Annotated in this window: 101 protein-coding genes, 3 tRNA genes and 3 rRNA genes (1 of these 107 cut by a window edge); 59 read left to right on the top strand and 48 right to left on the bottom strand. The window is 62.5% G+C overall.

Features of this window, described 5'->3' with window-relative positions:
* The 4 genes from CUJ91_RS19240 to CUJ91_RS19225 form a co-directional block, all read left to right on the top strand.
* Positions 1-366: the 3' portion of a GNAT family N-acetyltransferase gene (locus CUJ91_RS19240; RefSeq protein ID WP_053860770.1), read on the top strand. Its footprint begins 501 nt before the window's first position; only the last 366 of its 867 coding nucleotides appear in the window; its start codon lies beyond the left edge, outside the window; its stop codon occupies positions 364-366.
* Positions 367-372: 6 nt separating this feature from the next.
* Positions 373-1,299, top strand: coding sequence for a 2-hydroxyacid dehydrogenase (locus CUJ91_RS19235; protein WP_006049124.1), 927 nt, complete (start codon positions 373-375; stop codon positions 1,297-1,299).
* A 184-nt stretch (positions 1,300-1,483) separates the two neighbouring features.
* On the top strand, positions 1,484-2,905 hold the full coding sequence (locus tag CUJ91_RS19230; RefSeq protein WP_006049123.1) for an aspartate aminotransferase family protein: 1,422 nt from the start codon (positions 1,484-1,486) through the stop codon (positions 2,903-2,905).
* Positions 2,906-2,958: 53 nt separating this feature from the next.
* The gene (locus CUJ91_RS19225) at positions 2,959-3,456 is read left to right on the top strand and encodes an Lrp/AsnC family transcriptional regulator (RefSeq protein ID WP_006049122.1); all 498 of its coding nucleotides are present in this window, start codon (positions 2,959-2,961) and stop codon (positions 3,454-3,456) included.
* 18 nt (positions 3,457-3,474) lie between these two features.
* Here CUJ91_RS19225 and CUJ91_RS19220 read toward each other — a convergent pair whose 3' ends face one another.
* A complete protein-coding gene (locus CUJ91_RS19220) occupies positions 3,475-4,398 on the bottom strand; it encodes a LysR substrate-binding domain-containing protein (protein WP_006049121.1) in 924 nt (307 codons plus the stop codon).
* 145 nt (positions 4,399-4,543) lie between these two features.
* Between CUJ91_RS19220 and CUJ91_RS19215 the strand changes: the two genes are divergently transcribed.
* The 6 genes from CUJ91_RS19215 (at position 4,544) to CUJ91_RS19190 (ending at position 9,444) form a co-directional block, all read left to right on the top strand.
* The gene (locus tag CUJ91_RS19215; protein WP_029966559.1) at positions 4,544-5,626 is read left to right on the top strand and encodes a tartrate dehydrogenase; all 1,083 of its coding nucleotides are present in this window, start codon (positions 4,544-4,546) and stop codon (positions 5,624-5,626) included.
* 2 nt (positions 5,627-5,628) lie between these two features.
* Positions 5,629-6,612 (top strand): M14 family metallopeptidase, encoded by a 984-nt coding sequence (locus tag CUJ91_RS19210; protein WP_374710163.1) that lies wholly within the window; start codon positions 5,629-5,631, stop codon positions 6,610-6,612.
* Between the two features lie 40 nt (positions 6,613-6,652).
* Complete coding sequence (locus CUJ91_RS19205) at positions 6,653-6,997, top strand: cupin domain-containing protein (protein WP_114156877.1); 345 nt, start codon at positions 6,653-6,655, stop codon at positions 6,995-6,997.
* Positions 6,998-7,318: 321 nt separating this feature from the next.
* Complete coding sequence (locus CUJ91_RS19200; protein ID WP_006049117.1) at positions 7,319-8,677, top strand: MFS transporter; 1,359 nt, start codon at positions 7,319-7,321, stop codon at positions 8,675-8,677.
* 157 nt (positions 8,678-8,834) lie between these two features.
* Positions 8,835-9,029, top strand: coding sequence for a hypothetical protein (locus tag CUJ91_RS19195; RefSeq protein WP_006049115.1), 195 nt, complete (start codon positions 8,835-8,837; stop codon positions 9,027-9,029).
* 85 nt (positions 9,030-9,114) lie between these two features.
* A complete protein-coding gene (locus CUJ91_RS19190) occupies positions 9,115-9,444 on the top strand; it encodes a hypothetical protein (RefSeq protein WP_114156876.1) in 330 nt (109 codons plus the stop codon).
* 28 nt (positions 9,445-9,472) lie between these two features.
* On the opposite strand, the gene CUJ91_RS19185 is transcribed toward CUJ91_RS19190, so the two are convergent.
* The 7 genes from CUJ91_RS19185 to CUJ91_RS34635 all read right to left on the bottom strand — a co-directional run bounded on the left by CUJ91_RS19185 (position 9,473) and on the right by CUJ91_RS34635 (position 17,310).
* Positions 9,473-10,636, bottom strand: coding sequence for a glycoside hydrolase family 53 protein (locus CUJ91_RS19185; RefSeq protein ID WP_114156875.1), 1,164 nt, complete (start codon positions 10,634-10,636; stop codon positions 9,473-9,475).
* A 95-nt stretch (positions 10,637-10,731) separates the two neighbouring features.
* The gene (locus CUJ91_RS19180) at positions 10,732-12,696 is read right to left on the bottom strand and encodes a beta-galactosidase (protein WP_114156874.1); all 1,965 of its coding nucleotides are present in this window, start codon (positions 12,694-12,696) and stop codon (positions 10,732-10,734) included.
* A 36-nt stretch (positions 12,697-12,732) separates the two neighbouring features.
* A complete protein-coding gene (locus tag CUJ91_RS19175) occupies positions 12,733-13,584 on the bottom strand; it encodes a carbohydrate ABC transporter permease (protein WP_006049111.1) in 852 nt (283 codons plus the stop codon).
* 18 nt (positions 13,585-13,602) lie between these two features.
* The gene (locus CUJ91_RS19170) at positions 13,603-14,508 is read right to left on the bottom strand and encodes a carbohydrate ABC transporter permease (protein ID WP_053859594.1); all 906 of its coding nucleotides are present in this window, start codon (positions 14,506-14,508) and stop codon (positions 13,603-13,605) included.
* Positions 14,509-14,571: 63 nt separating this feature from the next.
* A complete protein-coding gene (locus CUJ91_RS19165; RefSeq protein ID WP_114156873.1) occupies positions 14,572-15,825 on the bottom strand; it encodes an ABC transporter substrate-binding protein in 1,254 nt (417 codons plus the stop codon).
* Positions 15,826-15,957: 132 nt separating this feature from the next.
* Positions 15,958-17,097, bottom strand: a complete 1,140-nt coding sequence (locus tag CUJ91_RS19160) for an ABC transporter ATP-binding protein (RefSeq protein WP_114156872.1) — start codon at positions 17,095-17,097, stop codon at positions 15,958-15,960.
* A gap of 24 nt (positions 17,098-17,121) precedes the next feature.
* The gene (locus CUJ91_RS34635) at positions 17,122-17,310 is read right to left on the bottom strand and encodes a hypothetical protein (RefSeq protein ID WP_006049107.1); all 189 of its coding nucleotides are present in this window, start codon (positions 17,308-17,310) and stop codon (positions 17,122-17,124) included.
* A 37-nt stretch (positions 17,311-17,347) separates the two neighbouring features.
* Between CUJ91_RS34635 and CUJ91_RS19155 the strand changes: the two genes are divergently transcribed.
* The gene (locus CUJ91_RS19155) at positions 17,348-18,364 is read left to right on the top strand and encodes a LacI family DNA-binding transcriptional regulator (protein WP_114156871.1); all 1,017 of its coding nucleotides are present in this window, start codon (positions 17,348-17,350) and stop codon (positions 18,362-18,364) included.
* A 262-nt stretch (positions 18,365-18,626) separates the two neighbouring features.
* The gene (locus tag CUJ91_RS19150) at positions 18,627-20,099 is read left to right on the top strand and encodes an NAD-dependent succinate-semialdehyde dehydrogenase (RefSeq protein WP_114156870.1); all 1,473 of its coding nucleotides are present in this window, start codon (positions 18,627-18,629) and stop codon (positions 20,097-20,099) included.
* A gap of 32 nt (positions 20,100-20,131) precedes the next feature.
* On the opposite strand, the gene CUJ91_RS19145 is transcribed toward CUJ91_RS19150, so the two are convergent.
* The 3 genes from CUJ91_RS19145 to CUJ91_RS34175 form a co-directional block, all read right to left on the bottom strand.
* A complete protein-coding gene (locus CUJ91_RS19145) occupies positions 20,132-21,136 on the bottom strand; it encodes an ABC transporter substrate-binding protein (protein ID WP_114156869.1) in 1,005 nt (334 codons plus the stop codon).
* A 127-nt stretch (positions 21,137-21,263) separates the two neighbouring features.
* Positions 21,264-22,733, bottom strand: coding sequence for an esterase-like activity of phytase family protein (locus tag CUJ91_RS19140; protein WP_114157994.1), 1,470 nt, complete (start codon positions 22,731-22,733; stop codon positions 21,264-21,266).
* Positions 22,734-23,332: 599 nt separating this feature from the next.
* Positions 23,333-23,602 carry a hypothetical protein gene (locus CUJ91_RS34175; RefSeq protein ID WP_161966587.1) on the bottom strand — a complete coding sequence of 90 codons (270 nt, stop codon included), beginning with the start codon at positions 23,600-23,602 and terminating at the stop codon, positions 23,333-23,335.
* A 165-nt stretch (positions 23,603-23,767) separates the two neighbouring features.
* Here CUJ91_RS34175 and CUJ91_RS19130 point away from each other — a divergent pair, with 165 nt between their 5' ends.
* The 15 genes from CUJ91_RS19130 (at position 23,768) to CUJ91_RS19060 (ending at position 38,693) form a co-directional block, all read left to right on the top strand.
* A complete protein-coding gene (locus CUJ91_RS19130; RefSeq protein ID WP_006049101.1) occupies positions 23,768-23,941 on the top strand; it encodes a Flp family type IVb pilin in 174 nt (57 codons plus the stop codon).
* 114 nt (positions 23,942-24,055) lie between these two features.
* Complete coding sequence (locus CUJ91_RS19125; RefSeq protein ID WP_114157993.1) at positions 24,056-24,238, top strand: Flp family type IVb pilin; 183 nt, start codon at positions 24,056-24,058, stop codon at positions 24,236-24,238.
* Positions 24,239-24,324: 86 nt separating this feature from the next.
* Positions 24,325-24,858, top strand: coding sequence for an A24 family peptidase (locus tag CUJ91_RS19120; protein ID WP_114156868.1), 534 nt, complete (start codon positions 24,325-24,327; stop codon positions 24,856-24,858).
* A 116-nt stretch (positions 24,859-24,974) separates the two neighbouring features.
* Positions 24,975-26,375 (top strand): ATPase, encoded by a 1,401-nt coding sequence (locus CUJ91_RS19115; protein ID WP_053859598.1) that lies wholly within the window; start codon positions 24,975-24,977, stop codon positions 26,373-26,375.
* A gap of 35 nt (positions 26,376-26,410) precedes the next feature.
* Positions 26,411-27,247 (top strand): Flp pilus assembly protein CpaB, encoded by an 837-nt coding sequence (gene cpaB, locus CUJ91_RS19110; RefSeq protein WP_114156867.1) that lies wholly within the window; start codon positions 26,411-26,413, stop codon positions 27,245-27,247.
* A 78-nt stretch (positions 27,248-27,325) separates the two neighbouring features.
* Positions 27,326-29,200, top strand: a complete 1,875-nt coding sequence (locus CUJ91_RS19105; protein WP_114156866.1) for a type II and III secretion system protein family protein — start codon at positions 27,326-27,328, stop codon at positions 29,198-29,200.
* Between the two features lie 21 nt (positions 29,201-29,221).
* Positions 29,222-29,566: a hypothetical protein gene (locus CUJ91_RS19100; RefSeq protein ID WP_114156865.1), complete on the top strand. Its 345-nt coding sequence runs from the start codon at positions 29,222-29,224 to the stop codon at positions 29,564-29,566.
* Between the two features lie 72 nt (positions 29,567-29,638).
* Positions 29,639-30,850 (top strand): CpaE/TadZ family protein, encoded by a 1,212-nt coding sequence (locus CUJ91_RS19095; RefSeq protein ID WP_053859601.1) that lies wholly within the window; start codon positions 29,639-29,641, stop codon positions 30,848-30,850.
* A gap of 19 nt (positions 30,851-30,869) precedes the next feature.
* Positions 30,870-32,237 (top strand): TadA family conjugal transfer-associated ATPase, encoded by a 1,368-nt coding sequence (locus tag CUJ91_RS19090; protein WP_107710753.1) that lies wholly within the window; start codon positions 30,870-30,872, stop codon positions 32,235-32,237.
* A gap of 43 nt (positions 32,238-32,280) precedes the next feature.
* Entirely contained in the window at positions 32,281-33,264 is a 984-nt protein-coding gene (locus CUJ91_RS19085; protein ID WP_107710754.1) for a type II secretion system F family protein, read from the top strand.
* Between the two features lie 39 nt (positions 33,265-33,303).
* Complete coding sequence (locus tag CUJ91_RS19080; protein WP_053859603.1) at positions 33,304-34,260, top strand: type II secretion system F family protein; 957 nt, start codon at positions 33,304-33,306, stop codon at positions 34,258-34,260.
* Positions 34,261-34,339: 79 nt separating this feature from the next.
* Positions 34,340-34,843 (top strand): TadE/TadG family type IV pilus assembly protein, encoded by a 504-nt coding sequence (locus tag CUJ91_RS19075; protein ID WP_114156864.1) that lies wholly within the window; start codon positions 34,340-34,342, stop codon positions 34,841-34,843.
* A gap of 49 nt (positions 34,844-34,892) precedes the next feature.
* Complete coding sequence (locus tag CUJ91_RS19070; RefSeq protein WP_341868931.1) at positions 34,893-35,975, top strand: TadG family pilus assembly protein; 1,083 nt, start codon at positions 34,893-34,895, stop codon at positions 35,973-35,975.
* 180 nt (positions 35,976-36,155) lie between these two features.
* Positions 36,156-36,737 (top strand): DUF3005 domain-containing protein, encoded by a 582-nt coding sequence (locus CUJ91_RS19065; RefSeq protein WP_114156862.1) that lies wholly within the window; start codon positions 36,156-36,158, stop codon positions 36,735-36,737.
* Between the two features lie 126 nt (positions 36,738-36,863).
* Entirely contained in the window at positions 36,864-38,693 is a 1,830-nt protein-coding gene (locus CUJ91_RS19060) for an ABC transporter ATP-binding protein (protein WP_029966597.1), read from the top strand.
* A gap of 22 nt (positions 38,694-38,715) precedes the next feature.
* On the opposite strand, the gene CUJ91_RS19055 is transcribed toward CUJ91_RS19060, so the two are convergent.
* Positions 38,716-38,943, bottom strand: a complete 228-nt coding sequence (locus CUJ91_RS19055) for a hypothetical protein (protein WP_006049086.1) — start codon at positions 38,941-38,943, stop codon at positions 38,716-38,718.
* 228 nt (positions 38,944-39,171) lie between these two features.
* Between CUJ91_RS19055 and CUJ91_RS19050 the strand changes: the two genes are divergently transcribed.
* From CUJ91_RS19050 to CUJ91_RS35125, 9 genes are all read left to right on the top strand, one after another.
* A complete protein-coding gene (locus tag CUJ91_RS19050) occupies positions 39,172-40,068 on the top strand; it encodes a LysR substrate-binding domain-containing protein (protein WP_044020952.1) in 897 nt (298 codons plus the stop codon).
* Between the two features lie 210 nt (positions 40,069-40,278).
* Complete coding sequence (locus tag CUJ91_RS19045; RefSeq protein WP_029966600.1) at positions 40,279-41,028, top strand: SDR family NAD(P)-dependent oxidoreductase; 750 nt, start codon at positions 40,279-40,281, stop codon at positions 41,026-41,028.
* Positions 41,029-41,078: 50 nt separating this feature from the next.
* A complete protein-coding gene (locus CUJ91_RS19040; protein ID WP_029966601.1) occupies positions 41,079-42,407 on the top strand; it encodes an MFS transporter in 1,329 nt (442 codons plus the stop codon).
* A 36-nt stretch (positions 42,408-42,443) separates the two neighbouring features.
* Positions 42,444-43,307, top strand: a complete 864-nt coding sequence (locus tag CUJ91_RS19035) for a transketolase (protein WP_114156861.1) — start codon at positions 42,444-42,446, stop codon at positions 43,305-43,307.
* Complete coding sequence (locus tag CUJ91_RS19030; RefSeq protein ID WP_114156860.1) at positions 43,304-44,305, top strand: transketolase family protein; 1,002 nt, start codon at positions 43,304-43,306, stop codon at positions 44,303-44,305. Before CUJ91_RS19035 ends, CUJ91_RS19030 begins: the two co-directional genes overlap by 4 nt.
* A gap of 120 nt (positions 44,306-44,425) precedes the next feature.
* Positions 44,426-45,496, top strand: a complete 1,071-nt coding sequence (gene selD, locus CUJ91_RS19025; protein ID WP_114156859.1) for a selenide, water dikinase SelD — start codon at positions 44,426-44,428, stop codon at positions 45,494-45,496.
* Between the two features lie 186 nt (positions 45,497-45,682).
* Positions 45,683-46,750 carry a tRNA 2-selenouridine(34) synthase MnmH gene (gene mnmH / locus CUJ91_RS19020; protein WP_053859609.1) on the top strand — a complete coding sequence of 356 codons (1,068 nt, stop codon included), beginning with the start codon at positions 45,683-45,685 and terminating at the stop codon, positions 46,748-46,750.
* A gap of 25 nt (positions 46,751-46,775) precedes the next feature.
* A complete protein-coding gene (locus tag CUJ91_RS19015) occupies positions 46,776-47,831 on the top strand; it encodes a permease (protein WP_006049078.1) in 1,056 nt (351 codons plus the stop codon).
* On the top strand, positions 47,831-47,965 hold the full coding sequence (locus CUJ91_RS35125) for a hypothetical protein (protein ID WP_006049077.1): 135 nt from the start codon (positions 47,831-47,833) through the stop codon (positions 47,963-47,965). Before CUJ91_RS19015 ends, CUJ91_RS35125 begins: the two co-directional genes overlap by 1 nt.
* Positions 47,966-48,046: 81 nt before the next feature.
* On the opposite strand, the gene CUJ91_RS19010 is transcribed toward CUJ91_RS35125, so the two are convergent.
* Both CUJ91_RS19010 and CUJ91_RS19005 read right to left on the bottom strand, forming a co-directional pair.
* Positions 48,047-49,357, bottom strand: a complete 1,311-nt coding sequence (locus tag CUJ91_RS19010) for an MFS transporter (RefSeq protein WP_029966609.1) — start codon at positions 49,355-49,357, stop codon at positions 48,047-48,049.
* Positions 49,358-49,507: 150 nt separating this feature from the next.
* A complete protein-coding gene (locus CUJ91_RS19005; RefSeq protein WP_114156858.1) occupies positions 49,508-50,251 on the bottom strand; it encodes a GntR family transcriptional regulator in 744 nt (247 codons plus the stop codon).
* A gap of 164 nt (positions 50,252-50,415) precedes the next feature.
* Here CUJ91_RS19005 and CUJ91_RS19000 point away from each other — a divergent pair, with 164 nt between their 5' ends.
* Together CUJ91_RS19000 and CUJ91_RS18995 are read left to right on the top strand one after the other, a co-directional pair.
* Complete coding sequence (locus CUJ91_RS19000; protein WP_114156857.1) at positions 50,416-51,738, top strand: MFS transporter; 1,323 nt, start codon at positions 50,416-50,418, stop codon at positions 51,736-51,738.
* Between the two features lie 2 nt (positions 51,739-51,740).
* Positions 51,741-52,634, top strand: a complete 894-nt coding sequence (locus tag CUJ91_RS18995; RefSeq protein WP_114156856.1) for an amidohydrolase family protein — start codon at positions 51,741-51,743, stop codon at positions 52,632-52,634.
* Between the two features lie 100 nt (positions 52,635-52,734).
* On the opposite strand, the gene CUJ91_RS18990 is transcribed toward CUJ91_RS18995, so the two are convergent.
* The 8 genes from CUJ91_RS18990 to CUJ91_RS18955 form a co-directional block, all read right to left on the bottom strand.
* Positions 52,735-52,811: transfer RNA gene (locus CUJ91_RS18990), tRNA-Val, on the bottom strand.
* A 55-nt stretch (positions 52,812-52,866) separates the two neighbouring features.
* Entirely contained in the window at positions 52,867-54,369 is a 1,503-nt protein-coding gene (locus CUJ91_RS18985; RefSeq protein WP_114156855.1) for a M81 family metallopeptidase, read from the bottom strand.
* Entirely contained in the window at positions 54,366-55,664 is a 1,299-nt protein-coding gene (locus CUJ91_RS18980; RefSeq protein WP_114156854.1) for a Zn-dependent hydrolase, read from the bottom strand. Before CUJ91_RS18980 ends, CUJ91_RS18985 begins: the two co-directional genes overlap by 4 nt.
* Positions 55,665-55,697: 33 nt before the next feature.
* Complete coding sequence (locus CUJ91_RS18975) at positions 55,698-56,399, bottom strand: ABC transporter ATP-binding protein (RefSeq protein WP_029966616.1); 702 nt, start codon at positions 56,397-56,399, stop codon at positions 55,698-55,700.
* Positions 56,396-57,163, bottom strand: a complete 768-nt coding sequence (locus CUJ91_RS18970) for an ABC transporter ATP-binding protein (protein ID WP_114156853.1) — start codon at positions 57,161-57,163, stop codon at positions 56,396-56,398. The genes CUJ91_RS18975 and CUJ91_RS18970 overlap by 4 nt, the downstream gene beginning before the upstream one ends.
* Positions 57,160-58,242 carry a branched-chain amino acid ABC transporter permease gene (locus tag CUJ91_RS18965; RefSeq protein WP_114156852.1) on the bottom strand — a complete coding sequence of 361 codons (1,083 nt, stop codon included), beginning with the start codon at positions 58,240-58,242 and terminating at the stop codon, positions 57,160-57,162. The genes CUJ91_RS18970 and CUJ91_RS18965 overlap by 4 nt, the downstream gene beginning before the upstream one ends.
* Positions 58,239-59,099 (bottom strand): branched-chain amino acid ABC transporter permease, encoded by an 861-nt coding sequence (locus tag CUJ91_RS18960; protein ID WP_029966620.1) that lies wholly within the window; start codon positions 59,097-59,099, stop codon positions 58,239-58,241. The genes CUJ91_RS18965 and CUJ91_RS18960 overlap by 4 nt, the downstream gene beginning before the upstream one ends.
* Before the next feature lie 88 nt (positions 59,100-59,187).
* Entirely contained in the window at positions 59,188-60,396 is a 1,209-nt protein-coding gene (locus tag CUJ91_RS18955) for an ABC transporter substrate-binding protein (protein WP_006049065.1), read from the bottom strand.
* Positions 60,397-60,645: 249 nt separating this feature from the next.
* Between CUJ91_RS18955 and CUJ91_RS18950 the strand changes: the two genes are divergently transcribed.
* On the top strand, positions 60,646-61,509 hold the full coding sequence (locus CUJ91_RS18950; protein WP_029966624.1) for a FadR/GntR family transcriptional regulator: 864 nt from the start codon (positions 60,646-60,648) through the stop codon (positions 61,507-61,509).
* Between the two features lie 211 nt (positions 61,510-61,720).
* Complete coding sequence (locus CUJ91_RS18945; RefSeq protein ID WP_053859621.1) at positions 61,721-62,185, top strand: hypothetical protein; 465 nt, start codon at positions 61,721-61,723, stop codon at positions 62,183-62,185.
* A 216-nt stretch (positions 62,186-62,401) separates the two neighbouring features.
* Here CUJ91_RS18945 and rrf read toward each other — a convergent pair.
* From rrf to CUJ91_RS18920, 5 genes are all read right to left on the bottom strand, one after another.
* Positions 62,402-62,515: ribosomal RNA gene (rrf, locus tag CUJ91_RS18940) — 5S ribosomal RNA — on the bottom strand.
* A gap of 232 nt (positions 62,516-62,747) precedes the next feature.
* Positions 62,748-65,630 (bottom strand): 23S ribosomal RNA (locus CUJ91_RS18935).
* A 353-nt stretch (positions 65,631-65,983) separates the two neighbouring features.
* Positions 65,984-66,059, bottom strand: a tRNA-Ala gene (locus CUJ91_RS18930).
* A gap of 53 nt (positions 66,060-66,112) precedes the next feature.
* Positions 66,113-66,189: transfer RNA gene (locus CUJ91_RS18925), tRNA-Ile, on the bottom strand.
* 72 nt (positions 66,190-66,261) lie between these two features.
* A 16S ribosomal RNA gene (locus tag CUJ91_RS18920) occupies positions 66,262-67,794 on the bottom strand.
* Together the 16S, 23S and 5S rRNA genes with 2 tRNA genes alongside form the textbook arrangement of a ribosomal RNA operon.
* Before the next feature lie 748 nt (positions 67,795-68,542).
* On the opposite strand from CUJ91_RS18920, the gene rpoD reads away from it, so the two are divergent.
* Positions 68,543-70,537, top strand: a complete 1,995-nt coding sequence (rpoD, locus tag CUJ91_RS18915; RefSeq protein WP_114156851.1) for an RNA polymerase sigma factor RpoD — start codon at positions 68,543-68,545, stop codon at positions 70,535-70,537.
* 120 nt (positions 70,538-70,657) lie between these two features.
* On the opposite strand, the gene CUJ91_RS34885 is transcribed toward rpoD, so the two are convergent.
* The 8 genes from CUJ91_RS34885 to CUJ91_RS18875 form a co-directional block, all read right to left on the bottom strand.
* Positions 70,658-70,882 (bottom strand): hypothetical protein, encoded by a 225-nt coding sequence (locus tag CUJ91_RS34885; protein ID WP_244231060.1) that lies wholly within the window; start codon positions 70,880-70,882, stop codon positions 70,658-70,660.
* A gap of 402 nt (positions 70,883-71,284) precedes the next feature.
* Positions 71,285-72,082: a YfaP family protein gene (locus CUJ91_RS18905; RefSeq protein WP_114156849.1), complete on the bottom strand. Its 798-nt coding sequence runs from the start codon at positions 72,080-72,082 to the stop codon at positions 71,285-71,287.
* A 22-nt stretch (positions 72,083-72,104) separates the two neighbouring features.
* Entirely contained in the window at positions 72,105-72,998 is an 894-nt protein-coding gene (locus tag CUJ91_RS18900; RefSeq protein ID WP_029971590.1) for a YfaP family protein, read from the bottom strand.
* Complete coding sequence (locus CUJ91_RS18895; protein ID WP_114156848.1) at positions 72,995-74,812, bottom strand: DUF2300 domain-containing protein; 1,818 nt, start codon at positions 74,810-74,812, stop codon at positions 72,995-72,997. Before CUJ91_RS18895 ends, CUJ91_RS18900 begins: the two co-directional genes overlap by 4 nt.
* A gap of 13 nt (positions 74,813-74,825) precedes the next feature.
* A complete protein-coding gene (locus tag CUJ91_RS18890) occupies positions 74,826-79,643 on the bottom strand; it encodes an alpha-2-macroglobulin family protein (RefSeq protein WP_114156847.1) in 4,818 nt (1,605 codons plus the stop codon).
* Entirely contained in the window at positions 79,640-80,404 is a 765-nt protein-coding gene (locus tag CUJ91_RS18885; protein ID WP_114156846.1) for a DUF1175 domain-containing protein, read from the bottom strand. The genes CUJ91_RS18890 and CUJ91_RS18885 overlap by 4 nt, the downstream gene beginning before the upstream one ends.
* Positions 80,405-80,431: 27 nt before the next feature.
* Positions 80,432-82,237 (bottom strand): DUF2138 domain-containing protein, encoded by a 1,806-nt coding sequence (locus tag CUJ91_RS18880; protein ID WP_114156845.1) that lies wholly within the window; start codon positions 82,235-82,237, stop codon positions 80,432-80,434.
* Positions 82,238-82,576: 339 nt separating this feature from the next.
* Entirely contained in the window at positions 82,577-83,419 is an 843-nt protein-coding gene (locus CUJ91_RS18875; RefSeq protein WP_114156844.1) for an HTD2 family dehydratase, read from the bottom strand.
* A gap of 178 nt (positions 83,420-83,597) precedes the next feature.
* Between CUJ91_RS18875 and CUJ91_RS18870 the strand changes: the two genes are divergently transcribed.
* Entirely contained in the window at positions 83,598-84,350 is a 753-nt protein-coding gene (locus CUJ91_RS18870) for a 2OG-Fe(II) oxygenase (RefSeq protein ID WP_114156843.1), read from the top strand.
* Positions 84,351-84,367: 17 nt separating this feature from the next.
* On the opposite strand, the gene CUJ91_RS18865 is transcribed toward CUJ91_RS18870, so the two are convergent.
* Complete coding sequence (locus CUJ91_RS18865) at positions 84,368-85,180, bottom strand: CbtA family protein (protein WP_006047733.1); 813 nt, start codon at positions 85,178-85,180, stop codon at positions 84,368-84,370.
* An 11-nt stretch (positions 85,181-85,191) separates the two neighbouring features.
* On the bottom strand, positions 85,192-85,413 hold the full coding sequence (locus CUJ91_RS18860; protein WP_006047732.1) for a CbtB domain-containing protein: 222 nt from the start codon (positions 85,411-85,413) through the stop codon (positions 85,192-85,194).
* Positions 85,414-85,630: 217 nt separating this feature from the next.
* On the opposite strand from CUJ91_RS18860, the gene CUJ91_RS18855 reads away from it, so the two are divergent.
* Entirely contained in the window at positions 85,631-86,227 is a 597-nt protein-coding gene (locus tag CUJ91_RS18855) for a histidine phosphatase family protein (RefSeq protein ID WP_114156842.1), read from the top strand.
* Positions 86,228-86,247: 20 nt separating this feature from the next.
* Here the strand turns inward: CUJ91_RS18855 and CUJ91_RS18850 are convergent, their stop codons facing one another.
* On the bottom strand, positions 86,248-86,688 hold the full coding sequence (locus CUJ91_RS18850; RefSeq protein WP_053859632.1) for a hypothetical protein: 441 nt from the start codon (positions 86,686-86,688) through the stop codon (positions 86,248-86,250).
* 166 nt (positions 86,689-86,854) lie between these two features.
* Between CUJ91_RS18850 and CUJ91_RS18845 the strand changes: the two genes are divergently transcribed.
* The 6 genes from CUJ91_RS18845 (at position 86,855) to CUJ91_RS18820 (ending at position 94,981) form a co-directional block, all read left to right on the top strand.
* Positions 86,855-88,372 carry an ATPase domain-containing protein gene (locus CUJ91_RS18845; protein WP_006047729.1) on the top strand — a complete coding sequence of 506 codons (1,518 nt, stop codon included), beginning with the start codon at positions 86,855-86,857 and terminating at the stop codon, positions 88,370-88,372.
* Positions 88,373-88,376: 4 nt separating this feature from the next.
* A complete protein-coding gene (locus CUJ91_RS18840; protein ID WP_029971573.1) occupies positions 88,377-90,035 on the top strand; it encodes an ATP-binding protein in 1,659 nt (552 codons plus the stop codon).
* An 89-nt stretch (positions 90,036-90,124) separates the two neighbouring features.
* Positions 90,125-92,227, top strand: a complete 2,103-nt coding sequence (locus CUJ91_RS18835) for an FUSC family protein (RefSeq protein WP_114156841.1) — start codon at positions 90,125-90,127, stop codon at positions 92,225-92,227.
* Between the two features lie 33 nt (positions 92,228-92,260).
* Positions 92,261-92,470, top strand: coding sequence for a DUF1656 domain-containing protein (locus tag CUJ91_RS18830; protein WP_006047726.1), 210 nt, complete (start codon positions 92,261-92,263; stop codon positions 92,468-92,470).
* A 7-nt stretch (positions 92,471-92,477) separates the two neighbouring features.
* Positions 92,478-93,443, top strand: coding sequence for an efflux RND transporter periplasmic adaptor subunit (locus CUJ91_RS18825; protein ID WP_114156840.1), 966 nt, complete (start codon positions 92,478-92,480; stop codon positions 93,441-93,443).
* Entirely contained in the window at positions 93,440-94,981 is a 1,542-nt protein-coding gene (locus CUJ91_RS18820) for an efflux transporter outer membrane subunit (RefSeq protein ID WP_114156839.1), read from the top strand. The genes CUJ91_RS18825 and CUJ91_RS18820 overlap by 4 nt, the downstream gene beginning before the upstream one ends.
* A gap of 226 nt (positions 94,982-95,207) precedes the next feature.
* On the opposite strand, the gene CUJ91_RS18815 is transcribed toward CUJ91_RS18820, so the two are convergent.
* The 6 genes from CUJ91_RS18815 to xylA form a co-directional block, all read right to left on the bottom strand.
* Entirely contained in the window at positions 95,208-95,666 is a 459-nt protein-coding gene (locus CUJ91_RS18815; RefSeq protein WP_114156838.1) for a (2Fe-2S)-binding protein, read from the bottom strand.
* Positions 95,667-95,680: 14 nt separating this feature from the next.
* Complete coding sequence (locus CUJ91_RS18810; protein WP_208716179.1) at positions 95,681-97,948, bottom strand: xanthine dehydrogenase family protein molybdopterin-binding subunit; 2,268 nt, start codon at positions 97,946-97,948, stop codon at positions 95,681-95,683.
* A 251-nt stretch (positions 97,949-98,199) separates the two neighbouring features.
* On the bottom strand, positions 98,200-99,399 hold the full coding sequence (locus tag CUJ91_RS18805; RefSeq protein ID WP_053859637.1) for a sugar ABC transporter permease: 1,200 nt from the start codon (positions 99,397-99,399) through the stop codon (positions 98,200-98,202).
* The gene (gene xylG, locus CUJ91_RS18800; protein ID WP_114156837.1) at positions 99,396-100,955 is read right to left on the bottom strand and encodes a D-xylose ABC transporter ATP-binding protein; all 1,560 of its coding nucleotides are present in this window, start codon (positions 100,953-100,955) and stop codon (positions 99,396-99,398) included. The genes CUJ91_RS18805 and xylG overlap by 4 nt, the downstream gene beginning before the upstream one ends.
* A gap of 79 nt (positions 100,956-101,034) precedes the next feature.
* A complete protein-coding gene (gene xylF, locus CUJ91_RS18795) occupies positions 101,035-102,063 on the bottom strand; it encodes a D-xylose ABC transporter substrate-binding protein (protein WP_029971564.1) in 1,029 nt (342 codons plus the stop codon).
* Between the two features lie 148 nt (positions 102,064-102,211).
* Positions 102,212-103,534: a xylose isomerase gene (gene xylA, locus CUJ91_RS18790; RefSeq protein ID WP_006047717.1), complete on the bottom strand. Its 1,323-nt coding sequence runs from the start codon at positions 103,532-103,534 to the stop codon at positions 102,212-102,214.
* Positions 103,535-103,802: 268 nt separating this feature from the next.
* Here xylA and CUJ91_RS18785 point away from each other — a divergent pair, with 268 nt between their 5' ends.
* The 6 genes from CUJ91_RS18785 to CUJ91_RS18760 all read left to right on the top strand — a co-directional run bounded on the left by CUJ91_RS18785 (position 103,803) and on the right by CUJ91_RS18760 (position 108,026).
* A complete protein-coding gene (locus CUJ91_RS18785; RefSeq protein WP_114156836.1) occupies positions 103,803-105,026 on the top strand; it encodes a XylR family transcriptional regulator in 1,224 nt (407 codons plus the stop codon).
* Positions 105,027-105,060: 34 nt separating this feature from the next.
* A complete protein-coding gene (locus CUJ91_RS18780; protein WP_006047715.1) occupies positions 105,061-106,134 on the top strand; it encodes an aldose epimerase family protein in 1,074 nt (357 codons plus the stop codon).
* A 173-nt stretch (positions 106,135-106,307) separates the two neighbouring features.
* A complete protein-coding gene (locus tag CUJ91_RS18775; RefSeq protein ID WP_114156835.1) occupies positions 106,308-106,601 on the top strand; it encodes a DUF4148 domain-containing protein in 294 nt (97 codons plus the stop codon).
* 71 nt (positions 106,602-106,672) lie between these two features.
* The gene (locus CUJ91_RS18770; protein WP_114156834.1) at positions 106,673-107,053 is read left to right on the top strand and encodes a hypothetical protein; all 381 of its coding nucleotides are present in this window, start codon (positions 106,673-106,675) and stop codon (positions 107,051-107,053) included.
* A 23-nt stretch (positions 107,054-107,076) separates the two neighbouring features.
* Positions 107,077-107,274, top strand: a complete 198-nt coding sequence (locus CUJ91_RS18765) for a hypothetical protein (protein WP_114156833.1) — start codon at positions 107,077-107,079, stop codon at positions 107,272-107,274.
* Positions 107,275-107,393: 119 nt separating this feature from the next.
* Positions 107,394-108,026, top strand: a complete 633-nt coding sequence (locus CUJ91_RS18760; protein ID WP_029971560.1) for a helix-turn-helix domain-containing protein — start codon at positions 107,394-107,396, stop codon at positions 108,024-108,026.
* Positions 108,027-108,035: 9 nt separating this feature from the next.
* On the opposite strand, the gene CUJ91_RS18755 is transcribed toward CUJ91_RS18760, so the two are convergent.
* Positions 108,036-109,169, bottom strand: a complete 1,134-nt coding sequence (locus tag CUJ91_RS18755; protein ID WP_114156832.1) for a 4-hydroxyphenylpyruvate dioxygenase family protein — start codon at positions 109,167-109,169, stop codon at positions 108,036-108,038.
* A 250-nt stretch (positions 109,170-109,419) separates the two neighbouring features.
* Positions 109,420-110,418: a pca operon transcription factor PcaQ gene (pcaQ, locus tag CUJ91_RS18750; RefSeq protein WP_114156831.1), complete on the bottom strand. Its 999-nt coding sequence runs from the start codon at positions 110,416-110,418 to the stop codon at positions 109,420-109,422.
* 106 nt (positions 110,419-110,524) lie between these two features.
* On the opposite strand from pcaQ, the gene pcaH reads away from it, so the two are divergent.
* Positions 110,525-111,229: a protocatechuate 3,4-dioxygenase subunit beta gene (pcaH, locus tag CUJ91_RS18745; RefSeq protein WP_006047708.1), complete on the top strand. Its 705-nt coding sequence runs from the start codon at positions 110,525-110,527 to the stop codon at positions 111,227-111,229.
* 3 nt (positions 111,230-111,232) lie between these two features.
* Positions 111,233-111,820: a protocatechuate 3,4-dioxygenase subunit alpha gene (gene pcaG, locus CUJ91_RS18740; protein WP_114156830.1), complete on the top strand. Its 588-nt coding sequence runs from the start codon at positions 111,233-111,235 to the stop codon at positions 111,818-111,820.
* Positions 111,821-111,973: 153 nt separating this feature from the next.
* Here pcaG and CUJ91_RS18735 read toward each other — a convergent pair whose 3' ends face one another.
* Both CUJ91_RS18735 and CUJ91_RS18730 read right to left on the bottom strand, forming a co-directional pair.
* Positions 111,974-113,206, bottom strand: a complete 1,233-nt coding sequence (locus CUJ91_RS18735) for a serine hydrolase (RefSeq protein ID WP_114156829.1) — start codon at positions 113,204-113,206, stop codon at positions 111,974-111,976.
* A 167-nt stretch (positions 113,207-113,373) separates the two neighbouring features.
* Complete coding sequence (locus tag CUJ91_RS18730; protein WP_114157991.1) at positions 113,374-113,640, bottom strand: H-NS family nucleoid-associated regulatory protein; 267 nt, start codon at positions 113,638-113,640, stop codon at positions 113,374-113,376.
* A 452-nt stretch (positions 113,641-114,092) separates the two neighbouring features.
* Here CUJ91_RS18730 and CUJ91_RS18725 point away from each other — a divergent pair, with 452 nt between their 5' ends.
* Positions 114,093-114,728: a LysE family translocator gene (locus CUJ91_RS18725; protein WP_114156828.1), complete on the top strand. Its 636-nt coding sequence runs from the start codon at positions 114,093-114,095 to the stop codon at positions 114,726-114,728.
* 318 nt (positions 114,729-115,046) lie between these two features.
* Positions 115,047-115,250 (top strand): cold-shock protein, encoded by a 204-nt coding sequence (locus CUJ91_RS18720; protein ID WP_006047703.1) that lies wholly within the window; start codon positions 115,047-115,049, stop codon positions 115,248-115,250.
* Positions 115,251-115,343 lie beyond the last annotated feature (93 nt).

The raw sequence follows: 115,343 nt of genomic DNA, 5'->3' as shown, positions 1-115,343 counted from the left end.
GAAGTGCTGCCCGCGCTGCTCGAGAACGCCGACGGCATCGCGCTCGACCGCGACGGCGAACTCGTCGGCTTCGCGCTCTTTCGCCGTTTCGGACGCGGCTTTGCGATCGGCCCGGTGGTCGCGCCTGCCTCGGAAGGTTCGAGCCGCGCGAAGGCGCTCATCAGCCACTGGCTTGCACTGAACGAAGGCGTGTTCGTGCGCGTCGACACGCCGGGCGACAGCGGCCTGACCGAATGGCTCGAACAGCTCGGGCTGCCGCGCGTGGACACGGTCGTCAGAATGGTGCGCAACGCGCAACCGCAGAGCGTGGCGGCCAACGCGACACCTTATGTGCAATACGGCATCATCAATCAGGCGATTTTCTGACCCGTCATGGCCTTACTCTATAAAGCCGACCCGGCGCGCGGCCTGCAATGGGCGAGGCTCTTCGCCGAAAAGGCGCCCGGTTTGCCGTTCCATATCTGGCCCGATCACGGCGATCCCGCTGCGATCCGCTATCTGGTTGCATGGCAGCCGCCCGAAGACCCGACCCGCACGTTTCCCAATCTGGAAGTGGTGTTCTCGGTGGGCGCGGGCGTCGATCAATTCGATCTGTCCGGCGTGCCGGAGCATGTGCCGGTAGTACGGATGATCGAACCGGGGCTCGTCGAAGGCATGGTCGAATACGTGACGCAGGCAGCGCTCACTATTCATCGCGATCTGTTCGACTACGGGCTTCAGCAGCAACAGCAGGTGTGGCGCGAACTGCCGCTGAAGCCAGCCGCGCAACGGCGCATCGGCGTGCTGGGGCTCGGCGTGCTCGGCACCGCGGTATTGGAGCGGCTGCGTCTCTTCGGCTTTGCGTGCGCGGGCTGGAGCCGCTCGCCGCGCGAGATCGAGGGCGTCGAATGCTATGCGGGCGAAAGCTCGCTCGATGCTTTCCTCGCCCGCACAGACATCCTGGTTTGCCTGCTGCCGCTCACGCCGGCCACGCGCGGCCTGCTTGATGGACGCCTGTTCGCGAAGCTGCCGCGCGGCGCCTCGCTGATTCAAACGGGCCGCGGCGCGCATCTGAATCAGCAGGACTTGCTGACGGCGCTCGACAGCGGCCAATTGCAGAACGCGATTCTCGATGTGACCGATCCCGAGCCGTTGCCCGCCGGTCATCCGCTGTGGACGCATCCGCGCGTGCGCATCACGCCGCATATCGCCAGCGCGACGCGGCCCGACACCGCCGTCGACGTCGTGCTCGATAACCTGCGCCGCCATCGCGAAGGCCTGCCGATGCTCGGCCAGGTCGACCGCACGCGCGGCTATTGAGCGCTCCCGCATTCCACCGGATACGCGCGCGCCACGGCTTTTCAACGTCCGCAGCACAAAATGCTAAGGGCATGCATCAAAACGCGTCGCGCGCGCTTTTCAGGCAATTGTTTAGGTAAGCGGACCATCGCCGTGGATCAGTAGTATGGAACCGTCAACAGCCCTTTCGCGACGAGAACCCACCATGCCGATCCAATCGCTCATTGAAGCCGACCGCCAGCACCTGATCCATCCTGTCATCAACTACCGTGCGCACGAGGCGCGCGGCGTCACGGTGCTCGAATCCGCGAGCGGCGCTTTTCTGCGCGACGCGGCGGGCAACGAACTGCTCGACGCCTTCTCCGGCTTGTGGTGCGTGAACGTGGGCTACGGCCAGCAGAGCATTGTCGAGGCCGCCACCGCGCAGATGCAGAAACTGCCCTACGCGACGAGCTATTTCCATTTCGGCTGCGAGCCGGCTATCGAACTGGCGCAAAAACTCGCGCAGGTCGCGCCCGCTTCGCTGCAACACGTGTACTTCACGCTCGGCGGCTCGGACGCGGTCGACTCGGCAATCCGCTTCATCACGCATTACTTCAATGCGACGGGCCGTCCGTCGAAGAAGCACATCATCGCGCTGCAACGCGGCTATCACGGCTCGTCGAGCATGGGCGCGGGGCTGACCGCCCTGCCCGCGTTCCACCGCAACTTCGATCTGCCGCTGCCGAACCAGCATCACCTGCCGTCGCCGTATGCGTACCGCAATAATTTCGCCGACGACGCCGCGTTGATCGCCGCCTCGGTCGCCGCGCTCGAAGCGAAGGTCGCGGAACTCGGCGCGGATAACGTCGCCGCGTTTTTCTGCGAACCGATTCAGGGCTCGGGCGGCGTGATCGTGCCGCCGGTCGGCTGGCTGAAGGCGATGCGCGAGCGTTGCCGCAAGCTCGGCATTCTGTTTGTCGCCGACGAAGTGATCACCGGCTTTGGCCGCACCGGGCCGCTGTTCGCATGTCAGGGCGAGAACGTCGAGCCGGATCTGATGACGGTCGCCAAGGGTTTGACCGCCGGCTACGCGCCGATGGGCGCGGTGCTGATGTCTGACGAAATCTATCAGGGCATCGCCGATGGCGACGCCGAGGCGATTGTCGGCCACGGTCATACGTATTCGGCGCACCCGGTGAGCGCGGCGATCGGTCTGGAAGTGCTGCGCCTTTATCACGAAGGCGGCTTGCTCGCGAACGGCGTCGCGCGCGCGCCGCGTTTCGCGCGCGGCCTTGATGCATTGCTCGCGCATCCGCTCGTGGGCGATTCGCGTCACCGCGGCCTGCTCGGCGCGCTTGAACTCGTCACCGACAAGGACACCAAGGCGCAGTTCGACCCCGCGCTGAAACTGTCGGAGCGCATTGCCGTCGCGGCCTATGAAAACCGCCTGATTTTCCGTGCGTTCGGCGACAATATTCTCGGCTTTGCGCCCGCGCTTTCGTACACGGAATCGGACTTCGACCTGATGTTCGAGCGGCTCGAGAAAACCCTGGACGACGTGCTTGCACAAGCCGACGTGCGGGCCGCGCTGCGCGGCAAAACCACGGCTAAGCACCAGGCCAAAAGTACTGCCGCTGCATGCTAGAGTAGAGGGCCGCCTGAGTCCCTTTTCTCAACCGCCGGAGCCACAACGTTACGATGAGCAGCGACTGCAAGCTAGACCGTATCGACCTGCGCATACTTTCGCAGTTGCAAAAGAAAGGCCGTATCACCAACGTCGAGCTTGCCGATGCGGTCGGCCTTTCGCCGAGCCCCTGCCTGATTCGCGTCAAGCGGCTGGAAAAGGCCGGCTACATCGTCGGCTATGGCGCGCAGATCCAGCTCGAAAAGCTCGGTGACGTGCAGATCGTTTTCACCGAAGTCACGCTCGCCGATCATCGGCGGGAAGACTTCGTGAAGTTCGTGAATGCGATTCGCGACGTGGACGAAATCGTCGAATGCCATCTGGCGAGCGGCGGCTACGATTACCTGCTGAAGTTCGTCACGCGCAGCGTGAGCCATTATCAGAGCATTATTGAAGGCTTACTGGAACGCGACATCGGCATTGAAAAGTACTTTAGCTACGTGATCATCAAGTCGCCGTTCGTGAAAAGCCACTATCCGCTCGAAACGCTGTTCTCGCAGAATCACCACTAAAGCAGTAACCACTAACGGCTAGGCGGTGTCGTCCGGCGGGTTCCACTGCGCGAATTCTTCGCTGAGAAAGTCCACGCAAACCCGCACTTTCGCCGACTGCGCGAGTCGCGCCGGATACACCGCCCACAGGTTCGCCGGCTGCGTCACGTCCGGCAACACCTGCTGCAACTGGCCGCTTTCCAGCAGCGGCCGCACGTCCCACATCGAACGCAGCACGATGCCGCGCCCGGCCAACGCCCACTGCACCGCGACCTCGCCGTGATTGGTCGACAAGGGTCCCGTGACCTTGATCGACGCCGCCTCGCCGCGCACGGTCAAACGCCACAAACCGAACGGATGATCGCGCTCCTTGATCGCGAGACACGCATGCGCCGACAGATCCGCCAGTTGACGCGGCGCGCCTTCTCGCGCGAGATAATCGGGCGACGCGCACAGCACGCGATGATTCGACGCGAGCCGCCGCGCGATCAGATGCGGCGCGATGTCGTCGCCGATGCGAATGTCCAGATCGAAACCTTCGCCGGCGACATCGACGAGACGGTCGAACAGATCGAGCCGCACGCTCAACTGCGGATAACGCTCGGAAAAACGCGCAAGCGCGGGCGCGACGAAACGCCGGCCGAAACCGAAGCTGCTCGAAATGCGCAGCTTGCCGCCCGGAATGCGGCGCGTGGTGGACACGTCTTCAACGAGCTGATCGACGTCGTCGAGAATTTTTTCGGCCCATGTGTAGACGCGTTCGCCCGCCTCGGTAATCGCGACGCGGCGCGTGGACCGGTGCAGCAGGCGCGTGCCGAGCGTAGTCTCGAGCACGTTGATACGCTTGCTGACATACGCCGCGGACACCGACAGCGATTCGGCCGCCGCGCTGAAACTGGCTTTGCGCGCGACTTCGCAAAACACGCGCAGGTCGCCGAGATCGGGTGACGGGACGGCGTTCATAGGTTGCCTGGTAGTGTTCGGTGGCGTTCCGCTTTGTACACGAATCGTGCACAGTGGCTTAACTAAAGCGACCATTTTATGGCCAAACAGCAGGAATAAAATAACTGTTATCGGATCGGTACAAGCCCTAATGGAGGAGCACAGCATGTCGAAGAAATATCGGATCGCAGTCATTCCCGGCGACGGCATCGGCGTCGAAGTCATGCCCGAGGCGCTGCGCGTGCTCGACGCGGTGAAGACGCGCTTTGGCATCGAGCTCGAGTATCAGCACATTGAATGGGCGAGCTGCGACTACTACGCGAAGCACGGCCAGATGATGCCGGACGACTGGAAAGCGCAACTGCAATCGGCCGACGCGATTCTGTTCGGCGCAGTGGGCTGGCCCGACACCGTGCCCGACCACGTTTCGCTGTGGGGATCGCTGCTCAAATTCCGCCGCGAATTCGATCAGTACATCAACCTGCGTCCGGCGCGCCTCTTTGCCGGCGTGCCTTCGCCGCTCGCGGGCCGCAAGGCGGGCGACATCGACTTCTGGATCGTGCGCGAGAACACCGAGGGCGAGTATTCGTCGGTGGGCGGCGTGATGTTCGAAGGCACCGAGCGCGAGTTCGTGTTGCAGGAATCGGTATTCACGCGGCACGGCAGCGAGCGCGTGCTGAAGTTCGCGTTCGATCTCGCGCAGCGCCGCGAGCGCAAGAAGATCACCGTCGCGACGAAGAGCAACGGCATTGCGATCAGCATGCCGTGGTGGGACAAATGCGCGGCCGGCATCGCCGCGCAATATCCCGATGTGACGTGGGACAAGCAGCACATCGACATTCTGTGCGCGCGCTTTGTGCTGAATCCCGATCGCTTCGACGTGGTGGTCGCGACCAATCTGTTCGGCGACATTCTTTCCGACCTCGGCCCTGCATGTACCGGCACGATCGGCCTCGCGCCGTCGGGCAATCTGAATCCGGACCGCAAGTTTCCATCGTTGTTCGAGCCGGTGCACGGCTCGGCGCCGGACATCGCCGGCAAGAACATTGCGAATCCCATTGCGATGATCTGGTCCGCCGCGATGATGCTCGACTTCCTCGGCAACCACGAAGGCAACGAGCGCGACGCGCACGACGCGATTCTGGCCGCCATCGAAGCAACGCTCGTTGAAGGCCCGCATACTGGCGACCTGGGCGGCAAGGCGAACACCACGCAAGTCGGCGAGGCGATTGCGGCGAGGCTCGGCTGAACATGGAAACCTATCCGATCGAAGTCGCGTTCCCCGATATTTCGGTGCACGAACAATCTGCGTCGGGCATTGCCTACGTTCACACGTTCGACTCCGGCGTGGACGGTCCGCATGTCATGATCAATGCGCTCACGCACGGCAATGAAGTGTGCGGCGCGATCGTCGTGGATGAACTCTTGCGCCTGAAGCTGCGCCCGCGCCGCGGACGGCTCACGCTCGCGTTCGCCAATGTCGACGCCTACCGGAGCTTCGATCCCGCGAAGCCGGACGCGGCCCGTTTCGTCGATCAGGACTTCAACCGCGTGTGGACCGCGGCGGTGCTGGACGATGCCGCGCGCAACTCGAGCGAACTCGCGCGCGCACGGGCGATGCGGCCGGTGATCGACAGCGTTGACGCGCTGCTCGATCTTCATTCGATGCACGAAAAAAGCAAGCCACTGATCGTGGCCGGGCCGCTGCAAAAAGGCATCGACCTCGCCGTGCAGCTCGGCACGCCTGCCACCGTGATCTGCGACGAAGGCCATCCCGAAGGCCGCCGCATGCGCGACTACGAAGGCTTCGGCGACCCGGCGAGCGCAAAGAACGCGTTGCTGATCGAATGCGGGCAACACTGGGAGGCGAGCGCCGTCGCAGTGGCGCGCGACACCACCGCGCGGTTTTTGCTGCTCGCCGACGTGATCGACGAAAGCGATCTGCCGCCGGACTGGCTCGCGCCGTTGCCGCCTGTGCAGCACATCGTGCGCGTGACGCAACCGGTCGTCGCGACAAGCATGGATTTTCGTTTTGCCGGTCCTTATACCGGGCTCGAAATCTTTCCCGAAGCCGGTGCCGTGATCGGCTGGTCCAACGGCGAAGCCGTCACCACGCCTTACGACAACTGCATGCTCGTGATGCCTTCGTTGCGGCAATTGCGCCCCGGCGTCACCGTCGTACGACTCGGCAAGGTCGAGCAGACCGTTGCGAACTCATCAACCCGCGGCCTGTGAGCAGGCTGCGTGCATCCATCGAATAAAGGCGCTGAAAGCCATGAAGGTTCAACAAATCAAACAGAGCGTGAATCTGCCGAATCTCGAGGATTGGGGCACGGCCGGCCTGCCGGGCACCACGCCGATCCGCGTCTCGGGTGTGCAGCGCGTACTCAATAGCGCCGAGGCGATCGACACCGGCATCTTCGAATGCTCGGCCGGCACGTATCGCCGCTCGGTGAAGCAGGCGGAGGTGATGCACATTCTCGCCGGACGCGGACGCTTTACGCCGGACAATGACGAGACGGTCCATTTCGCGGGCGGCGACACGTTGTTTTTCGAAGCGAATACGGAAGGTCTCTGGGAAGTCGAGGAGACCATGCGCAAGGTGTACGTCATTCTCTGATTTAAACCGCTGTATCTGATCTTCAGTCTTACCCGGCGCGCGCGAGCGCGCGCCGCGGCTGCCTCGCCCTTCCCCATTGTCGTTTCGACGCCGACCGGCCACAGTGTCGGGTAATCCCGCGTTGACCCTTCGTCGGTAAATTCCTTACAGTGTCGCTTGTTCGCTGAGAGAATCACAGTTCTATATACGAACAAATCAAAACTCATGGCGACAGGCACACCGTCCGCATACCATGCATGAATGAAGCGGACCGTGCGACGCGCATCGTAAGGTAAGACAAGGCTCGCTCCGACGAGCCTTTTTGCAGTCAGGAGACCCATCATGAATCGCAGCGACGCTGTGAACGTTCAGACCTTCCTCAACGAGCATCCGTTTTCGCCGTTCCAGTGGCTGGTCTTTGCCATGTGTTTCGTGATCGTCCTGCTGGATGGTTTCGACACGGCCGCCATCGGCTTCATCGCGCCGTCGCTGCTCGCGGAATGGGGCATCACCAAACCGGCGCTCGCGCCCGTGCTGAGCGCGGCGCTGTTCGGCCTCGCGTGCGGCGCACTGGCCTCCGGGCCGCTGTCCGACCGGCTCGGGCGGCGCTCGATGCTGCTCGGCTCGGTGCTGCTGTTCGGCGCCGCGTGCCTCGGCTCGGCGTTCTCGACGAGCATCGAATATCTGACGGTGCTGCGTTTCGTTACCGGCGTCGGTCTCGGCGCAGCCATGCCGAACGCGGTCACGATGATGGGCGAATACTGCCCGGACAGCCGCCGCGCGACGATCATCAATCTGATGTTTTGCGGCTTTCCGCTCGGCGCGGCATTCGGCGGCTTCCTCGCCGCGTGGATGATTCCGCACTTCGGCTGGCGCAGCGTGCTGTTGCTCGGCGGCATCGCACCGCTCGTGCTCTTCGTGCTGTTGTTGATCAGGATGCCGGAATCGGTGCGCTACATGGTCGCCAACAATCAGCCGGTCGCGCGCATTCGCGCGGCGCTCGGGCGCGTCTCGAGCACGGCCGCCGACGCAGAAGCGTTCACGATGACCGAGACGGCGCCGGCAACCGGCGGCAAGGGCGCGGCCGTCGTGCTGTCGCGCGCGTACATCGTCGGCTCGGTGATGCTGTGGATCACCTACTTCATGGGACTCGTGATTTTCTACGCGTCGATCAACTGGATGCCGATTCTGCTGAAGGACGCCGGCCTCACGCCGCAACGCGCGACGCTCATCTCCGCGTTGTTCCCGCTCGGCGGCGTGGGCGCCGTGGTGTGCGGCGTGCTGATGGACCGCTTCAACGCGAACCGGATCATCGCGGCCTGCTATGCGCTGACCGCCGTGAGCGTGTACTTCATCGGCCAGGCCGCGGGCAATGTCGGCGCGCTCGTGTTCATCGTGTTCGTCGCGGGCGTGCTGATGAACACCGCGCAATCGTCGATGCCCGCGCTCGCCGCCGCGTTCTACCCGACGCAAGGCCGCGGCACGGGCGTCGCGTGGATGCTCGGCATTGGACGTTTCGGCGGCATTGCGGGCTCGTTCCTCGTGGCCGAACTGACACGCCGTCACTTCACGTTCGCCGGCATCTTCGCGACGATCGCGGTCGCCGGCATCATCGCGTGCATCGCGTTGCTGATCAAGCAGATGGCGCGGCCGTATGTGGCGAACGCGCCGGTGTCGAAGGCGGAATCGTTTGGGCATTGATTGAGGAGCCCAGCGCGCGAGAGCGCGTGCCGGTTTGCTTGCTTCGAGTTTGTTCAAAGCCGCCTTTCGAGGCGGCTTTTTTATTTGGCGGATCAACGTGCGTGAGCGGGCTCGCGGCTTGCTGAAATCATATGGACTCTCCTTTGGAGCGCACGTCATGAACCTGAATCCGATTGCCTATACGCTGCCCGCTCGTCACATTCTGTCGATGATGACATCCACCGAATCCGACCCGCCCGCCGGCGAAAACGACGACGACCTCGACGACGAACTCGATGAAACCGGCGCCGTCACGAACAGAAGCAACGGCAAAAGCGGAACGAACACCGAAGCCGAGCCCGACAAGAAATAGCAGCAGCCAGCGACGAATCGACGCGGGCAGCTATCGCTTGCTCGCGCGTAAACTGCGGGCTTTGCGCCCAACAGGATTCGTCGTCATGAAACGCGTAGTCGTATCGGCATTGCTTGCAACGTGTCTCGCACAAGCGGCGACTCAGGCCGCGGCACAAACGGTCAGCAATCAATGCTTTGCAATCGGCGATATTGCCGGTCAAGTGGCGTCGTGGCGCGCGCACAAAAAGACCAAAGCGCAGGCGCTCGATCAAGCCGCAAAGTACTATCGCGACGATGCGGACCGCCAGACCTTCGCCGCGATCATCGAGAAGATCTATGCACCGAACGCGCCACGCATGACGCCGGATCAGGCCAGCATGGCGTTCACATCCGACTGCGTGAAGGCGCGCAATGAGCAGACGTCAGCGCGCTAACGTCTGCCGTGGGTGGCTCTATCAACGTTTACAGTTTGCGAAACGCATCCAGCGAACTCAGCACGTTGCCGTGAAAATCGAACAACGTGTTGTTGTCCCACTGATCGCCCGCGCCGACTTTCCAGCCGACATTCGGCGTCGGAATCCATTCCGGCTCCCACCAGAACACGCCTTTGCCGTGCCCGTCGGGTATTGCCTTCACGATGTCCGCAACAGCCGCAAGAAACTGTGCCTGGCCTGCGGGCGTTTGCGGGAAAGTCGTTGAACCCGTGTTAGTCATCGCATTCGGCTCGGAGTCACCGTCGCTCGTCGTCCACGGATACGCGGTTTCCACCACCATCACGTCCTTGCCGTAGCGCGTCGCGAGATCGTTCGCATTGTTTTGCAGATCGCTCAGCGCGCCCTGCCATTGCGGGTAATACGACAAGCCGATCATGTCGAAGCTCACGCCTCGCTGGATCGCACTGTCGAACCACCAGCGGCTCGTCGCGTTGTTGCCGCCGCTGTCGATATGCAGCATGACCTTGATGCGCTCATCGACCGATCTGACCGCATCATGCCCGGCCTTCAGCAATTGCGCGAGGTTGTCCCACTGATCGTATTTGCCGAGCGGCCACAGCATGCCGCCGGTGATCTCATTGCCCACTTGCACCCACTCGGGACGAACGCCGTCGCGCTTGAGCATATTGAGTACATTCGACGTGTACTCGGACAGCAATGCACAAGTCTCCGTAATGTTCTTGCCGGCCCACGCATGCGGCGGGTACTGCTTGCCCGGATCGGCCCACCAGTCGCTATAGTGAAAGTCGATCAGGATGCGCATGCCGAGCGCCGCGGCACGCCGCGCCAGCACACGCACATGCTCCGCGTTGTTGTAACCGGCGCGCGGGCTTTGATCGGCGGGAAAATAGTTCGGATTGCCAGGATCATTCCAGACCTTGATGCGAATGGAGTCGACGCCGTGACTCCTCAGAAGCAGCAGACAGTCGTGCGGCACGCCATGATCGTAGAACTTCGCGCCGTTCGCTTCGAGTTCGAGCAGCGTGGAAACGTCCGCGCCCTTTGCAAACCGGCCGCTACGTGAAGCCGTTCTGACGTCGTCAGCGGCCATTGCCGGCGTGCCGATCATCGAACCCGCGCCGGCCGCTGCCGCCGCGGACGCGAGCCATCCCAGCATTTCTCTTCTGTTCATCTGTCATCCTCCATCTATCGAATGGCGACTCGTCCTGGCTCGCCTGGTTCAGATTGAAGCTGCTCAATGCCACTACTGACTTGCTGCTCTGTACCTCATGCGTCTTTCCATGCGCAGACATCGCCGGTGCGCAGTTGCGGCTGTCCAAGCACGAACGTTGCATTGGCCGGCGCCGGAACCTGCACCTGCTGCGCGCCGAAGTTGAACGCGAACGTCAAATCCGCACGACGCCGAATGCGCAAGCCTTCCGGCAGCAATTGCGTCGCAATGCCGGCTTCTTGCGCCGCCCGCTGCAATACCGCGCGATGCAATTCGTGCGAAAGCCAGGCCGCCACGTAACGAACGCGCCCATGAGTGAGAATGGCGGGCCACGTGTCCGCGAATTGCGCATCGACGCGCGTTTCGCTATTAGCGCGCACATGCTCGCGCCAATGCATTGCGATACCGTCGACACCATCAATAGAAACAGCGGGTGCGAGCGATGCACGCAGCGACTCGACTTCGAGCACTTGCATCGGCAGTACACGTTGCAGCGCGCCGGGCGGCAGTTGCTGTGGAATCGCAAACGCCTCGGTCTTTGAGCCGCTGCGCGGCCCGAATACCCATTGCGCCGAACCACGCTCGACTTGCGCGACCAACGCATCGTCGATCACGGCCAGACTCGGCACGACCACGAGCCGGTATGAGGAAAGATCGGCCTTACTCGAAACAATGTCCACGTCGAGCCCAAGTTCGCGCAGCGACTCGTAGTAGTCGAACACGAGCGTTTGATAATCGAAGCCCTTGCCGTGACGCTGAATCTCGAACATCCACTGCGTTTCGTAATCGAATACGATTGCAGTAGCCGCCTGTGTCGGAGCGTCCAGTCGTGCGAACTCCGGGATAGAAGCAATCTCACGCGCCGCCTGTTGCACTTCCAAACCACCGGGCGACAACTCATTGTTCGGCAGATTGAGGCCCGAATGCATCTGCTCCTGTGCATACGGGCACTGACGCCAACGGAAATACGACACCAGTTCAGCGCCGTGCGCGAACGCCTCGTAGGCCCAGAGTCTGACCATGCCTTTCGCGGGCACCGGATTCCACGGCGCCCAGTTCACCGGACCAGCCTGCTGCTCCATCACCCAGAAACGCCCGCGTCCGATTGCACGGTAACGGTCGTGATCGAATGCGGATACATCGGGATGCGCGGTGCGCGCGTAACGCGCTTTCTGCTCTTCAGGCAACGCAATCGATTCGGTGCGCGCAATCGGATAGCTGTCCCACGCGGCGACATCGAGTGAATCGTTTTCGGCGAAACGATAGTGATCGAACGTGGTGAAGAAGCCCATGAAGTTATGCAGTACATCGGCCGTAGGTGCATAACGGCGCAATACATCGACTTGCTCGCGATGAAAACTCGCCACCTCGTCGGACATGAAACGGCGAAAGTCGAGCAGATGAATCGGGTTCGCGTCCGTCGGCGTGAGATTCGGCAATTCGATTGCTTCGAACGACGCGTACTCCATGCTCCAGAACACGTTGCCCCATTCACGGTTGAGCGCATCGACCGTTTCATAGCGTCGACGCAGCCATGCGTGAAAGCGTGCTAAAGCAGCCGGCGAATAGCTCGGCACGGTTTCATGACAACCGAGTTCGTTATCGGTTTGCCACGCAATGATCGACGCATGCCGTCCGTAACGCTCCGCCATTGCACTGACAATACGCAAGCACTCTCGCCGATAAATCTCACTGCAAACATCGTAATGACGGCGGGAGCCGAAATTCCAGCGCGTGCCGTCGGCGCGTACAGGCAACACGTCCGGATGCGCGTCGATCAACCACTTCGGCGGCGACGCGGTAGGCGTGCCGAGCACGAGTTTCAGTCCGGCATTCGCGAGCGCGGCGACCGCTTCGTCGAGCCATTCCCATACGAATTCGCCCGCGCGCGGTTCCATCCGGCTCCACGCGAATTCAGCGATACGTACATGGGTGATGCCGAGTTCGACCATACGCTTCGCGTCGTCGGCCCACATCGTGCGCGGCCATTGTTCGGGGTAGTAGCAAACACCAAGTTGCATGTGAAAGTCTCTTTATGAGTGACGTCGAATAGCCGGTTAGCCCTTGCTTGCACCAAAAGTCAGGCCGGCGACGAAATGCTTTTGCATCGCGAAGAACATCAATACCGAAGGCAGCGCGGCAAGCACCGAGCCGGCCGCGACCAGATTCCATGCGGTCGTCCATTGCCCCTTGAGCGCGGCGACGCCGACAGTGATCGGCGCGGCTTCATCGCCTTGTGTGAGACATAGCGCCCAGAAGTAGTCGTTCCAGACGAACGTGAACACGAGAATGCCGAGTGCGGCGAGCGCGGGACGAATCAGGGGCAACACAATGCGCCAGTAGATCGCCCATTCGCTCGCGCCTTCCACTCGTGCGGCCTCGATCATTTCAAACGGCAACTGCTTGATGAAATTGCGCAGAAAGAGCGTGCAAAAGCCGGTCTGAAATGAAACGTGAAAGATCACGAGCGCCCATACGCTATTGAAGAGGCCGAACTTCAAGGCCATGTCGCGCACCGGAATCATCAGGATCTGGATCGGTACGAAATTGCCGGCGACGAAGCCGAACAGGATCACGGTATTGCCCGGGAAACGATAGGTGGCCAATGCAAAGCCCGCCATCGACGCCAGCACGATCGCACCGAGTACTGAAGGCACCGTAATGAGCACGCTGTTCGCGAAGTAATGCAGCATCGGCGTTTGCGTAAGCGCGGTGCCGTAGTTTTCGATCAGCGCAAAATGCTTGGGCCATGTCCAGTACTCGCCTTGCGAGAGTTCGTCGGAAGAACGAATCGACGTGACGAGTACAGCAAGCATCGGCAATAGCCAGATCAGCAATGCAATCGGCAAAGACGCTTTATATAGCCTGCGATTCAGGGGTTTCCAGCGTTGTACGGGAAGTGGATACATGACGCGTGACTCCGGTAATCAACGTTCTTCGCGCAGCATGCGGCGCAAATGGAACACGATGTAGACGAGCATGATGGCGAACAGCACGACGGCAATCGCCGCGGAATAGCCTTCGCGGTAGTACTTGATCGCCTGGTCGTACATGTAATAGGCGAGCACGGTTGAACTGTCGAAAGGACCGCCGCCGCTCATCACGGCAATCAGATCGAAGCTGCGCAGCGCGCCGATTACCGTCAACACCACCGCCATGAAAGTGGCGGGCCGCAATTGCGGCAAAATCACGTGCCACAAAAGACGCAATCCTTTTGCGCCTTCCATGCGCGCGGCCTCCACTACTTCCGGGTTAATGCCGGTGAGACCGGTGAGATACAGCACCATGCAAAACGGCGTTTGCGGCCACAACGCGGCGAAGATAATGCCGAACGTCACGGTCTTCGGATCGCCGAGCACAGGAATGCCGTGACCGACAATCAGTCGCAGCAGGCCGAAGCCTGGGTCGTAGAACCAGCTAAACACGAGACCGACTACCACGCCCGACAGCACGAACGGCGCGAAGAAAAGCGACTTCACGACACGCATGCCGCGAATGTGCTGATTCAGATAAAGCGCGAACAGCAGGCCGAGCGGCGGGGCCAGCAGAAATAGCGCGAGCCATAGCAAGTTGTTCTTTAGCGCCGTATAGAAGGTATCCGCGTGGAATAACTCGACGTAGTTGTCGAAGCCGGCGAAGGTCTTCGGCGTCATGCCGTCCCAGTGATAAAAGCTGAGCGAGATGCTGCTGATAATCGGATAAATCACGCATAGACAGAACAACGCGCAGCCCGGCAACAGGAACAGCAATGCGGCGCGATGCTGATGACGGCGCGTCGTGGAGACGTGACGATGCTGGGCCGCGGGTAGGCGGCGCGCTGCGGAATGAGACATGGATCGAGCCTCGTCGAAAGTCGAAGGCGTACGCCGGCGCCGCATGGCGCCGGTGCGGTGGACTTACTTCTTGTAGATACGCTTGCGCGTCGTTTCGAGGCGCGTGAGTATCGCGTCGAGTTGCGACGGATCGCTGTAGAACTGCTGCATCGCTTTCATGCCCTCGTCGGCCATTTCTTTTTGCATGTCGCGATCGTAGAACTGTGCAATGCCGCCTTTCGTATTCGCGAGCGTCTGAAAGCCAACTTTGGAAATTGGGTCTTCCGGCTCCGCTGCCTGACTATTCGAAGGCAACTGGCCCCAGCCGCGCGCGAGATCCGCATTGATCTGCGGCTGCTCCATGAAGGCGAGCAGTTTGCGTGCGTCGGTCTTGTTCTTCGCTTTTGCCGGAATCAAAAGTACATTGACGGGACCGTCTTCGGCCATTGGCACATTGGCGTCGATCACGGGGAAGCGGAAAAAGCCCGTTTGCGGCTTCACGGATGCGGGAATGCTCGCCGAGAAGAATGTGCCCATCAACATCATCGAGGCTTTGCCGCTCACGAGAAACGGTGCAATGGAATCGAGATCATAGGAGAGTGCGTTGTCGATGTAGTAGTGATCGTCGATCAACGTTTTCCACGCGGTGTAGACCTTTTTCACGCGCGCGTCCGTGTACGGAATCTCGCCCGCCATCAGCTTCTGATGAAACTCGTTGCCGTTGATGCGCAAATCCAGATAGTCGAACCATGCGGCGAGTGTCCAGCTATCGCGAGCAGCAACTGCAATAGGCGCGACGCCACTCGCCTTCAGCTTCTTGCAGGCATCGAGAAATTCATCCCATGTCTTGGGCTCGCTTTTAATGCCCGCCTTCTCGAACAGATCCTTGCGATAGAAGAAGCCATACGCGTCATAGCCGAGCGGCGCCGCGTACTGCTTGCCCTTATAGGTCGATGCTTCCTTCACCGACGCATATTGCTGGGACCAGCCGTTCTTGTTCCAGTCCGGCGTGAGATCTTCCAGCAGGCCGCGCTGCGCGTAATAGGCCATGCGCTCGCCGTCATGCCAGGACACGACATCGGGCGGATCGGTCGCGAGCCAGCCGCCCATCTGCACCTTGTACGCTTCCTCGGTGATGTAGGTCACTTTCAGATCGACATCGGGATTGGCTTTCTTGAACTTGTCGAACGCGTCCTGCCATGTCGAGCGCTGATTGCCGCGCGCCGACACATTGACGGTGAGCGTAGCGGCGTCGGCTGTCACGTAGCCGAGCGTGCCGGCAACGAGCGCGGCTGCAACCGACACGCGCGCTAGACGGCGAAGGCGTAGAGCAATCATCTTTTGTCTCCTTGACTACCTTGTTGGCTGGCAGCGATTCACTGCCAACGTGGTGAACCGCTCTATGGCGGCATCCTGCTTTAAAAATCGACTACTGCTATGGCTTGCGGTAATGCATGAATCGCGGCCTGTTCACGCGGCAATGCGCTCAGGGTCGAACGTGCTACGGCGCAGCGCGATACCTTGCGCGTCGAACAGATGACACGCCTGAGGCGGCACGTGAACGCGAATGCGCTCGCCGGAACCGATCGGCGTATCGCCCGGCGCCTTCGCGACAAGCGAGCCGCCTGCATGATCCGCGTGAATGTAGCTGTGTTCGCCGAGTCGTTCCGACAAAACGGTTGCGCACTCAATGAACTGCTCGTTGCCATCGAGACGCAGATGCTCGGGGCGCACGCCAAGCGTGACCGGCTGGCCGCGCTGCAGGCGACGGCCATCCACGTAAGCGGTCAACTGCTCGTCTTGTCGAGCGAGTGTCACCGACACTTTGCCTGGTTCTATCGAGTCGACGACACCGTCGATAAAGTTCATCCGCGGCGAGCCGATAAAGCCCGCGACGAACCGCGAATTCGGGTGGTGGTACAACTCGAGCGGCGCGCCGCTTTGCGCGATGCTGCCGAAGCGCTCGGCATCCGCGCCCGCATGCAGCAGCACGATTCTGTCCGCGAGGGTCATCGCTTCGACCTGATCGTGCGTGACGTACACGACGCTCGCGTCCGCAAACCGCTGATGCAGGCGCGCAATCTCAACACGCGTTTGCCCACGCAATGCGGCGTCGAGATTGGACAGCGGTTCGTCGAAGAGAAAGACGCCCGGCTCGCGCACGATCGCGCGGCCAATCGCAACGCGCTGACGCTGGCCGCCGGACAGCGCTTTCGGATAGCGGTCAAGCAAGCTGTCGAGTTGCAGAATGCGCGCAGCTTCGCGGACCTTGCTGTCGATCACGCTCTTCGGCTGCTTCGCGAGCTTGAGACCGAACGCCATGTTGTCGAACACCGTCATGTGCGGGAACAGCGCGTAGCTCTGGAACACCATCGCCACTCCGCGGCCGGCTGCGGGCACGTCGTTCATCAGACGGCCGCCGATGCGCAGCTCGCCCGCGCTGAGATCCTCGAGACCCGCGATCATGCGCAGCAACGTCGACTTCCCGCAGCCCGACGGGCCGAGAAACACGCAGAACTCGTGCTGCGCGACTTCCAGGTTGACGCGCCGGATCACCGGCGCGTGGTCGCCGTATGCCTTCTCCACGTCGGTTAAACGAATCGTAGCCATCTTGTCTCCTCTTCATTTAACCGCTTAAATCGCGCGAAAAAATAGTTCGCCGGGTCTTGCGCAGGCGGCATTTAATCGCTTAAATTCGAGGTCGAGCGGGAAAGCCATTTGACTGTCTCCTTGTTCACCGCGGTTAGTGTGGAAGGCGGCGCTGCGGGTTATCGAAGTTGTGTTTTCCAGCAAGTTATCAACGTCGCTCGCTGCTTGCAACATTTGAAGCGCGCTCCCTGAATTTGGGATAAACGAGAAAATGGTCACCCTGTCCGAAGTCGCGAAGCGCGCGCACGTCACTGCCGCGACGGTCTCCAACGTGTTGCGCAACCGCGAGAAGGTGCGTCCGGAAACAGCGGAGCGCGTGCTGAAGGCCATCGAGGATCTCGGCTACCGGCCGAATCTGAACGCGCGCGCGTTGGCCGAGGGCCGCTCGTCGACACTCGCGTTGATGCTGTCGAATATCTCGAACCCGTTCTACCCCGAGTTCGTGCTGGCCGCCGAACGCGCGGCGCGCAAAGCCGGCCATTTCCTGATGGTCTGCAATACCGACGACGACGCCGAGATAGGCCGCGCGTATCTGAACCAGATCGCGGGCACGCTGGCGGACGGCGTGCTCGTCATGAACACGGACATCGCGATCAACGACTTGTGCGCGTCGGCCACGCATAGCGCGCCGATCCTGCTGGCGATGTGGGAGCACCCCGAGACGCCGCCCGCGCTGCCGTGCATTGCCGTGGATTTCGCGCGCGCCGGCGAACTCGCCGCGCAGCATTTGCTGGAACTGGGCCATCGCGAAGTCGGGCTGCTGGTCGGCGACGGTTGCGGCGGCTTGCAGGACGCGCGCTCCAATGGTTTTCGCGCGACGATGCGCGCCGCCGGCGTCGAAGCGGACACGGCCGCGGTACTGCAGGTGCGCGACTCGATCGACGCCGGCTACACCGCGTGCATGCAGTTGATGGCCGTGCGGCCGTTCGTCACCGCGATCTTCGCGACCAACGACCTGCTCGCGATCGGCGCGGCGCAGGCCTTGATCACGCTCGGGCGCGCGGTGCCCGACGACGTGTCGGTTATCGGCATCACCGACATTCAACTCGCGCATCAGGTGCACCCCGCGCTGACCACCGTCGCGATCCAAACGGCGCAGATCGCGGAGTTGTCGATCAACAGTTTGATCCGCCTGATCCAGACACCCGCGCGGCAACCGTCGATGGTGCTCGGCCCGCCGCCTCAACTCGTCGTGCGCGCGTCGACAGGACCGCGCCGCAGCCGCTGATTGCAGCGCCCCTTGCAGCGCTCTTTGCAACGCTCGCCTCCAACGGCGGGCAACGCATTCAGCAGAAAATGCTGTAGCGGCTCGAAAAAAACCATACGCACACCGTGGGCCGCTTTTTGAGGCGATTCATTGATCGCGCGACACGCGTAGCATCGATCTATCGCATCGCCGTGCATGACCGCATGCATGCCGCCGCGCCGCCCGGCGCAATGGCGAAAAACGCACGCCCGATTCCGTCAAAAGGCCACCAAGGAGCAACGCAATGTCTCTCGCATTGACGCGCAATGAACTGATCCGTCCGCTGAATTTTATCGACGGCAAATGGATCGCCGCCGCGAACGGCGCGCGCTTTCCCGTCACGAATCCGGCGACGGGCGAGACGATCGTCGAGGTCGCGAACAGCAGTGCCGCGGATGCGCGCGCCGCCACCGACGCCGCCGCTCGCGCGCTGCCCGCGTGGCGCGACACGCTGCCGCGCGAGCGCGCGGAGATTCTGCGCCGCTGGCATGCGCTGATCGTCGCGAACACCGAAGATCTCGCGAAGCTGATGTCGACGGAACAAGGCAAGCCGCTCGCGGAAAGCCGCGGCGAAGTCGCTTACGGCGCGTCGTACGTCGCGTGGTTCGCCGACGAAGCCACGCGCATTTACGGCGACATCATTCCGCAGCAGCAGCGCGGCAAGCGCATGAGCGCGGTGAAGGAGCCGATCGGCATCGTGGCCGCCATCACGCCGTGGAATTTCCCGCTCGCGATGATCGCGCGCAAGATCGCGCCCGCGCTCGCGGCCGGTTGCACGGTGATTGCCAAGCCCGCCGAAGACACGCCGCTGACCGCGCTTGCACTCGCCGCGCTCGCGCAGGAAGCCGGCGTGCCCGACGGCGTGCTGAACATGCTGTCGGCTTCGCGCGAACAAGGCATTGAAGCCGTGGCCGACTGGCTCGCCGATGCCCGCGTGCGCAAGATTACATTCACCGGTTCGACACCGGTCGGCAAGCATCTTGCGCGCGAGTCCGCGGCCACGTTGAAGAAGTTGTCGCTCGAACTGGGCGGCAACGCGCCCTTCATCGTATTCGACGATGCGGACCTCGACGCGGCCGTCGCGGGACTGATGGCCGCCAAGTTTCGCAACGGCGGACAGACCTGCGTATGCCCGAATCGCGTCTACGTGCAGGCCGGCGTTTATGAACGTTTCGCCGATCTGCTCGCCAAACGCGTCGGGGCGCTGAAGGTTGCGCCTGCAACGGACGAGGGCGCGCAAATCGGCCCGATGATCAACGAGCGCGCGATCGACAAAATCGCGCGTCACGTAGAAGATGCCGTAAAACAAGGGGCAAACGTGTTGACGGGCGGCAAGCGCCTGACCGAGCTGGGCCCGAATTACTATGCGCCCACGGTGCTGACCAACGCGCAGGACGACATGCTGGTGTGCTGCGAAGAGACCTTTGGACCGGTCGCACCGCTGTTCCGCTTCAACGACGAAGCCGAAGCCATCCGTCTCGCAAACGACACGCCGTTCGGTCTTGCCGCTTACTTCTATACGCAGGACGTGCGGCGCATCAACCGCGTGGCCGCCCGGCTCGAAGCAGGCGTGATCGGCATCAACGAGGGCGCGGTGTCGAGCGAAGCCGCGCCGTTCGGCGGCGTGAAGGAATCGGGCTATGGCCGCGAAGGCTCGAAGTACGGACTCGACGATTATCTGTCGATCAAGTACCTGTGTCAGGGCAGCCTCGATTGATAGACCTCGATTAATAAGCCTCGCGTAATGCGTCAGCCGGTGGCCGACTGCGCGATACGCGTCTCGGAGATCGCGCGAACGTCGATGCGGCGCGGCAAGATCGCGTCGCGGTTCGCACTGTCGGCCACTTTCTGAAGCGCGGCGATATCGGCGTCGCTGACGAAATGCTGCTTGAGCGACGCGCGGCGCGTGATGGTTCTCGCCGCATCGAGCGGAGAGCGCGTCAGCGTTGCATAGATCTGCGCGTAGGCGTCCGGGTTCGCAAGCGCCCACTCGCCCGCGCGTTGCAGTCTCAACAGAACGTCGGCGATTGCCGCGCGCTTGCGCGTGTCGGCAAGCGACGCGCCCGATGCCGTGATAAAGCCAAGTCCGCTATTGATGCCCGTGCCGTCGCGCAAGATGCGCGCGCCGCGTTGCACGGCGATGCCGTAGTACGGATCGAACGTCGCCCATGCTTCGATCGAGCCTGACGCGAACGCCGCAAACCCATCCACCGGCAAGATGAAGCGCACGGTCACGTCGTCTTTCGACAAGCCTGCTTCAGCAAGCGCGCCGTATAGCTGGAATTGCGAAATGCTGCCGCGCGCCGACGAAACGAACACGGTACGCCCTTTCAGTTGCGCGACGCTGCGTATCGTCGAATCCGGCGCGATCAGAATGCCGAGTTGTGCGCCGGAGCCCACGCGCGTCGCTACGATTTTCAACGTGGGGTCGCCGACCGCTGCGGCGAGCACGGGCAAATCACCTGCGGGCGCGAGATCGACGGCGCCCGCGCGTTGCGCTTCGAAGAGCGGCGCCGCGCCCTGAAAATTAGCCCATCGATACGCATACGGCGCACCGTCGAGCACCTTGGCGGCCTCCACAAGCGCACGCGTACCGCCGGCCTGGTCGCCGAGTACGAGCGTGGTCGACGCGAAATCCGCGGCCTGCGCAGAATGCGATTGAAAGAGGCTCGCCGCGGCGAATGCGGGCGCGGCGCCGAGCAGCTTGAGTGCGCGCCGCCGCGTTGAAAACGATGTGGGAACAGACACTGCGATAAGCCCTCGCGTTCGGTAGATGCGTCAGCGTACCGAGCCGCGAGAGCCAAGGGAATGAAGCGATTTTTATAACGTTATCTAGCGACGCTCTTTAGCGTCGACGGACGCGCCACGCGCGCCGATTGCGTTAATGATCGTCGTCGTCGCGCTCGGCTTCGCACACATGCTCATCGTGACCGCGCCCTTTGCCCGCCACAGCGCCCGTCAGTTTTTGCGCGACGTAGGCCGGCAGTTCGCTCGCGTCCCATGCGAAGACGAAGAACTGATTCGGATTGGCAATGCCCGCCGGATGATTCGAATCGGTGACCGTGCCGATAAAGTCGTTGTCGTTAGCGATAAAAAGCGTGTGCTTCTTGACGCCGCCGACCACGACGTCCGGCCCAAATGCGAGCCCTTCGAGCTTCGCGGGAATGTCGTTCGCGTTGTAACCGTGCGCGGTCAGTTGCGCGACGACATCGAGGAACAGCGTTTTTTGCACCGCATACGGCGCGAGCCCGGCTTGCCCGCTCGTGTTGCTCACGTCCTGCGCGCTCGCCAGATCGATATGGAAAACACGCTTGAAAACAGCGGTCGAATTGTCGCCGAGACCCTTGCCGTCACGCTCGTCCACCAGCAGTTCATGATCGTTCACGGCGACCACGTCGCTGATTGTCGGATACTTCGGTTTCGCGCTCGTGCCGATGTTCGTGAGCGGATACGCGAACTGCGTGGTTTTACCGCTGCGCACGTCGATCCTCACGATGCGCGTGAACGCGCCGTCCGTGCCGCCGTCCTGAATCAACGGGCTTTGCATCGCGCCGAACAGCGTCTTGCCGTCGGGCGAAATGGCGAGACCTTCCATGCCTTTGTTCGCGACGCGCCCCGTCGTGTTCTGCGCAATTTCATTGCTGCCGGTCGGGCTCAGCGTGGACACCGCAAACGTGTCGGGCAGCGTGTAGGTGTCGATGCGCCGGCCACTGCGCCGATCGAAACGATAGACATACGGACCGTACTCATCGGAGATGAACACGCTCTCGCCGTCATTGCTCACGCGCACGCTTTCGGGATCGAAGCGCGCGTCGCGGTCGTTGGTGGAGAGACGCGTGGGATCGAAATTATCCGAACGGCCCGTGAAGTAGTACGTGTGGTTACGGCTGTTGAGCGCGGGTGCGCCATTGGGCACGCCCGCGGCGGCGCCCGTGCCATAGACCAGTTTGTCCGACGTATGCAGGAGCGTCGTGGCGATCAGCTTCGGCGTGAGCGAATACGGCAAGGCGGAGCCCGCTGCGTTGTGCTGCAGACGCAGGCGCAAGGTCTGGAAACGGTTGATGTACGACGCCGTGTCGTCGATGGCCGCGTTATACGACACCGCGTTCGGCCCGCGATCGGGCACCGCGACGAACGTATGGCAGCCCGCGTACGCAATGCCCGAACCGAGGCCGCCGAGCAGATTGCCCGCCACGCCGTTCTCCAGCGGCGCCGCCGTTTCCTTCGACAAGTCGCCGGTGAGGCCGCTCAACTGACCGACCGCAATGAGGTCGACCGCGGCGTGTGCGGCCGTCGCGAATAGAAGCGACGAAGCGATTGCCGTCAGTGCAAACAGTCTTGAACGAGACACGATGTCATCCTTAATGGAATGCTTGTTGTAGACGTGTCTGGCGCCGGGCCTCATCCAGAAACTTGCCGGCATGGATGTTCGCAAAACGAGAGGAATAGCCGGCGCGCAGCCGTTGGCCGAGGGATGGCCGTCGGCAATATTGCGCGACGCATGTGACGCACCTGTGACGCAACGGTGACGCAGCAGTGACCGCATGTGTTGTATGTGCGTGCTGCAGTCCACATGCAAAACCGCCAGCATGTCGCCATGAATGCCGCTTTCGGCTAGCTGCGTTTCAGGCTTGCAACGAATCGGTCCGAAGCGAGCCGAAAAAACCGCCGCAAATTAACGGCAGCATTCGCTTTCGGCTCACCTGGGTTAAATCCCTAAGTCTGGGTTTGAAGTCATGCCCATAGCCGACGAGCGCCATATTCCGCAGCGGCAACGATGATCTGCCGATGATGCAGTTCTGAGCCAAGTCGGTCAAATTTCCGCGGGCTGTCATTCGAAAGAAGGCGCTTGTCGGGCTACAAGTCCGATGGCTCCGTGAACCTGACGACGCTGGCCTACTCCTTGCCTTTACCTTTTCACGCAGCCGGCGACATGACACATGACCAGGTCTATGCCGTCGGGGGCTTCTCCGATACATGCCCGCCAACGGCACGGAGAAGAACAATCCGGCTGCGAAAGAAGAAAACAAGGAGTAGTGGAAGATGCACTCTTTCATTCGGATTCAAACGCGGTTGCAAACGCGGTTGCAGACGCGCTTGCGGTACGCAGTGCGTTTTGCGCAGCGCCTGATGGCGCTGCATGCCGAAGCGTTCTTCGACGCGATGTTCCCCGCTCTGGCTTGCCGCCAGCTCATCCCGCTGCGTGTCACGCAGCACCATCCTTTGCACACGAATCCCAGCGAGCCGCTTATGGCTCCTGCCCAGCCGCGCTCTCACGGGGCGTCCGCGCGCCATTTCCTGTAGCACCCTGTAGTCAAGCAGCACGCAGTACCCACCGTCGTCATCCGATGACAATTAAGTTAGCCATCCTAAGGGAGATAAACCATGAAATCCATCATCAACAGCACGAAAGCATTCATTCGCGACGAAGACGGCGTGACCGCCATCGAGTACGGCCTGATGGCCGCCCTGATTGCAACGGCAATTCTCGCCGGCTACACCACGCTCGCCAATGCAGTCAGCGCCAAGTTCACCGCAATCGCGGGGAAGCTGGCTTAACCCCGAGCGATGCGACAGACGACTTGGGCCTGCCTGCCCGTCTGTCGCATCACGGCTTTTTGCAACACGCTGCAGCGCTCAACACGCCGTGGCAAGTTCAAATGGAGAGTAATGATGCAATCGTTCATCAACAGCACTGGTGCATTCATTCGCGATGAAGGCGGCGTGACCGCCATCGAGTACGGCCTGATGGCCGCACTGATCGCGACGGCAATCCTCGCAGGGTACTCGACCCTCGCGACGGCGGTCAGCGACAAATTCACTGCTATCGCTGGGCACGTGACCTCAGGAACCTGAGAGGAACGGCGGGCGAACCGCCACGCTGGTTCGCCCGCCGCATCCGCGCTTGTCCTGACCGCTGCCCGCACCAACGAGGCCTTGTCATGCTCATTGCCGCAACTGCACCACTACCGCCGATCATTCCGTGCGTCATTGCACTGGTGATCGCTGCCGCGAGTACAGACATCCAGTGCCGCCGCATTCCCAACGTACTGGTCGGCGCCGGTCTGCTCGGCGCGCTGCTTGTGCAGTGCTGGCTGCAAGGATTCGCGGGCGGCGTTGTGGCATGGCTCGCGGGCGCTGTCGTCGGACTGCTTCTGTTCCTGCCGCTCTATCTGCTGCGCGGAATGGCTGCGGGAGACGTCAAGCTGCTCGCGATGGTAGGCGCATGGATCGGACCCCTACTGGTTTTTGAGGCCGCACTGGCGACATGTCTGATTGGTGGCGTGTGGCTGCTGGCACTGACTGCGCGACGCCGACAGTTCAAGAAGGCGCTGGGGAACGTGTTGAGCCTGGTCCATCCGGCGATGCGCGGCGGCGGCGCCGCTTCAATCGAGTCGGTCGGATCCGTGCCGTACGGAGTCGCGATTGCGACAGGAACCGTAGTCGTGCTGCTCGCGACGGCGGCACAGCTATAGAACGAAACGTAGAACAAAACGCACAACGAAAGTAAGCCGGCCACATGCGATCCGGCTATCAGAATCACATACCGTGCCGCACCGAAATCGGTGGCGCTGCACCCGGGGAGCGACAGATGGACCAGCACAGCACACAGCAGTCCAAGGCAGAGGGCACGACACGCCTCGATGATTCTGCCGCAACGGGCGCCGACCGGGCGCAAACGCCGGCACTTCAGCTACGCGCGCCGCGCACTGTCGCAGACACCGGCCTGCCCGCGCTTTTCATCGCGCATCTGCTACTCAAATCGATTCTGCAGAACGGCAAATCGTCGCTGGGCGATCTCATCGCAAGACACTGCCTGACGGCCGCGGTGCTCGACGAAACCATCGGCTTTCTCGTGCGCGAACACCTCGTCGAGATCGCGCATCGCGGCGCGGCCGATGTCGATATGCATCTGCGCCTCACCGAAGGCGGCCGCGAACTCGCCGCTCACGAAGCGCGCCGCTCGACGTATTGCGGCCCCGCACCGGTCTCGCTCGAAGCGTATATGAGCGTGATCGGCGCGTACTCGGTGAAGCGCATCCACGTCGCGCAATCGGACGTGCGCGCGGCCTTCGCAGACTTCATCGGCGATATGTCGCTGCTCGATTCGGCAGTGGCCGCGTTGAATGCCGGGCGGCCCGTCATGCTGTACGGCCCGGCGGGCAGCGGCAAAACCTATCTCGCCGAACGCCTCGGCAGCTTGCTGCGAGGCGCGGTGCCCGTGCCTTACGCGCTTTATGTCGCCGGCGACGTGATCCAGTTGCACGACCCGCTGATTCACAAGGACGCGGAACCCGGCGCGCTGCCCGCCGCGACGGATCGACGCTGGCGCGTGTGCGAACGGCCTATGGTGATGTCCGGCGGCGAACTGACCTTGGCGATGCTCGATCTTCAGTACAACGCCAACAGCGGCTTCTATCAGGCGCCGCCGCATATGAAGGCCAACATGGGCCTCTATGTCGTCGACGACCTCGGCCGTCAGCGCGTCGCGCCAGGCGAACTGCTCAACCGCTGGATCACGCCGCTCGACCGCGGCGTCGATCAGTTCGCGCTGCAATCCGGCGCGCGCTTCGTGAGCGCATTCGACGTGTGGCCCGTCTTCTCGACCAACCTCACGCCCGCCGAACTGAACGACAACGCGTTCCTGCGCAGGCTCGGCTCGAAGATCCATATCGGCGCGCTCAGCGCTGAAGACTATCGACGCCTCTTCGAAACGCAATGCGCGGCGCTCGGTATCGAGATCGCGCCCGGCGCATTCGAGTATCTGCTGCATCAATTGCATCTGCGCAATCGCACGCCGTTTCTCGCGTGTTATCCGGCGGACCTGCTCGGCGTACTGCGCTCGTTCGCGCTGTATCACGGCGACGTGCCGGCCGTCACCGAGTATCAGCTGACGCATGCATGGCACAGCTACTTCGGCAGCGCGCCGGAGCTTGACCAGACGTATTCCTCACACAGCGGGCAATCCGACAAACGATTTGCCGGCGCTTGATCCGCAGCCGCCTAGCACCTGAAAGGAGTTTCACCATGAAAACCAGTCGCGCAATTGTGATGTTAGGGATGGCCTTGCTCGCGGGGCTCGCCGCTGTCGGCTTCGCGTCGCGATGGCTGTTGCAGACGTCGTCGTCGGCTCTGACGCCCGTTGCCGTCGCGACCGCCGAGGTGAGCCTCGGCCAGGCGCTCAATTCGACCATGATCCGCACGGTGAACTGGCCCACCGCGAGCGTGCCGCCCGGCGCGTTCAAGGACCCGAAGGCGCTGGATGGACGCGTCGTGCGCGCGAGCCTCGAACCGGGCGAACCGGTGATCGAGTCGAAGCTCGCACCGCAAGGCACGAAGGGCGGGCTGTCGGCGGTTATCGGCGAAGGCAAGCGCGCGATCACGGTACGCGTGAACGATGTTGTCGGCGTGGCGGGTTTTGCGCTGCCGGGCAACTACGTCGACGTGATCGTCAACACTCAGGAACCCGAAGCAAAGACGGCCGATCCGCAGCAAAGCATTTCGAAGATCGTCCTCGAAAAGATCCTGGTGCTAGCGGTTGCGCAGCAAGTTAGCCGCGACGACACGCAGCCGAAAGTGGTCAACGCGGTCACGCTCGAAGTCACGCCGGACCAGGCGGAAAAGCTCGACCTCGCGCGCAGCGTCGGCAGCCTGTCGCTCGTGCTGCGCAATCAGATCGACGACCGCGCATTGCCCACCGGCGGCGCGACCAAGTTCACGCTGCTCGGCAAGCCCGCTGCACCCGCCTCGGCACCGATTGTCGCGGCGGCACCCACACGCGTGAAATACACGGCGCGGCCGGCGCCGAAGCGCGACTGCGTCGGCGTACTGTCGGGCACGCAAGGTAGTCAGGAATGCTTTTAATTACACACACCATCACGCGATGCGGCAGCGTCTGACGCACGACGGTTCGCTCGCAGCGGGCTACGGGGAGACACGGAAATGAAATCGAATCGGATAAAGATCAAGCAGGGTAGCGCGATGCGCACGGCGTTGCTGACCACAACGGTATGCGCATCCCTGCTCGCCGCGCACGGCGTACAGGCGCAGGAAGCGGTAGAGAACGCGAGGGCCGGCGCGGCGCCCATGCCGCACGGTCCCGTGCAAATGACCATCAGCATGAATGCCGCGCCGGCTCAGCCCTCGAGCGCCATGCAAAACGCCGCAGCGCGCGGCCCGGCATGCACACGCACGCAGAGCGAACAGAGCACGGTGGTGGTCCCCGTTGGCAAGTCCACGCTGATGCAAACCGCCGAACCCGTGCGCAACCGTACGCTCGGCAATCCGCTGATTGCGCAGGCAACCATGGTCTCGCCGAAAACACTCTACGTGGTCGGAATGGCCGTGGGCACCACCAACATGATCGTGCAAGGCAAGAGCGGCGCGTGCGAAGTCATCAACGTGGTGGTGAACGCGGACGCCGGCGGCCTGCAAACTTCGTTATCGCAACTGATGCCCGATGAGCCGAACATCCGCGTGTCGACGGTCGCCGGCGATCTCGTGCTGGCCGGCCGTGTATCGAGCGCGCAGGCCGCGGCCCAGGCGCAGGAAATCGCCAAGGCGTATGCGCGCACCACACTGCCAAACCCGAACGGCGCTGCAAACGGAAACGGAAACGGCAACGGCAAAAGCGCGACCGTGCTGAACATGATGAGCGTCGACTCGCCGCAACAGGTGATGCTCGAAGTGAAGGTCGCCGAAGTCTCGAAGACGGTCCTCAACCAGTTGGGCGCGGCGATGAACATCCAGGGCGGCTTCGGCTCGTGGAGCGGGGCGCTCATCAGCAGCCTGCTCGCGGGCGTGTCGAGCATCGTCGATGTGAACAAGGCGAACAACCGTCCGTTCAATGTGGCGATAGACGCCCAGCACGGCGACAACCTCGTGAAGATTCTCGCCGAGCCGAATCTCGTCACGCTGAGCGGACAGGAAGCGACGTTCCTCGCGGGCGGCAAGGTGTTCATTCCGATTCCGCAGAGCAACCTGAACGGCGTGTCGACCATCATCCTGCAGGAAGAGGAATTCGGCGTCGGCCTGAAGTTCACGCCGACCGTGCTCGCGGGCGGCCGCATCAACCTGAAGGTCGCGCCGGAAGTGTCGGAGCTGTCGTCGACCGGCGTCACGGTCGGCGCGACCAACACCAACAACCTCACGGTGCTGCCGCTCATCACCACGCGCCGCGCATCGACCACAGTGCAGATGAACGACGGCGAGACCTTCGCGATTGGCGGCCTCATCAAGAGCAACGCGGCGGGCACGCTGAAGGCAATACCGGGTGTCGGCGAAGTGCCGGTGCTGGGCGCGCTCTTCAGAAGCACGTCGTATCAGCAGGACCGCACGGAGCTCGTGTTCATCATCACGCCGCATCTCGTGAAGCCGCTGCAAACGGCGTCGAATCTGCCGCTGCCCACGGACCATCTGAAGACGCCTAACGAAGCGGACGTCTACCTGATGGGCAACATGGAAGGCCGCGATCCGGCCGGCAGCAAAAAGCCCGCGCCGCCGATGCCTGCCCCGGCGCCCTCGCCCGCAATGGCTCCCGCACCGTCGCAACCGCAGGCTCCGGCCACGCCGAGCGCCGCTGAACCGCCCGTCTCCGCGATGGTGCCGACGCCCGCTGCAAGCGCCGCGCCGCTGCCCGAGCCGCGAGCCGTCACGCCCGCGGATACGGGCAAGCCCAACGACAAGCCCGCCGGCAACGCCACCGATAACGCCACCGCTCGCGCCGCACAAATAGAAGCACGAGCCGCGCAGATCGCCGCACGCGAAGCGCCGCCATCCGACAAACCGCGCTCGCCGTCCGCACGCGCTCACAACTAATGCACTCCTCGGGAGAACGTCATGACCAATCGCATCCTCTTCTTCTCGCGCTGGGCTGCACTGCTTGTGCCGGCGTGCCTCGCGCTCAACGGCTGCATGTCGACGACGCCGAACTTCGACCGGCACTTCGGCGAATCCGTGAAGAGCTTCACGGCGGCGCAGATCATCGATCCCGACGCGGCGACCAAGAATCCGTCGACGCAGGGTGTCGACGGTAAAGCCGCCGTCGGCGCCATGTCGAACTACAACGCGTCGTTCAAGGCGCCGCCCGCAACCGCTAACGCCTTCGTGATCGGCGTGGGCGGCAGCGGAGCCGGCGGCGCGGGCGGAGGCGCGGCGATGCCGCCGCCTGCGAACGGCGAATAGCCAACGTGGGCGACGCGACGGCGCGAGCCGTCGCAAGACCAACCCCGCAACGATTCCGCGGATGACAACATCATGATCAATATCCTCATCAACTCCGAGCACGCGGGCCGAATGTCCGAGATCGTTCGGCTCCTGACGGACTGCGGCAATTGCACGACGACTCGCACGCAAGGCGCGCCTTCCGCGCTGCTCGAGCGGGGCGACAGTCTCGATGCGTTCGATGTCCTGATCATCGACGCGTCGTCGCCCGAACGCGCCGGGCTCGATTCGGTCAACGCGCTCGTGCATCGCTATCCGCGCCTCACGTGTTTGCTGTTGTTGCCGCAAACATCGCCCGACACGCTGATCGCCGCGATGCGCGCCGGCATCCGCGACGTGCTGAACTGGCCGCTCGACGCACGCGCGCTCGGCGCCGCCGTGCAGCGCGCGATGGCTCCGCATGCCGGCGACGCACGCCACGAAACGCATATGGTGTCGTTCATTTCGTGCAAGGGCGGCGCTGGCACGAGCCTGATCGCGGCCAACGTCGGCCACGCGATCGCGACGCTGCACGGCAAGCGCGTGCTGCTCGTCGATCTGAACCCGATGTTCGCGGACGCCGCGTTTCTCGTCAGCGATCAGGAACCGCCGTCAACGTTGCCGCAGATGTGCGCGCAGATCGAGCGCATCGACGCCGCGTTTCTCGATGCATCGCTCACGCACGTCACATCGGGTTTTCATGTGCTCGCGGGCGCGGGCGATCCGTTGAAGGCGCTCGAGATTCATGAAGAGCAACTGGAATGGATTCTCGGCGTCGCGGCGCCGCGCTACGACGTCGTGCTGTTCGATCTGGGGCAAAGCATCAATGCATTGTCGATCGTCGCGCTCGATCGCAGCGCGGAGATTCACATGGTGCTGCAGGCGAGCATGCCGTATGTGCGCGCGGCGCGCCGTCTGCAGGACATGCTGGTGTCGCTCGCGTATTCGCCGGAACGGCTGCGTCTCTTGCTGAACCGGCATCGCCGTCACGACGAGCGGGCCGCGAGCGCGCTCGAACAGGTGCTCGGCAAGCGCCCTTCGCATGTGATCGCCGACGACCCGCACGCGGCGAGCGAAGCCGTGAATCTCGGCGAACCGTTGTTGAAGGTCGCGCGCAACAGCGCGCTCTCGCGCGGCGTGCAAGCGCTCGCGCAAAGCATCGTCAATCAGTCGACGGGCGTCGTGCCGCAGAAGAAACAGGGCGAGCCACTGCTCGGCCGGCTATTCGGCCGCTCGGCCACGCAGCGCCAGTCGGCGGCGTCATAACGTCAGCGAGGAGAATTTCATGTCACTACGCGAACAGATGTCGTCACAGGCGGTGCATGCGCTGCCCGACCGCCAGTCAGGCATGCGCGCGCCGTCAGGTCTCGCGCGCGCCGCCTACCAGACGCTCAAGCGCAAGGTTCACGAGGCCGTGCTCGACCGCGTCGAACTCGAACGTCTCGCGCGGCTGCCCGCCGAACAGGTTCGCCAGGAAATCGGCGGACTGATCGCGCGCATCCTCGAAGAAGACAAGGCGCCAGTCAACGATCTTGAACGTAGGCAACTGACCACCGACATTCACGACGAGATGTTCGGCTTCGGTCCGCTCGAAGCGCTGCTGCGCGACCCGACCGTGTCGGACATTCTCGTCAACACGCATCGCACGACTTACGTCGAACGGCGCGGCCGTCTCGAGTTGACGGACGTGACCTTTTACGACGACGCGCATCTGATGAAGGTGATCGAGAAGATCGTCTCGCGCGTCGGACGGCGCATCGACGAGTCGAGTCCGATGGTCGATGCGCGGCTGCCTGACGGCTCGCGCGTCAATGCGATCATTCCGCCCTCGGCCGTGGATGGACCGTTGATGTCGATCCGGCGTTTCGCCGTGAATCCGCTGCAAATGAGCGACCTGGTCGCGTCGCAAAGCCTCACGCCGCCGATGGCCGAACTGCTCGACGCGCTCACGCGCGCGAAGGTCAACGTGCTCGTTTCGGGCGGCACCGGCAGCGGCAAGACCACGTTGCTGAACATCCTGTCGGGTTTCATTCCGGAGGGCGAGCGCGTGGTGACCATCGAGGACGCGGCCGAACTGCAACTGCGCCAGCACCATGTGCTGCGCCTCGAAACGCGGCCGCCGAATGTCGAAGGACGCGGCGAAGTCACGCAACGCACGCTTGTGCGCAACGCGCTGCGCATGCGCCCCGATCGCATCATCCTCGGCGAGGTGCGCGGCGCCGAAGCGCTCGACATGCTCAACGCGATGAACACCGGCCACGAAGGCTCGCTCGCGACGATTCACGCGAACACGCCGCGCGACGCGTTGACGCGCCTTGAAAACATGATCAGCCTCGCCGGCCTGTCGTTGCCGCCGAAGAATCTGCGCCAGCAGATTTCGTCGGCGATCTCGGTGGTCGTGCAGGTCGCCCGCCTGACTGACGGACGCCGCAAGGTCGTCAGCATTCAGGAATTGACCGGCATGGAAGGCGAGATGGTGAACATGCAGGAGATCTTCACGTTCAAGCGAACCGGCGTCGATCAGAACGGCGCGGTGCGCGGCCACTTCTGCGCGACCGGCGTGAGACCGAAATTCACCGAGCGGCTGCAGGCGTTCGGCATCGTGCTGCCCGATCAGCTATACGACCCGAACCGGCACTTCGACACCGCATGACGCCGGCCGCCGGCGGCACGCCGCTCACTTTTCCGAGGCTTCCATGAATCCGATCTTCTACGCCTTCGCTTTCCTGCTGTTCATTGCCGTGGTCCTCGGGATCGAGGGGATTTATCAGTGGTGGAACAGTCATCACGGGCCCGCCGCGCGACGCCTCGATCAGCGCATTCGCGCGCTGTCGGCCGGCGCGCATGCGAACGGCGAGCGCCTCTCCATCCTCAAGGAGCGCATGCTGAGCAACTCGGCGTCGGTCCATGCGCTGATGATGCGCGTGCCGCGCATCCATCTGCTCGATCGCATCATTCTTCAGTCCGGCTCGAGCCTCACGGTGGGCCGGCTCGCGACGCATAGCGTGGTGGCGCTTGTGCTCGTTCCGCTCGCAGCGAACTTCTCGCCGGTGCAGGTGCCGACGCTCGTGACCGTGCTCGCCGCCGTTGCAGCTCTCGCCTTTCCGACGCTGCGCATGCTGCGCGCTCGCCGCAAACGTCTGCGGGTTCTCGAACGCCAGTTGCCCGAAGCCGCCGACATGATCAGCCGCGCACTGCGAGCCGGGCATTCGTTCTCAAGCGCGCTCGGCATGCTCGGCAGCGAGTTCGCGGAGCCGATGGCCGGCGAGTTCCGCATCGTCTTCGACGAGATCAATTACGGCGTCACCCTCAATGAAGCGCTCCTGAATCTGGCGACGCGCGTGCCGGTGGGCGACCTGCGCTACTTCGTGATCGCGGTGCTGATCCAGCGCGAAACCGGCGGCAACCTTGCGGAGATTCTGGACAGCATCGCGTCGCTGGTGCGCGCGCGTCTGCAGTTGTTCGACAAGGTGAGGGTCCTGTCCGCCGAGGGACGTCTGTCCGGCTGGATTCTCGCGCTGTTGCCGTTTGCATCCGCTGGCGCCATGCAGGTGGTGAACCCGACTTTCTTTTCGGTGCTGTGGGAAGACCCGGCCGGGCTTCAGATCATCGAAACGATGCTTGTCTCAATGGTATTGGGAATCCTGTGGATGCGGCGCATCGTGCAGATCCGCGTGTGAACGCGGGCCCTTCGCGCATCAACGAACCGGAGAACCGTAATGGAAGCGTTCTATTCAACAAACATGCTGTTGCTTGCGGGTCTGTTTGCAGCGGCATTCTGCAGCGTCGTCGCGCTGATGTGGTGGTTGATGCCACGCGACATGCAGCGGCGCATCGAACAGGCGGGCGGCGTGTCGCTCTCACCGGAAGCGCGGCCTTCGGCCGTGTCGGGATGGGCCGAGAGAATCGCCGACATTTCGCGTCCGATCTCGCAGTTGTCGATTCCGAAGGAAGGTTGGGAAGACTCGCCGCTGCGGCTGCGTTTGATGAATGCGGGCTGGCGTTCGTCGACGGCGGCCGGGCTCTACTTCGCGGCGAAAACCGCCCTTGCGCTGCTGCTGCCTTTGCTCGGCCTCGTCGCGTTGACGCACATGCCGTCGATCAACACAGAGTACACGGTTGTCGCGCTGATTCTCGCGCTGCTTGCCGCGTTCGGCTACTACGTGCCCAACGCCGTGCTCGCACGCTGCCGCGCGCGGCGTCAGCGCAGGATTGTCGAAAGCTTTCCGGATGCGCTCGATCTGCTGACCGTCTGCGTCGAAGCGGGCCTCGGCATGGACGCCGCGCTGATGCGCGTGGCCGACGAAATGACGCTCGCCAGTCCCGAAGTCGCAAACGAATTGCAATTGATGCTGCTCGAACTGCGCTCGGGCTTCACGAAGGAAAAGGCGCTGCGCAACTTCGCGTTGCGCACGGGCGCCGAGGACATCGATACATTTGCGTCGATGCTGGTGCAGGCGGAACGCTTCGGCACAAGCATCGGCGCTTCGCTGCGCGTGATGTCGGACACGCTGCGCACGCGCCGCAGAATGCGCGCGGAAGAACGCGCCGCGAAGATCGCATTGAAGCTGCTGTTTCCGCTGATCTTCTGCATCTTTCCGGCATTGATGACGGTGCTGATCGGACCGGCCTTCATTCACATCTACCGCGTGCTGTTGCCGACGATGGGAAGCTGATGGTCAGCGGTGTTGAGGCATAGAACGCGGCGCTCACCAATCGGATGACCGAACGAGCAGCGCCCAGAGGGGGATAGAAATGAGCCACAAAACGAGACCGTTCGCTGCGCATGCCGCATCGAAAAGTTCGGCTGCATCACGTCATGCGCCTGCGCTGCACGCGTCGGGCCGGCGACGATCGCGCCGTCAGGCAGGCGTGGCCGCAGTGGAATTCGCGTTGATCCTGCCGCTGTTGCTGCTGCTCATTTTCGGAACCGTCGAACTGGGGATTGCGCTTTACGACAAGGCGGTGATTACGAACGCCAGTCGCGAAGGAGCCCGTGCGGGGATTGTGCTCAAGAGCCCGAAGCCTACCAGCGCGGACATTAAAAACGTCGTCCAGAGCTACACGTCTTCCTTTCTGGTGACATTCGGAACGGCCAACACGCCGACAGTCACGCAGACAGGCCAGGGCGGCGCCTTTGGTACGCCACTCTCGGTGACGGTTTCCTATCAGTATGCCGGGCTAGGACTGGGCGCAATGCTATCCGCGGTGACGGGGCCGATCACGCTGACCGCCACCACGGTCATGAACAACGAATAAGGGGACTGTCATGCGCACGGGAAAAAGCAGACGGAAACAGGAAGGGGCAGTGGCCGTCGCTGTCGCGCTTTGCATGCTATTCCTGTTGGGGATTGCAGCTCTTGCCATCGACATCGGCAATCTGCTGGTTGCACGCAGCCAGCTTCAGAATGCGGCTGACGCCGCGGCGATGGCCGGCGCCGGATGCCTGATGCGGCGCACGGAATGCGGGAACACCACTGCCACGCAGCCGGATTGGATCACGGCATCCGCAAAAGCGTCGTCGTTTTCGACGTCGACCGCGACAAACCAGGTGCAAGCTGCCTACGTAAAAGCCAGTACGGTAGCGACCGGCTACTGGAACGCCACAGGGACGCCATACGGTCTCGAGTCGCTGCCGTTCACACCAGGAGCGTCCGACTTGCCGGCGGTTCAGGTGACCATTCACAAAGATGGCTCGAACGCGAACGGAGCAGTGCCGGTGTTTTTCGGCAGCGTGCTTGGCGTCCAGATTCTGAAAGCCAGTGCGGTGGCGACGGCGGTGCTTTCCACGCCCGGTAATGTGGGCCCTGGCGGATTGTTTCCGTTGGCCATGTCCAAGTGCCTATATGACAACTACTGGAACGCGGCCACCAGTTCCCCGAAGTTGTCGCCGAACAATAATACGTTGCCTGGGACAAGCGTTGCACAACAACAGGGCCAACCTTACTTCTTTCAGATCGGATCGAGTTATCACTACGGCGCCTGTGAGTCGGGACAGTGGACCACGTTTAATGTCAATGACAACAGTGCTAGCTATGCCAGAGGACTCTTGACGAGTGGCAACAGTACGACTTTCTCCATTGGGGCTTCACCGGGTACGTGGATCCAGACCGGCACGGAAAATACGCTCTTTAAGGGCGCGGGCGACTGTAGTGCCGCCGGCAATGGGCAGTGCGCGTGGGCGACCGTGGCGGTGGTGAACGATCCGGCGACCAGCGGATTTCAGCCCGTCGTGGCGTTCGCCTGCGTGCACATTCTGGATGCGAAGAATGGCTCGAGTCCCTACGTTCTCGTGCAGATGTCCAACGACATGAGCCATTGCCGCACGCCCAACTCGGGAGGAGTCGGACCGAATTACGGCGCCTACACTCCCCCAAGGCTGGTGCAGTAGGAGTGACACGTTTGCAGCGAACCCACCTGCCGGGAACGTTCGCTGCGGAGATCAATCAGGAACCCGCGTTCGCGACGGCGCAAGCCGCCCGCGAACCCCAGGCGCCAGTCACTTTTTTCAACGCTTCATGTAAGGCTTTCACGGGCGCTTTGGCGTGTCACTAACGGCAGGAGTATCGATATGCAAAACGCGGAACAGAATCCCACCCAGAAGCAGCAGAACGAGATGGCCGCAAAAAGTCCGGCGCAAACGCCCGCAACCGGCACGGCTTCTCCCGACGCCCGCACCCAGGCGAAGGAGTTCGGCAGCACAAGCAACGCCGGCGCGGCCGAGCCGACGGGACGCACGAACAACGCGGCGAATCTGCCGCCCATCGATCTCGATGCAATCACCACCGATTCTCCCGATCCGGTGCAACGCGCGAAGAGCCGCACGGTTTCCGTCGACGCCGCGAACACCGCTTCGACCGACAACACCGTCGACACCGACGGCAAGAGTCTCGAAGCCGCCAAAGAACAGTCGTCGTGGCACGACAATGTGATTTCATCGAACGCGACGCTCGAGAACAATGTGCCGGCGCCGGCGGCAGGACTTGGCGGCATCGACAGCCGACCCGGCGGCAATTTTCCTCTCGTCGCGCCGCGCGACGGCTGGCGCGTCAGCTATCACGGCACGGTGTATATCGAGCGAAGAAACGGCTCGTTGGCGGAGCACGTCATTCAGTTCGACGCAACGGGCGCGATCGACGATACCGCCAGGTAAGCGCACGACTCACGCCCCGCCCCAAGGCATGCCCCTTGCGCAACTCCTTCGCCGGACACATGGAACCCTTTCCCGCATGGAAGGAAAACCTGTCGCCTGCCGGCGCGCAAGTTCGGGAAGGGCACCATGGAACTCGTCGACCACAGCGATCGGGGCCGCGCGAGCCGCGTGCGCGGGCGGCGGCATTCGCGCGTTCTGTCGCGCTACGCCGGCCGGCCGATTCGTCTCATCTGGCGCTACATCGCGCGCCGTAAAACGGCTCACGCCATCGTGCTCGCGAGTGTCGTCGCTGCGGTCGGCTTCGCGCTCGCGTCGCAATACGGCATCCGCAATCTGATCGACGCACTGCCTCAGGGACGCGCGCATCCGCAGACGGTCGCGTATGCGTTCGCCGTGCTCGTCGGGCTCATTTTCGCGGACAACCTGATGTGGCGCGTCGCCGGCTGGGTCTCCTCGCGCGCGTTCGTGCGCGTGACGGGCGACATTCGCCAGGACATGTTCGACTATCTGATGGGCCACGCGCCGACCTTCTTCGCGGACAAGCAACCGGGCGTGCTGTCGAGCCGCGTGTCGGCCACGGCGAACGCGGTCTACGTAATCGAAAACACGGTAGCGTGGACCGCATTGCCGCCGACGCTCACCGTGATCGGCGCGATCGTCATGGTCGCAACCGTGAGCCTGCCGATGAGCATCGCGCTCGTCGCCATTTCGGCGCTGCTCACCGCGTGTCTGTTCTGGCTCGCGCGCAAAGGCACCTCGCGGCATGAGGCGTTCGCGAGCCAGGCCGCTTCGGTGGACGGCGAACTCGTCGACGTGATCGGCAATATGGGCCTGGTGCGCGCGTTCAGCGCGGTGCCCGCGGAGTTGCGGCGCTTCGACGGCCATCTCGAAGCCGAAGCCGTGGCACGCAGGCGCAGTCTGTTGTATCTGGAGAAGCTGCGTCTCGTGCACGCGTTCGCGACTGCGTTGCTGTCGGCGGCGCTGCTCGGCTGGACGATCTGGCTGTGGACGCAAGGCCGCGCGACCACCGGCGATGTGGTTCTCGTCGGCTCACTAGGCTTTGCGATTCTGCACGGTTCGCGCGACGTCGCCGTGGCATTCGTCGATTTGACGCAGCACGTCGCGCGTCTCGCGGAAGCATCGCAAACCTTGCTCACGCCTCATGCGATGCCCGAAGCGCCGAAAGCGATACCGCTGATCGTGCGCGAGGCGACCGTCGACTTCGACAACGTTTCGTTCGCTTATCCGGGGCGCAGGCGTGTATTGAGCGACCTCACGCTGCATATCGAAGCGGGCGAGCGCGTGGGACTGGTCGGGCCGTCCGGCGCGGGCAAGTCGACGGTGCTCGCGCTGCTTCAGCGCTTCTACGATCCCGCCAACGGATGCGTGCGCATTTCGGATCAAGACATCTCTTACGTGACGTTGCAGAGTCTGCAGGCGGCGATTTCCGTCGTGCCTCAGGACGTCACGCTGTTTCATCGCTCGCTGCTCGATAACATCCGCTACGGCTGTCCCGATGCAACGGAAGCCGACGTGAAGCGCGCGTGCGAGGACGCGAGCTGCATGGACTTCATCGCCGCATTGCCGGACGGCCTGAACACGATAGCGGGAGATCGCGGCACGAAGCTGTCCGGCGGACAGCGTCAGCGCATTGCGATTGCACGCGCGATCCTGAAGGACTCGCCGATCCTGCTGCTCGACGAGGCAACGTCCGCGCTCGACACCGCATCGGAGATCGTCATTCAGGCCGCGCTCGAACGCCTCATGAAAAATCGCACGGTGATTGCGATCGCGCATCGACTGTCGACGTTGCAGTCGTTCGACCGGATCATCGTGATGAATCGCGGCCGCGTCGTTCAGGAAGGCACGCCCGCGAAACTGGCGATGGTGCCGGGCATCTATCGCGATACGCTTGCGCGCCATAACCGCCGGACACCCGCGCCTACGATGAATTGACACGTCGTGCATCGGAGATGCATTAATCGCCGATGCGTTCGCCCTCTGTCCTGATCAACTCGATCAGGCGTTTCGCAGGCATCCGGTAACTGGTCTGCTGCTGCACGCCCCATTCGGAACGCTCGGTTTCCACGAGCAGAACGAACTCGCCGTCCGGGCTCGCTTCAAGGTGCTGCATGTTGAGCATTTCCTCGCCGGCAACGTCTTTTTCGTGCCCCAACGTCATGACACCCTTCGCGCCGCATCCCATGTCACGCCTCCATGCCCCAGCTTCGGCTTGCCGCCCGCATCGACCCGAACTGAAGGCAGCAAAGCGCGTACCGGCGAGGCACTTTTCGGCGATTGACGGATAATCGCGGCTGCGCTCGCGCACTTGCTGCACCGCACGAGGCGCTTCATGGTTTACCGCACTACTGCCCTCGTGTGGCCGGGGTCAGCATCGGGAACACTTCATAACGAACAGCGAACCAGACTTCACATGCGCATCCCACCCGTCAAAGCCATCATCGCTTTCGAGAGCGTGGCCCGCACCGGGAGCGTCAACCGCGCGTCGGAAGAACTCGGCCTGACTGCTTCGGCGGTCAGCCATCAGATCAGCAATCTCGAGTCGGTCATCGGCCAGGCGCTGTTCTATCGCTCGGGCCGCGGCCTCGTGCTGACACCGACGGGCGAGCGCTATCTATCCGACGTGACAGGTTCTCTCGCGGATCTGAGCCGCGCGACCGAACGCGCATCGAGCCGCACCGAGGTCGAGATTCTGCGCGTGCATTCGAGCCCGAGTTTCGGGCTCATGTGGCTGCTGCCGCGGCTCGCATCGTTTCAGGAAGCCAATGGCGATATCCAGTTGAATCTCGCCTGCTCGTATGAAGACGTGTCGTTCACGAGCGGCTATTACGATATCGACATACGGCACGGCTACGCGAACTGGCGCGATCTCGAAGTCCGCACGCTGCGCAACGAATTCATCGCGCCGCTCGCGTCGCCCGCTTATCTGCGCAACCATCCGGTCAACGCGCCGGAAGATCTGCTTGCGCATCGGCTGATTTACTCCGAGACACCGCTCGTTCAATGGAAGCAATGGTTCGGGCGCACCGGCGTGCCGGCCGCGCATAAGACCTTCGACTTCTCGTTCGACCGCTCGTACATGTCGCTCGAAACGGCGGCGCTCGGCCTCGGCATCGCGCTAGAAAGTCTGATGCTTGCGTCGGTTCGCATCCGCGAAGGCGCGCTCGTGCCGGTGTTCGACCATTCGCATGCGGTCGAAGTCGGCGCGCATCATCTGGTTTATCCGCCGCAAAATGCGGAGCTGCCGCGAGTCGCACGATTCATCGCGTGGATCGAGCGGGAAATCGGTCATCAGGCGCGCGCGGCCTGAATATCGCGGGCGTTTCGGCACCAGGGTATTCCATCATCACGAGCACACCGCTTGCTGCCTTGCTGCCCGCAAACCGCCGCGCAGCAAGCGTCGCGCTTCCCCGCATGAACACCTGAAAATTTCTCAAGCATAGTTGAGCCGTACCGCGTTGATGCGGGTTGCGGCCTGCCGGACACTTGCGCCATCACATCAACATTCAGGAGACAAGTGATGCTGCTCGAGAACAAGGTGGTTATCGTCACGGGCGCGGCTTCGCCGCGCGGCATCGGCAAGGCGACGGCGAAAGCGCTGGCCGCGCAAGGCGCGCATGTCGTGATCCTCGATCTGCGCGAAGAAGATGCGAAAGCGGCGGCCGCCGACCTCGGCGCCGGACATCTCGGCCTCGCCTGCGACGTCACCGACAAAGCCGCCTGCGTCAGGGCCGCGAAGGCGGCGCTCGAACGCTATGGCCGCATCGACGGTCTCGTCAACAACGCGGGCATCACGCAGCCGGTGCGCACACTCGACATCAGCGCCGAAGGCTTCGACGCGATCGTCGACGTCAATCTGCGCGGCACGCTGTACATGTCGCAAGCCGTGTTGCCCGCGATGAAGGAACAGAAAAGCGGCAGCATCGTGTGCATGTCGTCGGTGTCGGCGCAGCGCGGCGGCGGCATTTTCGGCGGCCCGCATTACAGCGCGGCGAAGGCCGGCGTGCTCGGTCTCGCGCGAGCGATGGCCCGCGAATTCGGTCCCGACAGCATCCGCGTGAACTCGATCACGCCGGGCCTGATCCAGACCGACATCACCGGCGACAAACTCACGCCCGAGATGCGCACCGACATCATCAAGGGCATTCCGCTCGGCCGGCTAGGCGATGCGGCCGACGTCGCAAATGCGTGCCTCTTTCTCGTGAGCGATCTGTCCACTTATCTCACGGGCATCACGCTCGACGTGAACGGCGGCATGCTCATTCATTGACGGACGCCTCGCACCTGGGACTCACCCAGGGCACATGGAAGGAGACAAACATGAAATCGAAATACACCGCTTCGCCTATCGACGGCGAGCTGCTCGCGCCCGCGGACTCGACGAGTTTCGAGTCGCGAACCTACGCGAAAGTCAGCCGCCGGCTGATTCCGTTTCTGATGCTGTGCTATCTCGGCGCGTATCTGGATCGCGTGAACGTCGGCTTCGCCAAGCTGCAAATGCTCAACGATCTGCGCTTTAGCGAGACCGTCTACGGCATGGGCGCGGGCATCTTCTTTCTCGGCTACTTTCTGTTCGAGGTGCCAAGCAATCTGATTCTTCATCGTGTCGGCGCGCGCAAGTGGCTCGCGCGAATCATGCTGACATGGGCGGTGATTTCGGCGTCGTTCGTTTTCGTGAAGACGCCCACCGCGTTCTACGCGCTGCGCTTTCTGCTCGGCGTCGCCGAAGCGGGCTTTGCGCCCGGCGTGATTCTTTATCTGACGTACTGGTTTCCCGCCACGCGCAGAGCCAAGGCGCTGTCGCTCTTTTTCATGGCGATTCCGCTTGCCGGCATACTCGGCGGCCCGCTGTCCGGATGGATCATGCATTCGCTTCACGGCGCGATGAATATGTCCGGCTGGAAGTGGCTGTTCCTGCTCGAAGCGCTGCCTTCGCTCGTGCTGGGCGTCGCAATTCTGCTGTATCTCGACGACAGCATCGCGAAAGCGAAGTGGCTCACCGAGTCGGAAAAGAATCTGCTTGCCCGCAATGTAGCCGGCGACAACGCACATACCACCGCTCATGTTTCGATTCGCTCGTTCATCGGCGACCGCCGTTTGTGGCTGATGGCCGCGATTTACTTCTGCGTGGTGCTCGGCCAGTACGGCCTGACCTTCTGGCTGCCGACCATCATTCGTAAATCGGGTGTCGCCGATCCGTTGTGGGTGGGCGTATTCACCGCGATTCCGTATCTGTGCGCGATCGTTGCATTGCCGCTGGTCGGCATGAGCGCGGACCGTCGCCGCGAACGCCGGCTGCATCTCGCCATTCCGATGCTGATCGCCGCCGCAGGCTTCGCGATTCTGCCGACGCTCGGCAGCGTGCCCGCGTCGATCGTCTGCTTGAGCGTGGCGGCGGCGGGCATTCTCGCGTCGTCGTCGCAATTCTGGTCGCTGCCGACGGCGCTGCTCGGCGGCATGTCGGCCGCGGCCGGCATCGCGGCGGTCAACTGCTTCGCCAATCTCGCGGGCTTCTTTTCACCGGCCATCGTGGGCTGGCTTAACGACCTGACAGGCCGTTCGACCGCGGGGCTCATCTTCATCTCGGCCGCGGTCACGCTCGGCGCGTGCCTCGTGTTCCTCGTGCCCGCGAAGTCCGTGAACCGCTGATCCTTTTCAACTATTCGACTGATCTCAGGAGACGACATGAACAGTCCACTCAATGCGCCGGCGACATCGCTTGCCGAGCGCGCCTATCGCATCCGCAGAAACGCGTTGTTAATGGGCGAAGTGCAGGGCCAGGGCTACATCGGCCAGGCGCTCGACATCGCCGACGTGCTGGCCGTCGCGTACTTCGGCGCGATGCGTTATCGACCGGAAGATCCGGAATGGGAAGAGCGCGACCGCTTCCTGCTGTCCAACGGACACTACGCGATCGCGCTGTACGCGGCGCTGCTCGAAGCCGGCATTCTGCCCGCCGCCGAACTGGAAACCTACGGCAGCGATGATAGCCGTCTGCCCATGTCCGGCATGGCGAGCTACACGCCCGGCATGGAGATGTCCGGCGGCTCGCTCGGCCACGGCCTGACGATCGCGGTGGGCCGCTGTCTCGGGCTCAAGCGCAAGGGCTCGAAGTCGTTCGTGTACACGCTCTTCTCGGATGGCGAACTCGACGAAGGCGCGATCTGGGAAGGCATCATGTCCGCGAGCCACTGGAAGCTCGACAACCTGATCGCTATCGTCGACGTCAACAATCAGCAGGCCGACGGACCGTCCACCCAGGTCATGGCGTTCGAGCCGCTCGTCGAAAAGCTCGAAGCATTCGGCTGGTTCACGCAGCGCGTCGACGGCAACGACATTGGCGCAGTGGCCGCCGCATTCGACGCGGCCCGCAAGCATCCTGGCGAGCAGCCGCGCATGATCGTCGCGGATACGCGCATGGGCTGCGGCGTGCCGTTTCTCGAAGAGCGCGAGAAGAACCACTTTATCCGCGTCGACGCGCACGAATGGCAACTCGCGCTCGAAGCACTGGAAACAACGAAATCGCATGAGATCGGGAGTCACGCATGAGCAACGTCACCGCAAGCAAACCGCGCCTGAAGACCTCGGCGATGATCGCGTCGATTGCAGGCGAAGGCCAGCTCACTCGCTCGGCGCCGTTCGGTCACGCGCTCGTCGAACTCGCGCGGCACAAGAGCAACGTGATCGGCATGACGGCCGACCTCGGCAAGTACACGGACCTGCACATTTTCGCGAAGGAATTCCCCGAGCGCTACTATCAGATGGGCATGGCCGAGCAATTGCTGATGGGCGCGGCGGCCGGCCTCGCGCACGAAGGCGCGCAGCCGTTCGTCACGACGTATGCCGTATTCGCGACGCGCCGCGCGTATGACTTCATGCATCAGGCGATCGCCGAAGACAATCTCGATGTGAAGATCGTCTGCGCATTGCCGGGGCTCACTACGGGTTACGGTCCAAGCCATCAGGCCGCTGAAGACCTCGCGTTGATGCGCGCGATGCCGAACATGACCGTGATCGATCCGTGCGATGCGCTCGACATCGAACAGATGGTGCCCGCGATTGCCGCGCACAACGGTCCCGTTTATGCGCGTCTGTTGCGCGGCAACGTGCCCGCCGTACTCGACGAATACGACTACACGTTCGAGCTCGGCAAGGCGAAGATGCTGCGCGACGGCGCCGACGTTCTGGTGATCTCGTCGGGCATCATGACGATGCGCGCACTGGAAGTCGCGAAGGCGCTGGAGAACGACCGCATCGGCGTCGGCGTGCTGCATGTGCCGACCATCAAGCCGCTCGATACGGCGACGATCGTGCGCGAGGCAAAGCGCTCGGGGCGGCTCGTCGTGGTGGCCGAAAACCATACGACGATCGGCGGCCTGGGCGAAGCGATTGCGGCCGAGTTGATGCGCGCGGGCGTGTCGTGCCCGTTCCGCCAGGTTGCGCTGCCCGACGCGTTTCTCGCTGCGGGCGCGTTGCCCACGCTGCATGATCGTTACGGCATTTCGACGTCCGCGATGTCGGCGGCGATCAAGGGCTGGCTCGGCTGAGCTTTCGAAGTTGCGTGAAGATTCGGCGTGGCGCGTGCGTGCATTAGCAGCACGGCCCGCAGCGCGCCACGCCGACAAGCTTCATAATGCGATCATTCGAAGCCACAAATTCGCGCCACAATGATCGACGCTCAAGCCCAAGCTCAGTCCACGCCCTCGCCCCGCCTCACCAGCCTGTCGCACGGCGGCGGCTGCGGCTGCAAAATTGCCCCCGGCCTGCTCGCCGACCTGCTCAAGCGCAGCGCGCCGCTGCCGTTCTTTCCCGACCTGCTGGTCGGCAACGATACCGCCGATGACGCCGCCGTCTACAAGCTCAACGACGAACAGGCGATTGTCGCGACGACGGACTTCTTCATGCCGATCGTCGACGATCCGTTCGACTTCGGCCGCATTGCCGCGACCAACGCACTCTCTGACGTCTATGCAATGGGCGGCAAACCGCTGATGGCGCTCGCCATCGTCGGCATGCCGATCAATGTCTTGCCGCACGACGTAATTGCGGCGGTGCTCAAGGGCGGCGAATCCGTGTGCGCCGACGCGGGCATTCCGCTCGCAGGCGGCCATTCGATCGACTCGGTCGAGCCCATCTACGGTCTGGTCGCGATCGGCGTGGTCGATCCGCGGCGCGTCAAGCGCAACGCGGGCGCGAAGGCCGGCGACGTGCTGATTCTCGGCAAGCCGCTCGGCGTCGGCGTGCTGTCGGCAGCGCTGAAGAAAGACCGGCTCGATGCGAACGGCTATGCGGCGATGATCGGCGCGACAACCAAACTCAACCGCCCAGGCGCGCAACTCGCCGCGCTCGACGGCGTGCACGCGCTGACCGACATCACGGGCTTCGGGCTGCTCGGCCACACGCTCGAACTGGCGCGCGGCTCGAAGCTGACCGCACGCGTGCGCTATGCCGATTTGCCGTGGCTGCCGGGCGTCGTCGAATTTGCCGAAGCCGGCGTTTTCACGGGCGCGTCGGGGCGCAACTGGGACGCGTACGGCAAGGACATTGCATTGCCCGCGACGTTGCCTTCGACCGCGCGCACGCTGCTCACCGATCCGCAAACCTCGGGTGGCCTGCTGGTGTCGTGTTCGCCGGACGCCGTCAACGACGTCCTCGCCCTCTTTCATGCCGACGGTTTCGGCGACGCCCGCGTGATCGGCGAGATGGTTGCCGGCGAGCCGCGCGTGGACGTCGTCTAAAAGGAGCCGGCGGCCCACAAGCCGGCCCGTAAGCGTTCAGAAAGCCGCGCCCTGCCGCCACTCGCGGCGCATGCGATAATTTCGGTCTTTCCGGTGGCCTTGTGACGTTGCGGCGCCCCTTGGCACGCGTTGCTGCCCGGTTTCCGTCGTTCTCTGCTTTTTGTCCCGTTTCGTGTCGGCACGCCCTTGAAAAACCTACTCGTCAGCCTCGATCAAGCCGGTGATTTCGATGAAATCATCGACGTGCGCACGCCTCTCGAGTTTGCCGAGGATCATATTCCGGGCGCCATGAACGCGCCGGTGCTGAGCAACGAGGAACGGGTGATCGTCGGCACCATGTACAAGCAGGTGTCGCCGTTCGAGGCGACGAAGGTCGGCGCGGCGCTGGTCGCGCGCAACATCGCGCGGCATCTGGAAACCACGTTCGCGGACCGGCCACGCAACTGGCGGCCGCTCGTTTATTGCTGGCGCGGCGGCAAACGTTCGGGCTCGGTCACGTCGCTGTTCAATATGATCGGCTGGCCGGCGCGTCAACTGGACGGCGGCTACAAGACTTATCGGCGGGCGACTGTCGAGGCGCTCGTCACGCTGCCGACGCAGTTCCGTTACGTCGCGCTGGTCGGCCCGACCGGCAGCGGCAAGACGCGGCTGCTCGCGGCGCTCGACGAAGCCGGCGCGCAAACGCTCGACCTGGAAGCGCTGGCCGCGCATCGCGGCTCGCTGCTCGGCGCATGGGCGGGTGTGGCGCAGCCGTCGCAGAAACGCTTCGACACGTTGCTCGTGAGCGCGCTGCGCGGCTTCGACGCCGCGCGTCCGGTGTTCGTGGAAGCGGAGAGCCGCCGCATCGGTGCGATTACGCTGCCGCTCGCGCTGCTCGAGACGTTTCATCGCGGCGCGTGCGTCGAAGTGGCGACGAGCCGCGAAGACCGCTCGGCGTTTCTGCTTCACGACTACGCGCATCTGTTCGACGACCCCGCGTTGCTGAAGACGCAACTGGAGCGCCTGATCGGCTTGCATAGCCGCGAGCGCGTGGCCGGCTGGCAGAAACTCGTCGACGAAAACCGGCGCGAGGAACTCGCGAACGCGCTCATTGAACTGCATTACGATCCCGCTTACGCGCGCAGCAGCCATCAGCATTTCGTGCACTTGCCGCAGGCGCTGCAAATCGAATTCCGGCCGAACGACGCCGACGTCGTCGACCAGGCCAAAGCGCTTCTCGCGCAACTCGACAAGCGCTCGTTCGCGCTTGTTTGACTCAACATCAACGTTTGAAAACAACATGCAATCAACCCTTCGCCAGCCCCGCGTCGCTCTTGGCTGGATCGTGTTCCTTGCGATCGCCGTCGTCGGACTCTTCTATGTGAAGTGGTTTCCGTATTACAACCGCGCGTTCGTCGCCGCGAGCCAGCATTCGATCGGCAAGTCCATTCTGATGGGCACGTCGGCGAGCGCGCCGGAAGCGTCGTGGCAATCCGCAATCGACTACGCGTTCGCGTACGGCAAGGCGATCTGGCAAGCCATGGTGCTGGGGTTGCTGCTCGGCTCCGCGGTGCAGGCGCTGATTCCGCCGCAATGGGTCGCACGCGCGCTCGGCCGCAGCGACTTCAGCAGCGTCGTGAAAGGCGGCCTCATGTCGTTGCCCGGCATGATGTGCACCTGCTGCGCGGCGCCGGTGGTCGCGGGACTGCGCGCGCGTCAGGCGGCGCCCGGCGCGGCCATCGCCTTCTGGCTCGGCAATACCGCGCTGAATCCGGCTACGCTGGTTTTCATGGGCTTCGTGCTCGGCTGGCAATGGATGGGCCTGCGGCTCGCGCTCGGCCTCGTGATGGTGTTTGGCCTCGGCTACCTGGTGAACCGCATGGTTACGCCGAAGGAAGCCCAGGCGTCGCGCGAAGCCATCGCGCAACTCGTCACCGAAGACGAACCGGGCAACGCCTTCACGCGCTGGGTGAAAATCCTCGGCACGATGACGCTGCGTCTCGTGCCCGAATACATCGTGCTCGTGCTGATTCTCGGCGCGGCGCGCGCGTGGCTCTTTCCGCATGTCGGGCCGGATATCGACAACAGCGTGTTGTGGATCGTCGCGCTGTCCATCGCCGGCACGCTGTTCGTGATTCCGACGGCCGGCGAAGTGCCGATCATCCAGGCGATGCTGTCGTTCGGCGTGGCCGCCGGCCCGGCCGGCGCGCTGCTGATGACGCTGCCTTTGATCAGCGTGCCGTCGATGGCGATGCTCGGGCGCTCGTTCCCGAAGCGCGTGCTGAGCGTGGTCGCGCTGGCCGTGGTGATCTGCGGCGTAGTCAGCGGCCTGCTCGCGGCGGTGTTGAGGTTCTGATGAAAAAGCTTGCGGTATTTACGCTGGCGTCGTGGTCGGCGGCGGCGCTTCTCTACTTCGGCCAACATTCGGTGGCGCTCATCGCCGTGACCGGAGTGTTGGTGCTGGCGAGCTTCGATCTGCTTCGTCCTTGAAGCCGATTTGAGCGTGCGTGATTCAGGCTCGTAAATGCATACGGCCGCGCAGTTGCGCGGCCGTTTTTTTGTACCCGTCTATCAGTTCGAACGCAGCGGCGCTGTTTCAAGTGCTACGCGGCGGCGCGCGCCGATCAACGCGGCAATGCCGGTGCCGATTCCCAACGTCAGCAAACATGCGGTCGGCACCAGCATCGGCGCGATCTGGCTGTGCGCCGTCTTGCCGACGTACGGCATCAGGTTCTGTCCCGCGAAGCCGCCGAGATTGCCGATCGCATTGATCGCCGCAACGCTCGCCGCGGCGCGCGCGCCCGAGAAAAAGCGCGGCGGCAGCGACCAGAAGCACGGATAGAGCAACGGAATGCATGCGCCGCCGAGGCACAGCGCCGCGAAGCGCAGCGTGGCGGTGGGCAGCACGAGGCTGGACGCGAAGCCCACCACGCCGACCGCTGCAACAAGGCTCATCGCCTTCAACACCACGCGCTCGCGCTTGAGTTTGCCGGGAAGCCACAGCAGCAGCAGCGTCGCGAGCGCCCACGGAATCATGTTGAGCACACCGTTGAGCGACGACGACACGCCGTCGCTCTTCAGCAGCGTGGGCATCCAGTACGTCACGCCGTACAGCGACGTCGACATCAGCATGTACGTCAGCGCGAACATCAACACCTTGGGATCGAGCAGCGCCGCCCACGGATGCGTCGCCTTCGCGGCGTCCGAGGCCTCGCGTTTCAGCGCGGCGAGCACGACGTCCTTCTCCTGTTGCGACAGAAACGGCGCGTCGCTAACCGAATTCGGCAGGTACTTGAGCGCGACGAAGGCAACGATCACCGCGGGCAAGCCGGTCGCGATGAACACCCACTGCCAGCCCGCGAAACCCCACGTGCCGCCGAGCGTCAGCAGGAGCCCGCCGATCAGCGAGCCGAGCATGTTCGCGAGCGAGCTGCCGAGCGTGAAAAAGCCCAGCACTCTCGTGCGATAGCTCTGCGGAAACCACTGTGTGAGGTAATAGATGACGCCCGGATAAAACCCGGCTTCCGCGACGCCCAACGCAAAACGGAACGAGTAGAACACCGGCAGCGAACGGGCAAACGCCATCAATACCGTGACGACGCCCCACGTCAGCATGATGCGCGCAAGCCACGCGCGCGCGCCGAAGCGATGCAGCGCGAGCGTGCTCGGCACTTCGAACAGCAGATAGCCGATGAAGAACAGCGACGCGCCCAATCCGTACGACGCCTCGGTCATACCGAGCGCGTGCACCATCTCCAGCTTGGCGAAGCCGACGTTCTGCCGGTCGATAAACGAAATCAGGAACATGATGATGAGAAGCGGCATTAACCGCCACGCCATCTTCTTCATGACCTGCTGCTCGAATGTGAGTTGTGTGGACATGGTTTCTCCGCTTGCCGGATTGCATCGGGCAATATTGATACAGTCATATATATGATTGTATGAATCGCGGTGCGACGCCATGAGGTGATACCCGCATAGCGCGGGCACACGGGGTCTTGCGTGAGAGAGAAGAAAACGCCGGCGTGGCGTTCAGCGGATGTCGACCTGATACTGGAACGTATCGGCCGCGCCGCGCGTGCTGCGCCATTCGAACGGCGCGCCGGCGAAGTCGGAAGCCACGCGGTGAACGAGAATCACCGGGCTGCCCGTTTTGATGCCGAGCAGCGTGGCGGTTTCGGCGGTAGCCTGTTCGACGCGGAGAATTTCCGTCGCCGATGCGACCATCTGTTTGCACAGCCGTTCGTACAGCGGATACAGCAGGTCCTCGAACTGATCGAGCGGCAACGTGGCGAGCGCTTCGAAACGCGCGCGCGGCAGCCAGATTTCTTCGGCGAGAACCGTTCGGCGTTCGATCATGCGCACGCGCGACAAATGAATCGCTTTTTCGGAAGCCTTCATGCGCAACGCGTCGCGGATCTCCTCGTTCGGTTTGACGATCTCGCGCTTGAGCACACGCGCCGTGGGAAGCACAGGTTGGCCGTCGCGCGAAACGAAGCGGAAAAAGCGGAACAGCGACGAGTCGAAGCGCGGCCGCCGCACGAACGTGCCCTTGCCCTGGGTTCGCGTGAGCACGCCGTCGCTGACCAGCAGATCGATTGCCTTGCGCACGGTGCCGGTGGAAACGTTGTAGAACTGACCCAGTTCGGCCTCGGTGGCGATGGCCTCTTCGGGCGCCCACTCGCCGGCGGCGATGCGGCTGACGAGGTCGTCGCGCAATTGCTGGTAACGGGGCAGCCGGTCGTCCGGCCTTGACGCGAAAGACGCCGTGTTCATGGATTCATACAGTTATACAGAGGAGTCACCACTCTACCGCATCGCGCCGGTTTCAGGCGAGCAAGGGTTATTACCCAATGACCGCGCGCGGAATCGAGTGCAAGATTCATACATTCATATATATGACTGCATGAATTCGGACAGAACGACGGACGGAGATGGCTATGTTCAGGTGGTACAAAGAGAGTACGCCGGTGGAGCGCAACACCTTCTGGGGCTGCTTCGCCGGATGGGGACTCGACGCGCTCGACGTGCAGATGTTCACGCTCGCCATTCCGGCGATCATCGCGGCCTATGGCATCGGCCATACGCAAGCGGGCGCGATCAGCAGCGTCACGCTGATCTCGTCGGCGCTCGGCGGCTGGATTGCGGGCGCGCTGTCGGACCGCTTCGGCCGCGTGCGCACGTTGCAGATGACGATTCTCTGGTTCGCCGGCTTCACGTTCCTGTGCGCATTCGCGCAGAATTTCCCGCAACTGCTGCTGCTCAAGGCGCTGCAAGGCTTCGGCTTCGGCGGCGAGTGGGCCGCGGGCGCGGTGCTGATGGCCGAGACGATCCGCACCGAGCATCGCGGCCGCGCGATGGGCGCGGTGCAAAGTGCCTGGGCCGTCGGCTGGGGCGGCGCGGTGCTGGTCTACGCCGCGGTGTTTTCCTGGCTGCCCGGCGACACCGCGTGGCGCGTGATGTTCGCAGTCGGCCTGCTGCCCGCCGGGCTCGTGCTGTTCGTGCGGCGTAATCTGAAGGAACCGGTGCGGGTTGCGCCCGTCGGCGTCGACGCGCACGCCAGGGTATCCGCGCTCGGCCAGATCGTGCAGGTGTTCCAGCCGCGTGTGCTGCGCACGACGCTCATCGGCGCGGTGCTCGGCACGGGCGCTCACGGCGGCTACTACGCAATCATGTCGTGGTTGCCCACGTTTCTCGCGAAGGAGCGGCATCTGTCGGTGCTGAACACGGGTGGCTATCTCGCGGTCGTGATCGTCGCATTCTGGTGCGGCTGCATGCTGAGCGCGTATCTGCTCGATCGCATCGGCCGTCGACGCAATATCGCGTTGTTCGCTTTCTGCTGCATCGTCACCGTGCTCGCGTATGTGATGCTGCCGTTGACGAACACGCAAATGCTGGTGCTCGGCTTTCCGCTCGGCCTCTTCGCGGCGGGCATTCCGGCGAGCCTCGGGCCGCTCTTCAACGAACTGTATCCCGCCGACATGCGTGGCACCGGCGTCGGCTTTTGCTACAACTTCGGGCGCATTGCGTCGGCGGGTTTTCCGGTGCTGGTCGGCTACATGAGCCATTCGATGTCGCTCGGCGCGGCCATCGGCATCGACGCGGCCATCGCGTACGGGCTCGCGATGATCGCCGTGCTGCTGCTTCCCGAAACGCGCGGCAAGCGTCTGCGCGGCACGGCGCCGGATCAGTCCGCCGATCGCCCTAGCGCTGCGGACGCCACTGACGCCGCGCATCTCACCCTGAATTCCCCGCGTAGTTGAATATGAACGCACTGGTCTCCTCACTCCCGTTTGCACACAGCGGCGTGGACTCGCACGCGCACGTTTTCGAGCGAGGCTTGCCGTTGAGCGGCGAGCGGCGCTACGCGCCCGCCTACGATGCAACACTCGACGACTATTTGCCGCTGCTCAACGCGCACGGAATGACGCATGCGGTGCTGGTGCAGCCGAGCTTTCTCGGCACGGACAACGGCTATCTGTTGCAGGCGTTGGCCGCGCAGAGCGAGCGCCTGCGTGGCGTCGTCGTCGTTGCGCCCGACATAAGCACGAGTGAATTGGCGGACATGCACCGCCGCGGCGTGACGGGCATTCGTCTCAATCTGATGGAGCAGACGCTGCCGGATCTCGGCGCACAACCTTGGACGTCCCTCTTCGATAACGTCGCGCGGCTCGGCTGGCATGTCGAGTTGCACAGAAACGCAATCGATCTCGCGCCGATGATCGACCGGCTTCTCGAGCGCGGCGTGCGAGTCGTCGTCGATCATTTCGGCCGGCCCGATCCCGCGTTGGGCACACAGGACCGCGGTTTCAAAGCGCTGCTCGGTTATGGCAGCACGGGCAGCGTGTGGGTCAAGGTGTCGGGCGCGTATCGCTGTGCGGCGCCGGGCTCGCCGTTCGTTGCCGACGCAACGGCGCAATTGATCGAGCACTTCGGCGCGCATCGCCTGATGTGGGGCAGCGACTGGCCGCACACGCAATACGAAGCGGTCACGAGCTACGGCGAATCGTTGTCCGCGCTGCTCGATCTCGGCCTTCATGCGGAGGATCTCGATGCAATCGTGCGCAAAACGGCCTTGTCGTTCTATGGATTCGCTACGGAATCTGCCGCGCCGCAGGACGCAAGCGCACCGAACGCCGCTTTGCAACGCGCGATCTAAGCCTGAGCCGGATTCGAAAGGGAAAAGAGAACTGAAGCGACTTGCTTCTGATAGGACAGTAGACGAAAGCGAAGCCGCTTTCGTCTACGTCACAATGCGTTGGTAGGCTCGATTGGATTCGAACCAACGACCCCCACCATGTCAAGGTGGTGCTCTAACCAACTGAGCTACGAGCCTGTAGAGGCGCGAATTATAGAGAGTCTCTCGAAACTGCACAAGAGCCGGACGCCATTCAATGCGCCGGGTTCCATTCGGCGTCGGCATCGAGCGGGAACACGGGGCGCTTCACGTTCTTGAAAGCGAAGAGCCCGTAGTCCGAACTCGTCACGCCGCGGCTATCGCACTCCACGAGTCCCGCCGAAATCGGCACGAAAACCGGACGGCAATACATGCGCGATTTGAGCAGCAGAAAGCGCGCGCGACGCGGATCGATGCCGACGCTTTCGAATACGCCGAGGTCCCACGGTTCGTGCGTGTGCTCGGTCACGACGAGCTTCACCGTGCCCGTGTCGAGCACCGCCGCGCGTCCCATATGCGCGCGCTGGCCGGTGTAGGTCGGGCCGCTGATCACGTATTCGCCGTCCGTCAACGCTCGCACGACGCCGGTCATCGCGACCGGCGCACGCGGCGCGCCCGCGCCGCTCCCGACCTTGTTGCCGATCGTGATGGTGACCGTGCTGCCGACGCCCGCGGCCATCAGCGCGGCCACCGCCTGCGGATCGCACAACGGCCCGGTGACGATGCCGTCAAGTTGCTGCGCAAGCGCTTCTTCGAGCAGGTCCATCGTGTCGCACGTACCGCCCGACATGCAGTTGTCGCCGTGATCGAGCAGCAGCACCGGCTTGTCGGCGTCTTTCGCGAGCGCCGCGGCTTCTGCAACCGATTCCGCGAGCGGCGCGCTGCGGTAGACGAAATCCTCGCGCTCGTTCCAGATCTGCCGCGCGATGCGCTCGGCGACCGCTTCCGCTTGCGCGTGATCTCCGTTGCCGACCACCACGACGCTGATGCAGGGCGCCTCGATATCGGCGAGCGAAAAGCCCGACAGCACCGAGACCGCGAGCATGCCGTCCGCTTCGGCGGCGCGGGCGGCATCGACCGCACGCTTCATCGCGCCTTCGGCCGTCGAGCTGCGCAGCGTATGCGTGAGCAGCGGCGGCTGACGCCACGCGATCACCGGCTTCACGTCGCCATGCATCGACGCGAACAGCAAACGCGCGGCGTGCGCGCCGGTCTCGTACATATCGACGTGCGGATAAGTCTTGAAGCTGACGATCACGTCCGCGTTGTCGATCATCTTCTGCGTGACGTTGCCGTGCAGATCGAGTGCGACGGCGATCGGCGCATCCGGCAATGCGGCGCGCACGCGTTCGAGCAGATCGCCTTCGCCGTCGTTCGAATTTTCCGCGACCATCGCGCCGTGCAGATCGAGCATCACAGCGTCGCAACCCTTTGTGGCTGCAACGATTGCATCGCAGATCGCGTCGTAGGCCGCGGCGTCGACGGGTCCGCTCGGGTTCGCCGCTGCCGACACGGGCGTCACGATTTGCGCGCCCTCGCGCTCGGCGGCGTCGATGAACGCGGCCATCGCGGTCTGCATGCCCTTGTTGTCGTTGAACGCGTCGTCGCCGAAACTCGGGCCGAGCTTCCCGCCGTTCAGGCCGAATGCAGACAACGGCGTGGCCACCGGCGAGAACGTGTTGGTCTCGTGATTCATCCGCGCGATGAGGATTTTCATACGCACGAGCCCTCCGGCACGGGCGCGCTCGGCACGGTTTGCGCCGCCTTCAACATCGCGTGCAGCAGCACATTGCAGCCGGCTTCGAGATGATCCGCGCGTGCGTCCTCGATCTCGTTGTGGCTGATACCGTCCTTGCACGGAACGAAGATCATCGCGGCCGGCGCGACGCGCGCGAGATAGACCGCGTCGTGGCCCGCGCCGCTGATGACGTCCATCGAAGAAAAGCCGAGCATGTCGGCGCCTTCTTTCACCGCTGCCACCAGGTTCGCTGCGAACGGTTGCGGCGGGAAGTACACGACTGGCTCGATAGTCACGTCGATGCCCGCTTGCTCGCCCGCAGCCTTGCATGCTTCACGCAGTGCGCTGTCCATTGCGGTGAGCGTGGCGTCGTCGGCGGCGCGCAGGTCGACCGTCAGCTTCGCGCGGCCAGGAATCACGTTGCGCGAGTTCGGATGCACGTCGACCCAGCCGACCGTGCCCCGGCCATGCGGCGCGTGATCGAGCGCAATGCGGTTCACCGCGTGGATCAGATCGGCAGCGACGAGCAATGCATCGCGGCGCAACGCCATCGGCGTGGGTCCCGCATGCGCTTCCATGCCCTGCACGGTCACGTCGTACCAGCGCTGGCCGAGTGCGCCCTGCACGATGCCGATGGTCTTGTCATGCGCCTCGAGCACAGGACCCTGCTCGATGTGCGCTTCGAAATACGCTGCAACGGTATGCGGTTTCGTGTTTTCGCCGACGTAGCCGATGGCCGCCAACGCGTCGCGCACGGAAATGCCCTCGCGGTCGCGCTGATCGAGCGCATGCTCGAGCGTGAACGCGCCGGCGAAGACGCCCGAGCCCATCATCACCGGAACGAAGCGCGAGCCTTCCTCGTTGGTCCACACGGCGACTTCGAGCGGCGCGAGTGTCGTGACGTTTGCATCGGCCAGTGTGCGCAGCACTTCGAGGCCGGCGAGCACACCGTAGTTGCCGTCGAATTTGCCGCCGGTCGGTTGCGTGTCGATGTGGCTGCCCGTCGTGACGGGCGGCAGGTCGTCGCGCAAACCCGCGCGGCGCGCAAAGATATTGCCGATCGCGTCGACGCGCACGGTGCAGCCGATTTCCTTCGCCCACGCGACGAACCGGTCACGCGCGATGCGATCGAGTTCGGTGAGCGCGAGCCGGCAAACGCCGCCCTTCTCCGTCGCGCCGATCTGCGCGAGTTGCATGAGGCTGTTCCAAAGCCGTTCGCCGTCGACGCGCAGACGAGCAAGCGCGTCGCCGCGTTGTGAGTCATGAACTTGCATCAATGCTTCCTCATAGTGAAGTCGGGCGTAGCTTCAAACGACGCCGACGCCGAGATAGCGATCCTTGATCGAATCGTCGGCGGCGAACGATGCGTTATCGCCCGAATAAACGATCACACCTTGCTCGATGATGTAGTGGCGATCCGCGAGTTGCGTGCAGACCTCGAGGTTTTGTTCGACGAGCAGAATCGCGACGCCCGCCTCGCGAATCAGCTTGAGCTGCGCGACGATTTCTTCGACGATGACGGGCGCCAGACCTTCGACAGGTTCGTCCAGCATCAGAAGACGCGGGTGGTTCATCAGCGCGCGGCCGATGGCAAGCATCTGCTGTTCGCCGCCCGACAACTGTCCGCCGCCATTCGTGCGCCGCTCCTTGAGCCGCGGAAAAATCCGGTAGATGTCGTCGAGTTGCCACGGCGAGTCTTTGCGCGCGCCGAGCCGCAAGTTTTCCTCGACGGTGAGCAAACGAAAAATGCCGCGATGTTCGGGCACGAAGCACACGCCGCGCGACGCGATCTTGTGCGGCTGCAGGCCGCTTATCGTCGTGCCGTTGAATGCGACGCGCCCGTTCTTCGGCGCGACGATGCCGGCAATCGCCTTTAATGTGGTGGACTTGCCCGCGCCGTTGCGGCCCAGCAGCGTGACGGTCTCGCCTTCGCCGATCTGCAAGGAAACGCCTTGCAGTATGTGACTTTTGCCGTAGAAGCCGTGAATGTCCTGCACGTCGAGAATCATGCGCGGCCTCCGGTGATCATGTTGCCGAGATACGCGCTGCGCACGCGCTCGTCGCCGCGAATTTCGTCGGGGCGTCCTTCCACTAGGACGCGTCCTTGCTGCATCACGGTGATGGTGTCGGAGATGTCCATCACGATGCCCATGTTGTGCTCGATCAGCACGACGGTGTAGTCGTCGCGCAGGCCGCGAATCAGTTGCTTCATATCGTCGAGATCGTCGATGCCCATGCCGGACGTCGGCTCGTCGAGAAAGATCGCCTTCGGTCGAGCGGCGAGCGCCATGCCGACTTCGAGCCGCCGCTGCTGACCGTGCGACAGCGCGCCCGCCGGCACCTGGCTGAAGCGCTGCAACGCGAGACGTTCGAGCACGCCGTCGACCGTATCGGTGTGCGCCAGCGCGCCGCGCGGCGGCGTCCATGCATTGAGCGCACGCACGGCATCGACGCCTTGTGCGGCAAGCCGCAGATTTTCGCGCACGCTCAGATTGGCGAACAGGCTCGTCACCTGAAACGATCTCGCGACACCGCGGCGTACGCGTTTGTGATCGGGCTCGTGCGTCACGTCGTGGCCGTCGAACACGATCTTGCCTGCGGTGATCGGCAGCGTGCCGGTAAGTACATGAAAAAGCGTGGTCTTGCCCGCGCCGTTCGGGCCGATCACCGAATGCACGGTGCGCGGCATGATGCGCAGGTTGACCTCGGAGAGCGCCGTGAATTTGCCGTAGCGCTTCATCACGCCGCTTGCGTTGAGAATGGGCTCGGTCATGTGCGCTCCGTTGCGGTGTCGTCGCTGCTACCGGTTGCGGGAACTGTCTGGGCGTCGTCTTGCGGATGACGGCGCAGCGCTTGCCAGATTCGCTCGCCAAGACCCCACAGACCGCGCTGCATGTAAAGGCTCACCGCCATCAGCACGATGCCGAGCAGCAGCAGCCAGCGCGGCCACAACGTGGAAAGCCAGTCGGCGAACAGCACATAGAACGCGGCGCCCAGCACCGACGCAAACAGATTGCCGGTGCCGCCGATCACCGTCATCACGAGGATCATTTCGCTCGTGTGGTAATCGATGTTGGATAGCGGCGCGATGCCCGTCATCAACGCATGCAATGCGCCGGCGAGCCCCGTCACCGCGCCCGAGATCACGAACGCCATGAGCTTGAACCGCTTGACGTCGTAGCCGACCGCGGCGGCGCGCGCTTCGTTGTCGCGAATCGCGAGCAACGTGCGGCCGAATACGGAGTGCGAGACGCGCATCAGCAGCCAGAACACGATGAGAAACAGCACGGCGACGAATCCGTAGTACTGCCACGGAGACGTCAACGCGATCAGTTCGTGGCCGAACAACCTGAGCGCGGGCCGGGGAATATCGAGCAGGCCGTTGTCGCCGCCGGTCAGCTCGGGCGTCGTGTATGCGAGAAAGTAGAACAGTTGTCCGAACGCGAGCGTCAGCATCACGAAGTAGGTGCCGCGCTGTCTGATCGAAAACCATCCGACGAGTGCAGCCGCTGCCGCTCCGACCACGAGCGCCGCAAGCAACGCAACGGGCACCGGCAAGGCGGCTTTGGTCAGCACGAGCCCCGCGCTATAGCTGCCGAGTCCGAAGAAGATGCCCTGCCCGAACGACAACAGTCCCGTGTGGCCGAGGAGAAGATTGCAGCCCAACGCGGCGAGCGCGAATACGAGGACTTCGGTGGCGAGCGAGCCTGAGCGCAGCGTCAACGGCAGAATGCATACGACCAGCAACGCGAGCAAAAGAAAACGATAGCGATGCAGCGTGTGGACCAACGCCCGCCCGCCGGATGCCTGCGGCGCCGCCTTCGCGACGGCGGATTTGGAAGTGTCGATCACGCGGCTCTCCCGAGTAGGCCATTCGGCCGCAACAGAAGAACGGCGGCCATCGCGACGTAGATCATCAGGCGCGCGCCCTCGGGCCACAGCGTGCTCATCACGCTTTGCACGATGCCGACCAGCAGGCCGCCCACCAGCGCGCCGAGAAAGTTGCCCATGCCGCCCACCACGACGACGACGAACGCGACGCCGAGCGCCTCGATGCCCATGAAGGGATCGACGCCGCGAATCGGCGCGGCGAGCACGCCGGCGAGCGCAGCCGTTGCAGCGCCGAGCGCGAACACGAGGCTGAATACACGCAACACGTTGATGCCGAGCAGCGACACCATTTCCGTCGATTCACTGCCCGCACGCACCGCGCTGCCAAGCCGCGTGCCCTCCAGCACCCACCACAGCAACGCGGCGAGCACAGCCGTGAAGCCGATCACGAACAGCCGATACTTCGGATACACAAAGCTGCCCCAGATGACCACGCCGTTCAGCATGTCAGGAACCGGCACGTTATCGCCGAGCGGTCCCCACACGAGGATCGCGCACTCCTGCACGACGAGCGCAAGGCCGACCGTCACGAGAATGTGGAACTCGTGCTGCTGTGCGTAGACGTGCCGCAAGATCAGCTTTTCGACGACCCATGCCAATGCGCCGACTGCTATCGGGACGACGACGAGCGCTGTCCAGAAGTTCAGCGACCACTGCATCGCCTGATAGCAGAAATACGCGCCGAGCAGATAAAAGGCTCCGTGCGCGAAGTTCACGAAGCGCAGCAGGCCGAACACAATCGACAAACCGACCGCGAGCAGGAAATACAGCATCCCCACTCCGATACCGTTGACGATCTGCAGAAGATAAACGTTCATGGCGACTGTCTGGTGATTGAGCGCAACGTCGCTGCATTCATGGATGCCGGCACGACGTGGCCGGCGCTGCTCGGCGCGGCGTTGCGCGTCAGGTCAGTTTGCAACCGGTCTTGTCGAGCGGCAGGAACGATTGACCGGAGCTCACGATATCCGCGTAGTCGTCGGCGTTTTTCATCTTGTTCTTCGCCTTGCCCTTCAGCAGATAGTAGTTCTTCAGCACCTGATGATCGCCCTTGCGGACTTCTTCCGGACCTGTCAAACCATCGTATTTCATGCCTTCGAGCGCCGCAGCCACTTTCTTCGGATCGACATTGCCGGCCTTGACGATGCCATCCAGCAGAATCTTCGTGCAGACGTACGAGCCCGCGAGGCTGTAGTTGGGATTCGTCTTGAACGCCGCTTGCGTGCGTTTGACGAGATCGCGGTTCAGCGGCGAATCGATACCATGCCAGTACTGCGCGCCGAAATACACGCCGTCGCACAGATCCGCACCGAGCGACTCGAATTGCTCGAGACCCGAAGCCCACGCGAGCAGAATCGTGCAGTTGTTCTTCATGCCGAAGCTGACGGCCTGGCGCAGCGTATCCGACGATTGCGAGCCGAAGTTGAGGATCAGCAGCACGTCGGGCTTCGCGGCAACCGCGTTCGTCAGATAGCCGCTGAACTCTTTTTCATTCAGCGAGTGATAACTGTTGCCCACATGCTCGATGCCCTTCTCCTTGAACACCGCTTTCGCCGCGGACAGAAGACCGTCGCCGAACACGTATTGCGGCGTGATGGTGTACCACCGCTTGGCCTTCGGCAGCATCTGGATCAGCGGGCGCACCGTCTGTTCAATCGCGCCATACGTGGGCACGGACCAGCGGAAAGTTGCGTCGTTGCAGTCCTTTCCTGTGATTTCGTCGGCACCTGCCGTCGTGATGAAAACGCCGCCGGCCTTCTGCACTTCCTTGCCCATCGCCAATGCTTCGGACGACAAAATACCTCCGGCAAAGAAGCGCGCGTTCTTCTGCTGGGCGATTTCCTGCACGCGGCGAACCGCCGTTGCCGGCTTGCCTTCGGTGTCGAGCACGGAATAAGCGAGCGGTTCGCCAAGCACCTTGCCGTATTGTTCGATCGCGAGCTTCATGCCGAGGTCGGCGTATTTGCCGTTGGCGGCGAACGCGCCCGACATCGGCACGGGACACGCGAATTGCACGCTGCCCGCCTGCGCAAAAGCACTGCGCGCGACGAGCGAGCCCAGCGTCCCCGGAACGGCCGACAGCGCGGCCAGCTTCAATATATTTCGGCGATTCAAATCACGCTCCTTGGAGAGACACGCAGTGAACGACTACGAAAAGTGGCTGGCCGCGGTGTAGTCTTTGGTCTTAGTGCCGCGGTTCGTGCTATTTATCATGATAAATAGGATTGACTTGATCGTAGGTACAATAAATTCCAGTGTCAATAAGGCAAAATTCCTGGCGGCGACGCGGCGGCTTGTACTTGCGCCTCCGGTTGACGTCCGCGAAACACCGACGGTGCAGCACACAAAATTGGAGTACGAAACATGGCCATTGACCGAGCCAAGGCTGGCGCCGCGATCGAGATCAAGCAGCAAAAGCGCGGCGATCTGGTCGCGGAGGAAATCAAGCGGTTGATCACGGAGAAGGATCTCAAGCCGGGCGATCGGCTGCCGCGCGAGGTCGAGTTGCAGCAACTGTTTTCGGTGAGCAAGAGCACGATTCGCGAGGCGCTGAAGTCGCTGGAGGTGCAAGGGCTTATCAAGGTGACGACCGGACCGAGCGGCGGCGGCATGGTCGTGGAAGTGCCGCTCGACCGGACGTTGCAGCTTCTGCAGAACTATCTGTTCTTTAAGGACGTGTCCATCGACGACATTTACACCGTGCGCAAGCTACTTGAGCCCGAGCTCGCGGCGGGCGCGGTGCCGCATCTGACGGAGCAGGACTTCGAGGCGCTCGAGGCGAGCATCGCATGTTGCGATCGGCCGGCTTCCGCGCATGGCGGGCAGGACATCGTGCGTCAACGCCAGGAAGACGTGAATTTCCATGACATTCTTGCGGCGGCGAATCCTAATCCGTTTTTGCGCTTCAGTTGCGAGCTCATCAACGAGATGATCCGGCAACTGATCGAGTTCCGTAACGATACGCCGCAGGCGGAACACGAGCGATTCGGACAGGCGAACGTCAAGATTCATAAGGCGATCACGAAGGCGGCACGCGAGCGTGACGTCGAAAAAGTGCGCGAGTTGATGACGGTGCATATGACCGAGGCGCCGCGGTACGTCAAGCGGATGAAAGGGAAGCTGCGGGGGCGATTGATTCTCGACTCGGAGATCCGTCGGCGGGTGCGGGCGCGAAGTGTCAGCCCTGTGGGTTTGGACGAGGTCGATTCGGCGGGCAGTGGGGAGTGATGCGGTTTCGGCTTACGGGGGGCGGGGATTGCTCGCGGAGGGGATAGGTCTCGACGGCTTGGCCGCACGTTGTTTGACGGTTTGTGGCGTCTGACAGGGGCTTCTTGATGCGCCGCGGCGCGGTGGTTTTTTCGGCCTGGGCGGCGGGAAGGCTCAATCTTTTATCGCGCGCGCCGTTATTGCATCTGCACAGGCAAAATCTTGAACCTTCATGGCACAACCTATTCCGTTTTCCCGACACACCGGCGCCGCGCGCGCCCGGCATGCCAAGGCAATGCTGTTGCCCATCGCCCGGCAAATCGCCGATGACCTCGCGCTGCGCGTGCATCTGGCGCTCGACGCGTTGCGACGGGGCGACGGCGGAGTGAACGATGCGCAAACGCTCACGCAGGCCATGCTATTGACCGGGTTCCTGGCCGAAGCCGGCTACGGGTCGACGACCGGCGAGCAACTAGGCGCAGCCGAGCGCGAGATAGCCAAGGTGTTCGATACCGGACGAGATACCGGAAGATGGGCGATAGACGAGGGTGGATTTGCGCTTTTCGCCGACATTGCGACCCACTACGATCGGCAATTGCACGGCGCTCCGCTATGGGCAGTCACCGATGCGAGCGAACGGCTGGACCGCTTTACTGCCGGGCTGCCGTATCAGCTTCCGATGCGCAAGAGGGCTTGACGGCCTGAGGTTGATTGAAATGGACCGCGTGTGGGCGCGATGCGCACGGGCGGGTCTTTCTGAAATGGCTGCGGATCGACTGCCGGTGTCCTGTTCTGGGCACCTGCGTTTGGCGCAGCGTTTGCGAGCTTGCCGGTTGCGAGGTTGCGTCCTTTGCAGCCGTGTAAACGCAGAAACCCCACCTTTGTGGGGTGGGGTTTCTGACACTGCTGGGGAGCCTGACGATTACCTACTTTCACACGGGTAATCCGCACTATCATCGGCGTGGAGTCGTTTCACGGTCCTGTTCGGGATGGGAAGGGGTGGGACCGACTCGCTATGGTCATCAGGCTTTGACTTGTTGTCGTGCTGGGTTTTGGGCCAACACAACCAATCTGGAAGAAGTAGTTTCTGGTGATGCTCACCAGGATAAAGCTGCTTGGGCTGTGCTGTTCGAGGCACAACATCGATCACTCAACCGTGCGTCCTGTTCTCCCTGGCGGGGAGTTCCAGCGCATCCCCTTCGGGGATCGGACCAGTGTAAGCGCCAAAGCGCTAACGCTGGTCGAGACACACCTGTTATAGGATCAAGCCTTACGGGCAATTAGTATCAGTTAGCTGAACGCATTACTGCGCTTACACACCTGACCTATCAACGTCCTGGTCTTGAACGACCCTTCAAGGGGCTTAAAGCCCCGGGGATATCTCATCTTAAGGCGAGTTTCCCGCTTAGATGCTTTCAGCGGTTATCTCTTCCGAACATAGCTACCCGGCGATGCCACTGGCGTGACAACCGGTACACCAGAGGTTCGTCCACTCCGGTCCTCTCGTACTAGGAGCAGCCCCCTTCAAATATCCAGCGCCCACGGCAGATAGGGACCAAACTGTCTCACGACGTTTTAAACCCAGCTCACGTACCTCTTTAAATGGCGAACAGCCATACCCTTGGGACCGGCTACAGCCCCAGGATGAGATGAGCCGACATCGAGGTGCCAAACACCGCCGTCGATATGAACTCTTGGGCGGTATCAGCCTGTTATCCCCAGAGTACCTTTTATCCGTTGAGCGATGGCCCTTCCATACAGAACCACCGGATCACTATGACCTGCTTTCGCACCTGCTCGACTTGTCGGTCTCGCAGTTAAGCACGCTTATGCCATTGCACTATCAGCACGATTTCCGACCGTACCTAGCGTACCTTCGTACTCCTCCGTTACACTTTGGGAGGAGACCGCCCCAGTCAAACTGCCTACCATGCACTGTCCCCGATCCGGATTCACGGACCAGGGTTAGAACCTCAAACAGATCAGGGTGGTATTTCAAGGATGGCTCCACGCAAACTGGCGTTCACGCTTCACAGCCTCCCACCTATCCTACACAGACCGGTTCAAAGTCCAATGCAAAGCTACAGTAAAGGTTCATGGGGTCTTTCCGTCTAGCCGCGGGGAGATTGCATCATCACAAACACTTCAACTTCGCTGAGTCTCGGGAGGAGACAGTGTGGCCATCGTTACGCCATTCGTGCAGGTCGGAACTTACCCGACAAGGAATTTCGCTACCTTAGGACCGTTATAGTTACGGCCGCCGTTTACCGGGACTTCAATCAGGAGCTTGCACCCCATCATTTAATCTTCCGGCACCGGGCAGGCGTCACACCCTATACGTCCACTTTCGTGTTTGCAGAGTGCTGTGTTTTTATTAAACAGTCGCAGCCACCAGTTTATTGCAACCCCTTCACCCTTCTGGCGCAGGCCAGTCAGGCTACAGGGGCGTACCTTATCCCGAAGTTACGGTACCAATTTGCCGAGTTCCTTCTCCCGAGTTCTCTCAAGCGCCTTAGAATACTCATCTCGCCCACCTGTGTCGGTTTGCGGTACGGTCACTGTTGAACTGAAGCTTAGAGGCTTTTCCTGGAACCACTTCCGATTGCTTCGTCGCCTAAACGACTGGCCTCGCACCCTTGAATTCCGCGCCCGGATTTGCCAAAGCGCCTTCTCCAATGCAAGGACCGGGACTTCCAACACCCGGACAACCTTCCGCGATCCGTCCCCCCATCGCATTCAACACTGGTGCAGGAATATTAACCTGCTTCCCATCAGCTACGCATTTCTGCCTCGCCTTAGGGGCCGACTCACCCTACGCCGATGAACGTTGCGTAGGAAACCTTGGGCTTACGGCGAGGGGGCCTTTCACCCCCTTTATCGCTACTCATGTCAGCATTCGCACTTCCGATACCTCCAGCACACTTTCCAGTGCACCTTCGCAGGCTTACGGAACGCTCTCCTACCATGCACATAAATGTGCATCCGCAGCTTCGGTATATGGCTTAGCCCCGTTACATCTTCCGCGCAGGACGACTCGATCAGTGAGCTATTACGCTTTCTTTAAAGGATGGCTGCTTCTAAGCCAACCTCCTGACTGTTTTAGCCTTCCCACTTCGTTTCCCACTTAGCCATATTTGGGGACCTTAGCTGGCGGTCTGGGTTGTTTCCCTCTTGACACCGGACGTTAGCACCCGATGTCTGTCTCCCGTGATTGCACTCTTCGGTATTCGGAGTTTGCTATGGCGTAGTAATCCGCAATGGACCCCACAACCATGACAGTGCTCTACCCCCGAAGGTGATACACGAGGCACTACCTAAATAGTTTTCGGAGAGAACCAGCTATTTCCAGGTTTGTTTAGCCTTTCACCCCTATCCACAGCTCATCCCCTAACTTTTCAACGTTAGTGGGTTCGGACCTCCAGTACGTGTTACCGCACCTTCATCCTGGCCATGGATAGATCACCTGGTTTCGGGTCTACACCCAGCGACTGAACGCCCTGTTCGGACTCGCTTTCGCTACGCCTGCCCTAATCGGTTAAGCTTGCCACTGAATGTAAGTCGCTGACCCATTATACAAAAGGTACGCCGTCACCCTCTTGCGAAGGCTCCGACTGTTTGTATGCATGCGGTTTCAGGATCTGTTTCACTCCCCTCCCGGGGTTCTTTTCGCCTTTCCCTCACGGTACTGGTTCACTATCGGTCGATCACGAGTATTTAGCCTTGGAGGATGGTCCCCCCATCTTCAGACAGGATTTCACGTGTCCCGCCCTACTTGTCGTACACCCAGTTCTTCCTCGCTGTTTTCGTCTACAGGGCTATCACCTGCTATGGCGGCACTTTCCAGAGCCTTCGACTAACAATGAAGATAAAGAGTACAGGCTGGTCCCATTTCGCTCGCCACTACTCTGGGAATCTCGGTTGATTTCTTTTCCTGCGGTTACTTAGATGTTTCAGTTCACCGCGTTCGCTTCGCATGGCCTATGTATTCAGCCACGGATACCTCAAAAGAGGTGGGTTTCCCCATTCGGACATCTACGGATCAAAGCTCGTTTGCCAGCTCCCCGTAGCTTTTCGCAGGCTACCGCGTCCTTCATCGCCTGTGATCGCCAAGGCATCCACCACATGCACTTGTTCGCTTGACCCTATAACGGGTGTGTCTTCTCGGCCAGTGTTAGTGCTTTAGCACTTACTCTGGCCCGATCCCCGAAGGGGACCAGCGATCCGATCACTCGCTACAGGTTGAGTATTCGTGTTGCGCCGTATTCCAAGAGCAATCTTTCGATTACCTTTAAAATACATCGATACAATCACAACCCTGATTCACCTACTCGCACACCCATCTCTAAGTATGCTTTCGTGAATCTCTTTACTACTTCTTCCTGATTGTTAAAGAACGACAGCCGATATAAAGCTCTGCTTCATATCACTTGCTGACTGGCTCAATCGCCAATGCACAACGCTCTGCCTGTTTCACAGAACGCTACGCATTGAGGATTGGTGGAGGATGACGGGATCGAACCGACGACCCCCTGCTTGCAAAGCAGGTGCTCTCCCAGCTGAGCTAATCCCCCCGGTCATACAGAGATCGCAGGAGTCACAGCCGACCAGCTCACCAGACATGACATGGTGGGTCTGGATGGATTCGAACCATCGACCCCCGCCTTATCAAGACGGTGCTCTAACCGACTGAGCTACAGACCCCTGAGTCTGTCTGCGTTTCTTCACTACAGCCGATAAGCGTGAGCGCTCAACGTTTGACACGTTCAGCTCTGGAAAGGAGGTGATCCAGCCGCACCTTCCGATACGGCTACCTTGTTACGACTTCACCCCAGTCATGAATCCTACCGTGGTGACCGTCCTCCTTGCGGTTAGACTAGCCACTTCTGGTAAAACCCACTCCCATGGTGTGACGGGCGGTGTGTACAAGACCCGGGAACGTATTCACCGCGGCATGCTGATCCGCGATTACTAGCGATTCCAGCTTCACGCACTCGAGTTGCAGAGTGCGATCCGGACTACGATCGGTTTTCTGGGATTGGCTCCACCTCGCGGCTTGGCGACCCTCTGTTCCGACCATTGTATGACGTGTGAAGCCCTACCCATAAGGGCCATGAGGACTTGACGTCATCCCCACCTTCCTCCGGTTTGTCACCGGCAGTCTCCCTGGAGTGCTCTTGCGTAGCAACTAGGGACAAGGGTTGCGCTCGTTGCGGGACTTAACCCAACATCTCACGACACGAGCTGACGACAGCCATGCAGCACCTGTGTTACGGCTCCCTTTCGGGCACATCCACCTCTCAGCGGACTTCCGTACATGTCAAGGGTAGGTAAGGTTTTTCGCGTTGCATCGAATTAATCCACATCATCCACCGCTTGTGCGGGTCCCCGTCAATTCCTTTGAGTTTTAATCTTGCGACCGTACTCCCCAGGCGGTCAACTTCACGCGTTAGCTACGTTACCAAGCCAATGAAGGCCCGACAACCAGTTGACATCGTTTAGGGCGTGGACTACCAGGGTATCTAATCCTGTTTGCTCCCCACGCTTTCGTGCATGAGCGTCAGTATTGGCCCAGGGGGCTGCCTTCGCCATCGGTATTCCTCCACATCTCTACGCATTTCACTGCTACACGTGGAATTCTACCCCCCTCTGCCATACTCTAGCCCGCCAGTCACAAATGCAGTTCCCAGGTTAAGCCCGGGGATTTCACATCTGTCTTAGCGAACCGCCTGCGCACGCTTTACGCCCAGTAATTCCGATTAACGCTTGCACCCTACGTATTACCGCGGCTGCTGGCACGTAGTTAGCCGGTGCTTATTCTTCCGGTACCGTCATCCCGCCCGGATATTAGCCAGGCGGTTTTCTTTCCGGACAAAAGTGCTTTACAACCCGAAGGCCTTCTTCACACACGCGGCATTGCTGGATCAGGCTTGCGCCCATTGTCCAAAATTCCCCACTGCTGCCTCCCGTAGGAGTCTGGGCCGTGTCTCAGTCCCAGTGTGGCTGGTCGTCCTCTCAGACCAGCTACAGATCGTCGCCTTGGTAGGCCTTTACCCCACCAACTAGCTAATCTGCCATCGGCCGCCCCTGTAGCGCGAGGTCCCGAAGGATCCCCCGCTTTCCTCCGCAGAGCGTATGCGGTATTAATCCGGCTTTCGCCGGGCTATCCCCCACTACAGGACACGTTCCGATGTATTACTCACCCGTTCGCCACTCGCCACCAGGATTGCTCCCGTGCTGCCGTTCGACTTGCATGTGTAAGGCATGCCGCCAGCGTTCAATCTGAGCCAGGATCAAACTCTTCAGTTCAAACCTGTTACTGTTTTCGGGCTCTTTCGAACCCGGTCGCTCACTCAACGTACTGACGAAGTGTTCAACCATCTCTCGATGACCAAACCTTCCTTTCATTACTGTGTGAGACTTGATACTTTCGCTTCTCGCCCGGCTCCGGAGAAAACCCCGCAACCCGGCGCGCGTCGCGCATCAAGCGCCCACACTTATCGGCTGTTAGTTTTTAAAGATCGGTTCGCACACTTCACAGCGCCCATTTCAACCACCCGGCACTGCTTCGTTCTGCGTCGCTGCATCAGCAGCAGAGAAGCGAGATTATGAAGATCGAGTGACAAGCCGTCAACCCCCTCCTCGAATTTTCTTTTGCATGCGCGCACGACGCTCGTCACGTTCGCGCGCTACATATATAGATAAGCTTCCACATAGGACGACGAGGACAACCTGGGACAACGCACTCGTGTGAACACGAGCAAGTTGGTCTATAGTTACAGGTCTGCCATTCGTCGGTCGCGCACAGTATGAAGACCGGCAACAACATGCGACGAATTGCTGCGCACAATGCGCGCGAAGGCGCAAGCTCGTATATAATGCGAGCCGCGCGAATTTCGCACATTCTATCGGCCCGCTCCAAGCGGGCTCATCTTTTTTGCTCCCAGAGCACACAGCCTTATAACCGCGTTGAGTCACTCAGGTGATGTTGAGCCATGCTCGAAACGCCTGACGGTCGCGTCTTGCGTCTCATAGCGAAGCCTCTCGAGGAGAATACGTGAACCCTTTTGATCGCGAAGATTCGCAACACGAAACCGCAGCCTACACAAAGGCTCCGTCGGGCCGTGCGCCCAAGGGCAAGGGTGCGGGCAAAGCGATCCCCGTGGCGGCCGAACTGCCGCCGCAGCAAGCCGAAGAGCGTCAGCGCCAGATGCGTGCGCTGATCCAGTTGGGCAAGGAGCAAGGCTACCTGACCCATGCCCAGATCAACGACCACCTGCCCGATAACTTCGCGCAGACGGCGGCGATCGACAGCATCGTCAGCGCGTTCAACGACATGGGCGTGCAGGTCTACGAGCAGGCCCCGGACGCCGAAACGCTGCTGCTGAACTCGAACGCCCCCGCTGTCGTCTCCGACGATCAGGCGGACGAAGAAACCGAAGTTGCGTTGTCCACGGTCGACTCCGAGTTCGGCCGCACGACCGACCCGGTGCGCATGTACATGCGCGAAATGGGCGCAACCGAGCTACTGACGCGCGCGGGCGAAATCGCGATCGCGAAGCGCATCGAAGACGGCCTGCACGAAATGGTGCAGGCAATCGCCGCATGCCCGCTCGCAATCTCCGCGATTCTGGCCAGCGCCCAGCAAGTCGCGGACGGCGAGTTGCGCATCGACGAACTCGTTGACGGCCTGAACGAAGACAACGTCCCTGCGGAAGAAGAAACCGCCAGCGCGGATGCCTCAGCCGATGTCGACGCTGATGCCGACGAAGAGGAAGATAGCGATAGCGACGACGACGTCGGCCCGGCCGACTCGTCGGCGGCAGACGAAGCACGCCTGAAGCAGCTCACGAGCGACTGCCTCGAAATCTTCGCGCAAGTCGGCATTCTGTACGACCAGATGAATGCGTCGCACACACGCGGCGACGTCAGCTCGAAGGCGTACCAGAAGGCGCGTGAAGAGATCCAGCAGCATCTCGCGAAGATCCGCTTCACGGCGCGCACCATCGACCGTCTGTGCGGCGACGTGCAGCATCAGGTCGCGCAGGTGCGTGCAATCGAGCGCAACATTCTGCAGATCGTCGTCACGAAGAGCGGCATGCCGCGCGAGAAGTTCATCGAATCGTTCTCGGGTCATGAGGCTGATCTCGGCTGGACCGAGCGTGCGGCGCGCGGCAACACGCCGTACGGCGCGGCGCTCGAGCGCCATCTGCCGGCAATTCAGTCGGAACAGCAAAAGCTGATCGATATCGAAGCCACGGTTTCGCTGCCGCTCAAGCATCTGAAAGAGATCAACCGCCAGATGGTCGCGGCTGAATCGAAGATGCGCAAGGCGAAGAGCGAGATGATCGAGGCGAATCTGCGTCTCGTCATTTCCATCGCAAAGAAGTACGTCAATCGCGGCATGCTGTTCCTCGATCTGATCCAGGAAGGCAACATCGGCTTGATGAAAGCGGTGGACAAGTTCGAATATCGTCGCGGCTGGAAGTTTTCCACGTACGCAACGTGGTGGGTTCGTCAGGCCGTGACGCGTTCGCTCGCGGACCAGGCGCGCACGATCCGCGTGCCGGTGCATATGATCGAGACGATCAACAAGCTCAACCGCATTTCGCGCGAGATTCTGCAGCAGACGGGTCAGGAAGCGCATCCGTCGGTGCTGGCTGAGCGCATGGATCTGTCGGAAGAGAAGGTGCGCGGCATTCTGAAGATCGCCAAGCAGCCGGTGTCGATGGAAACGCCTGTTGGCGACGACGGCGATGCCACGCTCGGCGACATGATCGAAGACTCGGCGGCTTCGTCGCCGGCGGATGCGGCGATGCAAGCCGACTTGCGCGCCGCCATCGACGACGCGCTCGACTCGTTGTCGCCGCGCGAAGCGAAGGTGCTGCGTATGCGCTACGGCATCAACACGAAGTCGGATCACACGCTGGAAGAAGTGGGCAAGCAGTTCGACGTCACGCGTGAGCGCATTCGCCAGATCGAGAGCAAGGCCATGCGCAAGCTCATGCATCCGAGCCGTGCCGATCGACTGAAATCGTTCCTCGACCGCTAAGCAACAACCTCCGCATCACATCGCGCTTGCCGTGCACATCGCACGGCAAGCGCGCCCCGCCTGAAATCCTCGAGTCCCCTCACGCAGTTCGTCCGTTCAGCCGGACACTCTCACGAGCAGTCAGATAAGCAGCGAAACGATGCCGCCAAGGGTGATGCCCGCCGCGAGCCAACGTCCCGCTGTGTAAAAAGCATTGCGCTCTTCGTGCGGCTGATCCGGCCGTTCGAGTCCGAGCGTGCCATACGCAAACGACTTCACCGCCGACGAGTCCGAACCCGAAGCGCCTTCGCTTGCCGCATCAGGCGCAAGAGCCGCCGCAGCGGCGCCTTCGCTTGAGATATGCACAGCCGCGTCCTGCTCAGACGTGTTCAAGTTAGAGGAGCGCGACGCAGCCTCATCGTTCTCATCGGCGGACGATAACGAAGCATTCTTCGCTGCACGAGCAGTGGCTTGTGATGTCGACGGCAATGCGCTGTCGATTTGCATTGCAACCTCCGTTCGTTTCTTCAGGGCTTGCGGCGCAGAGCCGCTTACAAGCTGTATCGACCGTGACCGGCTGAAACTTGAAGCCCTGTAAGGGAGCGTAAGTGCAAGCGCCCAACACCACTATCATTGTTGTCCACAGAAACTGGGAACAAGCCTGTGGATATCCTGCGCAAGACTCGCTCAAGTGTCTGAGCACGCACAGTTTTCATCGCGTGCACGTGCTTCGGCTCGATCGTACGCAAGCGAACAAACACCCACCGCTCAAGGCATCACAAACGTCTTAACAAGCGTCAGTTCGCCGGCTTTGCGCATCGGTACGCGGATCGTCTCGCTCTTTTCGCTGGGCGTGCTTTCGTTGCTGATGATCGTCACCTGCGCGACCGTCATGTCGCTGCGGCCGCTGCCGCTGCCGTAGTAATTCACGTAGACGAGATAGGTGCCCTTCAACGGCGCGGCCGACGAATAAATCTCCGGCCCATAGCCCGTCGTCACGTCGACGTCCAGCGCGCCGCCGTTCGGCGTCACGCGCTCGCCGTACCATGCATGCGCGCCGTCGGGCGACACCACATGCAAGTCGAGGTCCGTGCCGTCGGTGTCCCACGCGAGCACGACGCGCAGCTTCGGCTGCGTCTTGCCGCTGTAGGCGTCGTAGAACTGTACGCGCTTGCGGCTGCCGTCCGGCGCGCGCAGTTCTACGCTGTTGCTGCCCGCCGGGAACGCATAGGGCCGCGAAAACTTGCCGTCCTCTTCGATGCGTTGCGGCAACGGCGTGCCGTCGACCACCAGCGTACCGACCGTGTTGCCCTTCTTCTTCGGCGCGTTGCGAATCTGCCCCTGGATCAGCGCGAATCTGGATTGCCCTTCGGGCGTCGTCACCGATACCGCCGGATAGTGCACGTCCTGCGTATAGCGTTCGGTGTCGCCGCTGGTATTGCGCCAGCCGTTCAGCGGCGCGCTCATGTCGATGTCGCTCGCCTGCGCGGCCGACATGCCCTGCAAGCAAACGAGCAGCAGCAAGCCGCGGCCCGCGTTCATCCATCCTGTCGTTCTGCGCTTCATCGTTACTGCTCCCGTCCCGCTATCAAAGTCGCTCGCTCTTCACGAGCATCAGGTCGCCGATTTTGCGCAGCGGCACCATCATCGTTTCGCGCCGTTCGTTCGGCGTGTTTTCGTTGAAGACCAGCGTCAACGTCGCGGTGATCACGTCGCGGTCGTGCGCGGCGGCGTCGAAGTTGTAGCCGGTCGAATCGAAATTGCCCCAGTAGTTCAGAAAGAAAAGCCACGTGCCATGCTCCGGCGCCGCCGACGAAAAAATCCCCGGCCCCGCGCCGTCCACGGAATCGACGTCGAAGCCGCTGCCGTCTTCCAAAGTCGGATTGCCGAAGAACGCGTGCAGGCCGCCTGGCGTAATCACATGCAAATCGACCTGCGCGTGCGGGTCGTCCCACGTGACCATCGCGCGCAGCTTCGCCTGCGGCTTGCTGCGGTCCGCTTCGTAAAACTGCATGCGCTGACGCTGCCTGCCATCGGCGGAAATCAGTTCGATGCTGTTCGAGCCCGCACCGAACGCCCACGGCCGCGCGAACGCGCCTTCGTCGTCGGTATAGAGCGGCGTTGCATTGCCGTTGACGACGAGCGTCGGCGGCTTGCGCGCGTGCTTGTCGATCTGCCTGAGGCGTCCTTCGATCAGCGTGCGATAGCGCTGCGCGCCGCGATCGATCGGCGGCCGCGGATAAGCCGCGACGAATTGCTCGCCTTCGTTCGTCAGCCCGCTATGACGCCAGCCGCCGAACGCGCCGGTCAGATCGGCCACGGCGCCGTCCTTGCCGGCTGCGTAGGCGTCAGCGAAAAGACCCGCGCCGAATGTGCCCACCACGCCCAAAGCAGCCGCACCCAGCAGCGTCGCAACACGCGAGCGAGCCCAACTCGCCGCCGAAGACCGCCTCAACCGGAATAAAAACGTCACGTCGTTCATTGGATCGGATTGTCGGTACGAATCAGCACGCGCGCGGTGCGCTCGACGAAATCTTCATCGAGCCCACGCGGATGGTGCTGAAACGCGAGGTGAACATATTCATGTGCGAGCGCGATGCGATCTTCCTCGCTCTGCAGGCGATACACATACACGCGATTGCGCTGCGCATCCGCATACGGACGTCCTTCGCGGACCGCGCAGACCGCCGGCAAATCGGGCGTCTCGTAGCCGGCTGCGCCGTCCATGCGCCGCGCCCACAACGGCGCGTTGCGCTGCAACCATTCGCGCGCGCCGGCCACCGCGACGCAATCGCCGGACAACGGACTCTGAAACGAAGTCAGCGTCGCCTGCGGCCACGTGCGCGCGAGGATCGCGTCGAACGTCAGTCCCGTTTGCGCGGACGCCTTCGCGGCGAGCCAGCTCATTTGCCCAGGTGCGGCCTTGTCGTGGTGATACTGCACGGGCACGCCGGTCAGCACGAGCGCGTCGGTCAGGTCCGCGGCACGGCGCGCCGCTGCGGTCGGCGCACGCGGCAGAACGCGCTGCGTGTTGCTGCTGTCGTCGATACGCAAGCAGCCGTGATCATGTGCGCCATGCTGCACGGCATAACTACGCGCCGCCACGGCCAGCGCCTTGGCCGCTTCCGGCTGCGCCGTGTCGCCTTCGCGCTCGACCACGCGCGCCACATAGTCGTTCATGCCGAAGCGGCCGATCAGTTGCGGCACGCCCGCCGCGTTGCGATCGAGCCGCAGCTCTCCGCGGCTCGTCACGCGCGCCCAGTTGCCGTTCACAAAGCCCACGCGAAACTCGCCGTTCAGCGGCCCGTCGGGCACCATCGCCGCCGGCCGCTTTGAACTGTGCTCGCCAAGCACTTCGCGAATCGGATAGCGGCTGAAAAAATCGACGACGACGCATGCGCCGTCATCCGGCACGGCGACTTGCGTGAGCAGCGGCGCGATGCGCGGCGCGGCCGACGCGAGCACGCGCGTGCTGCCGCCAGGGCCGCCGAGCCAGATCGGCGTGCCGTCCGCGAGCCAGCCTGCCGCGCCGCCCACCGATGCGCCGGGCCGCGCCGCGTCGGGCATCGTCCAGGTCTTCGCGCGCAGCAGGCTGCCGTAGAGCGACACCGTGCCTTCGCCGCGGCCGCTCGTCAGCACCGAGACCAGCGTGCTCGCCGCCGCTTCGCGCGGGCGCGCCGGCATCGCCTGCAATGCGGCAAGCAGTTGCGCGACGGGCGCGCGCTGCGTCGGAGTCATCGCGTGAAGATTGCGCAGCCAGGTTGGCGCATTCGCGGCCGTCCAGTACTTGCGCCAGTCGACGGGATCGAGCTGCAGGCGCGCGGGCTCGAAAAAGCGCCCACACGACTGCACGAGCGCGTGTTCGCGATCGATACGGCCGCCAGTCATGCAGCAATACACTTCTTCGGGATCGCCGCCGCTGCACGTGTAGTCCGGCGTCGCGATGTTGCGGTCCACGAGATAGCCGTAGACGAAGAGCTTCCATACGCTGCCGAGCGGCGTCTCCAATGTCGCGGGCAACGGCACGGCGGATTGCGGCGAGAGACCGACAGCGGCGCCGCCAGTGTCGGCCTGCCAAAGCTGGCTTTGTCCATCACGCAGCCATGCGAAGCGCAATGCCTGTTTGGACGCGGCACCGGACGCAACGGAAGCGGACGCCGATGCCAACGCCACCGCCGCATACCCGCGCTCGACATTCGCTGCAAACAACACGCACATCGCGGCCACGACGAACGCGGTCCGTCGCCTTGCTGCAACGCGACCGCGTACCGACCTGACGAGCGTGCCGAGGAACATTGCCGACGCCTCGCTATTGAATGCGCAGCGTCGTCGCGCGATCGCTCTTGCCGCCTTCGAACGCCTTCGCATCCGGCTGATACATGCGGAAGTAGCGCGCGGGCGGCAATGCGAACGTGCCCGGCAATGCGAAGCGCACCAGTTGCCGCAACGCGACCGGACGGTCGAGCAAAGGCACCGGCTGATGATACGAAAGCTCGCCCATTTCATACGATGCCGCGCGCGCGAACGGTTGCGGCCCGCTCTCGCCTTCTTTCTCGCCCGGCAAGCCGTCGATCGACACGCCCCAACTCGTCGCTTCGACGCTGCCGCCAGGCGGCAGCGGCACGTCGAGCAGCCCATAGTGATAGGCGTTGCCCGAACGCGGCGTGAGCGTCACTTCGTCGACGTACAGCGCATTGCTGTCGATCGCATCGCCCGATTTCACGAGACGTGCGGTGAACGCCGAGCGACCGACGCTGCTCTCGGCGGCGCCCTGCTTCTTCGGATCGGCCTTCACTTCGAGCGGCTCGAGTTTGTAGAAGCGACGCGCGACCGTGATGTTCAGGCGACTGTCCTCGCTCGCATGACTGCGGAACGAGACGATTGCGCTGACGTCCGCGCGCGCGGCGCCTGCGTCGAGCGCGGACGGCAGCGCGGCCCCAGTCCATTTCCACAACGGCGTGCCGGTCGCTGTCGCAGCGCGCGTCCAACCCGCGCCTTGCAGCGACGGCAACGACGCAGCCGCCACGTCGCCGCCAAACGCCTTACGCAACCAAAGCAGCGTCAACGCGCGGTCGAGCGTCGGGTAGTCGGCGCTGCTTTTCGCCAGCAACGCGGTCGCATCGACGCCCGCAGCATCGCCTGACATCGCAAGCAGGCTTTGCACGAGCGGCGCAGGATCGTTGCCCAACGCGACGCGTGCCGCGCTTGCCGCAGCATCGAAACCGTCCGGCATTTGAGCGCCCGTACCGCGTGCCATGCTCGCGACAAGCAGCGTCGCCATCTGTTTGCCGCGCGGCGAGTCGGCCTGCGCGAACACGATGCTGTCCGTCGGGCTGTATGCGGCATTGGCCGCAGCGCGAGCCGATGCTTTCGCCGTGGCCGCCGCATCGTTCATCAAGTCAGCCGCGACGCCCGATACCGGCGTTGCAACCGGCAAGCCCATCTGCTGCATGAACCACAGCGCCAACGCACGATGCAACAGCGGCTCTTTCGCGCCGGCGTCGCGATACACCTCCATCGCGTGCTGCCAGTTGGCGGCGGGCAAGCTGATGCCGAGGCTGCGGCTCGCGAGCCAGTCCGCGTAATACGCGTAGGCCGTCATAAGCGCGCTGCCGCCGGTCGTATCGCCCCACCAGCCGAACGTGCCGCCGACGCCCGCAAGCATCGCAAGACGTTGCCGCTGATTGCGCAGTAACGCTTCGATGCCCTGCGTCGAACTGGCGTTGTCACCACGGCCGATCGCGTCGTGTGCAAGCGCGAGCGGAATCAGCCGGCTCGACGTCTGCTCGGCGCAGCCATACGGATAGTCGATCAGATCGTCGGCCACGCGCATGAACTGGCTCGCCGCATTGCCGACGAAACGCACGCTCACGTCCTGCGCGTCTTGCGGTAGATTGAGCGGCTTGCCGGTACCGTCGAGTGTGACGGTGTTCTGATGCAGATCGAGCCAGCCGCTTGCGTCGAGTCGAATCGTGGTCTGCAAGCGGTCCACGTCCTTATCGCCGCGGCGCAAGCTCGCGTTGATCACGCCGGCCTTCAACGCGCCGCTCGGCAGACGCAGATAATTCGCGCCGCGTTTGAGCGTGACCTTCTGATTCAGCGACAAACCGCCGCCCTCGACGAGCCACTGAGCGTCCATGTCCGCATCGGTCTGATTGAAGGCGATCATGTCGATGGCCGGCTGATCGTTGACGCGGAAACGCGACGGCCCGCTCCACTTCAGATACAGCGCCTTGTCCGAGCGCACGTATGCGGTGCGCTGACCGACCATGCCGTCGGGCGCGGCCGCGCGCACGGTGATGCGCCAGCGCGCGAGCGAGTCCGGCATCTTGAAGGTCATCGTCGCGTGGCCGCTCGCGTCGGTTTTCAGATTGCCTTCCCACGCGGCCGTGTCCTGATCGTCGCGACGCGGCCGTTCCAGCACCTTCACGCCGCGCTCGTTGTAGTTCGCGCGTTGCGGGCCGCCGGGCGCGCCCTTGAGCGGCGAACGCGCGAGGTCGTAGGTAATGAACGACAGACTCGACGAGGTCCGCACGTTGTTGCGTCGCGGATGATAGAAAAAGTCGACGATGTTCGGCGCGATCTCCGGCTGCAGCACGTAGACCATTTCATCGACCACGCTCACCGTCAGATTCGCCGCTTCCGGTTTGCCGTTCAACGTGCTGTCGAAGTTGAGCGTGACCGTGTCGCCGGGACCGTACACCGGCTTGTCGCTTTTCACACTCAGTTCGATCTGCGGCTGCGCGACCACGATGCCCGCGTTCTGAAACGCGTATTCGCCGGCATGCACGTACAGCACCGAGAACGTCATGTTGGGCGCGAAGTCCTCGCCGACCTTGATGCGCGCTTTCCATTGCATCGGCGTCACGCGTTGCAGTTGCAGCCAGTCGCCGCCTGCGCTCAGCAGCGCGCGCCGCTCGACGTTATCGCGTTCGAGCGTCAGCAACGCATCGTCGACGGGTAACGGGAACGTGATCAGCGCCTCGGCCGTATCGCCGATCTTGTACTTGTCACGATCGAACACGATCTCGACGCTGCCCGGAATCGCCTTGAGCCCGTCGCCCGCGACCCAATGGCTGACGGCGGCGAGCAGATTGCCGCTATCGTCCTTCACCGACAGCATGTACGAACCGGGCTGATCGAATTGGACCGTGAACGACAGCTTGCCGCCCGCGCTCTTGGACTCACTCTTCGCTTCGCTCTTCAACGTGCCTTCGGCATGCGTTTGCGATTCGAGACGCGTCCATTCCCATTTTGCCGGCGCATGCGCGGCGGGATCGAGCGCGGCCAGCGCTTGCAGATCGAAGCTCACCGCTTCCTTCGGCTGCGAGAACGACTTTGCGGTCGTCAGGCGATACGGCGTCGCGCCGCGAGCAATCAGCACTTCGCGCGTCACGCGCACCTTGTACGCGGCGCCGTCCTGCGCGAAGAGCGTCAGCGCGTAACGGCTCGGTTCGGTCGCGGCCGGCAGCGTGAGGCTTGCGTTGCCGTCGCTGTCGGTCTTCAGTTCCTGCTGCTCGAGCTTGACGGGGAAGAGCCCCGCATAGCGTAATTCACCGTCGACAATCGTCACTTTCTGCGCGCGCAGCGTGACCGAAATCTTGCTGTCGCGCACCGGCTTGCCGTCGGGATAGCGCAACTGGATCTTGCCCTTCAGCGGCTCGCCGGTTGCGTAGTCGGCCTTGTCCATCGACAGGTTGACGTCGAAATGCGGCTTCACGTATTCGGCGACGCGAAACGCGCTGCCATACACGTCGCCGTTGTAGTCGAAGCGCAGCGTGTAGCCGCCGGCGGTCGCGTCGGCGGGCAGCGTGAACGACGTGTCCGCGCCTGTATCGGAAGCGAAATACGCCTTCGTGGTCGCGACCGGCGAGCCGTTCGGATCGAGCACGTCGAGCTTGATGTCGGCCTCCGCGGGCGCCGACGATTGCGTCGCGTTCTGGAACGTGCGGCCGATGAATTTCACATGCACGGGGTCGCCCGGACGGTACATCGGCCGGTCCGTGACTGCGTAGATTTTCGTGTTGTAGATCTCGCTGTCGTAATAGAAGTTCTCGGACACGAACACGCCGCCCTGCGGATCGACGCCGAGCACATAGCTGCGCTCGGGGCTGACGTGTTGCAGCAGAAGCGCACCGTCGCCGCCCGTCGTGCCGCTTTGCAAAACGCCCACGCCGTCGGTCCAGTTCACGTCCGTATTCGCGACCGGCTTGCCGTTGTCGCGCCGCGTGGTCCACACGAGCATTCCGCTCGATGCCGCCTTCACGACCGCGACCGTATCCGACACGAACAGCAGCGTATGCGCGCGATAGTTGCCGATCACGGCTTCGACGATATAGAGCCCCGGCGGCAGCTTGCCGACCGGAATCATCACGTTGCCCGCGCTTGCCTCGATAAAGTTGCTGCTGCTGCCCGCGAGGTTCACGCCTTTGGGCGGCTCGATCACTTTCGCGTCCCAGATCGGATAGCGAAAGCGCGCGACCAAGTCGTAGCCCTTCAGCGGCGCGAATTGCGAGTTCTGTTCAAATTGCGTCTGCTTGCCGGTTTGCTCGCCGAGCCTGAATTGCGGCGCGGCTTCGGTTGCCTTGCTGCGGGTCGCGAACGAAAGCACACGCTGCCATGCGCGGCGCGCCTCGGTGAACCAGCGGTCCCACAAATAAGCGAGCGTGTTCGCGAGCCCTTCGCCCTGATAATTCGGCGCGACATTCAGCCGATGCAAATTCTTCTGCGCCTTCAGAAAGTCGAGCGGTTTGCCCACGCGATACACGACGATGTCCGCGCCGCCGTAGGGCTGCAATGCGTCCTTGAAATCGCGGCCGGGCGCTTCGAGCCGAACCTGCGCCGTCTGATTGCTGCCGAAGCTCGCATCCGAGAGCAGGAAGAACGGTTGACCGTCCACCTTCTGCGAGCTGTAGTTGCTCGTCGGCGTGGCGTTCAAGGTGGGATTCGCGGCGATGCTGGACTCGGCGGCGGCAGCGCTCGACGATGCGTCGTCGCCGGCGAACGCGACGCTGCTTGTCGCCGCGAGCGCGATGGCCGCAAGCAGCGTCGCCAGGATAAGTGCCGAGCGACGGCGCGTGCTGCGCAACCAGTGGCTCATCGCGACAACGGAATTCATTCGGGTCATGGTGTCAAAAAGTCCAAACGAAATACGCCGACGAAGTTCGGATTGCCGTCGAGCGGCTGCCAGCGGGAATCTTTCCATTGCATCAGGTCGGAAACGGCGACCGCGCGCAGACCGGTATCGGTCGGCGTGACGGTGCCTGTGTGATAAGCGATGTAGCGCTCGAGCCAGATCATCAGATGCTGGTCGTCGCCCTGATCGAAGAACAGCAGGTCGCCCGGCAGCGCCTGGTTGACGTCCTTCGAAACGAAACGGCTATTGCGTTGAATCAGCGCGATGGCCGACGCATATGCGCCCGTCGAGCCGTCGATCTGCGTCCAGCGATTCGCGATCGTGCGCTGCGATGCGGACAGTTGCAGTTCGGGCGGCAGACTGCTTGTGTCCGCAAGACCTGTCATGCCGTTCGCGCGCAGCCATTTGCTGTCGTGCATGCGCAGCGTTTCGCCGACGGCAAAGCGCACGAGGCCCGCGCAGTCGCGTTGCGTCCAGCGCGGCGTCGGGCCGCGGCGCATTTGCTGATCGACGATGCGCGTGAACCAGGCGCGAAACGCAGCGGATTGTTGAGTGGTGAGTGCGTCGGGATCGGGCGCTGTCGTGGTGATGCCGAGCGCGTGCGCGTAGGGCGCGACGGCGGTTAGCGCGAAAAACGTGGCGATGCGCGAGAGGCATGCGCGGCGAGAAGCCGTGGTGACGCTTGCGGTGTCCGCATCCCAGGCCGCGAGCGCGACTCCTCGCGCCGCTTGCGCCTCGCGAGGCGCAAGCATAGCGCCTGCTACACGAAGGCGGCGCACTTAATCGCCCTCGGTGCCGGGCTGGTCCGCGGGCGCCTGAGTCGCGGCGTTGTTCGACGCGGTGTCGCCGCTCGCATCGTTATTCGCATCGCTCTTCGCACGATCGAACCACCACTCGACCGGCACCCAGCCCGTCGAGCCAGGCAAGCTCTGCGGCAGCGACAACGACAGCGCCGGATAGTGCGCGAGCGCGCGCAGCTTCGGCGTCAGATGCGAGCGCGACGCGTTGCGGAATACGGCCTCCTGATCGGCCGGCAGCGCGGCGCCTGCTTCGCGTTCGATCAGCGCGGCCGCCGATGCAGGCGTCAGCGTGAGGATGGTGCGCGGCAAACGCTCCGGCGCGAGCGTATCGGCGAGCGCGGGGTAACGCTTGTCGAGCACCGCGAGCGTGTCGTCGACGAGACGCGCATCGGGCGAGAAAATCACATAGCCGTGCGCGAGCGCGAGCGTCACCGGGAAATAGCGTTCCGCCGATAACTGCGAAGCGAACGACGCCTTGCTGCTCAACGCCGTGCCCGAGCGAGCGCTGACCGGCCGCTGCCACACGGTGACATCCGCGCCCTGCTCGCGCGTGCTGACAGGCAAGCGACGATAGCCCGCGTCGTTGCCGTCCGCCTTCGCCGCCTTCGCTTCATAGGCGCCGATCACGTCGCCGAACGTCTTGCCGAGCGCGCTTTTGAGCGCCGCGATGGACGCGGCATCCTGCGCCTTCACGCGCGCGATGAACACCGGCGCGACCAGCGCCGACTTCGCATACCAGCAGACAGCCGCCGGTCCTGTCAAACGATCGCCGATTGCCGCGGCCGCATCGCCGCCATCGGCGACCTTGCCCAATAGCGCCGATGCCTCTTTCCAGTCCGCCGGCAAGCTCGTGCACGCCGCAGCGTTGGCCGGCAACGCACGCCACAAGTCAGCGCTGTTCCACTGCTGCGGCAGCTTGCCAGGATCGATCAACGCCGAGGTGCGCCAGCTCGCCGCGGCGTTGCCGTTCGGCGAAAAATCAAAGCGCAACGCGTCGATGCCGGAAAAGAACGCCTGATAGCCGAACGACAGATAATTCGCCGACACGATCAGACGATGACCCTTCGGCGCATCGCCGGCCGCATCCAGCCGATAGGCGCGCGCGGCATCGTCGCGACCGGACGAGAGCATGTCGGACACAGCATCGGCGCGTTCGCTCAGCACATTGCCCTTTTCGTCGAGCAGCACGCCCGGCGCGGACAGCACGACCAGACGGTCGTCTTTCGTCGCGAACAAAAGCGTGCGGCCGACTGCAAGTTTCAATGCATAGACCGGCACGTCGCCCGAGAGCTTCGCGACCTGGCTCAGTTGCGAGTCGCTTGCAGCGACGTTGCCCACGCCTTGCAGCAATTTCGCAAGACCGTTCCGGCGGATGGACATGATCCAATAGCCGAGCCGGCCGTCCGGCGAACGCCACAGCAGCACATGCGCCGGTTCATCGAAAACACGGCGAATCAGTTCGTCGCGCCAGTCCAGTTGATGTTCGAATGCGAGGCGCCGCAAAGCACCTTCGGCGGAAAGGCGCGTATTGGCCGATTCGTAATAGTCGACGAAGTCTTGCGTGAGCACGTCGTGAAGTAATGGCACACGCAACATGTCGCGCGGCAAACGCGAGAGTGCTTCGCTGTCGATCACCGCGTCGGGATGGTGAATATCGAGAACGACTTCCCCGGTATTGGCCGCCTTGCGATGTGCGAATGGACGCCACACCGCCTGAATGACGACGGCAGCCACGATCAGAAGCACGGCCACGAGGATTGCAATCTTTTTACGCGACATCTTCATCTGATTTTTTCTGTTCGATGCGACGATATTAACGTCGATGCCGGTCGCATTAAGCCGCCGTAACCGATCGCTGAAGGCAGCGATGATAACCGATATTTTTAACCGGACAACAGCCGAAACTGCATTTAACAAAATCGAGCTGACTTCGATTAATGCAGCGGGAGATTATAAAACCATGCGCCGCCGTGCCAGTCGGCTAATGCGGTAGTCGCCCCACAACTCGTGCAGCAATATCGTTTTCATTAGAGGCAAAAAACCTACACGAGCCGGGTCTTTGGATTACGCGCAATTTTAAACGTCGCGCAGCGTATGCAGAACGGAATCACTTCCGTTCTGAAGTTAGCCAATTGCCGCCGTCGCCCGCATCGTCAAAAATCCTTCATGATCTTTTGCCCATAATTCGACGGTTTTACCATCCGTCGACGGCGTGCCGCACACCTTCAAAGGCTGACCGGCAAAAGTCGGGCGAAGCGCCTTGTAGGCAAAACTCTGCAGCGTGGCTTCCGGTTGTTCGCGGCGCACGTGGTCGGCCAGCAGCGTCGCGATCAACGGACCGTGCACAACCAGCCCAGGATAGCCTTCCACCTGCGTCGCATAAGGCTGGTCGTAGTGAATGCGATGGCTGTTGAAGGTCAACGCCGAATAGCGGAACAACATGACGGCGTCGGCGTCGATGGTGCGGCTCCACGTTTCGCCTTCCGGCGCGAGTTGAGGCCGCTGCGGCCGCGCGTCTGCCGGCGGCGCATCGCGGTAGACAATGTCGTGCTCTTCTTCGAGCTTCAATTGACCGTCGACCTCGATCGTGTTCTGCACGGTCACGAAAACGAGGCGGCCCGAGCGACCCGTCTTTTCTTCGATGTTCGCAATCGTCGACGTACGCGTGGCGTGCTCGCCTACCTTCAGCGGCGCATGGAAGGTCAAGCGGCCGCCCGCCCACATGCGACGCGGCAGCGGCACCGGCGGCAGAAAGTCGCCGCGCCTCGCATGGCCGTCGGGGCCGGCTTCGGAGAGCGGCGAGATCGGCAAAAAATAGAGCCAATGCCAAAGCGGCGGAATGGTATCGCCGGTTTCGTCGCGATTCAGCGTCGCGGCCAGGGCTGCCAGCGGAAACGCGGTGATGTGGTCTTTGGCGACTTGCTCTGCGCCGAGCCAATCGTCGAGTTTTTCTATTACATCGGACATGGCATGCCTCCGGTGAGCATTCAGATTCACAGCACCTACTATGGACGACGCGATACGGTTCCGCAAAGCTTAACGTTCTATCGCATCGATGAGAATTGCAGAGCAAGAGTCGGAGTGCGCGGCGCCGGACACGCGCTTACACTGAATCATCGTTCGTATATCGCAGAGGGAGACAGTCATGAATACGGTGGCGAAGCCGTCGCGCCATAACCCGGCTCACGCAAGTTCGCTTGCACCGCGCATCGAGGCGATCGACTGGTTCAACGTCGAAGAAGAACTGAACGGCTATGGATGCGCGATGTTGCCCAAGCTGCTGACCGGCGACGAATGCGACGCGCTCACCGCGTTATATCCGCACGAGGAGTTGTATCGCAGCCGCGTTGTGATGGCGCGGCACGGTTTCGGGCGGGGCGAATACAAGTACTTTGCGTATCCGTTGCCGCCGTTGATCGCGGAATTGCGCCACAGGCTTTATCCGCATCTCGTGCCGGTGGCGAATCGCTGGAATGAAGTGATGCGAATCGATGTGCGCTATCCGGCGGCGCACGCGGAGTTTATCGAGCGCTGTCATGCCGCGGGTCAGACGCGGCCTACACCGCTGATCCTTCAATACGCCACCGACGACTACAACTGCCTGCATCAGGACCTTTACGGCGAGCACGTTTTCCCGCTACAGGTTGCGATTCTGCTGTCAGAACCCGGCGACGACTTTACCGGCGGCGAATTCGTCATGACCGAGCAGCGTCCGCGGATGCAGTCGCGCGCGGAAGTCGTGCCGCTGCGCAAGGGAGACGCCGTGGTGTTCGCGGTTCATCATCGGCCTGTGCAGGGCACGCGCGGGGCGTATCGGGTGAAGCTGCGGCATGGGGTGAGTCGGTTACGGTCGGGGCGGAGGTGTACGGTGGGGGTTATTTTTCATGATGGGAGTTGAGGCGTCGCCCAACAACCTCAAACCACCCTCGCCCCCACCCGCCGATTATCTGCACGCATGAATGAACTGTGCTCAACAACCGCCCCAAACAGCAACCCGATCGTCGCCCACATAATCGCCTGCATGCCAAGCGCGGCCACGCGGAATTTCCACAGCAGCGCTGCCGGAAAACCCGCAGGAACTTCATCGATAACCGGCATCGACACCTGCACAACGGCAATGATCGCGACGAACACAAGCCCTGCCACAATCGATCCGTTCCATGCACCGAGCTTGATGGCCGCGCGGCGTCGGACCTTCAGCGAAAAGACCAGCGCTGTCAGCGAGATCGCGATCATCAGAAAGAACAGTCCCGTGCGCGGTCCGATCGTCGCGGGGTCGCCGACCGCGGGCGGATTCGCCGGATACTTGATGTTCGGAACGATCACCAGCGCGACGAATGCGCCAAGCGCGAGCCACGCCGACAACGCGCGCGCACTCATTGGGCCGACTCGCCCGTAAGCGTAGGCAAACACGAGCGAGAACAATCCGCCGAACGCCGCGCCGTACACGACCACGCCGGTCAGCAATCCCAAACCGGCTTGCGTATCGCGACTGACGAGTTCCTCCTCATGTGCATGCTGGTGCTCATCGGCATCGGCAGCAGCAGTAGCCGCACCCGCATGTCCATGCTCATGCCCATGCGCTGCACCACCCGCCTCGCCGGCTTTCTCTTCGAACGCAATCGCCTGATTGACCTGCGGCTCGCCCACCACTCGGGCGAACGCGAACGTGACGAGCCCTGCGGCGATGCCTGCAAGCATGCCGCGCAACAACAACTTACCGACCATGTTCTGCTCCGTTAGTGGCAGGGAAAGCCGAGCAGATGGCGGCCGTCGTGCACGAACTCATGCACGTACATGCCAGGCACGAGAGACGTGGCGCCCTGTTCCGCGCCGACGAAGTACAGCGCGAGCAGCAACAGCAATCCGCCGAACACGGCCCAAGGCAACAATTCGCGCAGCGGAATCGGCGTGGGCTGAACAGCGGGCTCGCGAGCGGGATCGAAAACAGCTTCAGTCATGAAGGACATCTCCTGGGGTAACGCGCCCCGTAGTCGATTGCAGAGGAATGGTGCGAAGCTCAGGTCTGGCTTTCGGCTTGCGATGCCGATTACAGTGGCGCGACCGCGCCGGGCTCTCACCGGCTTCCGCGCTTCGCAGTCCGGCTATTCTACGCGGTAAACTTCGGCGCCAGCTAGCGCGGACTGACGCGCGCGCATATTGAATGGAACGCGAAAAATGAACCTTCGGCTGCTGCTGATCAGCCATGCGCCAACCGCGGCCATGCGCGCGGGCCGCTTTCCCGCCGACGATCCACTCGACGCTCGCGGCCTCGCTGACGCGCAAGCCGCGCAAGCGCGCTTGTCGCATCTATCGCATCTGGCTGCATTCAACGAAGCGCCCGCTTTCGTCAGCCCCGCCGTTTGCGCACGCGATACGGCCTCGGCCCTGGGTCTCAACGCGAAGGTGGACGCAGCGCTCGCCGACATCGACTACGGCAACTGGAAAGGCCGGCGCCTTGCCGACCTCGCGGCGCAAACGCCAATCGACCTAACCGCATGGATGCACGATCCCGACGCCGCCCCGCACGGCGGCGAGTCATTCGGTCAGGCAGTGAAGCGCATCGGCGAATGGCTCGACACGCTCGACGTTGCGCAGAGCAACGCGCGCGACGTCATCGCCGTCACCCACGCAGCGATCATCCGCGCCGCTGTCATACATGCGTTGGCCGCCTCGTCGGCCATCTTCCCTCGCATCGAAATCGCACCGCTAACAGTGGTCGAACTGCATCGCTCGGAACAACGCGGCTGGACATGGTGGCCCGCATCGTCGTGAATCTCGCAGAGCACACATCGTCATTTGCCCGATACCGATAAACGCAGCTTTCCCGATCCCGCAGACGTCAACGTGATCTGCGTGCGCCTCGCCGGCGCACCAAGATAAAAATGCTGACGTCCCGGCGAATTCTGATCGTGCGTCGCGTCCGGCAGGCATGAAGCAATGTCGGCGGCGACCGCTTGCAATGCGTCCGCGCTCGACCCCGCATCGCGATGCGGCGTCCACATGCACTGATAGCTTCCCCGCGCCGCCGAGCATTGCGCGTCGTCGCCATACGGTTGCGCGACGCCCTTGCCGTCGTCCGGCGAAAGCGCAGTGAATCCGTCCGGCGCCGCGGCCACGATCCGCTTCAACGACGAACACGGGCTCGGCGAATCATCGGCATTCGCGCGATACGGCGTGAGGCTTGCGAGTAACGCGACAGCGAGCGTGCTGGTGAACAGCGTGCTGATTTTCATAGCGGCGCGCGTCCTTGAAAGTGGCTGATGGATTGCGCCAAAGCAGCAGGCTTCGTGCCCTCGCGGCGAAGCAAAGCGAATGCACCCTGCAAATAGGCATGCAACTTGCATCCTGGCGATACCGGCTGACCGAGCCCGGTTTATTCATTGACGCCACGACTACGCCATGTCAAACGACGCGAACAATCACACGCCTAAACGCCTTTGCTCGGGAATCGACGGGATCGACGACGTGCTGGGAGGCGGCCTCACGCCGCACCGCATGTACCTCGTCGAAGGCGCGCCGGGTACGGGTAAAACTACCCTGGCATTGCAATTCTTACTCAAAGGCGTTGAGCAAGGCGAGGCAGGTCTGTACATTACGCTCTCGGAGACGCGTTCCGAGTTGATCTCGGTCGCGGACAGTCACGGCTGGGATCTCGGCCGCTTCCACATTCTCGAGCTGCTTTCCGACGAAGGCCTCGACCCGCAATTCGAGCAGACCGTGCTGCATCCGGCTGAAGTGGAACTCGGCGAGACCGTGCGCAACGTAATCAAGCAAGTCGAAGAACTCAAGCCCGCGCGCATCGTGCTCGACAGTCTCTCCGAGCTGCGGCTGCTGTCGCAGAACACGCTGCGCTATCGTCGGCAGATCCTTGCGTTAAAGCGCTATTTCGCCACGCGCGCATGCACGGTGCTGCTGCTCGACGACAACACATCCGATCCGTCCGACGTTCAGTTGCATAGCATCGCGCACGGCGTGATCTCGCTCGACAACGTCGTGCACGATTACGGCGGCAACCGGCGGCGTATGCGCATCGCGAAGATGCGCGGCATCAAGTTCCGCGAGGGCTATCACGACTTCTCGCTGGACACCGGCGGCATCAAGGTCTATCCGCGGCTCGTCGCGGCCGAACATCACGCGGATTTCGACACGCAGACGGTGAGCACCGGCACGACCGGTCTCGACGTGCTGCTCGGCGGCGGCCTGATACCCGGCACCAACGCGCTGATCGTCGGCCCCTCGGGCGTGGGCAAGACCACGACCGTGGTCTCGTGCCTGATCGCCGCTCTCGAGCGAGGCGAGCGCTGCGTCTACTACGTGTTCGACGAAACGCTCGTCACGCTGATCGCGCGCTGCACGACGGTCGGCCTGAACCTGCAGCCCTATGTCGAAAGCGGGCTGCTCACATTGCGTCAGATCGATCCCGCCGAAATCTCTCCCGGAGAATTCGCGAGCGACGTTCGCATGTCCGTCGAGAAAAAAGGCGTGAAATACGTAGCGATCGACAGCCTGAATGCGTACTTGCAAGCGATGCCGGGCGAACGCTACCTGCTGCTGCAAATGCACGAACTGCTCGGTTATCTCAACCAGCAAGGCGTTATCACGATGCTTGTGCTGGGGCAGCACGGCATCATCGGCGAAATTCAGACCGACATCGACATCAGCTATCTGAGCGACGTAGTCGTTCTGTTCCGTTACTTCGAGCACCACGGCGAAGTCCTGACCGCCGTGACCGCCGTGAAGAGCCGCGCGAACGCGCACGAACGCTCGATCCGCCAGTTCAGGCTGTCGAACAACGGCGTGGAGGTGGGCGAAGCGCTGCGCGACTTCGAAGGCGTGCTCTCCGGGTTGCCGTCTTATAGCGGCAGCACCGCGCTGCTCGGTGCGACCGATCACCTCATCGATACGTCGCGGCAGTAAGCTCATGGAGCAACGCGTCCTGATTCTCGCGCCGTTTGGCCGCGACGCCGATGTCATTGCCGAAGTCCTGAGCAAGGACAAGCGGACGTGCGTCGCCTTTAGCGATGCGGACGCGCTGACCGAAGCGCTCGACGCCGGCGTCGGCACCGCGCTGATTGCCGAAGAAGCGCTCGCCGACAGCCGTGCAACGCGCCTCTTCGAATGGCTCGAACATCAGCCCGCATGGTCGGACTTGCCGTTTATCCTGCTCGCGGCGACGCGCGTCGGTCATCGCTCGGCACGCGGACTCGAAGTGCTCGAGCGGCTCGGCAACGTCGTCGTGCTTGAACGTCCGCTGAACTCGGAGACGCTGCGGCGAGCCGTGGCGTCGGCGCTGCGGGCGCGCGCGCGGCAATACGAATCGCGCCGCCATCTCGCGGAACGGATCGAAGCACAAGAAGCATTAGTCCAGCTAAACGATTCGCTCGAAAGCCGGATTGCCGAACGTACGCATGAACTCGCTTCGGCCAACAACCGGCTGATGATGGAAATCCACGAGCGCGCGAAGGTGCAGGCCGTGCTCGTGCAATCGCAGAAGATGGAAGCGCTTGGCCAACTCACGGGCGGGATCGCGCACGACTTCAACAATCTGCTGAACGTCATCATGGTCAACTCCGAGTTGATCGCGCGCGTGAGCGGCGACGAGCGCATTCGCGGCATGGCCGCGACCGTCAAGCGCGCGACCGAACGCGGCGCCAAACTCACGGGCCAGTTGCTCACGTTCTCGCGCAACAGCAACCTCGACCTGAAGGCCGTCGACGTGGTCACGCTGCTGCAAGGCATGCGCGACATCATCACCGTGTCGCTCGGGTCGGGTATCAGCTACAGCAACGACTTCGAACGCAAGGAGATGTGGACGCACGCGGACGCGAACCAGCTCGAGCTTGCGGTGCTGAATCTCGCGATCAACGCGCGCGATGCGATGCCGGGTGGCGGCGAGCTCAGCGTGCGCGTGAAGGAGCGCACTGCGCCCGACCAGACACTCGCCGAGGGCCGCTATGTCGTGATCGAAGTCGCCGACACGGGCGCGGGCGTGCCGCCCGACCTCGTCACGCGCGTGTTCGATCCGTTCTTCACGACCAAGCCGATCGGCAAGGGAACCGGCCTCGGCCTGAGCCAGGTGTACGGCATCGCGCGCCAGGCCGGCGGCACCGCGCGGCTCTTCAGCCAGGAAGGCGTCGGCACCACGGTCGAACTGTGGCTGCCGCTGCGCGAGCGCGTCGCGCCGCAGAATGCCAAGGCTTCCGATACCGAAGCGAACGCCGTCGGCGAAAAGCGCGTGCTCGTGATCGAAGACGACAGCGAGGTGCGGGCCATGCTCGTCGAGTCGCTCAAAATGCTCGGCTACAACGTGACGGAAGCCCCCGACGGCCGCGCCGGACTCGCCCGTCTGACGGACGACAACCCCGACCTGCTGATGGTCGACTTCGCGATGCCTGGCATGAATGGCATCGACGTAATCGCGGAAGCGCGTAAGATGCGCAGCGATCTGCCGGTGATTCTCGCAACCGGTTACGCCGACGTCGATATATCCGGTCTTTCGGTGGAGCGCTGCACGGTGTTGCGCAAACCTTTCCAGCTCGACGATCTCGCGCGGACCGTCCGGCTCGGATTGATTGGCTGAAAAAAAACGCCTGCTTCAGCCGGCGCGCAGAAAATTTTCCAACTACATTGCTTGGCTAACGATTGTCTGACAGTGCAGCGTAACGCGCCATGATCTACCCCTCCCTTCGCGACTGGCTCTTCTCGGTCAAGACGTTTGCCGCCGCGATGATCGCGCTGTACATCGGCCTCGCACTGCAATTGCCGCGGCCTTACTGGGCGATGGCGACGGTCTACATCGTGTCGAATCCGTTCGTCGGCGCAACGCGCTCGAAGGCGATTTATCGTGCGCTCGGCACCGCGCTCGGCGCGTCGGCGGCCGTGCTCCTCGTGCCGCCCTTCGTCGAATCGCCGTATCTGTTCAGCGTGGTCCTCGCGCTGTGGGTCGGCACCCTGCTCTTTCTCGCGATCTCGGATCGCACGGCACGCAGCTACGTGTTTCTGCTCGCGAGCTATACGCTGCCGATCATCGCGCTACCCGCGGTCACGAATCCGGCAGGCGTGTTCGATCTTGCGGTGAGCCGCACCGAAGAGATCACGCTCGGCATCGTCTGCGCGAGCATCGTGGGCAGCGTGGTGTTTCCGAGCCGGCTCGCGCCGACCATCATCGAGCGGACGGATGCATGGTTTCGCGACGCCGCTTTCTACTCGACCGAAACGCTGTCGGGCCGCATTGCAGGCGCGGCGATTTCCGGCGCGCGGCAGCGGCTCGCGGCGACCATCAACGGTCTGGAATTGCTGCTCAGCCAGCTCGCCTACGATCACACGCGCCCTGACCTTCTCACGCGCGCGCATGAACTTCGCGGACGCATGCAGTTGCTGCTGCCGCTCATGTCGGCGCTCGCCGATCCGCTGATCGCGCTCTACAACGCAGGCAGCCACAAGTGGCCGGAAGGGCTCGAGGCGCTGCTTGCCGACATCGTCAAATGGTTCAATGCGCCGCTGCCGGCCGCGAGCGCGGGCCATCATGCGGACCAGGCCGCGAATGCGCTGCGCGAGCGCATTGCCGCGATGCAGCCGCCGCCCGAGGCGCTCACCACCTGGGACGGCGCATTGCTGTCGAGCGCGTTGTGGCGCATGAAGCAGGTGATCGACGTCTGGGAGGACTGCCGCTCGCTGCGCATCATCATCACGCGTGAAGAAGGCTTGTGGCGGCCGCGTTTTCGCCATTGGCGGCTCGGCGGCACCGAGCGCTTTTTCGACCGCGGCATGATGCTGTTCTCGACCGGCTCGACCGCGGCCGCGGTGATACTCGCGTGCAGTCTGTGGATCGCCTCCGGTTGGGCGGACGGCGCAAGCGCCGTGACGCTCGCGGCGGTCGCCTGCTGCTTCTTCGCCGCACTCGACGAACCCGCGCCGATGGTGTTCCGCTTCTTCGTCGCGACCGCGATCAGCGTATTAGCCGCGGGCGTCTATCTGTTTGCCGTGTTGCCGCACGTACACGACTTTCCGATGCTCGTGATCCTGTTCGCCGCGCCGTTCATTCTGGTCGGCACGCTGATTCCGCGCCCGCAGTTCAATATGGTCACGGTGCTCGTCGCCGTGAACACGGCCACGTTCATCAGCATTCAGGACGCGTACGACGCCAACTTTCTGACCTTCCTCAACAGCAACCTCGCCGGCCTCGCGGGACTTCTTTACGCTTATCTGTGGACTCGCGTGACGCGGCCGTTCGGCGCCGAACTCGCGGCGGCTCGCCTGCTGCGCTCGAGCTGGAGCGATGTCGCGTTGACCGCGTCGACGCGGCCCATCGAAGACCCGCGCAATCACGCCGCGCGCATGCTGGATCGTCTGATGCAACTGATCCCACGGCTCGCCGCGACCGACGACCATCGTCATCCTTCCATCGAAAGTTTTCGCGATCTGCGCATCGCGTTCAATTCCCTCGACCTGCGCCGTCTCACGCGCAAGCTCGGCGGCGAGGCGCCGGCCGCGATCGAGCAGGTGCTCGACGGCGTGCGCGGCTATTACGAAAGCTGCGCGAACCGCCACGCGCGCGAGCCCGTGCCCGCGAGCCTGATGTCGTCGATCGATTCGGCCGTCGCGCGCGTCACCGCGCAAGGACTCGCGGATGCCGGCACGCCCGACGCGACCGCGCAAACCTCGGCACGTCACTTGCGCGACGCGCTGCACGCGCTGATCGGCTTGCGTCTCTCGCTCTTTCCGGCCACGCTGCAAGCCGCAACGCCACCCGCGCAGGAGGCAAGCGCCTGATGCGCCGTTCAACCCCTTGGCCCCATTCCCACGATGATCGGTGAAATAGACATCTTCGGCGTATTTGTGCCGGCCGTGCTCGTGCTGATGCTGGTCGCCTATCTGATCAACCTCGCGATTCGCGCGGTGCTCGCGCGTGTCGGCTTTTACCGCTTCGTGTGGCATCGCTCGATCTTCGATCTCGGCATCTATGTGCTGGTGCTGGGCCTTGTCGTCGTCGTTTCGCACAGACTCGTTTCGTGAAATCAACGTGAAAAAAACCTGGTTCTCCGTCGGTCAGATCGTGCTGACCCTGATCGTCGTCGTGGCCGCGGCGCTCGTGCTGTGGAAGCTGATCGGCTACTACATGTTCGCACCGTGGACTCGCGACGGACACGTACGCGCCGACGTGATCCAGGTTGCACCGGACGTGTCGGGGCTGATTTCATCGGTAGACGTGGTGGACAACCAGCAGGTCAGGCAAGGCCAGGTGCTGTTCGTGATCGATCACGCCCGCTACGCGCTCGCGCTGCGTCAGGCGCAGGCCACGGCGCAGCAACGGCGCGCGACGCTCGACCAGGCGCGCCGCGAAGACGTGCGCAATCGCAAGCTCGGCAACCTCGTCGCCGCCGAAGTCGCGGAAGAGAGCCGCTCGCGCGTCGACCAGGCGGAAGCGGCGCTCGCGGATGCGAACGTCGCCATCGACACGGCGAAGCTGAATCTGCAACGCGCGACGATCGTGAGCCCCGTCGACGGTTATCTGAACGATCGCGCGCCGCGTGCCGGCGAATTCGTCGCGGCGGGACGCGCGGTGCTGTCGGTGGTGGACATGCATTCGTTCCGCGTCGACGGCTACTTCGAGGAGACGAAGCTCGGCGGCATCCACATCGGACAGCCGGTCGACATCAGCGTGATGGGCGAGCCGCAGGTGTTGCGCGGGCATGTGCAAAGCATCGTCGCGGGCATCGAGGACCGCGACCGCACGCAGGGCACGAATCTGCTGCCCAATGTGAATCCTGCGTTTAGTTGGGTGCGGCTCGCGCAGCGCATTCCGGTGCGTGTCGCGCTCGATGAAGTCCCGCCCGATTTCCGGATGATCGCGGGGCGCACCGCTACCGTATCGGTGCGCGAGCTGGCGGAGGCGCGCGCCGCGCGTCCCGCGCAGGCGGCGAAGGCGTCGATTCCCTCCGCAACCCAGCCTGCGACTGCCGCGGCGACTTCGGGCGCCTCGCAATGAAAGCGTCTCGCTTCGTGGCGTTTTTGCTCCTGCCTTTGCGCGCGTTCGCGCTGGTTCCGCTGGCCGCGTTGCTCAACGGCTGCATGAATGTCGGCCCGAACTACTCGCTGCCGAAAGACGCACTCGTGAACGCGCCGCTTGCGAATGCGCCGATCGAAGGCGCGGACTCCGCGCTCACGTCACACGCCGACGTGCCCGCGGTGTGGTGGAAGCTGTACGACGATCCGGTGCTCAACGGTCTCGTCGACGAAGCGCTGCAATCCAATACCGACTTGCGCGTCGCCGCCGCGAATCTCGCGCGCTCGCGCGAGGCGCTCGGCGTGGCTCAGGCGCAAGGCGGCTTTTCCGGCAAGACGTCGGCGGTGTTTGAGCGCGCGCAGGAATCGGCCGAACAATACCTGCTGACCGAGAAACTGCCGGTCGTGAACGAAGGCGACGTCGGCATCAGCGTCGCGTATGAAATCGATCTGTTCGGCAAGCTGCGGCGCGGCGTGGAAGCGGCGCAGGCCGACGCCGACGCCGTGCAGGCCGCGGGCGATCTCGCGCGCATCTCAGTGGTCGCCGACGTGGTGCGCGCCTACGTCGAGCAATGCTCGGCCGCCGAGGAACTGAAGATCGCGCAGCAGTCGCTCGCGTTGCAAAGACAGCGCGTGGATGTCTCGCGGCGTTTGCGTGACGTGGGCCGCGGCAATCAGACGGAAGTCACGCGCGGGCAAACCCAGGTCGATACGTTGTCCGCCGATATTCCGCGCTACACCGCGCGTCGCAAGATCGCGCAATACCGGCTGGCGGCACTGCTCGCGCGCGCGCCGTCCGATTTGCCGCCCGCGGTTCTCGCCTGCGAAAAGTTACCGCAAATCCGTCAACCGATTCCCGTCGGCGACGGCGCCGCGCTGCTGAGGCGCCGGCCCGACGTGCGCGAAGCCGAGCGTCAACTGGCGGCATCGACGGCGCGTATCGGCGTTGCGACCGGCGCGCTGTATCCGACCGTGAGCATCGGCGCATCGGCGGGTTTGACGGGCGTTCTCGAAGATCTCGGCACGTCACCGACAGCGCGTTGGGGCTTCGGTCCGCTGATCAGCTGGACGTTCCCCGCCAACGGCGCGCGCGGCCGCGTGCGCGAAGCGCAGGCGTCGAGCCAGGTCGCGCTTGCGCGCTTCGACGGCGTCGTGCTGACCGCGTTGCGCGAAACGGAGACCAGCCTTGCCACCTATGCATCGGACTACGCTCGCACGGAAGCGCTACAGGCCGCGCTGAAATCCGCGGCGCAATCCGCGGACGAAACGCACCGGCTGTATCGCGCGGGCCGCGAGTCGTTCATCTCCGATCTGGACGCGACGCGCACGCTGACGTCGACGAAAGCGCAAGTCGCAGCGGCTGAAGGTCAGGTGGCGATCGACCAGGTGAATCTGTTTCTGGCACTCGGCGGCGGGTGGGAGCGGGATGGGCAAGCTGCGCCTGGGGTGGCGGGGGCTTCGGCTTCGACACCGGCTTCGGCTTCGGCACGGACATCGGCAGCAAAAACCCAAGCCCCGTAGCCGCATCACCCGACCTTACGTTTTATTTTTGAATAACTTTCTTTTGCCTTTCATTTACGGTTAAATACCTGGCACTCACCACACGTTACGAGGCCAAGGTATGTCGTCATTCATGAAAAGCGCAGCAGCATTGGGCGGATGCATCGGCATCTTCACGGCGGTCGTGGCCATCGTCGAAATTCTGGCAGGCTAAGCCCGTTGCTCGCTCGCGAAGCGCCGGCTTGCGCTACGCAGGCCGGCGCTTCGCCGCTTGATGAATCGCGGCGCGCACCCGCGGATACGTGCCGCAACGGCAGACGATATTGCTCATGGCCGTGTCGATGTCGGCGTCGCTCGGATGCGGCTTCTGTTTGAGCAGCGCGCAAGCGGCCATCAGTTGCGCGCTTTGACAATAGCCGCACTGCACGACATCGAGATCGATCCACGCGGCCTTCAGTGCCTGCGCTTCGCCGCCTTGCAGCCCTTCGATGGTCGTGATCTTCTGCGTGGTCAAATCGGACATGGGCGTCTGACACGACAGGCACGCCTTGTCGTTCAGATGCACCGTGCAGGCGCCGCAAATGCCGACGCCGCAGCCGAACTTCGTGCCTGTCATGCCGAGCTCGCAACGCAGCACCCACAATAGCGGCATGTCCGGCTCGACTTGCACAGCCACCGCGCGTCCGTTGATGTTGAGCGCTGCCATATCGGTCTCCGGCTTCAGGTGAACTTCAAAGGCAACGTACGCAGTCGCTTGCCGGTCAGTGCAAACACTGCATTGGCAACAGCCGGCGCAATCGGCGGCACGCCCGGTTCGCCGACGCCTTGCGGATGCAACTGGCTCGGCATGATGTCGACTTCGATGATCGGGCAATCGTTGATTCGCACAACCGGAAAGTCGACGAAGTTCTTCTGCTCGACCTGGCCGTTGACGATCGTGATCTCGTCCTGCAACGCGGCCGAGAGGCCGAATACGATTCCGCTCTCCATCTGCTGACGAATCAGATTCGGATTCACCGGCAAACCGCAATCGATCACGCAAACCACGCGGTGCACGCGAATCATCCTGTGCGGTCCAATCGATACTTCCGCGACCTGCGCGACCACGCTGCCGAATGCCTCGTGAAGCGCGACGCCACGCGCGCGCGGAGCGCCATCGGCGGCAGACGTCAACGGGTGCGCCCAGTCGGACAACGCAGCCACTCGCTGCAACACCGCCAGATGCCGCGGATGCTGCGCAAGCAGTGCGCTGCGAAACGCAATGGGGTCCTGGCTGGTGGCGGCGGCGATCTCATCGGTAAAGCTCTCGGTGAAGAAGGCCTGGTGCGAGTGGCCAACCGAACGCCAGAAGCCGACCGGCACCGGCAAGTCCACGATCTTGTGCGCGACGCGCGCCGTGGGCCACTCGTAGGGCTGATCGAACGCGCCTTCGACTGTCGTCTTGTCGAGCGGAATGCGCGGCGCGCCGTAATAACGCGCGAGCGCTTCGGGCACGATGGCCTGACTCGCGGACGCGCTGTGCCACGCGACGAGCTTGCCGTTATCGTCGAAGCCCGCCTTCAGGCGCGATACGCATGCGGGGCGGTAGAAGTCGTGCGTAAAGTCCTGCGCGCGCGACCATAGCGTTTGCACCGGACGTCCGCCGGCCTCGCGCGCGATCGCGGCGGCCTGCGCAATGTAATCGGTTTCCAGGCGTCGCCCGAATGCGCCGCCGAGCAACTGCGCATGCACATGAACCTTGTCGTCGTCGATATGCAGCACTTTGGCGACGTGCCGCCGCGCGAGCGCGGGCGTTTGCGTCGATACCCAGACGGTCGCCGCGCCGTCCGCGACCTGCACGGTGCAGTTGAGCGGCTCGACCGCGCCGTGCGCGAGATACGGCGCGTGATATTCAGCCGTGATGGTGCGCGCCGCGCCGCTTAGCGCATCGTTGATGTCGCCGCGGCGGTAGTACGCGTGGCCGTCGCCGTCGTCGAGGGCGAGCGCGAGACGGCGCTCCACTTCCGCGCTCGAAAGCGTGGCCGCGGCGCCATGCTGCCATGTCACTTTGATCGCGTCGACGGCGTTCGTCGCGCGAAATGGATTGTCCGCGATGACGGCGACGCCGCCCGTGCCGCCCGCATACGGCTCGAAAGCGAGCGCCTTCACGAAGCCGCGCATTCGCTGCGCCGCGCTCGCGTCGAAGCTCGCAACCGTGCCGCCGAGCGTCGGACACATCACGACACTCGCGTAGAGCAGGCCGTCGGGCAACACGTCGATGCCGAATCGCGCGCTGCCGTTGATCTTCGACGCGGCCTCGATGCGGCGCAACGGTTTGCCGATCAGCGTGAAATTCGCGGGGTCTTTCAACGCCACCTTGCGAGGCAGCGGTTGTTGCGCCGCCATCGACGACAACTCGCCGAAGCTCGCCTTATGTCCCGACGGATGCGTGACATACCCGCCTTGCGTCACGCACTCGCCGGGCGCGACGTGCCATTGCGCGGCGGCCGCGCCAATCAGCATCGCACGCGCCGAGGCGCCCGCTTCGCGCATGGGCGTCCACAGGTCGTTGATGCTCGACGAGCCGCCGGTCATCATCGTGCCGGCTTCGCGCGTGAGCTTGCGCGTGTACCAGACGACCGCGCGCTTCGTGATGCTGTCGTGATCGGGACGAAACGGCAGATCGTCGATGACGTTCTGCACGCTGTTGTAGATGTTGTCGATCGGCGCGTCCTCGACACGCACGCGCGACCAGTCGGCGTCGAGTTCTTCGGCAAGCAGCATCGCGAGACCGGTGTGAACGCCCTGGCCCATTTCCGCCTTGCTCATCATGATCGTCACGCTGTTGTCGGCGGCGATCTTGACCCAGCCGTTGAGCGCTGTTTGCGTGCCTTCGACGGGTAACGGCGCGTCGGTCGTGAGACGCTGCCGCGCCGGCAGCACGGACCAGCCGACCAGCAACGCACCCACCGCGCCGGCGCCGCCGATGACGAAGGTTCTGCGCTTCATGATGAATGGCCCATCGGCTTGCCCGCCGGTAACAAGCTGCAAGGGCGCGATGCGCGCCCTGCGTCCCCACGCAATATTAGTAAGACGGAGGAACGGCCGCGGACTTAAATTCGTCGGATGAAGCCGTGCGCGCGCGGGGCGGGCGCGAGGGGCACGCTAGCGAGGCGGACCGCCTGGCTAGCGTGCCGTGGGGCGTTTCATTAAATGTGCAGAGCGTGCGGCTTTGCGTTGCGTTGCTTTGGTCAACAGGCTCAGCGCCGGTTCGAGCCCGACACGACATCGATCCATACGGCGAGCACCAGAATGCCGCCCTTCACGATCATCTGCCAGTAGGCATCGACGTCGAGCATCGACATGCCGTTGTCGAGACTCGCCATCACGAGCGCGCCGATCAATGCGCCGTAGACCGTGCCCGAGCCGCCGCGCATCGACGTTCCGCCGATAAAGCACGCGGCAATCGCGTCCAGTTCGCCCATCGAGCCCGCCGACGGCGAACCCGCGGCCAGGCGCGCCGTGTTCACGATGCCGGCGAACGCGCACATCAATCCCATCAGCGCGAAAATGGCGAGCTTCACGCGATTCGTGTTGACACCGGACAGGCGCGTCGCTTCGAGATTCGATCCGACTGCGTAAATGCGTCGGCCAAAGACGGTTTGCGTGGCGACCCAGGTAAAGATGCCGAGCAACGCGAGCAGCAGAAGAACGGGCACCGGAATGCCGCCGTAACGATCGAGCGTCGCCACGAAGCCCGCGAGAATCGCGCCCGCGCCGACCACTTTTGCAACGTCCTGCCAGACCGGCACCACGCTCAACTGATAGCGCTCGCGATTGCGGCGCTGACGTATCGTCAGAAACGCGAGCAATAGAAACAGCACGACGGCAAGCGTATCGCCGGCCAGTTTCGGCAGATAGCCCTGGCCGACGAACACGAAACTGTCGGAGACCGGCGCGATGGTCGAACCGCCTGTCACGCCGAGCAGAATGCCGCGATACGCGAGCATGCCGCCGAGACCGACAATGAACGAAGGCACGCGCCGGTATGTCGACCACCATCCGTTGAAGAGGCCGACGAGCACGCCGAGCAGCATCACGGCGGGCAACGTGACGCCTATCGGCCAGTGACGGTTGACGTCGAGTATCGCGGCCACGCCGCCGAGCAAACCGAGCAGCGATCCGACCGACAGATCGATCTCGCCCGCGATGATCACGAACACCATGCCGCACGCGAGCATGCCGGTGATCGACATCTGCCGCAGCAGGTTCGACAGATTGCGCGGCGTCACGAAGGCGCCGTGCGTGAGCACCGAAAAGAAAATCCAGATGGCGGCCACGGCAATCAGCAGCGCGAGAATCTTGTAGCGCGCGAACAGTTGCTGAACGCGTTGCGGACCGCCGAATGCGCCTCGCGGCGCAGTATTGTCGGCGCGTTGGGAAGTAACGTCGGGCGTCATGCTGCACTCGCTGCGGTTGGGTTCGGGACTCGCTGCACGGGACGGATCGCGGCGCTGAGAATGTCTTCCTGCGTGAGGCCGTCGTTGACGAAATCGCCGCGCAATTCGCCCTCGCCGATCACGAGCACGCGGTCGCTAATGCCGAGTACTTCCGGCAATTCGGACGACACCATCACGATCGACATGCCGCGCTGCGCCAGTTGAAAAATGAGTTTGTAGATTTCGAATTTCGCGCCGACGTCGACGCCTCGTGTGGGTTCGTCGAGAATCAGCACTTTGGGATCGGTCAGCAACATGCGCGTGAGCACGGCTTTCTGCTGATTGCCGCCGGAAAGGCTCGCTATCGACAACATCGGATGAGCGGCGCGCACGGAAAGCCGCTTCATTTCCGTATGAATCGTGTCTAGCTCGGCCGCCGAATCGATGCGTCCACCCGATGCAAAGCGCTGCAGCACCGCGAGCGTGATGTTGTGGCCGACGCTCAGGCCCGGCACGATGCCGTGGCGCTTGCGATCTTCCGGCACCATGCCGATGCCCGCGCGAATCGCATCGATAGGCGCGCGAATTTTCACGGGCTTGCCTTCCATGACGACCGTCGCTTCGCTCGTGCCGGGATAGGCGCCGAAAATCGCCTGCATCAATTCCGTGCGCCCCGCGCCGACGAGCCCGGCCACACCGAGAATTTCGCCGCGCCGCAACGCGAACGACACATCGTTCACGCGCTTGCGGCGCGGATTCGTCACGTCGAAACAGGTGACGTTGCGCGCTTCGAAAACGACGTCGCCAATCGGATGCGGTTCGCGCGGGAACAGGTTCTTGATCTCGCGTCCGACCATTAGCGAAATGATGCGGTCTGTCGTCAACGCGTGCATGGGCTCGGTGGCGACATGGCGTCCGTCGCGAATCACGCTGATCGTGTCGCAAACGGCGGCGACTTCGTCGAGCTTGTGCGAGATGTAGACACAGGCCACGCCGCGCCGCTTCAGATCGCGCACGATGTCCAGCAGAATGGCGATCTCCGAGGAAGTAAGCGACGACGACGGTTCATCCAGAATCAGCAGCTTCGCGCGCTTATTGAGCGCCTTCGCAATCTCGATCAACTGCTGATGGCCGCCGCCGTAGTTCATCACCGGTTGCGCCGCATTGATGCCCTGAATGCCGAGCTCGCGCAGCAATTCGTCCGCGCGTTGATACATCGCGGCGTAATTCATGCGGCCGCCGGGCAGCGTGATTTCATTGCCGAGAAAAATGTTCTCGGCCACAGACAATTCGGGCACCAGCATCAATTCCTGGTGAATGATGATGATGCCGGCGCGCTCGGTGTCGCGTATGCCCGCTGCTTTCAGCGGCGTGCCTTCCCAGGCTATTTCGCCATCCCACGTACCGTGCGGATATACGCCGGACAGTACTTTCATCAGCGTCGATTTGCCTGCGCCGTTTTCGCCGCACAAGCCGACGCACTCGCCCGGCGCGACCGTCAGGTCGATTCCGTCGAGTGCTTTCACGCCTGAAAATGCCTTGACGATGCCGCGCATCGTCAGTAACGGTTGCGTCATTCGCTATGCCTCGCTGCAAGGCGCGCGATCGCGCCGATACGCGACAGCCGTATCGGCGCAAACCGCGCGCGCGTTACGCTCATTGGCTCGCGAGCTGGGCCTGGGTATAGAAGCCGTCCTTGACGACTACATCGACGTTGCTCTTGGTGAGCAACGTGGGCTGCAGCAGCACCGTGTCGACTTTCTTCTTGCCGTTGTCGTACTGCGCGTTAAACGCGGGCTTCTCGCCCTTCGCCAATGCAACCGAGAGCTTGGCGGCTTCGCCGGCAATCAGCTTCAACGGCTTGTAGACCGTCATGGTCTGCGTGCCCGCAATCACGCGCTTGACCGCGGCGAGGTCCGCGTCCTGACCCGACACCGGCACCTTGCCCGCCATGTGCTGCGCGGCGAGCGCCTGGATCGCGCCGCCTGCCGTGCCGTCGTTCGACGCGACGATGGCGTCGATCTTGTTGTTGTTCGCGGTCAGCGCGTCTTCGACGATGCGCAGCGCCGTGGATGCGCTCCACTCCGGCACCCACTGCTGGCCCACCACTTTGATGTCGCCCTTGTCGATGGCGGGCTTGAGTACCTTCAACTGGCCTTCGCGCAGCATCTTCGCGTTGTTGTCGGTCGGTGCACCGCCGAGCAGGAAGTAGTTGCCCTTCGGTTGTGCGTTAAACACGCCTTGTGCCTGCAATTCGCCGACCTTTTCGTTATCGAACGAGATATAGCCGTCCACGTCGGCGTCCAGAATCAGGCGGTCATACGACACGACCTTGATCCCCGCTTTCTTCGCTTCGGCCACGACGTTGCCAAGCGTCTTCGAATTGAACGGCACGATCACGATCACATCCACGCCGCGCGAGATGAGGTTCTCGATCTGCGAGATTTGCCGCGCCTCGCTGGCGTCGGCGGATTGCACGGATACTTTCGCACCGAGCTTTTCCGCGGCGGCGACGAAATAGTCGCGATCGCGCGACCAGCGCTCGACGCGCAGGTCGTCGATACAGAAGCCGATTTCAGGGTGATCCTTGCTTGCGTGCGCAAGCGGCGCGATAAGCGAAAGGCTCGCCAACACCGCTCCACATACGAGCGAACTCAATACAGTACGACGCGTTGCGAATTTCATCTCTGTCTCCTTCTTCTGATAGCCGGAATTCCGGATTGGACGGCCTGCGCTGCGAGCCGCAGGTCCGGACAAGCGACAACCCAAAGCTTCTTTTTATGCGCGCGAGTTGCACCCGCGCGCTTTTCTTCATTTGCAACGATGATGCCCTTTAGCGTCCGCTATAAATAGCCTGATTCACGATGTTTTCCATGCGCTCCTGGTGGCCGCTTGCATGCTGCGGATTGAGATCGCGCGACAGTGCGTCTGCGGCGAGTGTCGACAGCGAATAGTCGCCGGAAAGAATCTTGCGGCCAAAATCGGCGTCCCAACCGGCATAACGCTCACGCTTGAATTGACCAAGGCGGTCGTTTTCAATCAATACGGCCGCGCGTTCGACGGCGAGCGCGAGGTTATCGATTGCGCCAACGTGGCCGTAAAAGAGATCCTCCGGATCGACGCTTTGCCGCCGCACTTTCGAGTCGAAGTTCATGCCGCCTGTCGTGAAGCCGCCGTGGCCCAGGATTTCGTAGAAGGCGAGCGTCAGTTCTTCCACGCTATTGGGGAATTGATCCGTGTCCCAGCCGTTTTGCGGGTCGCCGCGATTGGCGTCGACGCTGCCGAAAATACCGAGCGCATAGGCCGTCGCGATCTCGTGATGAAACGAGTGGCCCGCAAGCGTCGCATGATTCGCCTCGATATTCACGCGAATTTCTTTCTCGAGACCGTATTGCAGCAAAAAGCCGTGGACGGTTGCGACATCGTAATCGTATTGATGCTTGGTCGGCTCTTGCGGCTTAGGCTCGATCAACAGAGAACCTTTGAAGCCGATCTTGTGTGCGTGGTCCACGACCATATGCAGGAAGCGCGCGAGTTGATCGCGCTCGCGCACGAGGTCCGTGTTAAGCAGCGTGTCGTACCCTTCGCGCCCGCCCCACAATACATAGTTATCGCCTCCGAGCCGCTGCGTCGCGTCGAGCGCATGGCGCACCTGGGTCGCGGCAAACGCGAAGATGTCCGGGTTGGGACTCGTCGCGGCGCCGGCCGCATAACGCGGATGCGAAAACAGATTGGCCGTGCCCCATAGCAGTTTGATACCCGTGTCCTGCTGCTTGCGCGCGAGGTAGTCCACTATGCGGGAAAAGTTCTCGCTGTATTCCTTCAGGTTCGCACCTTCGGGTGCAACGTCGGTGTCGTGGAAAGTGTAGTACGGCGTGCCGAGCTTCGAGAAGAATTCAAAGGCGGCGTCTGCTTTCAGATGCGCCATTTCCATCGCGTCGCCCGGTTGCTGCCAGGGGCGCTTGAAGGTGCCCTGCCCGAAAATATCGACGCCCGGCCACACAAACGTATGCCAGTAACACACCGCTATCCGCAGATGTTCTTCGAGCGTTTTGCCGAGTACCTTTTTGCTTTTATCGTAGTGGCGGTACGCAAGCGGATTGTCCGATTGCGGGCCTTCATAACGGATCTCGGGAATATGTTCGAAGTAGGACATCAGCGTCTCCTTCCCATCTAAAGGGATTATGTTGCACCGCAACCCGTGCGACGTGGCCGGGGCGGTCGATAAGGTGACGCCATGCTGCCGCTTGCCGGAGGCATCGGCAATTGCGAAATTGCGCAGTGTGCTTGATGTTTCTTACCGCCCGCCATTTTGTTTGCCCCCGCGCGCTATTGGCGGCCTAGAATAACCGGACGCTTAAAAATACGGATTCAAAGGAGACAAAGGTTGTGCGGGTTTCAACGTCCGCCTGCCGCTCACCGCCATGACCCGTCCGCAAACACCACAGACGACGCATCGAATCGCGCTGCTCTTCAACGCGAACAAGGTCTACGACCGCGAGATCATTACCGGCATCGGCAACTACTTGCTGTCCACGCGCGTGGCGTGGGACCTCTTTCTGGAAGACGACTTTCGTTGCCGGTTGACGGGCATCGAGCGCTTCGACGGCGACGGCATCATCGCGGATTTCGACGATCCTGCCGTAAGCGAAGCACTGCGCGATTGTCCATTGCCGGTGGTCGCAGTGGGGTCGTCATTCGAGGACCCGGCGCAATATCCCCCGGATTTACCCTATATCGCAACGGACAACAGCAAGCTCGTCTCGCTCGCGTACACGCATCTGATTGGCGCGGGCCTCGAACACTTTGCGCTATACAGCCTGCCGCAGGCGCAAGAAAACCGCTGGGCGCAGCAGCGCGAACTTGCATTCGCACATTTGCGCAACGCGGACGGCCACAGCGCCGAACAGATTCAAGGCGAGATCTATCGCGGTCTTTCCACGAGCGCGCCTTCATGGAACCAGGCGACCGAACAACTCACCGCGTGGCTGCGCGAATTGCCGAAGCCTGTCGGCATTATTGCCGTGACCGACGCGCGTGCGCGGCATTTGCTGCAAGCGTGTCTGATTGCGGGCATTCCGGTGCCGGAAGAAGTGGCGATTATCGGTATCGACAATGATCCGCTCACGCGCACGCTCACTCGTATTCCACTTTCTTCCGTGATTCAGGGTACTGAGGAAATGGGCCGCACCGCGGCTCACCTGTTGCATCAGATGCTGCATGGCGCGCGCTTTCCTGGGCGGCGCATTCTCGTGCCGCCTGTTGGCATCAACGTACTCGAATCGACCAGGCATCAGCCGCTCGCGAGTCCCTATGTAATGCGCGCGCGGCATTTTATTCGCCAGTATGCTTGCCAGGGTATTCGCACTGAACAGGTGGCCGACTATGTCGGCGTGTCGCGTTCGTCGCTCGAAGAGTACTTTCGACGCGAGCGCAAGTGCACGGTGCATCAGGAGATCTTGCGCCACAAGCTCGATGTCGCGAAAGCGCTGCTTGCAAAACGCGATGCGTCGAGCGCGGAAGTGGCAATACGTTGCGGCTTTACGTCGCTGCAATACATGTACGCCGTATTTCGTCGGGAGCTTGGGTGCACGCCACGCGAGTACCAGGAGCGCGCGAGTTTGACTCAGGCTTCGACGCCAGGCTGAACATGCCTTTACTTTTTTATTTTCTATCGACGACATGATCAGCATCGCACAACTTTCTTCCGAGCCGTGGGGCACGCTCAATGGCGGCGATCCGGTACGGCTCTTTACATTGCGTAACGCGCACGGCATGAAGGTCGCGATTAGCGATCTCGGCGCGACGCTGGTTTCGTGGCATGCGCCGGATCGCGCGGGACGTCTCGGCGATATTCTTCTCGGCCACGACACACCGGCTCAGTACTTCGCGGCCACGACTTTTATGGGCGGCCTGATTGGCCGCTGGGCGAACCGCATTGCCGACGCGCGTTTTACGCTCGACGGCATCGAATACACACTCGACCGCAATGAAGGCACGAAGCTGCTGCATGGTGGAAGCGTCGGTTTTCATCGCGCGATGTGGGATGTGAGCGAAGACAATGGGTCGCTGTTGATGCGGCTCGAGTCGCCGGAAGGCGACGCCGGTTTTCCGGGCAATGTGACCGCGCAAGTGCGCTACACGCTCGACGACGACGGCACCTTGACCATCGAATACGAGGCCATTGCCGACGCCGCGACGCCGCTCAATCTCACGAGTCATGGCTATTTCAACCTGACGGGCCGCGCGGGTGCCGATATTCGCGGACATATGCTGTCAATCGACGCGGACCGGTTCTTCGAAGTCGACGCAGCGATGATCCCTTCGAAGCTCGCCGACGTAGCGGGCAACGCATTCGACTTCCGGCAAAGCGCGCCGATCGGCGCACGCCTTGAATGGCCGCACGCGCAACTCGTGCAAGCGGGCGGATTCGATCATTGCTACGTGTTGCGCGATGCACCTGGCGGCGCAGGCAAGGTGCGAGAAGTCGCGTGTCTTTACGACCCCGGCAGCGGCCGCGAACTGACCGTGTCGACGGATCAGCGCGGCTTGCAGTTTTATAGCGGCAACTTTCTAAAAGGCGATGCAGGACGCGGCGGAGCTCGCTATCAGACACATGCGGGACTGTGTCTGGAAGCGGGCGGCTTTCCGAACCAGGTCAACATGCCGGAGGAACAGAATGACGTGATCCTGCGACCCGGCGACACGTACCGGCAAGTGACTGCGTATCGCGTGGGTGTGCGCGAAGGCGTGTGACAAAACGCCTTCATTTGCAGTCGCTGGGATTACAGCACGCCGACTTATCAATTGCTGCAAGAGTGAATTACTGCATTGGGGGTTTGCCCTCGAATAACCGCTTCCTACAATCCGCGCATGGTGCCGACGATCCACAGCGGCATCGGACGACACCATTCCCGGAGGGAAGCATCATGAACACGCTGATCAAGGCAGTGACTCTTGCTGTTGCGCTGGCCGCGCCAGTTGCATCGTTTGCACAATTGGAACAGCCGCTCACGCGCGCGGAAGTGAAGGCTCAGTTAAAGCAGATCGAACAGGCCGGTTATAACCCGGCGGCTGCAGTGGATGCCAATTATCCCGCCGATATCCAAGCGGCCGAGGCTCGCGTTGCCGCACAGAACGCAATGGCTCAGAGCGACACGACCGGTTACGGATCGACGGCAACGGGATCGTCGCAAACGGGAGCGGCCGCGCCGGCTCAGTGACAACCGCTTTTCCGTAGATACGACATCGCACAGATTCGCTTTAAGATGACCGCTCGAAACGAGGAGCGGTCATGGGATCAACCGTCAAGAATTCATTGCTGTGGGTGTTCGAGCCTATCGAGGACGACCCCGGTTTCATGAGGAAGCGCTTATTCGGCTTTGAAGCAGCTTATGTCGATGGCTTGCTTTGTCTTTCGGTCGGCAATGGCGAAGAGCCGTGGAATGGATTGCTGGTATGTACATCGCGCGATCGACACGCAGATCTTATTCGCGAGTTCCCTGAGTTGGCACCGCATCCTGTACTCGGCAAGTGGCTTTATTTGTCGCAGACGCATGGAGAGTTTGAAGCGCTGGCGGGCGCGGTGGTTGAAGTAGTCAGAAGGCGGGACTCGCGTGTCGGCGTCGAGCCCGCGGCAAGAAAGAAGAGCGCGAAAAAGAATCGCTTCGTCTGACGGCACGCGATCGACATCTCGCGATGGGTCCCATCGTCACCTACCACACGAAGATAAACGGAAAGCACCCGCTTGCGCAGTACGGCGAGTTTTATGGCAACCGCGACGGTTGCTTTTTGATCCAATCAGACGCGGGCGTGCACGCTCGTCGCGACAACTCATTCGCGCGCGGCGACTCAATCTTTCGCCTGCGCGTTTCCAATCAGAAAGGCAACGACTAAGCACCAGCGCCGTCGCCGGTTTGCGACGAGCGCCGCGTCGGCATGCTCAGCCACGGCGAATGTTATTATCGGAAACACGCAATACAATCGCCCTTCAGCAGCAAACAAAGCAGCAACTCATGGACACGCACATCACGAAGCCCGCCGAACCCTTGACGACCGATCTGGGCCGTCGCGTACGCGCCGCCCGTCAGTCGCAAGACCTGACGCTCGAAACCGCGAGCCGCCTGTGCGGCGTCTCACGCTCGACGCTCTCGAAAGTCGAAAACGGCCTCATGTCCCCGACTTTCGACGTGCTGCAAAAAATCGTCCTTGGACTGAAGATCGAAATCGGCGAATTGTTTGGCTCTGCGCCGAAGATCAGCGCAAATGGGCGCCGCGCACTCACGCGCAAAGGCGAAGGACAGCGCCACGCATATCGCGGCTATCAAATGGAACTGCTCGCGACCGATCTCGCGCACAAAGCCATGCTGCCGTTTCGCATCCGCATTTCGGCGCACACGCTCGATGCGTTCGACGACTGGGGCCGCCACGAAGGCGAAGAGTTTCTCTACGTGATTAGCGGCAGCGTGTGCCTCTATTCCGAGTTGTATGCGCCGACGCATCTGAACGCCGGCGACAGTCTCTACTTCGACAGCCGCACCGGCCACGCCGCCGTGTCGACGAGTGAAGAGGATGCCGAAGTATTATGGATGGCGACAAGCGCCGACATTCCGCAAGCACCCGCAATAGACGAATCGCCCCGGAAATAGCGCGACGTCTCAAGCGTTCGCTTGTCCTCGCGCCTGTGCGAGCGCACTGAGATTGCCTTCGCCGAAACCATGATGTCCCTTGCGCTGAACGATCTCGAAGAAAATCTCGCCGGGTCCGCGGCGCACGAAAGTCTGGAAAAACAGTAGCGGTATACCGTCCGCGCCAATCTCTCCATCCACGAGAACATGCGTGCGCTTCAGGCGCTCGACGTCGAGTCCATGTCCCGGCAAACGCGCGTCCAGTTGCTCGTAATAGCGCGGCGGCGGCTCGACAAATTGCACACCGTTGGCAAGCAACTGCTCGACGCAAGCGAAGATGTCGTCGGTTGCAAGTGCAATGTGCTGCACGCCCTCTCCCGGATGATCGGGCAAGTATTCGTGCATCAGGTTCGTACGGCGCGTGCCTTCCTCGTAAAGCGGAATGCGGATCCCGCCGCACGGCGACACCATCACACGCGATTCCGCCGACACATGCCAATTCGCGTGCAGTTCGTGAATCTCGCGGAAATTGAGCAGATCGCGATAGAAGTCGAGCCACTCCTGCATGCGGCCTTCGCCGACCGTTTGCGTCAAGTGATCCACTGCGACGAGGCCGGTGCCCGCATGGCTCAGATCCGCCTGCGCGGTGTCGATCTGGATCGGACGGAAGTCGATGTCGAAGATGGAAATATCGCCAAGCCCGCCGCGCTGGCCGCCGCGTCCGCGCCAACGGTCGACAAAGTAAATGTGTGAATCGCCAATGCCCTGAATGGCCGGAATCAGCAACTCGCCGGCGCCGATTCGCTCGCCTTCGAACGCCCACGCGCCGAGTTCGATTGCGCGGTCGAAAGCGCGCTGCGCATCGGCCACGCGAATGCCGATTGCGCAAATGCCGGCGCCGTACTCTTCGGCGTAGCGCGCGGCGAACGAATCCGGCTCCGCGTTGATCAGGAAATTCATTTCGCCCTGCCGGTATAGCGTGACGTCCTTGCTGATGTGGCGCGCAATCGCCTTGAAGCCGAGTCTGACGAACGTGTCGCCGAGCGCCTGCGGATCGCGCGAGGCGAACTCCACGAATTCGATGCCGGCCGTGCCGAGCGGATTGTGCTCAGGCGCCGACACAGCGCGAAGCGCGGCCTCTGGAGTGGGCAAGTCGCTGGGCATGGCAATCTCCTTGTACTGTGTTTCGACGCTGTTTTCTGTGCAAGCTTTTGCTGAACTCGCAGTGTGACACTGCGTGGGCGATGTGATGCAACCGCGCGCGGTCGTCGACGGCTTTCGCACCGTGTTTTTACACCGGCTCGCGCCTGGTTCGCAACTTGAATTTGTACTGGATGGTTCACAAACACCGTGAGTCGGGCGCTCGAATATCCGGTGCTCCGGTGAGCGCAATGAGCCTGAAACGCCAACTCTGTTACTTCGCCGCCGCCGTGCGGCGCATCCGCTTGCGCAAAGGCTTGCTCGCCGGTTTGCCGCCGCTCGCCGCCATCCGCGATTGCGCGACCTCTCGCACCGCGTCGATAAACGCCCGTCCCACTGGCGAAGGCTGCGTGTCCGAGCGCCGGATCAGACCGACCGGTTCGTCGGTGCCCGCAAACGGCAACGGCAAACGCACGAACATGCCGTGCGCCAACTCGTACTCCACTGCACTCAGCGGCACGAACCAGACGGCGTCGTTCTCGAGCGTCAATGCACGCCCCGTCGACACCGACAACACTTCGACAAACGCGGACAACGGCAGCACGCCCCATGCGCTCAGCAGACTGTCCGCCGACTGCCGGATCAGCGTGCCGAACGGCGGCAACACCACCGGGAAATCCTGCAACGCGGCGGACGGCAACCCCGGCGTGTCGCCGAGCGGATGCCCCGCCCGCACGACGGCGATCAGCGGTTCGCTGAACAACTGCTCGAAGCTCAGGCCGACCATGCGCTCAGGGTCGGCGAGCCGGCCGACTGCGAATTCAATCGTGCCCGCTTTCAGGCGCTCGAGCAATTCGGGGTTAGCGCCGGTTGCCAGACGCACGATCACGCGTGGCCAGAGCGACGCGAAGCGCTTGAGGACCGGCGGCATCAGCGCGGCGGCGACGGTCGGAAGAATCCCAACTTCGAGCGTGGCCGCGGCGGCGCCTTCGGCGCGCGAAAGCAGATCGACGCCTTGCCGCAATGCGCTGACGCAGGCGCTCGCGTGCGGCATGAAGAGTTGCCCTTCGCGCGTCGGCACGGCGCCGTGACGGCCCCGTTCGAACAGTTTCACGCCGAGAATGGCTTCGAGTTCCGCGACCGTCTTGGAGACGGCGGGCTGGGTGATCGACAGGCTGTCAGCCGCCCGCTGGACGCTGCCGAACTGGGCCACGGCCAGAAAGCATTGAAGATGACGGAATTTGACGCGACTGTCCGCGAGGCTGCGTTGCATAACGGCAGGTTATACGAAAAACGCCAAAACGTCATTTTTCATAACCGGACAGTTTGGATAAAGTGGCCTTATAAGCTCTATCCCACAATTGCCGAAGGAGACATCGATGGACGATTCCTTTCTCAGCGCGCGCGATTTCGCGTCGCATCCCGAGTACATTTATCCCGGCTACGGTTCGTCGGTTAAACGCGGTCCCACGCGTCCGCTGATTCCGTTGAAGGAAAAGCTGCGCGATCAGCGCGTGCCCGTCTACGGCACCGAAGACCTCGGCGCGCTCGACAACGATCTGACCCGCAACGCCGTGCGTAATGGCGAGCCACTTGGCGAACGTATCATCGTGACGGGCCGTGTGCTCGACGAGGGCGGCCGGCCGGTGCGCAACACGCTCGTCGAAATCTGGCAGGCGAACGCGGCGGGCCGTTACGTGCACAAGGTCGATCAGCACGACGCGCCGCTCGATCCGAATTTTCTCGGCGCGGGCCGCTGCATCACCGATAACGAAGGCCGTTATCGCTTTCTGACGATCAAACCCGGCGCGTATCCGTGGGGCAATCATCCGAATGCATGGCGCCCGAATCACATCCACTTCTCGCTGTTCGGCGAGCATTTCGGTTCGCGCCTCGTCACGCAAATGTATTTTCCGGGCGACCCGCTGCTGGCGTTCGATCCGATCTTCCAGGGCACGCCGGAGCATGCGCGTGACCGGCTGATAGCCAACTTCTCGCTCGACACGACGCAAGAGTCGTACGCGCTCGGCTACGACTTCGACATCGTGCTGCGCGGCCGCAACGAAACTCCGATGGAGCGCTAAGCCATGACCACTCTCAAGCAAACGCCCTCGCAGACGGTCGGACCGTACTTCGCGTACGGCCTGTGCCCGCAGCAATACGATTTCGACTTCAAGAGCCTGTTCACGCCGGTTCTCGCGGACCGCGAGGCGGCCGGCGAGCACATCACGATCGTGGGCCAGGTGTTCGACGGCGACGGCAACGTGATTGGCGATGCGATGCTCGAAGTGTCGCAAGTGGACGCGGACGGGCACTACCCCGAATCGCGCGACGAAATCCTGAAGACCGGTTTTCGCGGCTTTGCCCGCGTCGGCACGGGCACGGACCCGCACAAGCGCTTTGTCGTGGAGACGATCAAGCCCGGCCGCGTGAGTGCGGACGAAGCTCCGCATCTGAACGTGATCGTCACGATGCGAGGCATGCTGCTGCACACGTTCACACGCATTTATTTCGAGGACGAAGCGAATGCCAATGAACGCGATCCGGTACTGGCAGCGGTTCCGGCCGATCGCCGCGATACGCTGATCGCGCGGCGCGACGCGAATACGGCGAACGTGTATCGCTTCGACATCCACATGCAGGGCGACAAGGAAACGGTTTTTTTCGACCTGTGACGCGGAATCCCTACACTTTCATATAGCTTTCGCCTACACTGAAAGCGATCCGTCAAGCGACTGGATCGCGAAACTCCGAGTAGTTGAGCCCGCCTTAGTGCGGGCTTTTTTTGCGTCCGCTGAAAATGCAGGCTCGATCTGCAGGCTTGATCATCACAACGAGCAACGCAGCCAGCGGCGGATTCTGATCACGTCCGCAATATGATCGTGCGGACCTGGCGCGCCGAGCACGACAATGTCGATCGGCCTGCCGTGCACGATCATTCGCACGACAACGCAGTGTCCCGCCTCGTTAATGAAGCCGGTTTTCTGCAATACGATCGACCGGTCGCCGCTTCTCACCAGCGCATTCGAGTTGTGACAACTCAAACGCGCGCGCGGACCGCCAGGAAATACCCATTGATCGCGATCGGTCGAATACGCGCGAATCAGCGGATAGCGGCTGGCGGCCGCCACGAGCCGAGCCAAGTCGCGCGCCGTCGACACGTTATGCGGCGACAAGCCCGTGCCGTTTACAAACGACGTATGACGCATGCCGAGCGCGCGCGCCTTGGCGTTCATCGCGGCCACGAAGCCCGGTCTGCCGCCGGCGTAATCGCGGCTCAACGCGGCAGCCGCGCGATTTTCCGACGACATCAGCGCAATGTGCAGCATGTCGTGGCGCGACAAAACCGAGCCGACGCTCAGACGCGAACCTGTGAACTTGTCGAAATCCTGATCTTGGACGGTGACGTTCAGCGGTGCATCGAGTGCGTGCCGTGTGTCGAGCGCGACGACGGCCGTCATTAGTTTGGATACCGAAGCAATCGGCATCACGCGATCGGCCTGCTTTTCGGTGAGCACGGTTTGCGTTCGTTCGTCGACCACGAAGATCGAACGCGCGCGCAGCAATGCGCGAGACTTTGGCGTATATCCGCAGCGGGGCAGCAGGCGGAGCCCCGCATGGGCCCCATGTGCGGTATTCATCGATGTACGCGATGCGGGTTCTCGAGGCTGCCGGTTGCGATGCGCGGTCACTCCGGCAGTACGCCGTCCATTGCGCGGCTCGCGCGCAATGCGTGCGGCGTGGCGGCGCGATTTCGGCGCGAGCTTGCTTGCGTGCATGGAACGCTCGTCGTCGGTGACATGCTTGCGCCTGTGCGCCTTGCGCGTGGCAACCTTGTTCGCTTTGCCGGCGCTTCGCGCTTTGGCCTTCGACGTATGCCGCGCGGGCGGCGAGATATGACGGCTCACGCGAACCGACGCATGCCGAACAGGCTCGTGAGTCGCGCCGAAGGTCCAGCCGACGTTCAGGCACAACAGGCCGAGCACGACGACATAACGGAGCCACGCAGCAAAACGGAATTCAGGGAATGACGATGAAGGAGTGGGTCGACGGTACGGCATGCAGCTTCCAGTTCTGTGCCGCGCGCGCCCGCGATGAAGAACTGCAGCGGAGCGCGTGGCCGGCAACGACCCGGGGATGTTAAGGGAGATCGCGCACACGATCAACGGCAAATGTCCGCGCCGGTTAATCGCAAGCGACGTCGATGCCGCGACGGCATTGCTCGCGCTTAGCAGCGAAAGTGGTCGATGTTCTGTCCGGCGTAAATGGCGCGCGCGAGCCAGTCGGGCTTGTCGCCGTGGCCGTCCCACGTATTGCCGAACGCGTCGCGATACATGACCGCGCGCGTCGCGGCGGCGTCTACCGCTATCGACTCGCCGAGCGCTTCGATCGTGATGCCGTATTCGTCCATGCGCCGGCGTATCCACGCGATCAGGCGCTCACGCGCATTCCCGTCGAGGTCGAACAGCCGTTGTTGTTCTTCTCGCTCTTTCATCATGACCGGTTGCAGCTAATAATGTTTGTGATGGAAATAAAATGGCTTGGCTAAAAGAACGCGAAGCCTATGCGCTATTCACGCATGATTGAGATGAGCCGCGTGCAATTGAGCTTGCAATGCCTCTCCCGATGCGCAAAGAAACGCATCTGGAAATCATGCCCAGCAAGTCTCGGATTTAAGGGGAATTCGCCGCTACTGCTCGAATCGCACACCGCATGGGCGGTATCCCGAAGCATCTTCAGCGTATGAAACCAATTCTAGCATTCAAACAATTCTGCTTGCAGCCAGCGTGTACTTCTTTGCATTGCGCGGCGCTTATTGTTTATTGCATTGTGAATATCGCCGATGTGAAACCGATTCAACAAAGCAGAAGCGGCACGCTCACGCCCGTGCTATGTTTCGGCACATCGTCTGTTCATACCCAATAGAAACGCACAGGAGACACTATCATGCCTGCCTCAACCGCCATCCTCACTATTCTCGCGGCGCTGCTGTTAGGCGCAATGAGTCCGGGACCGAGTTTCGTCATCGTCGCGCGCAATGCGATTGGTCTGTCGCGCGGCGACGGTCTGGCAACGGCGCTCGGCATGGGCATCGGCGGCGTGTTTTTTAGCGGCATTGCACTGCTCGGCTTATACACGTTGCTGGCGACCGTCGAATGGCTTTATATCGGCCTGAAAGTGGCCGGCGGCCTGTACCTCATTTATCTGGCCTCGAAGATCTGGCGCGGCGCCGCCAAACCGCTTGCGTTCGACGCGACGCAAAGCGTACCGACCAATCCACGTCGATCTTTCTGGATCGGTCTCAGCACGCAACTCAGCAATCCCAAGACAGCGGTTTATTACGGCAGTATTTTCGCGGCGCTTTTGCCGCAGCATCCGCCGCTCTGGTGTTATTTCGCGTTGCCGCCCGCCATCTTCGCCATCGAAGCGGGCTGGTACACGATCGTCGCCTTGTGCTTTTCGAGCAAGCGCCCGCGCGAAATCTATCTGCAGTGGAAAGCGTGGATCGATCGCATCGCCGCAAGCGCCGTCGCGGCACTCGGCTTGCGTTTGATCGTGACCGCGCACAAGATCGGCATCTGACATTGTGCGGACCAACGGCTTTGCTCGTATCGACGAAAAGCCGTTGGCCGCGAACAGGACGGCTATCAGGGCGGCATTGCCAGGCCGCGGCGGGCTGCGAGCGAACGACTGTCGAACAACTCCCCAACGATAGTTACAAGATAAGTGTTGACGCCGGTATGCCCCAGCGGTTACTGTTGCATCCGAAGTTCAAGAAGTTCGATTGCTGTTCATCAATGTCTCGCTCCCTCAGCGGTATTCGTTGTCCTCTCCCTCCTTGACGCTTCAGCCGCTCTTTCGCAAGAGCATATTTTCTATTTCTTTCCTCAAGGATTCTTCATGGATACCGGTACCGTTAAGTGGTTCAACGACAGCAAAGGCTTTGGCTTCATCACCCCGGACAAGGGCGGCGACGACCTGTTCGCGCACTTCTCCGAAATCAGCGGCAACGGCTTCAAGACGCTCGCTGAAAACCAGAAGGTGAGCTTCGAAACCAAGCAAGGCCCGAAGGGTCTGCAAGCGGCCAACATCACGCCGCTCTAAGCAAAGTTTGAAGGGCTCGGTGTCCGGCAACGGACATCGGGCTGCAGCGACATCCTCGCGGAGCTTCGTCTCCCACAGTTGGCGCGCGATCGC

Origin of the sequence: Paraburkholderia graminis (assembly GCF_003330785.1) — a bacterium.
Taxonomy (GTDB): domain Bacteria; phylum Pseudomonadota; class Gammaproteobacteria; order Burkholderiales; family Burkholderiaceae; genus Paraburkholderia; species Paraburkholderia graminis.
The sequence above is the reverse complement of the archived record's forward strand: the minus strand, read 5'-3'. Positions and strand labels throughout refer to the sequence as shown.

Excerpts from the sequence above, each read along its gene's own strand:
- CUJ91_RS18885 (WP_114156846.1), bottom strand. The coding sequence starts at position 80,404 with ATGCTTGCGCCTCGCGAGGCGCAAGCGGCGCGAGGAGTCGCGCTCGCG.
- CUJ91_RS18850 (WP_053859632.1), bottom strand. The coding sequence starts at position 86,688 with ATGAAAATCAGCACGCTGTTCACCAGCACGCTCGCTGTCGCGTTACTC.
- CUJ91_RS18890 (WP_114156847.1), bottom strand. The coding sequence starts at position 79,643 with ATGACCCGAATGAATTCCGTTGTCGCGATGAGCCACTGGTTGCGCAGC.
- CUJ91_RS18815 (WP_114156838.1), bottom strand. The coding sequence starts at position 95,666 with ATGGCAGCGCTCAACATCAACGGACGCGCGGTGGCTGTGCAAGTCGAG.
- CUJ91_RS18905 (WP_114156849.1), bottom strand. The coding sequence starts at position 72,082 with ATGAAGCGCAGAACGACAGGATGGATGAACGCGGGCCGCGGCTTGCTG.
- CUJ91_RS18770 (WP_114156834.1), top strand. The coding sequence starts at position 106,673 with ATGGGATCAACCGTCAAGAATTCATTGCTGTGGGTGTTCGAGCCTATC.
- CUJ91_RS34635 (WP_006049107.1), bottom strand. The coding sequence starts at position 17,310 with ATGTTGCAAGCAGCGAGCGACGTTGATAACTTGCTGGAAAACACAACT.
- CUJ91_RS19100 (WP_114156865.1), top strand. The coding sequence starts at position 29,222 with ATGACCAATCGCATCCTCTTCTTCTCGCGCTGGGCTGCACTGCTTGTG.
- CUJ91_RS19005 (WP_114156858.1), bottom strand. The coding sequence starts at position 50,251 with ATGAACACGGCGTCTTTCGCGTCAAGGCCGGACGACCGGCTGCCCCGT.
- CUJ91_RS18720 (WP_006047703.1), top strand. The coding sequence starts at position 115,047 with ATGGATACCGGTACCGTTAAGTGGTTCAACGACAGCAAAGGCTTTGGC.
- CUJ91_RS19105 (WP_114156866.1), top strand. The coding sequence starts at position 27,326 with ATGAAATCGAATCGGATAAAGATCAAGCAGGGTAGCGCGATGCGCACG.
- CUJ91_RS18780 (WP_006047715.1), top strand. The coding sequence starts at position 105,061 with ATGATCAGCATCGCACAACTTTCTTCCGAGCCGTGGGGCACGCTCAAT.
- CUJ91_RS19185 (WP_114156875.1), bottom strand. The coding sequence starts at position 10,636 with ATGAACAGAAGAGAAATGCTGGGATGGCTCGCGTCCGCGGCGGCAGCG.
- CUJ91_RS18900 (WP_029971590.1), bottom strand. The coding sequence starts at position 72,998 with ATGAACGACGTGACGTTTTTATTCCGGTTGAGGCGGTCTTCGGCGGCG.
- CUJ91_RS18880 (WP_114156845.1), bottom strand. The coding sequence starts at position 82,237 with ATGAAGATGTCGCGTAAAAAGATTGCAATCCTCGTGGCCGTGCTTCTG.
- pcaH (WP_006047708.1), top strand. The coding sequence starts at position 110,525 with ATGGACGATTCCTTTCTCAGCGCGCGCGATTTCGCGTCGCATCCCGAG.
- CUJ91_RS19000 (WP_114156857.1), top strand. The coding sequence starts at position 50,416 with ATGTTCAGGTGGTACAAAGAGAGTACGCCGGTGGAGCGCAACACCTTC.
- CUJ91_RS18995 (WP_114156856.1), top strand. The coding sequence starts at position 51,741 with ATGAACGCACTGGTCTCCTCACTCCCGTTTGCACACAGCGGCGTGGAC.
- CUJ91_RS18725 (WP_114156828.1), top strand. The coding sequence starts at position 114,093 with ATGCCTGCCTCAACCGCCATCCTCACTATTCTCGCGGCGCTGCTGTTA.
- CUJ91_RS18785 (WP_114156836.1), top strand. The coding sequence starts at position 103,803 with ATGACCCGTCCGCAAACACCACAGACGACGCATCGAATCGCGCTGCTC.
- pcaQ (WP_114156831.1), bottom strand. The coding sequence starts at position 110,418 with ATGCAACGCAGCCTCGCGGACAGTCGCGTCAAATTCCGTCATCTTCAA.
- CUJ91_RS19050 (WP_044020952.1), top strand. The coding sequence starts at position 39,172 with ATGCGCATCCCACCCGTCAAAGCCATCATCGCTTTCGAGAGCGTGGCC.
- CUJ91_RS19160 (WP_114156872.1), bottom strand. The coding sequence starts at position 17,097 with ATGGCTACGATTCGTTTAACCGACGTGGAGAAGGCATACGGCGACCAC.
- CUJ91_RS18895 (WP_114156848.1), bottom strand. The coding sequence starts at position 74,812 with ATGTTCCTCGGCACGCTCGTCAGGTCGGTACGCGGTCGCGTTGCAGCA.
- CUJ91_RS19175 (WP_006049111.1), bottom strand. The coding sequence starts at position 13,584 with ATGTATCCACTTCCCGTACAACGCTGGAAACCCCTGAATCGCAGGCTA.
- CUJ91_RS19225 (WP_006049122.1), top strand. The coding sequence starts at position 2,959 with ATGAGCAGCGACTGCAAGCTAGACCGTATCGACCTGCGCATACTTTCG.
- CUJ91_RS18830 (WP_006047726.1), top strand. The coding sequence starts at position 92,261 with ATGATCGGTGAAATAGACATCTTCGGCGTATTTGTGCCGGCCGTGCTC.
- CUJ91_RS19205 (WP_114156877.1), top strand. The coding sequence starts at position 6,653 with ATGAAGGTTCAACAAATCAAACAGAGCGTGAATCTGCCGAATCTCGAG.
- xylA (WP_006047717.1), bottom strand. The coding sequence starts at position 103,534 with ATGTCCTACTTCGAACATATTCCCGAGATCCGTTATGAAGGCCCGCAA.
- CUJ91_RS19220 (WP_006049121.1), bottom strand. The coding sequence starts at position 4,398 with ATGAACGCCGTCCCGTCACCCGATCTCGGCGACCTGCGCGTGTTTTGC.
- CUJ91_RS18865 (WP_006047733.1), bottom strand. The coding sequence starts at position 85,180 with ATGGTCGGTAAGTTGTTGTTGCGCGGCATGCTTGCAGGCATCGCCGCA.
- CUJ91_RS18820 (WP_114156839.1), top strand. The coding sequence starts at position 93,440 with ATGAAAGCGTCTCGCTTCGTGGCGTTTTTGCTCCTGCCTTTGCGCGCG.
- CUJ91_RS19030 (WP_114156860.1), top strand. The coding sequence starts at position 43,304 with ATGAGCAACGTCACCGCAAGCAAACCGCGCCTGAAGACCTCGGCGATG.
- CUJ91_RS18840 (WP_029971573.1), top strand. The coding sequence starts at position 88,377 with ATGGAGCAACGCGTCCTGATTCTCGCGCCGTTTGGCCGCGACGCCGAT.
- CUJ91_RS35125 (WP_006049077.1), top strand. The coding sequence starts at position 47,831 with ATGAAAAAGCTTGCGGTATTTACGCTGGCGTCGTGGTCGGCGGCGGCG.
- CUJ91_RS18755 (WP_114156832.1), bottom strand. The coding sequence starts at position 109,169 with ATGCCCAGCGACTTGCCCACTCCAGAGGCCGCGCTTCGCGCTGTGTCG.
- CUJ91_RS18860 (WP_006047732.1), bottom strand. The coding sequence starts at position 85,413 with ATGACTGAAGCTGTTTTCGATCCCGCTCGCGAGCCCGCTGTTCAGCCC.
- CUJ91_RS19015 (WP_006049078.1), top strand. The coding sequence starts at position 46,776 with ATGCAATCAACCCTTCGCCAGCCCCGCGTCGCTCTTGGCTGGATCGTG.
- CUJ91_RS18945 (WP_053859621.1), top strand. The coding sequence starts at position 61,721 with ATGGCACAACCTATTCCGTTTTCCCGACACACCGGCGCCGCGCGCGCC.
- CUJ91_RS19045 (WP_029966600.1), top strand. The coding sequence starts at position 40,279 with ATGCTGCTCGAGAACAAGGTGGTTATCGTCACGGGCGCGGCTTCGCCG.
- CUJ91_RS18980 (WP_114156854.1), bottom strand. The coding sequence starts at position 55,664 with ATGCAAGTTCATGACTCACAACGCGGCGACGCGCTTGCTCGTCTGCGC.
- CUJ91_RS19035 (WP_114156861.1), top strand. The coding sequence starts at position 42,444 with ATGAACAGTCCACTCAATGCGCCGGCGACATCGCTTGCCGAGCGCGCC.
- selD (WP_114156859.1), top strand. The coding sequence starts at position 44,426 with ATGATCGACGCTCAAGCCCAAGCTCAGTCCACGCCCTCGCCCCGCCTC.
- CUJ91_RS19055 (WP_006049086.1), bottom strand. The coding sequence starts at position 38,943 with ATGGGATGCGGCGCGAAGGGTGTCATGACGTTGGGGCACGAAAAAGAC.
- CUJ91_RS19150 (WP_114156870.1), top strand. The coding sequence starts at position 18,627 with ATGTCTCTCGCATTGACGCGCAATGAACTGATCCGTCCGCTGAATTTT.
- CUJ91_RS19010 (WP_029966609.1), bottom strand. The coding sequence starts at position 49,357 with ATGTCCACACAACTCACATTCGAGCAGCAGGTCATGAAGAAGATGGCG.
- CUJ91_RS18960 (WP_029966620.1), bottom strand. The coding sequence starts at position 59,099 with ATGAACGTTTATCTTCTGCAGATCGTCAACGGTATCGGAGTGGGGATG.
- CUJ91_RS18845 (WP_006047729.1), top strand. The coding sequence starts at position 86,855 with ATGTCAAACGACGCGAACAATCACACGCCTAAACGCCTTTGCTCGGGA.
- CUJ91_RS19200 (WP_006049117.1), top strand. The coding sequence starts at position 7,319 with ATGAATCGCAGCGACGCTGTGAACGTTCAGACCTTCCTCAACGAGCAT.
- CUJ91_RS18870 (WP_114156843.1), top strand. The coding sequence starts at position 83,598 with ATGAATACGGTGGCGAAGCCGTCGCGCCATAACCCGGCTCACGCAAGT.
- xylG (WP_114156837.1), bottom strand. The coding sequence starts at position 100,955 with ATGACGCAACCGTTACTGACGATGCGCGGCATCGTCAAGGCATTTTCA.
- CUJ91_RS18805 (WP_053859637.1), bottom strand. The coding sequence starts at position 99,399 with ATGACGCCCGACGTTACTTCCCAACGCGCCGACAATACTGCGCCGCGA.
- CUJ91_RS18730 (WP_114157991.1), bottom strand. The coding sequence starts at position 113,640 with ATGAAAGAGCGAGAAGAACAACAACGGCTGTTCGACCTCGACGGGAAT.
- CUJ91_RS19060 (WP_029966597.1), top strand. The coding sequence starts at position 36,864 with ATGGAACTCGTCGACCACAGCGATCGGGGCCGCGCGAGCCGCGTGCGC.
- pcaG (WP_114156830.1), top strand. The coding sequence starts at position 111,233 with ATGACCACTCTCAAGCAAACGCCCTCGCAGACGGTCGGACCGTACTTC.
- CUJ91_RS19180 (WP_114156874.1), bottom strand. The coding sequence starts at position 12,696 with ATGCAACTTGGTGTTTGCTACTACCCCGAACAATGGCCGCGCACGATG.
- CUJ91_RS34175 (WP_161966587.1), bottom strand. The coding sequence starts at position 23,602 with ATGGTGCTGCGTGACACGCAGCGGGATGAGCTGGCGGCAAGCCAGAGC.
- CUJ91_RS18735 (WP_114156829.1), bottom strand. The coding sequence starts at position 113,206 with ATGCCGTACCGTCGACCCACTCCTTCATCGTCATTCCCTGAATTCCGT.
- CUJ91_RS19085 (WP_107710754.1), top strand. The coding sequence starts at position 32,281 with ATGAATCCGATCTTCTACGCCTTCGCTTTCCTGCTGTTCATTGCCGTG.
- CUJ91_RS19115 (WP_053859598.1), top strand. The coding sequence starts at position 24,975 with ATGGACCAGCACAGCACACAGCAGTCCAAGGCAGAGGGCACGACACGC.
- CUJ91_RS18855 (WP_114156842.1), top strand. The coding sequence starts at position 85,631 with ATGAACCTTCGGCTGCTGCTGATCAGCCATGCGCCAACCGCGGCCATG.
- CUJ91_RS19040 (WP_029966601.1), top strand. The coding sequence starts at position 41,079 with ATGAAATCGAAATACACCGCTTCGCCTATCGACGGCGAGCTGCTCGCG.
- CUJ91_RS19125 (WP_114157993.1), top strand. The coding sequence starts at position 24,056 with ATGCAATCGTTCATCAACAGCACTGGTGCATTCATTCGCGATGAAGGC.
- CUJ91_RS18835 (WP_114156841.1), top strand. The coding sequence starts at position 90,125 with ATGATCTACCCCTCCCTTCGCGACTGGCTCTTCTCGGTCAAGACGTTT.
- CUJ91_RS19155 (WP_114156871.1), top strand. The coding sequence starts at position 17,348 with ATGGTCACCCTGTCCGAAGTCGCGAAGCGCGCGCACGTCACTGCCGCG.
- CUJ91_RS18950 (WP_029966624.1), top strand. The coding sequence starts at position 60,646 with ATGGCCATTGACCGAGCCAAGGCTGGCGCCGCGATCGAGATCAAGCAG.
- CUJ91_RS19130 (WP_006049101.1), top strand. The coding sequence starts at position 23,768 with ATGAAATCCATCATCAACAGCACGAAAGCATTCATTCGCGACGAAGAC.
- CUJ91_RS19195 (WP_006049115.1), top strand. The coding sequence starts at position 8,835 with ATGAACCTGAATCCGATTGCCTATACGCTGCCCGCTCGTCACATTCTG.
- CUJ91_RS18875 (WP_114156844.1), bottom strand. The coding sequence starts at position 83,419 with ATGTCCGATGTAATAGAAAAACTCGACGATTGGCTCGGCGCAGAGCAA.
- CUJ91_RS19210 (WP_374710163.1), top strand. The coding sequence starts at position 5,629 with ATGGAAACCTATCCGATCGAAGTCGCGTTCCCCGATATTTCGGTGCAC.
- CUJ91_RS19090 (WP_107710753.1), top strand. The coding sequence starts at position 30,870 with ATGTCACTACGCGAACAGATGTCGTCACAGGCGGTGCATGCGCTGCCC.
- CUJ91_RS18760 (WP_029971560.1), top strand. The coding sequence starts at position 107,394 with ATGGACACGCACATCACGAAGCCCGCCGAACCCTTGACGACCGATCTG.
- cpaB (WP_114156867.1), top strand. The coding sequence starts at position 26,411 with ATGAAAACCAGTCGCGCAATTGTGATGTTAGGGATGGCCTTGCTCGCG.
- CUJ91_RS18810 (WP_208716179.1), bottom strand. The coding sequence starts at position 97,948 with ATGAAGCGCAGAACCTTCGTCATCGGCGGCGCCGGCGCGGTGGGTGCG.
- CUJ91_RS18970 (WP_114156853.1), bottom strand. The coding sequence starts at position 57,163 with ATGACCGAGCCCATTCTCAACGCAAGCGGCGTGATGAAGCGCTACGGC.
- CUJ91_RS18765 (WP_114156833.1), top strand. The coding sequence starts at position 107,077 with ATGGGTCCCATCGTCACCTACCACACGAAGATAAACGGAAAGCACCCG.
- CUJ91_RS18985 (WP_114156855.1), bottom strand. The coding sequence starts at position 54,369 with ATGAAAATCCTCATCGCGCGGATGAATCACGAGACCAACACGTTCTCG.
- CUJ91_RS19095 (WP_053859601.1), top strand. The coding sequence starts at position 29,639 with ATGATCAATATCCTCATCAACTCCGAGCACGCGGGCCGAATGTCCGAG.
- CUJ91_RS19120 (WP_114156868.1), top strand. The coding sequence starts at position 24,325 with ATGCTCATTGCCGCAACTGCACCACTACCGCCGATCATTCCGTGCGTC.
- CUJ91_RS19165 (WP_114156873.1), bottom strand. The coding sequence starts at position 15,825 with ATGATTGCTCTACGCCTTCGCCGTCTAGCGCGCGTGTCGGTTGCAGCC.
- CUJ91_RS19065 (WP_114156862.1), top strand. The coding sequence starts at position 36,156 with ATGCAAAACGCGGAACAGAATCCCACCCAGAAGCAGCAGAACGAGATG.
- CUJ91_RS19215 (WP_029966559.1), top strand. The coding sequence starts at position 4,544 with ATGTCGAAGAAATATCGGATCGCAGTCATTCCCGGCGACGGCATCGGC.
- CUJ91_RS19235 (WP_006049124.1), top strand. The coding sequence starts at position 373 with ATGGCCTTACTCTATAAAGCCGACCCGGCGCGCGGCCTGCAATGGGCG.
- CUJ91_RS18975 (WP_029966616.1), bottom strand. The coding sequence starts at position 56,399 with ATGATTCTCGACGTGCAGGACATTCACGGCTTCTACGGCAAAAGTCAC.
- CUJ91_RS19190 (WP_114156876.1), top strand. The coding sequence starts at position 9,115 with ATGAAACGCGTAGTCGTATCGGCATTGCTTGCAACGTGTCTCGCACAA.
- CUJ91_RS19230 (WP_006049123.1), top strand. The coding sequence starts at position 1,484 with ATGCCGATCCAATCGCTCATTGAAGCCGACCGCCAGCACCTGATCCAT.
- xylF (WP_029971564.1), bottom strand. The coding sequence starts at position 102,063 with ATGAAATTCGCAACGCGTCGTACTGTATTGAGTTCGCTCGTATGTGGA.
- CUJ91_RS19170 (WP_053859594.1), bottom strand. The coding sequence starts at position 14,508 with ATGTCTCATTCCGCAGCGCGCCGCCTACCCGCGGCCCAGCATCGTCAC.
- CUJ91_RS19075 (WP_114156864.1), top strand. The coding sequence starts at position 34,340 with ATGAGCCACAAAACGAGACCGTTCGCTGCGCATGCCGCATCGAAAAGT.
- CUJ91_RS18775 (WP_114156835.1), top strand. The coding sequence starts at position 106,308 with ATGAACACGCTGATCAAGGCAGTGACTCTTGCTGTTGCGCTGGCCGCG.
- CUJ91_RS19080 (WP_053859603.1), top strand. The coding sequence starts at position 33,304 with ATGGAAGCGTTCTATTCAACAAACATGCTGTTGCTTGCGGGTCTGTTT.